This window comes from Nocardia acidivorans NBRC 108247 (assembly GCF_001625085.1).
GTDB classification, from domain to species: Bacteria; Actinomycetota; Actinomycetes; order Mycobacteriales; family Mycobacteriaceae; genus Nocardia; species Nocardia acidivorans.
Map to the genome: position 1 here is coordinate 56,442 of NZ_BDAW01000012.1, position 111,647 is coordinate 168,088.

General features: G+C 66.6%; 121 protein-coding genes and 1 pseudogene (2 of these 122 cut by a window edge). 68 read left to right on the forward strand and 54 right to left on the reverse strand.

What is annotated here, in order from left to right; all coding sequences use genetic code 11:
• Positions 1–2: a 2-nt sliver of an SDR family NAD(P)-dependent oxidoreductase gene (locus tag NA10_RS06305; RefSeq protein ID WP_067564562.1), read on the reverse strand. 847 nt of this gene lie to the left of the window's left edge; just 2 of its 849 coding nucleotides fall inside the window; only part of the start codon is in view: it crosses the left edge, with 2 bases visible at positions 1–2; its stop codon lies off the left edge, out of view.
• Between the two features lie 96 nt (positions 3–98).
• Here NA10_RS06305 and NA10_RS06310 point away from each other — a divergent pair, with 96 nt between their 5' ends.
• Together NA10_RS06310 and NA10_RS06315 are read left to right on the forward strand one after the other, a co-directional pair.
• The gene (locus tag NA10_RS06310; RefSeq protein WP_067564564.1) at positions 99–1,040 is read left to right on the forward strand and encodes an alpha/beta fold hydrolase; all 942 of its coding nucleotides are present in this window, start codon (positions 99–101) and stop codon (positions 1,038–1,040) included.
• Positions 1,041–1,196: 156 nt separating this feature from the next.
• Positions 1,197–1,745 carry a hypothetical protein gene (locus tag NA10_RS06315; RefSeq protein ID WP_067564566.1) on the forward strand — a complete coding sequence of 183 codons (549 nt, stop codon included), beginning with the start codon at positions 1,197–1,199 and terminating at the stop codon, positions 1,743–1,745.
• Positions 1,746–1,792: 47 nt separating this feature from the next.
• On the opposite strand, the gene NA10_RS06320 is transcribed toward NA10_RS06315, so the two are convergent.
• Positions 1,793–2,464, reverse strand: a complete 672-nt coding sequence (locus NA10_RS06320) for a class I SAM-dependent methyltransferase (RefSeq protein ID WP_067564886.1) — start codon at positions 2,462–2,464, stop codon at positions 1,793–1,795.
• 73 nt (positions 2,465–2,537) lie between these two features.
• Here NA10_RS06320 and NA10_RS06325 point away from each other — a divergent pair, with 73 nt between their 5' ends.
• The gene (locus NA10_RS06325; protein ID WP_067564568.1) at positions 2,538–3,419 is read left to right on the forward strand and encodes a helix-turn-helix transcriptional regulator; all 882 of its coding nucleotides are present in this window, start codon (positions 2,538–2,540) and stop codon (positions 3,417–3,419) included.
• Here NA10_RS06325 and NA10_RS06330 read toward each other — a convergent pair.
• Together NA10_RS06330 and NA10_RS06335 are read right to left on the reverse strand one after the other, a co-directional pair.
• A complete protein-coding gene (locus NA10_RS06330; protein ID WP_067564570.1) occupies positions 3,414–4,559 on the reverse strand; it encodes an FG-GAP repeat domain-containing protein in 1,146 nt (381 codons plus the stop codon). The two genes, NA10_RS06325 and NA10_RS06330, sit on opposite strands and share 6 nt — an antisense overlap.
• Positions 4,560–4,702: 143 nt before the next feature.
• Positions 4,703–5,863, reverse strand: coding sequence for a lactate 2-monooxygenase (locus tag NA10_RS06335; protein WP_067564572.1), 1,161 nt, complete (start codon positions 5,861–5,863; stop codon positions 4,703–4,705).
• Positions 5,864–5,942: 79 nt separating this feature from the next.
• Here NA10_RS06335 and NA10_RS06340 point away from each other — a divergent pair, with 79 nt between their 5' ends.
• Complete coding sequence (locus tag NA10_RS06340) at positions 5,943–7,001, forward strand: Lrp/AsnC family transcriptional regulator (protein WP_084514366.1); 1,059 nt, start codon at positions 5,943–5,945, stop codon at positions 6,999–7,001.
• Here the strand turns inward: NA10_RS06340 and NA10_RS06345 are convergent.
• Positions 6,995–7,789, reverse strand: a complete 795-nt coding sequence (locus NA10_RS06345; protein ID WP_067564889.1) for a hypothetical protein — start codon at positions 7,787–7,789, stop codon at positions 6,995–6,997. The genes NA10_RS06340 and NA10_RS06345 overlap by 7 nt on opposite strands.
• 195 nt (positions 7,790–7,984) lie before the next feature.
• On the opposite strand from NA10_RS06345, the gene NA10_RS06350 reads away from it, so the two are divergent.
• Positions 7,985–8,644 (forward strand): RraA family protein, encoded by a 660-nt coding sequence (locus tag NA10_RS06350; protein WP_067564575.1) that lies wholly within the window; start codon positions 7,985–7,987, stop codon positions 8,642–8,644.
• 100 nt (positions 8,645–8,744) lie between these two features.
• On the forward strand, positions 8,745–9,179 hold the full coding sequence (locus tag NA10_RS06355) for a hypothetical protein (protein ID WP_067564577.1): 435 nt from the start codon (positions 8,745–8,747) through the stop codon (positions 9,177–9,179).
• Between the two features lie 50 nt (positions 9,180–9,229).
• On the opposite strand, the gene NA10_RS06360 is transcribed toward NA10_RS06355, so the two are convergent.
• From NA10_RS06360 to NA10_RS06370, 3 genes are all read right to left on the reverse strand, one after another.
• Complete coding sequence (locus tag NA10_RS06360) at positions 9,230–9,778, reverse strand: L,D-transpeptidase family protein (RefSeq protein ID WP_169812536.1); 549 nt, start codon at positions 9,776–9,778, stop codon at positions 9,230–9,232.
• Between the two features lie 140 nt (positions 9,779–9,918).
• Positions 9,919–10,389, reverse strand: a complete 471-nt coding sequence (locus NA10_RS06365) for an NUDIX hydrolase (RefSeq protein WP_067564891.1) — start codon at positions 10,387–10,389, stop codon at positions 9,919–9,921.
• A 52-nt stretch (positions 10,390–10,441) separates the two neighbouring features.
• Positions 10,442–11,113 (reverse strand): glycosyltransferase, encoded by a 672-nt coding sequence (locus NA10_RS06370; protein WP_067564581.1) that lies wholly within the window; start codon positions 11,111–11,113, stop codon positions 10,442–10,444.
• Positions 11,114–12,108: 995 nt separating this feature from the next.
• Here NA10_RS06370 and NA10_RS06380 point away from each other — a divergent pair.
• The gene (locus NA10_RS06380) at positions 12,109–12,915 is read left to right on the forward strand and encodes an LLM class flavin-dependent oxidoreductase (RefSeq protein WP_067564584.1); all 807 of its coding nucleotides are present in this window, start codon (positions 12,109–12,111) and stop codon (positions 12,913–12,915) included.
• 16 nt (positions 12,916–12,931) lie between these two features.
• Here the strand turns inward: NA10_RS06380 and NA10_RS06385 are convergent, their stop codons facing one another.
• The 3 genes from NA10_RS06385 to NA10_RS06395 form a co-directional block, all read right to left on the reverse strand.
• On the reverse strand, positions 12,932–13,264 hold the full coding sequence (locus NA10_RS06385; protein WP_067564586.1) for a hypothetical protein: 333 nt from the start codon (positions 13,262–13,264) through the stop codon (positions 12,932–12,934).
• Between the two features lie 2 nt (positions 13,265–13,266).
• Positions 13,267–14,106, reverse strand: coding sequence for a MerR family transcriptional regulator (locus tag NA10_RS06390; RefSeq protein ID WP_067564588.1), 840 nt, complete (start codon positions 14,104–14,106; stop codon positions 13,267–13,269).
• 64 nt (positions 14,107–14,170) lie between these two features.
• Positions 14,171–14,794, reverse strand: coding sequence for a hypothetical protein (locus NA10_RS06395; RefSeq protein WP_067564590.1), 624 nt, complete (start codon positions 14,792–14,794; stop codon positions 14,171–14,173).
• A 287-nt stretch (positions 14,795–15,081) separates the two neighbouring features.
• Here NA10_RS06395 and NA10_RS06400 point away from each other — a divergent pair, with 287 nt between their 5' ends.
• Entirely contained in the window at positions 15,082–15,693 is a 612-nt protein-coding gene (locus tag NA10_RS06400; RefSeq protein WP_067564591.1) for a class I SAM-dependent methyltransferase, read from the forward strand.
• Between the two features lie 149 nt (positions 15,694–15,842).
• On the opposite strand, the gene NA10_RS06405 is transcribed toward NA10_RS06400, so the two are convergent.
• On the reverse strand, positions 15,843–16,730 hold the full coding sequence (locus NA10_RS06405) for an LLM class flavin-dependent oxidoreductase (protein ID WP_067564593.1): 888 nt from the start codon (positions 16,728–16,730) through the stop codon (positions 15,843–15,845).
• A gap of 217 nt (positions 16,731–16,947) precedes the next feature.
• Here NA10_RS06405 and NA10_RS06410 point away from each other — a divergent pair, with 217 nt between their 5' ends.
• The gene (locus tag NA10_RS06410; RefSeq protein WP_067564595.1) at positions 16,948–17,787 is read left to right on the forward strand and encodes an alpha/beta fold hydrolase; all 840 of its coding nucleotides are present in this window, start codon (positions 16,948–16,950) and stop codon (positions 17,785–17,787) included.
• Here NA10_RS06410 and pgl read toward each other — a convergent pair whose 3' ends face one another.
• The 5 genes from pgl to tkt are packed head-to-tail and all read right to left on the reverse strand — an operon-like array spanning position 17,788 to position 24,274.
• Positions 17,788–18,525 (reverse strand): 6-phosphogluconolactonase, encoded by a 738-nt coding sequence (gene pgl, locus NA10_RS06415; protein ID WP_067564597.1) that lies wholly within the window; start codon positions 18,523–18,525, stop codon positions 17,788–17,790.
• Positions 18,518–19,426 carry a glucose-6-phosphate dehydrogenase assembly protein OpcA gene (gene opcA, locus NA10_RS06420; protein WP_174562476.1) on the reverse strand — a complete coding sequence of 303 codons (909 nt, stop codon included), beginning with the start codon at positions 19,424–19,426 and terminating at the stop codon, positions 18,518–18,520. The genes pgl and opcA overlap by 8 nt, the downstream gene beginning before the upstream one ends.
• Complete coding sequence (gene zwf, locus NA10_RS06425; RefSeq protein WP_067564600.1) at positions 19,423–20,988, reverse strand: glucose-6-phosphate dehydrogenase; 1,566 nt, start codon at positions 20,986–20,988, stop codon at positions 19,423–19,425. Before zwf ends, opcA begins: the two co-directional genes overlap by 4 nt.
• A gap of 2 nt (positions 20,989–20,990) precedes the next feature.
• On the reverse strand, positions 20,991–22,124 hold the full coding sequence (tal, locus tag NA10_RS06430; RefSeq protein WP_067564602.1) for a transaldolase: 1,134 nt from the start codon (positions 22,122–22,124) through the stop codon (positions 20,991–20,993).
• A 5-nt stretch (positions 22,125–22,129) separates the two neighbouring features.
• Positions 22,130–24,274: a transketolase gene (tkt, locus tag NA10_RS06435; protein ID WP_067564603.1), complete on the reverse strand. Its 2,145-nt coding sequence runs from the start codon at positions 24,272–24,274 to the stop codon at positions 22,130–22,132.
• A 385-nt stretch (positions 24,275–24,659) separates the two neighbouring features.
• Between tkt and NA10_RS06440 the strand changes: the two genes are divergently transcribed.
• Positions 24,660–25,646 carry a heme o synthase gene (locus tag NA10_RS06440; protein ID WP_067564605.1) on the forward strand — a complete coding sequence of 329 codons (987 nt, stop codon included), beginning with the start codon at positions 24,660–24,662 and terminating at the stop codon, positions 25,644–25,646.
• A gap of 57 nt (positions 25,647–25,703) precedes the next feature.
• On the opposite strand, the gene NA10_RS06445 is transcribed toward NA10_RS06440, so the two are convergent.
• On the reverse strand, positions 25,704–26,435 hold the full coding sequence (locus NA10_RS06445) for a hypothetical protein (RefSeq protein ID WP_157556133.1): 732 nt from the start codon (positions 26,433–26,435) through the stop codon (positions 25,704–25,706).
• A gap of 152 nt (positions 26,436–26,587) precedes the next feature.
• A complete protein-coding gene (locus NA10_RS06450; protein WP_169812537.1) occupies positions 26,588–27,298 on the reverse strand; it encodes an LppP/LprE family lipoprotein in 711 nt (236 codons plus the stop codon).
• A 249-nt stretch (positions 27,299–27,547) separates the two neighbouring features.
• Between NA10_RS06450 and NA10_RS06455 the strand changes: the two genes are divergently transcribed.
• Entirely contained in the window at positions 27,548–27,844 is a 297-nt protein-coding gene (locus NA10_RS06455; RefSeq protein WP_067564611.1) for a hypothetical protein, read from the forward strand.
• Between the two features lie 82 nt (positions 27,845–27,926).
• Entirely contained in the window at positions 27,927–28,394 is a 468-nt protein-coding gene (locus NA10_RS06460) for a DUF6194 family protein (RefSeq protein WP_067564612.1), read from the forward strand.
• A gap of 35 nt (positions 28,395–28,429) precedes the next feature.
• Here NA10_RS06460 and NA10_RS06465 read toward each other — a convergent pair whose 3' ends face one another.
• Positions 28,430–28,888, reverse strand: coding sequence for a flavodoxin domain-containing protein (locus NA10_RS06465; protein WP_067564614.1), 459 nt, complete (start codon positions 28,886–28,888; stop codon positions 28,430–28,432).
• Positions 28,889–28,949: 61 nt separating this feature from the next.
• Complete coding sequence (locus NA10_RS06470; protein WP_067564616.1) at positions 28,950–30,485, reverse strand: hypothetical protein; 1,536 nt, start codon at positions 30,483–30,485, stop codon at positions 28,950–28,952.
• 473 nt (positions 30,486–30,958) lie between these two features.
• Here NA10_RS06470 and NA10_RS39095 point away from each other — a divergent pair, with 473 nt between their 5' ends.
• Positions 30,959–31,087 carry a hypothetical protein gene (locus tag NA10_RS39095; RefSeq protein WP_281180152.1) on the forward strand — a complete coding sequence of 43 codons (129 nt, stop codon included), beginning with the start codon at positions 30,959–30,961 and terminating at the stop codon, positions 31,085–31,087.
• Position 31,088: 1 nt separating this feature from the next.
• Here NA10_RS39095 and NA10_RS06475 read toward each other — a convergent pair whose 3' ends face one another.
• Positions 31,089–32,054, reverse strand: a complete 966-nt coding sequence (locus tag NA10_RS06475; RefSeq protein WP_067564618.1) for a quinone oxidoreductase family protein — start codon at positions 32,052–32,054, stop codon at positions 31,089–31,091.
• 81 nt (positions 32,055–32,135) lie between these two features.
• Here NA10_RS06475 and NA10_RS06480 point away from each other — a divergent pair, with 81 nt between their 5' ends.
• Positions 32,136–32,486, forward strand: coding sequence for a hypothetical protein (locus tag NA10_RS06480; RefSeq protein WP_067564620.1), 351 nt, complete (start codon positions 32,136–32,138; stop codon positions 32,484–32,486).
• Between the two features lie 61 nt (positions 32,487–32,547).
• Positions 32,548–33,243, forward strand: a complete 696-nt coding sequence (locus tag NA10_RS06485) for a GntR family transcriptional regulator (RefSeq protein ID WP_245677062.1) — start codon at positions 32,548–32,550, stop codon at positions 33,241–33,243.
• Between the two features lie 61 nt (positions 33,244–33,304).
• Here the strand turns inward: NA10_RS06485 and NA10_RS06490 are convergent, their stop codons facing one another.
• Entirely contained in the window at positions 33,305–33,754 is a 450-nt protein-coding gene (locus NA10_RS06490; protein ID WP_067564624.1) for a PTS sugar transporter subunit IIA, read from the reverse strand.
• 5 nt (positions 33,755–33,759) lie between these two features.
• Positions 33,760–33,990, reverse strand: a complete 231-nt coding sequence (locus NA10_RS06495) for a PTS sugar transporter subunit IIB (protein WP_067564625.1) — start codon at positions 33,988–33,990, stop codon at positions 33,760–33,762.
• Between the two features lie 111 nt (positions 33,991–34,101).
• Here NA10_RS06495 and NA10_RS06500 point away from each other — a divergent pair, with 111 nt between their 5' ends.
• The 7 genes from NA10_RS06500 (at position 34,102) to NA10_RS36465 (ending at position 40,330) form a co-directional block, all read left to right on the forward strand.
• Positions 34,102–35,334: a PTS transporter subunit EIIC gene (locus NA10_RS06500; RefSeq protein ID WP_067564627.1), complete on the forward strand. Its 1,233-nt coding sequence runs from the start codon at positions 34,102–34,104 to the stop codon at positions 35,332–35,334.
• A complete protein-coding gene (locus NA10_RS06505; protein ID WP_067564628.1) occupies positions 35,334–35,597 on the forward strand; it encodes an HPr family phosphocarrier protein in 264 nt (87 codons plus the stop codon). Before NA10_RS06500 ends, NA10_RS06505 begins: the two co-directional genes overlap by 1 nt.
• Positions 35,587–37,242, forward strand: a complete 1,656-nt coding sequence (ptsP, locus tag NA10_RS06510; RefSeq protein WP_245677063.1) for a phosphoenolpyruvate--protein phosphotransferase — start codon at positions 35,587–35,589, stop codon at positions 37,240–37,242. The genes NA10_RS06505 and ptsP overlap by 11 nt, the downstream gene beginning before the upstream one ends.
• A gap of 76 nt (positions 37,243–37,318) precedes the next feature.
• A complete protein-coding gene (locus tag NA10_RS06515; protein ID WP_067564893.1) occupies positions 37,319–38,485 on the forward strand; it encodes an N-acetylglucosamine-6-phosphate deacetylase in 1,167 nt (388 codons plus the stop codon).
• Positions 38,473–39,255, forward strand: coding sequence for a glucosamine-6-phosphate deaminase (gene nagB / locus NA10_RS06520; RefSeq protein WP_067564631.1), 783 nt, complete (start codon positions 38,473–38,475; stop codon positions 39,253–39,255). The genes NA10_RS06515 and nagB overlap by 13 nt, the downstream gene beginning before the upstream one ends.
• 152 nt (positions 39,256–39,407) lie before the next feature.
• A complete protein-coding gene (locus NA10_RS06525; RefSeq protein ID WP_245677064.1) occupies positions 39,408–39,857 on the forward strand; it encodes a hypothetical protein in 450 nt (149 codons plus the stop codon).
• Between the two features lie 332 nt (positions 39,858–40,189).
• Positions 40,190–40,330, forward strand: a complete 141-nt coding sequence (locus NA10_RS36465; protein ID WP_157556137.1) for a hypothetical protein — start codon at positions 40,190–40,192, stop codon at positions 40,328–40,330.
• 27 nt (positions 40,331–40,357) lie between these two features.
• Here NA10_RS36465 and NA10_RS06530 read toward each other — a convergent pair whose 3' ends face one another.
• The 4 genes from NA10_RS06530 to mptB all read right to left on the reverse strand — a co-directional run bounded on the left by NA10_RS06530 (position 40,358) and on the right by mptB (position 44,788).
• Positions 40,358–41,332: a COX15/CtaA family protein gene (locus NA10_RS06530; protein WP_067564635.1), complete on the reverse strand. Its 975-nt coding sequence runs from the start codon at positions 41,330–41,332 to the stop codon at positions 40,358–40,360.
• A 65-nt stretch (positions 41,333–41,397) separates the two neighbouring features.
• A complete protein-coding gene (locus tag NA10_RS06535; protein WP_067564637.1) occupies positions 41,398–42,180 on the reverse strand; it encodes an ABC transporter permease in 783 nt (260 codons plus the stop codon).
• Positions 42,177–43,109, reverse strand: a complete 933-nt coding sequence (locus NA10_RS06540) for an ABC transporter ATP-binding protein (protein WP_067564639.1) — start codon at positions 43,107–43,109, stop codon at positions 42,177–42,179. Before NA10_RS06540 ends, NA10_RS06535 begins: the two co-directional genes overlap by 4 nt.
• Positions 43,106–44,788: a polyprenol phosphomannose-dependent alpha 1,6 mannosyltransferase MptB gene (gene mptB, locus NA10_RS06545; protein WP_067564641.1), complete on the reverse strand. Its 1,683-nt coding sequence runs from the start codon at positions 44,786–44,788 to the stop codon at positions 43,106–43,108. The genes NA10_RS06540 and mptB overlap by 4 nt, the downstream gene beginning before the upstream one ends.
• Positions 44,789–45,183: 395 nt before the next feature.
• Between mptB and NA10_RS06550 the strand changes: the two genes are divergently transcribed.
• From NA10_RS06550 to NA10_RS06595, 9 genes are all read left to right on the forward strand, one after another.
• Positions 45,184–45,777: a TetR/AcrR family transcriptional regulator gene (locus NA10_RS06550; RefSeq protein ID WP_067564643.1), complete on the forward strand. Its 594-nt coding sequence runs from the start codon at positions 45,184–45,186 to the stop codon at positions 45,775–45,777.
• 609 nt (positions 45,778–46,386) lie between these two features.
• Positions 46,387–47,187 (forward strand): helix-turn-helix transcriptional regulator, encoded by an 801-nt coding sequence (locus NA10_RS06560; RefSeq protein WP_067564896.1) that lies wholly within the window; start codon positions 46,387–46,389, stop codon positions 47,185–47,187.
• Positions 47,184–48,644: a Fe-S cluster assembly protein SufB gene (gene sufB, locus NA10_RS06565; protein ID WP_067564647.1), complete on the forward strand. Its 1,461-nt coding sequence runs from the start codon at positions 47,184–47,186 to the stop codon at positions 48,642–48,644. Before NA10_RS06560 ends, sufB begins: the two co-directional genes overlap by 4 nt.
• Positions 48,644–49,846, forward strand: coding sequence for a Fe-S cluster assembly protein SufD (sufD, locus tag NA10_RS06570; protein WP_067564649.1), 1,203 nt, complete (start codon positions 48,644–48,646; stop codon positions 49,844–49,846). The genes sufB and sufD overlap by 1 nt, the downstream gene beginning before the upstream one ends.
• Before the next feature lie 37 nt (positions 49,847–49,883).
• Entirely contained in the window at positions 49,884–50,654 is a 771-nt protein-coding gene (gene sufC / locus NA10_RS06575) for a Fe-S cluster assembly ATPase SufC (protein ID WP_067564650.1), read from the forward strand.
• 12 nt (positions 50,655–50,666) lie between these two features.
• Complete coding sequence (locus NA10_RS06580) at positions 50,667–51,920, forward strand: cysteine desulfurase (RefSeq protein WP_067564652.1); 1,254 nt, start codon at positions 50,667–50,669, stop codon at positions 51,918–51,920.
• Between the two features lie 3 nt (positions 51,921–51,923).
• Complete coding sequence (sufU, locus tag NA10_RS06585; RefSeq protein ID WP_067564653.1) at positions 51,924–52,412, forward strand: Fe-S cluster assembly sulfur transfer protein SufU; 489 nt, start codon at positions 51,924–51,926, stop codon at positions 52,410–52,412.
• Complete coding sequence (locus NA10_RS06590) at positions 52,405–52,821, forward strand: metal-sulfur cluster assembly factor (RefSeq protein WP_067564655.1); 417 nt, start codon at positions 52,405–52,407, stop codon at positions 52,819–52,821. Before sufU ends, NA10_RS06590 begins: the two co-directional genes overlap by 8 nt.
• Before the next feature lie 97 nt (positions 52,822–52,918).
• Positions 52,919–53,770, forward strand: coding sequence for an alpha/beta fold hydrolase (locus NA10_RS06595; protein WP_067564657.1), 852 nt, complete (start codon positions 52,919–52,921; stop codon positions 53,768–53,770).
• A 4-nt stretch (positions 53,771–53,774) separates the two neighbouring features.
• On the opposite strand, the gene NA10_RS06600 is transcribed toward NA10_RS06595, so the two are convergent.
• The 3 genes from NA10_RS06600 to NA10_RS06610 all read right to left on the reverse strand — a co-directional run bounded on the left by NA10_RS06600 (position 53,775) and on the right by NA10_RS06610 (position 55,725).
• Positions 53,775–54,047 (reverse strand): YncE family protein, encoded by a 273-nt coding sequence (locus tag NA10_RS06600; protein ID WP_067564659.1) that lies wholly within the window; start codon positions 54,045–54,047, stop codon positions 53,775–53,777.
• Positions 54,048–54,213: 166 nt separating this feature from the next.
• Positions 54,214–55,281, reverse strand: a complete 1,068-nt coding sequence (locus NA10_RS06605; protein ID WP_067564661.1) for a fatty acid desaturase family protein — start codon at positions 55,279–55,281, stop codon at positions 54,214–54,216.
• A 75-nt stretch (positions 55,282–55,356) separates the two neighbouring features.
• Positions 55,357–55,725 (reverse strand): VOC family protein, encoded by a 369-nt coding sequence (locus NA10_RS06610; protein WP_067564663.1) that lies wholly within the window; start codon positions 55,723–55,725, stop codon positions 55,357–55,359.
• Between the two features lie 165 nt (positions 55,726–55,890).
• Between NA10_RS06610 and NA10_RS06615 the strand changes: the two genes are divergently transcribed.
• On the forward strand, positions 55,891–56,466 hold the full coding sequence (locus NA10_RS06615) for a DUF7691 family protein (RefSeq protein WP_067564664.1): 576 nt from the start codon (positions 55,891–55,893) through the stop codon (positions 56,464–56,466).
• Between the two features lies 1 nt (position 56,467).
• On the opposite strand, the gene NA10_RS06620 is transcribed toward NA10_RS06615, so the two are convergent.
• Positions 56,468–57,094, reverse strand: a complete 627-nt coding sequence (locus NA10_RS06620) for a hypothetical protein (RefSeq protein ID WP_067564666.1) — start codon at positions 57,092–57,094, stop codon at positions 56,468–56,470.
• 88 nt (positions 57,095–57,182) lie between these two features.
• Between NA10_RS06620 and lexA the strand changes: the two genes are divergently transcribed.
• The 3 genes from lexA to NA10_RS06635 all read left to right on the forward strand — a co-directional run bounded on the left by lexA (position 57,183) and on the right by NA10_RS06635 (position 59,144).
• On the forward strand, positions 57,183–57,848 hold the full coding sequence (gene lexA / locus NA10_RS06625; protein ID WP_067564668.1) for a transcriptional repressor LexA: 666 nt from the start codon (positions 57,183–57,185) through the stop codon (positions 57,846–57,848).
• Positions 57,849–57,935: 87 nt separating this feature from the next.
• The gene (locus NA10_RS06630) at positions 57,936–58,391 is read left to right on the forward strand and encodes a DUF4189 domain-containing protein (RefSeq protein ID WP_067564670.1); all 456 of its coding nucleotides are present in this window, start codon (positions 57,936–57,938) and stop codon (positions 58,389–58,391) included.
• Positions 58,392–58,517: 126 nt separating this feature from the next.
• Positions 58,518–59,144, forward strand: a complete 627-nt coding sequence (locus NA10_RS06635) for a hypothetical protein (protein ID WP_245677065.1) — start codon at positions 58,518–58,520, stop codon at positions 59,142–59,144.
• 52 nt (positions 59,145–59,196) lie between these two features.
• Here NA10_RS06635 and NA10_RS06640 read toward each other — a convergent pair whose 3' ends face one another.
• The 5 genes from NA10_RS06640 to NA10_RS06660 all read right to left on the reverse strand — a co-directional run bounded on the left by NA10_RS06640 (position 59,197) and on the right by NA10_RS06660 (position 63,369).
• On the reverse strand, positions 59,197–59,673 hold the full coding sequence (locus NA10_RS06640; protein ID WP_067564672.1) for a hypothetical protein: 477 nt from the start codon (positions 59,671–59,673) through the stop codon (positions 59,197–59,199).
• 58 nt (positions 59,674–59,731) lie between these two features.
• Positions 59,732–60,307 (reverse strand): GNAT family N-acetyltransferase, encoded by a 576-nt coding sequence (locus tag NA10_RS06645; protein WP_067564673.1) that lies wholly within the window; start codon positions 60,305–60,307, stop codon positions 59,732–59,734.
• Between the two features lie 69 nt (positions 60,308–60,376).
• Positions 60,377–61,303 carry a non-homologous end joining protein Ku gene (gene ku, locus NA10_RS06650; protein ID WP_067564675.1) on the reverse strand — a complete coding sequence of 309 codons (927 nt, stop codon included), beginning with the start codon at positions 61,301–61,303 and terminating at the stop codon, positions 60,377–60,379.
• Between the two features lie 60 nt (positions 61,304–61,363).
• Positions 61,364–62,635, reverse strand: coding sequence for a hypothetical protein (locus NA10_RS06655; RefSeq protein WP_067564677.1), 1,272 nt, complete (start codon positions 62,633–62,635; stop codon positions 61,364–61,366).
• 65 nt (positions 62,636–62,700) lie between these two features.
• Positions 62,701–63,369, reverse strand: coding sequence for a PAS and ANTAR domain-containing protein (locus NA10_RS06660; protein ID WP_067564678.1), 669 nt, complete (start codon positions 63,367–63,369; stop codon positions 62,701–62,703).
• A 354-nt stretch (positions 63,370–63,723) separates the two neighbouring features.
• Here NA10_RS06660 and NA10_RS06665 point away from each other — a divergent pair, with 354 nt between their 5' ends.
• Positions 63,724–64,089 (forward strand): ANTAR domain-containing protein, encoded by a 366-nt coding sequence (locus NA10_RS06665; protein WP_157556139.1) that lies wholly within the window; start codon positions 63,724–63,726, stop codon positions 64,087–64,089.
• 14 nt (positions 64,090–64,103) lie between these two features.
• On the opposite strand, the gene NA10_RS35335 is transcribed toward NA10_RS06665, so the two are convergent.
• The 6 genes from NA10_RS35335 to NA10_RS06695 form a co-directional block, all read right to left on the reverse strand.
• A complete protein-coding gene (locus NA10_RS35335) occupies positions 64,104–65,393 on the reverse strand; it encodes an MFS transporter (protein WP_245677066.1) in 1,290 nt (429 codons plus the stop codon).
• A complete protein-coding gene (locus NA10_RS06675) occupies positions 65,390–66,562 on the reverse strand; it encodes a serine hydrolase domain-containing protein (RefSeq protein ID WP_245677067.1) in 1,173 nt (390 codons plus the stop codon). Before NA10_RS06675 ends, NA10_RS35335 begins: the two co-directional genes overlap by 4 nt.
• Before the next feature lie 112 nt (positions 66,563–66,674).
• A complete protein-coding gene (locus NA10_RS06680; protein ID WP_067564683.1) occupies positions 66,675–67,016 on the reverse strand; it encodes a DUF202 domain-containing protein in 342 nt (113 codons plus the stop codon).
• The gene (locus NA10_RS06685; protein WP_067564685.1) at positions 67,013–67,366 is read right to left on the reverse strand and encodes a YidH family protein; all 354 of its coding nucleotides are present in this window, start codon (positions 67,364–67,366) and stop codon (positions 67,013–67,015) included. Before NA10_RS06685 ends, NA10_RS06680 begins: the two co-directional genes overlap by 4 nt.
• The gene (locus tag NA10_RS06690; protein WP_067564687.1) at positions 67,363–68,550 is read right to left on the reverse strand and encodes an acyl-CoA dehydrogenase family protein; all 1,188 of its coding nucleotides are present in this window, start codon (positions 68,548–68,550) and stop codon (positions 67,363–67,365) included. The genes NA10_RS06685 and NA10_RS06690 overlap by 4 nt, the downstream gene beginning before the upstream one ends.
• Before the next feature lie 15 nt (positions 68,551–68,565).
• Positions 68,566–70,116, reverse strand: a complete 1,551-nt coding sequence (locus tag NA10_RS06695) for an acyl-CoA synthetase (protein WP_067564689.1) — start codon at positions 70,114–70,116, stop codon at positions 68,566–68,568.
• 116 nt (positions 70,117–70,232) lie between these two features.
• On the opposite strand from NA10_RS06695, the gene NA10_RS06700 reads away from it, so the two are divergent.
• The 4 genes from NA10_RS06700 to NA10_RS38510 all read left to right on the forward strand — a co-directional run bounded on the left by NA10_RS06700 (position 70,233) and on the right by NA10_RS38510 (position 74,216).
• Positions 70,233–70,838 (forward strand): TetR/AcrR family transcriptional regulator, encoded by a 606-nt coding sequence (locus NA10_RS06700; RefSeq protein WP_067564690.1) that lies wholly within the window; start codon positions 70,233–70,235, stop codon positions 70,836–70,838.
• Positions 70,839–71,028: 190 nt separating this feature from the next.
• Positions 71,029–71,733, forward strand: coding sequence for a DUF8020 domain-containing protein (locus NA10_RS06705; RefSeq protein ID WP_067564906.1), 705 nt, complete (start codon positions 71,029–71,031; stop codon positions 71,731–71,733).
• Between the two features lie 66 nt (positions 71,734–71,799).
• Positions 71,800–72,597: a maleylpyruvate isomerase N-terminal domain-containing protein gene (locus NA10_RS06710; protein WP_067564692.1), complete on the forward strand. Its 798-nt coding sequence runs from the start codon at positions 71,800–71,802 to the stop codon at positions 72,595–72,597.
• Between the two features lie 191 nt (positions 72,598–72,788).
• Positions 72,789–74,216 carry an amino acid permease gene (locus tag NA10_RS38510; protein WP_067564694.1) on the forward strand — a complete coding sequence of 476 codons (1,428 nt, stop codon included), beginning with the start codon at positions 72,789–72,791 and terminating at the stop codon, positions 74,214–74,216.
• Positions 74,217–74,271: 55 nt separating this feature from the next.
• Here NA10_RS38510 and NA10_RS35340 read toward each other — a convergent pair.
• The 5 genes and pseudogenes from NA10_RS35340 to NA10_RS06745 form a co-directional block, all read right to left on the reverse strand.
• A pseudogene (locus NA10_RS35340) lies at positions 74,272–75,069 on the reverse strand (EamA family transporter); the annotation flags it as partial.
• Positions 75,070–75,227: 158 nt separating this feature from the next.
• Positions 75,228–75,899, reverse strand: coding sequence for a hypothetical protein (locus NA10_RS06725; RefSeq protein ID WP_157556143.1), 672 nt, complete (start codon positions 75,897–75,899; stop codon positions 75,228–75,230).
• A gap of 95 nt (positions 75,900–75,994) precedes the next feature.
• A complete protein-coding gene (locus NA10_RS06730) occupies positions 75,995–76,618 on the reverse strand; it encodes a Uma2 family endonuclease (RefSeq protein ID WP_067564700.1) in 624 nt (207 codons plus the stop codon).
• A gap of 606 nt (positions 76,619–77,224) precedes the next feature.
• Complete coding sequence (locus NA10_RS06740) at positions 77,225–78,901, reverse strand: bifunctional metallophosphatase/5'-nucleotidase (protein ID WP_084514372.1); 1,677 nt, start codon at positions 78,899–78,901, stop codon at positions 77,225–77,227.
• A 184-nt stretch (positions 78,902–79,085) separates the two neighbouring features.
• Complete coding sequence (locus tag NA10_RS06745) at positions 79,086–80,594, reverse strand: PucR family transcriptional regulator (RefSeq protein ID WP_067564704.1); 1,509 nt, start codon at positions 80,592–80,594, stop codon at positions 79,086–79,088.
• Positions 80,595–80,756: 162 nt separating this feature from the next.
• On the opposite strand from NA10_RS06745, the gene uraD (NA10_RS06750) reads away from it, so the two are divergent.
• The 23 genes from uraD (NA10_RS06750) (at position 80,757) to NA10_RS06855 (ending at position 101,878) form a co-directional block, all read left to right on the forward strand.
• Positions 80,757–81,293 carry a 2-oxo-4-hydroxy-4-carboxy-5-ureidoimidazoline decarboxylase gene (gene uraD / locus NA10_RS06750; protein ID WP_067564706.1) on the forward strand — a complete coding sequence of 179 codons (537 nt, stop codon included), beginning with the start codon at positions 80,757–80,759 and terminating at the stop codon, positions 81,291–81,293.
• A complete protein-coding gene (gene uraH / locus NA10_RS06755; RefSeq protein ID WP_067564708.1) occupies positions 81,290–81,589 on the forward strand; it encodes a hydroxyisourate hydrolase in 300 nt (99 codons plus the stop codon). The genes uraD (NA10_RS06750) and uraH (NA10_RS06755) overlap by 4 nt, the downstream gene beginning before the upstream one ends.
• Before the next feature lie 2 nt (positions 81,590–81,591).
• Positions 81,592–82,464, forward strand: coding sequence for a factor-independent urate hydroxylase (gene pucL, locus NA10_RS06760; RefSeq protein WP_067564710.1), 873 nt, complete (start codon positions 81,592–81,594; stop codon positions 82,462–82,464).
• A gap of 16 nt (positions 82,465–82,480) precedes the next feature.
• Positions 82,481–83,353 (forward strand): FAD binding domain-containing protein, encoded by an 873-nt coding sequence (locus NA10_RS06765; RefSeq protein WP_067564712.1) that lies wholly within the window; start codon positions 82,481–82,483, stop codon positions 83,351–83,353.
• The gene (locus NA10_RS06770; RefSeq protein WP_067564714.1) at positions 83,353–83,826 is read left to right on the forward strand and encodes a (2Fe-2S)-binding protein; all 474 of its coding nucleotides are present in this window, start codon (positions 83,353–83,355) and stop codon (positions 83,824–83,826) included. The genes NA10_RS06765 and NA10_RS06770 overlap by 1 nt, the downstream gene beginning before the upstream one ends.
• Positions 83,823–85,202, forward strand: a complete 1,380-nt coding sequence (locus NA10_RS06775; protein ID WP_245677068.1) for an 8-oxoguanine deaminase — start codon at positions 83,823–83,825, stop codon at positions 85,200–85,202. Before NA10_RS06770 ends, NA10_RS06775 begins: the two co-directional genes overlap by 4 nt.
• Positions 85,199–87,532 carry a xanthine dehydrogenase family protein molybdopterin-binding subunit gene (locus NA10_RS06780; protein WP_174562478.1) on the forward strand — a complete coding sequence of 778 codons (2,334 nt, stop codon included), beginning with the start codon at positions 85,199–85,201 and terminating at the stop codon, positions 87,530–87,532. Before NA10_RS06775 ends, NA10_RS06780 begins: the two co-directional genes overlap by 4 nt.
• Positions 87,533–87,652: 120 nt before the next feature.
• Positions 87,653–89,092 (forward strand): NCS2 family permease, encoded by a 1,440-nt coding sequence (locus NA10_RS06785; RefSeq protein WP_067564716.1) that lies wholly within the window; start codon positions 87,653–87,655, stop codon positions 89,090–89,092.
• 1 nt (position 89,093) lies between these two features.
• Complete coding sequence (locus tag NA10_RS06790; RefSeq protein WP_067564718.1) at positions 89,094–90,200, forward strand: XdhC family protein; 1,107 nt, start codon at positions 89,094–89,096, stop codon at positions 90,198–90,200.
• 23 nt (positions 90,201–90,223) lie between these two features.
• Positions 90,224–90,466 (forward strand): hypothetical protein, encoded by a 243-nt coding sequence (locus NA10_RS06795; protein ID WP_067564913.1) that lies wholly within the window; start codon positions 90,224–90,226, stop codon positions 90,464–90,466.
• Positions 90,459–90,848, forward strand: coding sequence for a helix-turn-helix domain-containing protein (locus NA10_RS06800; protein WP_067564720.1), 390 nt, complete (start codon positions 90,459–90,461; stop codon positions 90,846–90,848). The genes NA10_RS06795 and NA10_RS06800 overlap by 8 nt, the downstream gene beginning before the upstream one ends.
• A gap of 194 nt (positions 90,849–91,042) precedes the next feature.
• The gene (gene uraD / locus NA10_RS06805) at positions 91,043–91,555 is read left to right on the forward strand and encodes a 2-oxo-4-hydroxy-4-carboxy-5-ureidoimidazoline decarboxylase (RefSeq protein WP_067564914.1); all 513 of its coding nucleotides are present in this window, start codon (positions 91,043–91,045) and stop codon (positions 91,553–91,555) included.
• Complete coding sequence (uraH, locus tag NA10_RS06810) at positions 91,552–91,887, forward strand: hydroxyisourate hydrolase (protein ID WP_067564722.1); 336 nt, start codon at positions 91,552–91,554, stop codon at positions 91,885–91,887. Before uraD (NA10_RS06805) ends, uraH (NA10_RS06810) begins: the two co-directional genes overlap by 4 nt.
• A gap of 6 nt (positions 91,888–91,893) precedes the next feature.
• Positions 91,894–92,799: a factor-independent urate hydroxylase gene (gene pucL / locus NA10_RS06815; protein ID WP_067564724.1), complete on the forward strand. Its 906-nt coding sequence runs from the start codon at positions 91,894–91,896 to the stop codon at positions 92,797–92,799.
• Between the two features lie 18 nt (positions 92,800–92,817).
• A complete protein-coding gene (locus tag NA10_RS06820; RefSeq protein WP_084514373.1) occupies positions 92,818–94,215 on the forward strand; it encodes a nucleobase:cation symporter-2 family protein in 1,398 nt (465 codons plus the stop codon).
• A 128-nt stretch (positions 94,216–94,343) separates the two neighbouring features.
• Positions 94,344–94,724 (forward strand): allophanate hydrolase-related protein, encoded by a 381-nt coding sequence (locus tag NA10_RS06825; RefSeq protein ID WP_067564726.1) that lies wholly within the window; start codon positions 94,344–94,346, stop codon positions 94,722–94,724.
• Complete coding sequence (locus NA10_RS06830; RefSeq protein ID WP_067564728.1) at positions 94,721–95,518, forward strand: hydroxypyruvate isomerase family protein; 798 nt, start codon at positions 94,721–94,723, stop codon at positions 95,516–95,518. The genes NA10_RS06825 and NA10_RS06830 overlap by 4 nt, the downstream gene beginning before the upstream one ends.
• Positions 95,515–96,444 (forward strand): NAD(P)-dependent oxidoreductase, encoded by a 930-nt coding sequence (locus NA10_RS06835; RefSeq protein ID WP_084514374.1) that lies wholly within the window; start codon positions 95,515–95,517, stop codon positions 96,442–96,444. Before NA10_RS06830 ends, NA10_RS06835 begins: the two co-directional genes overlap by 4 nt.
• Positions 96,441–96,620: a hypothetical protein gene (locus NA10_RS36470; protein ID WP_157556145.1), complete on the forward strand. Its 180-nt coding sequence runs from the start codon at positions 96,441–96,443 to the stop codon at positions 96,618–96,620. Before NA10_RS06835 ends, NA10_RS36470 begins: the two co-directional genes overlap by 4 nt.
• Position 96,621: 1 nt before the next feature.
• Positions 96,622–98,424 (forward strand): glyoxylate carboligase, encoded by a 1,803-nt coding sequence (gene gcl, locus NA10_RS06840; RefSeq protein ID WP_067564730.1) that lies wholly within the window; start codon positions 96,622–96,624, stop codon positions 98,422–98,424.
• Entirely contained in the window at positions 98,421–99,596 is a 1,176-nt protein-coding gene (locus NA10_RS06845) for a glycerate kinase (protein WP_245677069.1), read from the forward strand. Before gcl ends, NA10_RS06845 begins: the two co-directional genes overlap by 4 nt.
• A 31-nt stretch (positions 99,597–99,627) precedes the next feature.
• Positions 99,628–100,650, forward strand: coding sequence for an allantoicase (gene alc, locus NA10_RS06850; protein ID WP_067564732.1), 1,023 nt, complete (start codon positions 99,628–99,630; stop codon positions 100,648–100,650).
• Between the two features lie 85 nt (positions 100,651–100,735).
• Positions 100,736–101,878 carry a N(5)-(carboxyethyl)ornithine synthase gene (locus NA10_RS06855; RefSeq protein ID WP_067564734.1) on the forward strand — a complete coding sequence of 381 codons (1,143 nt, stop codon included), beginning with the start codon at positions 100,736–100,738 and terminating at the stop codon, positions 101,876–101,878.
• Positions 101,879–101,902: 24 nt separating this feature from the next.
• Here the strand turns inward: NA10_RS06855 and NA10_RS06860 are convergent, their stop codons facing one another.
• A complete protein-coding gene (locus NA10_RS06860) occupies positions 101,903–103,000 on the reverse strand; it encodes a lycopene cyclase family protein (protein ID WP_444980057.1) in 1,098 nt (365 codons plus the stop codon).
• 90 nt (positions 103,001–103,090) lie between these two features.
• On the opposite strand from NA10_RS06860, the gene NA10_RS06865 reads away from it, so the two are divergent.
• A complete protein-coding gene (locus tag NA10_RS06865) occupies positions 103,091–104,032 on the forward strand; it encodes a hypothetical protein (protein ID WP_067564738.1) in 942 nt (313 codons plus the stop codon).
• A gap of 55 nt (positions 104,033–104,087) precedes the next feature.
• Here the strand turns inward: NA10_RS06865 and NA10_RS06870 are convergent, their stop codons facing one another.
• Positions 104,088–104,852, reverse strand: a complete 765-nt coding sequence (locus tag NA10_RS06870) for an SDR family oxidoreductase (protein ID WP_067564740.1) — start codon at positions 104,850–104,852, stop codon at positions 104,088–104,090.
• Between the two features lie 108 nt (positions 104,853–104,960).
• Entirely contained in the window at positions 104,961–105,515 is a 555-nt protein-coding gene (locus NA10_RS06875; protein WP_067564742.1) for a hypothetical protein, read from the reverse strand.
• A 707-nt stretch (positions 105,516–106,222) separates the two neighbouring features.
• Between NA10_RS06875 and NA10_RS06880 the strand changes: the two genes are divergently transcribed.
• Together NA10_RS06880 and NA10_RS06885 are read left to right on the forward strand one after the other, a co-directional pair.
• A complete protein-coding gene (locus tag NA10_RS06880) occupies positions 106,223–106,792 on the forward strand; it encodes a flavoprotein (RefSeq protein ID WP_067564743.1) in 570 nt (189 codons plus the stop codon).
• A gap of 424 nt (positions 106,793–107,216) precedes the next feature.
• Positions 107,217–107,414, forward strand: a complete 198-nt coding sequence (locus NA10_RS06885) for a hypothetical protein (protein ID WP_067564745.1) — start codon at positions 107,217–107,219, stop codon at positions 107,412–107,414.
• A gap of 28 nt (positions 107,415–107,442) precedes the next feature.
• On the opposite strand, the gene NA10_RS06890 is transcribed toward NA10_RS06885, so the two are convergent.
• A complete protein-coding gene (locus NA10_RS06890; protein ID WP_067564747.1) occupies positions 107,443–107,886 on the reverse strand; it encodes a VOC family protein in 444 nt (147 codons plus the stop codon).
• 352 nt (positions 107,887–108,238) lie between these two features.
• On the opposite strand from NA10_RS06890, the gene NA10_RS06895 reads away from it, so the two are divergent.
• On the forward strand, positions 108,239–108,742 hold the full coding sequence (locus NA10_RS06895; protein ID WP_157556147.1) for a hypothetical protein: 504 nt from the start codon (positions 108,239–108,241) through the stop codon (positions 108,740–108,742).
• On the opposite strand, the gene NA10_RS06900 is transcribed toward NA10_RS06895, so the two are convergent.
• Entirely contained in the window at positions 108,649–110,355 is a 1,707-nt protein-coding gene (locus NA10_RS06900) for an FAD-dependent oxidoreductase (RefSeq protein WP_067564751.1), read from the reverse strand. The two genes, NA10_RS06895 and NA10_RS06900, sit on opposite strands and share 94 nt — an antisense overlap.
• 304 nt (positions 110,356–110,659) lie before the next feature.
• On the opposite strand from NA10_RS06900, the gene NA10_RS06905 reads away from it, so the two are divergent.
• Positions 110,660–111,040: a hemophore-related protein gene (locus NA10_RS06905; protein WP_067564753.1), complete on the forward strand. Its 381-nt coding sequence runs from the start codon at positions 110,660–110,662 to the stop codon at positions 111,038–111,040.
• A gap of 13 nt (positions 111,041–111,053) precedes the next feature.
• Here NA10_RS06905 and NA10_RS06910 read toward each other — a convergent pair whose 3' ends face one another.
• Positions 111,054–111,647: the 3' portion of an anti-sigma factor gene (locus tag NA10_RS06910; RefSeq protein ID WP_067564755.1), read on the reverse strand. Its footprint extends 117 nt past the window's final position; only the last 594 of its 711 coding nucleotides appear in the window; its start codon lies beyond the right edge, outside the window — the gene reads right to left on this strand; the stop codon is at positions 111,054–111,056.

The window sequence follows — 111,647 nt, forward strand, 5'->3', positions numbered from 1 at the left end:
ACGACCTCTGGACACTACCTTGAAATAAGAACGTGTTCTAGAAATTGGAGGCGGTAGTGGAGCTGACGCATCGGACGATCGATACCGGAGAGATCCGAATGCACGTCGCAGAGCAGGGACAGGGGTATCCGGTCGTCTTCTGCCACGGGTTCCCGCACACCTGGTTCATGTGGCATCACCAGCTGGAAGCGGTGGCCGCCGCCGGGTACCGCGCCCTGGCACCCGACCTGCGCGGGTACGGCCGGACCGATGCCCCGGCCGGGCTGGAGTCGTACACCAACGAGGCCGTCATCGGGGATCTGCTGGCCCTGCTCGACGATATCGGCGCGGATAAGGCCGTCTTCGTGGGCCTGGACTTCGGTGCGCAACTGGTGTGGGAGCTGTCGCTGCGCGCGCCCGAACGGGTCGAGGCGGTGGCCGTCCTGAACAATCCGTTCAGCCCGCGCCCGCCGCGCGCCCCCTCGGCGTTCTGGACCAAGGCCGCCGAACGGCACTTCCTGCACCTGTCGTACTTCCAGACCCCGGGTGTCGCCGACGCCGAACTGGCGGCGGATCCGCGCGGCTTCCTGGCCCGGGTGTACTTCTCGCTCAGCGGTGAGTACCACTACCTGGACACCTGGAAGAACCCGCCCGGCCTCGGCTACCTCGAGGTACTCCCCGAGGCTCCGCCGCTGCCGTGGCCGTGGCTCTCGCAGGAGGAATTCGATACGCTCGTCGCCGATTTCGAGCGCACCGGCTTCACCGGCGGTTTGAACTGGTACCGCAATCTCGACCGCAACTGGGAGCTCACCGAGGCGTACGCCGGTGCCAAGGTGAGCGTTCCGGCCTTCTTCCTCTACGGCGAGAAGGATCCGGATATGGAGGGCTTCAGCGGTCGCGACCCCTTGGCGACCATGCGCGCGGGGGTGCCCGATCTCCGCGCGGTGGTCGAGGTTCCCAAGGCCGGGCACCTGGTTCAGCTCGAGCGCCCGGACGCGGTGAACGCCTTTCTGGTGGACACGCTCTCGTCGCTGGGCGTGCCCTCGGTCGTCAGCTCGTAGTGGTGGCAGTGGCCCGCCTGCTCGGCGGGCCACTGGTCCGACGCGGTGTCCATGGGGTGCCACCGCTATGAAAAATGCCGTGTGCCAAGAGAAATCGGCCGTGCCGGAGCGCGAATGCGGCTCCGGCGGCCGAGGGTTCTTCTATCGTCGAGGGCTATGGACAGCACTGCGCTCCGCGCGGAAGTCGGCCGCCGCCTGGCACCGTGGACGACCGAACTCGGGAGCGATCGAGTCGCCTACACCAACCATGTGCTCCGGGTGCTCAGCCTGTGCGATCTGGTCGCACCCGGGAGCGAGCCCGCACCGAGCGATCGTCCGGAGTTCCTGGCGGCGGCCGTATTTCACGATCTGGGCATCTGGACCGCGGGTACCTTCGACTATCTCGCACCCTCCGAGGAACTCGCCGATCACTGGTTGGAGGGCAACGGCCAGGGCGAGTCGAGCCCGCTGGTCGTCCGGATGATCGACCAGCATCACAAACTCAGATCCGCGGGCAGCGCGGACGATCCGGTGGAGATCTTCCGCCGGGCCGATGCGGTCGATGTCGAGATGGGCGTGCTGGGCCGCTTCGGCGTCTCCCGATCGGTCTACCGCACGCTCACCGAGGAATTCCCCGACGCCGGATTCCATCGCCGCCTACTGCATCTCGGCGCGGAACGCCTACGCACCCATCCGCTTTCACCGCTGCCCATACTCAAGTGGTGAGCGGCGAACGCGGATGAGCGCCGGGGGCCGTCCGCGCGCGGACGGACTCAGGCCGGTCGAGTGGCCCGATAGTAGGTGACCCGGCTGACGTGCCGGTAGACGCGGGAATCCACCTCTTCGCAGTCGAATCCGGCGGTGCGCAGCAAACGTGGGATCCCCTCGCCCAGATTGGCGGCCACGTGGGGGTTCTTCAGCATGCGTCGCGCACTGAATCCGTCGGCGGCGGTGAGGTTTCCGCCGATATCCACCAGATGCAACTGCCCGCCGGGGCGCAGTACCCGCAAGACCTCGGCGGCGGTGGCCTCCTTCACCGCCGGATAGAGGTGGTGCAGCATGAACGCCGACAGCACGTGGTCGAAGCTGCCGTCCGGGAAGGGCAACTCCTGACCGTAGGCGCGCTCATAGCGAAGGCCGCTGCGGCCCTTGCTCTTACGCTCAGCGCGCACGAGGGCCAGTGGATCCGGATCGGTGCCCACCACCTCCGCGCCGGGTTGATCGTCCTTGGCCGCGATGGTGAGATTGCCGGTACCGCAGCCGATCTCGAGCACCCGATCGCCCGGTGCGAGACCGGCCTGCCGAATCAGCGCGCGATGCACCCTGCCGACGCCCAGCGCCCGGGTGAACAGATCGTAGAACGGCAGCATGGCATCGCGCCCGGCTGCGGGGAGGTAGTCGTGTTCATTGCCTATGGCCTGCGTGACCGGAGTATGTTTCGTCATGTCGTCCATGGTCGTCCGCTGGCTGACAAAGTAATTGGGTGATTGTCGGCAGAATCAGGATTATCTTTGGTTCATGTCCGAGCGTACGCACCCCGTCCGATACGAGGCCGGGGTGCCGGTGTACCGCTACGCCACCGACCCGTCCGTGCCACCGCTGTCGGTCATGCGCTTCACCGGCGGCATGATGCCCGCGCACGGGGTTCCGCATATCCACGATTTCCCGGTACTGATGTACATCGCCGCGGGCTCCGAGCATCCGGAGATATCCAGGTCCGGCGATCTGTATGTCGTCGCGCCCGGTGCGGTCATCGACGCCGCGGGGATACCGATGGACAGCGCCTGCGGGGTGCTCTTCGACCCCGCCGCGCTCGGTGACGACACCCGGGCGCCGTGGCCCGCATGGCGCGCGCATCCGCTGCTGTTCCCCTTCCTGCACGGCAATGCCGATGGATTGCTGCGATTGCGTGTTCCGGTGCGGCGACAACCGATGTGGGAGAACACCATCGCCGCCATCGAGGAGGAGTTGTCCACGCGCCGCGCCGGATTCCGCCAGGCCGCCGCCGCGCATCTGACCCTGCTGCTCGTGGATGTCGCGCGCCTGGCCGACGATGTGGTGGGCGATCTGCGCCGCAGCAATGAGACCGTGCTGGCGGAGGTCTTCGATGCCATTGAAAAGGGTTTCGGCGAGCCGATCTCGCTGCGCGATATCGCCCGATCGGTCGGCATGACTCCCGCGTACCTCACCACGCTGGTCCGTCGCCGCACCGGCCGCACCGTGCAGGACTGGCTGATCGAACGCCGCATGACCGAGGCCCGACGCCTGCTCTCGGAGTCGGACCTGCCGGTCAATGCGATCGCCAGGCGCGTGGGAATGCTCGATCCCGGCTACTTCGCCCGCCGCTTCCGCGCCGAGCAGGGGATGACCCCGCGCGCCTGGCGTTTGTCGCGGCTATGAATTATTGCCCAGGAACGAAACCGCGTTGGCGGCCCCGGCGACCGCGATATCGGGCTTTCCATCGCGGTTGAAATCGGCGATCACCGGGGTCTGCGGTTGCCCGATCACCGGATAGCTGTCGGCAATGGTCAGTGTGCCGTCGCCATTTCCGTTGAATACCACCATTTTCGAACTGATGACCGCCGACATGGCCGCGTCCAGGGTGCCATTGTGATCGAAGTCGGCCACCGCGATACTGGTCGGGCCGAGGCCGGACAGATTCACCCGATTCGTCTTCTTGAATCCACCCTGACCGTCGGAGATGAGCACGGTGGTGCTGAAGGAGAACGAGTCCGCCGTCACCACATCGTCGATGCCGTCGCCATCGAAGTCACCGGCCCGCACATCCTCGGTGATGAGTCCGCCGCTGCTGGAACCCTTTCGGGTGAATCCGCCGTCGCCGTTACCGGTGAACACCTCGACCTGTTGCAGCAGATCATTGTTTATCGCGATATCAATCGTATTGTCGCTGTTGAACTTTCCGGTGGTGAACGCCGCGGCCGGACCGGCGATAATGGCCGAGGGCCCCGACTTCAACGTTCCGTCGCCCTGCCCCAGCCAGGTCTGCACACCGGTCGGAATCAGGCTCAGCACATCGGCTTTGCCGTCGCCATTGGCATCGGCGACGATGACCTCCTGCTGTGCGCCCTCCACGGTGGTGTACTTCTTGCCCACCTTGAAGGTGCCGTCGCCATTATTGAGGAATACCGCGATCTGCGTCCACGCCTGCGCGACCACATCGGGCTTGCCGTCGCCATTGAGATCACCGGCCGCGACCGCGCCGTAACCATTCCCGACCGAGCCCACCCGTTTTCCGGGCGAGAAGGTGCCATCGCCCTTGCCCGCCATAATGATCGGGCCGTCACCGCCGAAATCCGCGGCGACGATATCGGGCACGCCGTCCCCGGTGAAATCGGCTCCCACCATTCCGATCGGCGACGGTCCCGGACCCCAGGACGGAAATGATCCGCCCGAGGGTGAGTCGACCGCGGCGGCGAAGTGAATACTGGCCGCCGCCGACGCCGCTGCCGGTAATGCGAGAACGACGGCCGAGAATGCGGCGGTGAACGAGAGACCGGCGCGCAAAATGCGAAGTTGCATAGATGTTCCTGATTCGCAGTGACACCACCATGCGGTGGTGGCCACGGACTCTAGGACACCCGCCACCGGCATTCGCACGCCTTCAATGCTTTTCGGCCTATTGCCGCACTCGCATCGTTTCTCTCGTGCAATCCGCCAAGGAACTAGCGGACGCGGCGCAGCGCGTCCGGGGTGAGGTCGGCCAGGGTGGGATAGCCGTCCACCGCCATGATCAGATCCGCCTCGGCGAGCAGGGTGCGCAGCACATGGGTGATGCCGTCCGCGCCGCCCAGGGCGCACCCGTAGGCGTAGGGCCGCCCGATGCCGACGGCAGTCGCACCGAGGGCGAGCGCTTTGACGATGTCCGCACCCGAGCGGATACCGGAGTCGAACAGTACCGGCAGACCCTCGGCCGCCTCGACCACCTCGGGCAGCAGATCGATGGCCGGAATACCGCCATTGGCTTGGCGGCCACCGTGATTGGAGCAGTAGATGCCGTCCACGCCGCCGTCCCGGGCACGCCGGGCGTCCTCGGGGTGCGAGATGCCCTTCACGAGCAACGGCAGCGTGGTGAGCGACCGCAGCCACGGCAGATCGGCCCAGGTGAGCGGATTGCCGAAGACCTGGATCCAGCGCAGGATCGCCGACTGCGGATCCTCGGCGGGGGATTTGGCCAGACTCTTCAGGAACACCGGATCGCTGAAGTAGTTCGCCAGGCAGTGCCCGCGCAGCTGCGGGAAATTACCGGTGGCCAGATCGCGCGGCCGCCATCCGGTGACCCAGGTGTCCAGGGTGACCACGATGCCCTTGTAGCCCGCCCGCTCGGCGCGCTCGACCAGACTGGCCGCGAGATCGCGATCGGTGGGCGTGTACAGCTGGAAAAACCCCGGCGTATCCCCGAATTCGGCCGCCACATCCTCGAGCGGATCGACCATGAGGGTCGAGGCCACCATGGGCACACCGGTGCGGGCGGCGGCTCGCGCGGTCGCCAGATCGCCGTGACCGTCCTGCGAACACAGGCCGATCACACCGATGGGAGCCAGGAAAACCGGTGCGGGCAGGGTCATTCCGAACAGCTCCACCGACAGATCACGCTGCGCCGCGCCCACGAACATGCGGGGGATGAGCCCCCACTGATCGAAGGCCGAGACATTGGCGCGCTGGGTGCGCTCATTGCCCGCGCCGCCGGCCACATACGACCACACCGACGGCGGCATGGCGGTCTGCGCCCGCGCCTCCAGCTCGTCGAAGCTCACCGGCAGCGTCGGCACCACACCGCGCAGGCCGTTGAAGTAGATCTCGTTCTGGTAATCGCCGAATGCCATGGCGTCCGCTCCAGTCTCTCCGCGTAGAGGGTCGACTCGATTGTGCGAGACTGGACGGCGAGGCCGAAGGAATCGCAGGATGTCGCCAGAAGGACCGGTGCCGATGCAGGATGAAGCCAGACTGCTGACCGAGGAGGAGCTGGCGCTCATCCACGCCCTGCAACTGCGGCCGCGCGCCTCCTGGACCGAGCTCGGCGGCGTGCTCGGCGTCGACCCGGTCACCGTCGCCCGGCGCTGGCAGCGACTGAGCGAGCGGGGCACAGCCTGGGTGTGCATGTCACCGGGGCCCGCGCTCTACGATCACGTCTGCGCCGCGTACGTCGATATCGACTGCGCCGCAGGGGAAACCGCGACCGTGGTGGCCGAGCTGGCCCGGCATCGGCATATGCTCACCCTGGAACGCGCCGGAGGCAGCAACCGCATCTTCGCCACCGTGGCCACCCGCGATTTCGATCAGATGGCCCGGTACACCCTGGACGTGCTCCCGGCGATCGCGCATATCGCCGCCATTCGCACGCAGATCGTCACGCACTGGTTCGCCGAGGGCGGCAGCTGGCGTATCGACGCGCTGGCCCCGGAGCAGCGCAATCGCCTGCGCGCGCCCGAGGTGAGCAGCGCCGCCGAGCGCGGCCGTCGCCGCATCACCGCGGTCGATCGGGCCATGATGGGGGAGCTGTCGCGGGACGGGCGGGCCGCGCACCGGGCGGTCGCCGCGGCCCTGGGCACCAGCGGCTCCACCGTCAAGCGCCGGCTCGATGAACTTACCCGGCTCGGCATGGTGAGCTTCCGCTGCGATTTCGCGCGTTCGCTGGGCGGCTGGCCGGTGGCGGTCACCTATCGCGCCACCGCGCCCACCGCCGCACTCCCCGAGATCGGTTACGCCCTCATCCGCCTACCGCAGACCCGCAATTGCGCGGCCGTGAGCGGTACCCACAATCTCATCCTGCAGGCCGGTCTGCATTCGGTCGCAGAGGTCACCCGTTTCGAGAATCAGCTCGCCACCACGCATCCGGGCCTGATGGTCACCGAACGCACGGTGACCCTGCGGCATGAGAAGCTGCTCGGCCGAATCCTGGACTCGCACGGCCGATCCCGCGATATCGTGCCGCCGGATATCTGGGCGGACGCGGCTCAGTAGGCGGCATTCAGATACTCCGCGGCATGGGTCGTCCACAGCACATCGGTACCCGGCATAATGTGTCCGGAGTAGCGCACATGCTCGCCATCGGGCCACGGGGTCAGATAGCCGAGCAGGCCGCGCACCGCGGCGGCGTACCGGTCGATATTGGCAATCGGATGCCGCAGCAGGAAGTTCAGTAACTCGTGGAACAGCAGTGGGGTGAGGTTTCCGATGCGCGCGCCCTCCACGAGCGAGAACGGCGAGATGGCGGTGTCGATACCGCGCAGCGGTGAATCGGCGGGGGAGGCGGTGATGATGTCATCGGGATTGGCGTATTCGCGCACATCGATTCCCACCGGCCACGGTCCGTGCCGTCCGTGCAGGCCGTAAGTGTCGGAGCCGCACAGGTTTCCGACCGATTGCCCGGGCCCGCGCAGCGGATTGGCGATATTGACCACGAACGCGATCTCCAGCGGTGAACCATCGGTATTGGTGTACCGGCCCGCGCGCACACCGTCGAGAATCGTGCTCGCGACAATGCCGCCCAGCGAATAGCTCAGCAGCCCACAGATATTCGGTGAACCCTGAATGGCTTTCACACCCGCTGCCACGCCTTTGCGCACCGAGGTGTCCAGCGACGGGCCCCATACCTCCGGATCTGGTCCGATGGCGGCGGGCCAATCGGGTTCGAAGGCGGTGAACTTGGCCGGGTCCAGCAGTTTGGCCACATCGTGCAGCATGCCCGCCGGTGTGCCGTCGGTATTGCGCTGCTCCCCGGTGCCGCGCAAAGTGATGATATCGATCATGATCATTCCCCTTCGGGGCCGAGCCGTTCGGCTCCCGAGATCACGTTAGGACTGGTCAGCGCCCGAAACCTGAGTAGCGCACTACCCGAAATCGCCGTGTGCGGGCGAGCGTTTCCCGCGACTCGCCGAATCGGGCCGTGATCGGCCAGTAGGGTCGGGGGACCACCAGCATTCGAACCTCGAAAGGCGTCGCTCATGCTCGCCGACCGATTTGCCGAAGCCTTCCACACCGTCGATACCACCGCACTCTGCGATGCGGACAAATCCCTGCGGGTCATGGACAGCGCGATTCGACCGCGCTCGGCCGTCACCGGAATCCTCGGACCCGCGTTCACCGTGCGCTGTCAGGACGACTTCTTCGGCGTCCTACGGGCCATCGAGTCGGCCTCGCCCGGGGATGTCGTCGTCGTGGACGGCGGCAGCAGTGAAATCGCGCTGGGCGGAGAGCTTTTCGCACGCGGTGCGCTGGTGCGCGGCCTCGGCGGGATAATCGTGGACGCCGGATATCGCGATATCGGGTATGTGCGCGAGTGTGAGCTGCCGGTGTACAGCCGATTCGTCACCCCGATGTCCGGTTCCACCACCGAACTCGGCGAACTCCAGGTCCGCGTCACCTGCGGGGGAGTGCCGGTGAGCCCCGGCGATATCGTGCTCGCCGATGCCGAGGGCATTGTGGTGGTCGATCCGGCGGAGATCGAATCCCTTTTCGCCGCAGCGGCATCGGTCAAACAGGCCGAGGCGCGGGTCATCGCCAAACTCGATGCGGGCGCGACGCTCAGCGATTGCGTGAATATCGACGCCCATGCCGCCGCACTGCGCGACGAGGCCGACTCCGCCCTCACATTCCTGGTCTGACCGCCCCGCCTCCCGGTACACCGCTCGTACGTCCGGTACCCTGCCACCCGGTTCGATGATCTGTCCACGATTGGTCCGGAAATCCGAAAGACGGGGCACGATGAGCGGATTGGAAGTTTCACGCGGGGCCGGTACGGCGGTCGCGGCGGCGTGTATCGCGGTATCGATGGCGGCGCTCGCGCCGCAGGCGAACGCGGCGGCCACACCCAACCTGTCGGTCGCCATGACCGGCGGCGGGCCGGTGAAAATCGCCTCGGTGGGCTGCGGGCAGACCGCGGTCGCCACGGTGAAGATGCCCGATGGCACGCCGGTGACGCACGGGCGCGTCGAATTCACCAGCCACCTGGCGAATATGGGCGGCAATGTGGTCGGCACGGTGCCGGTGACCGATGGCACCGCGAGCATTTTCTGGGTTCCCGGGGTCGAGGGTCAGCACACGGTGAGCGCGTTCTATTTCGACGATTCGTCGGATACGCGACCCGCCGTCGGTCAGACCACCATCAACGCGGTGAATCTGAACGGTGTGTGCGTCTGAGTTTGCGCGCTGTCTGCTCCGGCCCGAATTCGATTGGGCCGGAGCTTTTTTCAACTCGCGTACATTCCGATGACCGGCCGCCGCGCCGGTTGCAGGGTGGCGATCAGGGTGCGCATCACATCCTCGGAGACCGCGACGCATCCGGAGGTCGGTTCGCCGATAGCGCCGTGCAGGAAGAATGCCGAACCCGCGCCGGGCAGCGCCGGGGAACGGTTGTAGTCGATGACGATCGCGTGGTTGTACTGCGGATCCACCCGGCCCAGGTTCTCCGCGCGGGTGGTGTCGAATGGGCAATCCGGCGCGGCGCACCGGTATTCGGTGTTGTACAGCGGACTCTCCACATCCGAGACCCACCACCAGGTATTGGACCGGTCGATCGCCAGATAGGGCAGTTGCGCCGCCGGATCGGGGCGGCGGCCGAATCCCTCGGTCAATGTGAAGGTGCCTTGCGGGGTGAAGGCGCGGCCCTCGGCGGCATGGGGGGAGATCCCTTCCGCACCGACCCACGCGGGTACCGCGAAAGTGCGCTTCCAATCCCGGAGTCGATTCCGCTGCCACAACTCCAGGGTCGCGCGCGCCTCGCCGCGGGGTGCGGTCACCCATACGACCTGTGTGCCGGGCACCGTATCCGGATCGAATGGCGGTTTGTCCGGATTTGCGCGGGGTAAAAGCGCAATGCCCAATCCAACGACGAATACCGCCATGATCCACCGCCCTGCTGTTCGAACGCCGGTATCGGTCAATCCCGCTCGCGTCCCCGACTGTCTCCGGCCGTCACCGTCCAGCCTGACAGGCCGAAATGCTCACCGCGCCGGAACAGATCCAATCCGATGCTCGTATAGGGAACCGTGTCCTCCGGGATGGCGTCGATCGGGAACCAGCGCAGGTCCGAACACTTGTCCGGTTCGGCATTGAACGGCTCGCCCGACCAGGTGTCGGCGTGAAAGAAGAATCCCACCCGGCTCTGCCGATCCGGGGGCTGATAGTGCACCGCATTCGCCATTCGAATGTCGCTGCGGGACAGCTCTATCCCGATCTCCTCCCGCGCCTCTCGAATCATCCCCGCCTCCAGATCCTCCTGCGCCTCGAGCTTGCCGGACGGCAGATTCCAGAGCCCGTCCGAATAGCCGGTATTCGCCCGCCGCGCGAGCAGGACCTCATCCCCGCGCGTCAGAATGAGCAGAACATCGACGAAGCTCGTATACGGCATCGGCATCTCCGTTCAAGTGCGGCTCGACCGGGCGCGAGCGCGAAGCGGCGCATCAGCACGTCGACCGCCGAGGTCGCGGACGGCATACGGGCAATCTCGGAGCGAATGCGTTCGGCCGCATCACGATACGCGCTGTCGGCGAACAGCAGGCGAAACTTCCCGCGCTATGGCGTCGGGAGTCACCTGTGCGGAGGTGAGCACCCGGGCCGCGCCCCGCTCGCCGGACGGCGTCGGCGGTCGGGAATTGGTCCGCACCGCGGGGCGAGAGCATCAGCGGGAGCCCGTGCGACAGGGCCGTGAGCGTGGTGCCCGCACCGCCGTGGCAGAGCACCGCATCGCAGCGGGGGAGGCACGCGGCCAGCGACAACCACTGTGCGATATGGATATTGGGCGGTTGCGGGCCGAGTGCCGCCGGATCGGTCTGGCGGCCGACGGTGACGATGATATCGGCGTCCAGGGTGGCGAGGCCGCTCACGAGGGGCTCGTATGCGGCGGGCTGGTTGACGATCGGGACGGTGCCCAGCGAGACGTACGCCACCGGGCGGACGCCCAGCCGCGAAACCCATTCGGGCAGTTCGTCGTCCCGGCTGCCGGAGATCGCGGGCCGGATCGGTGTCGATATCTCCGCGGCCGGGCCGCCGTCGGCGCGCAGGGTGACGCCGCAGGAGACCGAACAGTGGTGGCGGACACCCTGGTGTCCGCCCTGCCGGCCTCCGCCCGACATTCCCGGGATTGCCGTCGCGGTGACCGGGGTTTCGGGGCTACCGGTACGAATTACTTTATCTCGCAATGCCGAAGTCGAATTGCCTGCGGCGAGGTGCCGGGGACTCGCCGGAAAGGGCTGTGCAATCGCCATGATTGGTCGTACCCTGTTCGCGTAAGTACAACCCGGAGTTGTTCTCCGCTCCGGACTTCTCCGCCCTTGATCCACTCCAGACCCCGGTGGCTCTGTTTCGAATCCGACCGAGTATCACCAGGCAATGGGATTGGATATGTAATGGGCTCGCCAACCAGAACTGTCGCGTCAGCACCTGTCCGGAGCATCGAAAGTGTTGCGGTACAAGGCATTCGAATGGCTCGCAGCAGGGTGTCCGTGCTACGGCTGATGCGAGAGTTTCCCGGTGTTCCATCCGCCACGATCCGGGCTGTATTCGACGATGTGCGCGCGGGCCTACGTCCGCATCTGGCGGATTCCCTCATCGAGATGACCGAATTGGTGGCCCGTGCGCGGATTCGACAGACGGTGTCGACCGATTCGAGATCCGGTAGCCATTCGACCGAGTGTGATATTGCCCAGTAAGTCCTGTTTGTGAATGTCGAGCCGCCTGTGGGCGGCTCGACATCAGGTGCGGCGCCGCCTAGGCAATGGCGCGCGCTGATATCCCGGGGCGCGCGGATGCGGGTCTCGGAGCCCGGGGACGCGACCGCGAGCACCTGCTCCCACCCGCTGATCCCGCAGGCACTCGTTGTGCACCCCCGGCCCGATCATGCCGGTCGCGCCGAAGTGGATTACCTTCATGCGCGCATCCTGCCCCAGCGGTAAGGGGATCGAGGGGACGCGTCGGCGACGGCTACGCCGCGATGGGCCGTGTCGATGCGGCGCATTCCCCCCACCGATGAATTTCCGGTGACCGCCTCGTCTCTGGTTGTACAGAGGGAGATGATCATGGGTAGGCCATCGGCCAGTGATCTCTCCGACCGCAGAGAGGAATTCGGGGTATGACGAGACCGTTTCGATTCGGGGTGGTCGCCCCGATCTACACCGATCTGCCGACGTGGCTGGACCGTGCGCGCCGGATTGCCGACAGCGGGTATTCGACGCTGCTGATGCCCGACTTCCCACTGTTGCAGCCTGCGCCCGGCCCCGTACTGGCCACCGTCGCGGCGCTGACCGATCTGCGCGTGGGTTCTTGGGTGTACGCGTCTCCGTTGCGTCCGTCCTGGCTGACGGCGTGGGAGGCGCATTCACTGTCGCTGATGACGGGCGGCCGGTTCGAGATGGGGATCGGCACCGGCAGGCCGGGAATCGAGGACGAACTCCGCGACCGGGGCATTCCCGGCGTTCCACCACCCAGCGAGCGGCTGGCATCGATCCGCGAAACCGTGACGGCGCTCAGGGATTTCGACGGTCCCGACCGTCACACCCCCGTGGCCATGGCCGTCTCCGGCCCGAAGGCCCGCGCGCTGGCCGCGGAGTTCGCCGATACGGTCACCTTCCCGCTGGGCACCCAGCCGCGCGCCGAAATCGCCAGTCTGACCGCGAATTTCCGCGCGGCGGGCACCATCGAACTCGCTCTCGCCATCCCGATCATCGGCGACTACGTCGCACCCCACATGGCTCCCCCCGGCACCGACCCCGCCCCATTCCACGCCGCCGACGCGGTGATCGCCCTCCCCGATGATCCGGCGGCCGCCGCCGAGGAAATCCAGCGTCGCAGAGAAGAACTCGGCTTCTCCTACTTCGTCTTCGGCGCCGACTACGCCGACCGATTCGCCCCACTGGTCGCCAAACTCACCGGAACATAGGCCGTCGCAATCCCTTTCAGCCGACGGCCGGATCGCTCAGTGCGTACATGATCAGCGAGGTGATCGCCGCGATACCCGTGAGGCAGGGAATGGCTCCGAAGCCGACCAGGAATCGAATATTGCCGGAATCCCAGCCGCGAAGGTGCATGCGCACGGAGCTGACCAGCGTACTCGCCAGCCAAATCGTCAGGGCGAGAATAGGCCCCACCCAGAGGCCGAAGGTGAAGAGGGCATACAGCGAGCCCACGAGGCAGATAGCGGTCATCCCGGTGCCCGCTATCACGCCGACCATCACCTCCGCGCAGTAGTGAACCCGGGTCCATACCGTCCGGCGGGTGTTCGCGTTCATCACTACTCCGGGGCGTGATCGGCGGCCAGGAATTTGTCCACTGCCGCGAGGTCGTTCTCGGTGGATTCGAGGAGTCGTTCGTTGAGCACCGGGATCGGCCGCTCCAGCCAGGTGGGGCGTTCGCCCTCGGCGGGCAGTAGTTCGTGTCGTTCGGCGAATTCCTCGGCGAGGTGCCGCACCGATTCGCGCAGGGCGCTGACCACCACCCCCTCGGCCAATCCGGTCAGCTCCTCCAATAGTGCACGGACCCGGTCGAGTTGGTCGGTCTCGGTGCTATCGGCCTGAATGCGCGGCCAGAGTGTGCGCTCGAAGATATCCCCGAAGTCGGCCGCGATCTGATCGGTGTGCGCTCGCAACCGCACGATCTGATCGAGCACCTCACTCGGCGGTATATCCAATTCCGCGACCCGCAGTCCGCTGGTGAGCGCCCACCGCCGCGCCTGCGGCCGCCCGCGCCGCCACCGAATCAATCCGAGCTGAGTCGCCTTGCGCAGCAACGCCGGTCGCAACCCCTTGGGCTTGATCATCAACCGGATGTCCCGCAGCCCGAGCGGAACCCAATCCTCCGGACCGCCCGGCAACGCGAGCAGATCCGCCACCGTGGCCCCCTGCTCCCGGGCGGACAGCAACTCGCTGATCGAAGCCAGCGAAAATCCCCGATCCTGTAGCCGCTGAACAACTTCCAATCGCTCCAGATGCGAACTGTCATACCGCGCCACCCGCCCCACCCGCCGCGGCGCATGCAACAACCCCTTCGACTGATACATCCGCACCGTGCTGGTGGGCACCCCAACCCGCCCAGCCAACTCCTCGACGGTGAGGTCCACATCTGCCGCTCGCATGCATCGAGCATCGCCCCATGCATTCAAATAGTCAAGACTCTTCTAGTAAATGCTGGAACCATTGCTATTTATGCTGAGCACGGCATCGGGATGGCCATTCGAATGCGTCCGGGGCTCGCTCGATGCGCTGAAGAAGCGCCCAATCGAAATCTGCCCAGTAGATCCGGTCGCGCCCTGTTTCAGGGTCGATCGCTCGGCAAACGGCGAGGTCTCCGACGGCACCCCAGCCGTCGACGAAATCCGTCTGGCCCAGGGATCCGTCATGGAACTCGTCCCAGGTCCACGACCACGCGGGCAGATCGGCGGCGGATTTCACCTGCGGCCGCTGGTGACCCGGTTGGCGGAGCAGCTTCCTGAACAGGACGGAGTGCTGCTCGAGTTCCATCCATTCGATCCGCAGGCAGGGCCAGAAGGGCAGATCCCATGCTGCATAACGAATCTCGCGGTCCCCGGGGTATTCGACCCGCTCCGCAACCGGTGCCCCCCAAGCATCCGCGTACTCGGCGATCGTCCTGAAGCTATTGGTCGGATTCGCGAACCACCACCGCTTCTCCGCTATCTCGGCCTCCTCACGAGTGGCCCCCACCCGAGCAAGCAGGGCCGCAGCCTCCGCCGGGGCACTCGTGCACATCGCGTTCAACATCGACAGCTGGAAGTCGTGCAGTGTCGTCACGGGTTCGCCGGTCAAAGTCCCTCCCCGTCAGCGCAATCCAGACCGAAGGTACCAGCGCGAACGAAATGTCGGCCGGAATCAGGTTGGTGCGCTGGGCTTGGCTGGCGCGTTTCCGGGTGGAGTCGGCATTCCTCGAGAGCAATCCGGATCATCGGGCTCGGCCCGGACATCCCTGGATCTCCGGGGTCCGGAGATCGTCCGAGTTCAAAGCTTCCGTGTGGGCTTGATCGAGGTCGTGCGCAAGTTCCGGTGACGGTGGTGGCACAGTTGACCACAGGTGGGCCGAGCGAGGAGGAGTAGCGATGAGTGGACGTGTCCCCAGTCAGTGGGAGGAGCTCACCGCTGCCGATCCCGCACATTCGACCTGGTACGTGGAGCGATTCCGGAAAATGGCGGCCGACGGGCAGGACATTTTCGGTGAGGCGCGGCTGGTCGACGCGATGCTCGAGCGCGGCAGTCGGGTCCTGGACGCGGGGTGCGGTCCGGGTCGGGTCGGCGGCTACCTGCACCGCTGCGGTCACAATGTGGTGGGAGTCGACATCGACCCGGTACTGATCGCCGCGGCCGAGCAGGACTACCCCGGCCCGACCTGGCTCGTCGGCGACCTCGCCGAATTGGACCTCCCCGCCGGCGGCACCCCCGCCGACTTCGATGCCATCGTCTGCGCGGGAAACGTACTCACATTCGTCGCCCCCTCCACCCGCGACGCGGTCCTGACCCGATTCACCCACCACCTAGCCCCCACCGGCCGCCTGATCACCGGCTTCGGCGCTGACCGCGGCTACGACTTCCCAGATTTCCTCTCCGACGCCGAAACCGCCGGTCTCACACTGGATCTACGCCTCTCAACCTGGGACCTTCGCCCTTTCACCGACGATTCGGACTACATGGTGGCCGTATTCTCCCGACCGTGACGACCGGGAGAACACGGCCCCGAATGCGAATTGCGGTCAGCGGCGCCAGAAAATGCGGTGGGTGACGCCGCTTGGGCTGGGGATTTTCTCGAGGTGGAAGCGGTTGGTGAGGTCGTCGCGATGCGCCGCCATAGGCGCACGTCGGATGGTCAGGCGCACAGGGCTCGTGCCGCCGGAACGACATCGCCGATCCACCGGCGCAGCTGGGTGTCGTCGGCGGATTCGGGCCAGTACACGAAGGTGTCGAAGCCGGTCTCCAGGGCGAGATCGGCCAGAACGCGAGCCCACCCTGCGGCATCGGTCCGAATCGGCTCCTCGCCGCGCAGCGTGACCGGCCCGGGGGCCTCGGTGATCGTTCCGACGAGCTGCGCCATCCGGGTGATATCGGCCGGATCCCGCCCCGCGTCGACCGCCGACGCGGAGATGATGTCCTGTGTCGCTTGCCATTTCTCATACGGCAGGTAGTGCGGGATGGGCGCGGCCCACCCGTCGGCGATCCGTCCGGTGAGGGCATTGGCCTTGGGACCGACGCTGCCGAACCAGATTCCGACCGGATGCGCGGGCGCGGGTCCGGCCTGCACACCGTGCACCCGGTACAGCGCGCCATCGACTTTCGCCTTCGTCCCGGGCAACCACATGGCCCGAATGATCGCCGTCGCCTCCTCGAGCGCCCGCAGCGCTTCGGGATTCGATCGCACCGGTCCGCCCATCGCACCGATCGCGGGCCAGAAAGCACCCGCGCCCAGCGCGAGTTCGAATCGCCCGCCGCTGAGCAGATCCAGGGTCGCCGCCTGCTTCCCGAGCATCGCGGGCCCGCGCAACGGTAGGCTCGCCACATCCGGAAACACCCGCAGCCGTTCGGTTTCCGCGAGCACGGTGGCGATCACCGCGAACGTATCGGCCAGCCCACCCGAATACGGATGATCCTGGATTCCGAGCAGATCCAACCCTTCCCGATCCGCGACCTTGGCCATCGCACGCAACTGCGGCAGCTCGGTCACCGTCGGCGCCAACTGAATTCCGAATCGTAGGTTCACACCGCGATAATGCCAGTCGCGGCGGGATCGATCCTCAGGCGGATCCGCCCCCGCGGTGTGAGATTGGGGAGGCGGGCGCGGGGTCGCGCATAGCCGAGCCGACAGCGCGTCACACCGATCGGTCTCCATATCCGCAAGGGCGCCGACACCGGCACCGAACCCCAACGGGAATATTTCTCCAAGACTCGCAGCGGCACCGCTCATCATGCTGACAGGTATGGCAAAACGCATATCGGAGAACTCGACCGCCGGTGCACGATCGGTACGACTCGACGATGGTGAGATGTACGTCGTCGAGGATGGCATGCCGGATGCGCCCGCACTGCTGCTGATCTCGAATGCGGCGGTCCCGACAGCCATGTGGGACACAATGATTCCGCGACTGGCAGCCGAATTCCATGTCATCCGAGTGGATCTGCTGGGTCACGGCAGATCCGCGGGCCCCGCGAGCCGATACGATATCCCCACCCACGCCCGCAAGGTGGGCCAGGTACTGGACCTGCTCGGCATCACCCGGGTCACCGTGGTCGGCCACTCCTCGGGGTGCACCGTGGTCACCGCCCTGGCCGAACAACGCCCCGCCCTGGTGACGGCCATGATCCTGATCGACTTCGGCTCGACCCCGGCCGCCAAGATCCCCGAACCCCTGACCACCCGCCTGCTGGTGACCACATTCCCCGGCCGCCTGCTCTGGCGATTACGCAACGAGAACACCCTCCGCAAAGCCGCGGAGAACGGCTTCACCCGCCCCGTGGATATCCCCGAAGCCCTGGTCGAGCACCTGATGGGCATGACCCATCAATCCATGGTCGGTTCCCTGCGCGCACCCCTGGCGTACCTCGGTCAGCGCAGCCTCCCCGACCGTCTCACCGCCCTGGGCCTACCGCTCCTGGTGATCTTCGGCGAGGCCGATCAACGCTGGCGTTCGTCCTGCGCCGCCGACTACCGCGCTGTCCCCGGTGCCCGCATCGAAATGCTCCCCGGCGTGGGTCACATTCCGATGCTCGAAGATCCCGAAACAACCGCCGCGCTGCTTCGGGACTTCGCCACGATCTGATCAGCCGCGGGGGAGATCCGCCGCGGCGGCTTCGTCCAGGAGCCAGGTGGTGGATTCGGTGCCGATCGCTCCGGCAGCCGGAATATCAAGGGGGGAGGCGCCATTGAGCGCGGCGGCCACCGCGGCCGCCTTGGCCTCGCCCGCCGTGATGATCATGACGTGCCGGGACTTGCGGATGGCGGGCAGCGTCAGCGTGATGCGGACGGCCGGGGGTTTGGGCGAATGCGTCTCCGCCACAACGAGATCGTGCTGCTCGCGGGTGGCGGCGGTGTGCGGGAAGAGCGAGTTGACATGCCCTTCACCGCCCATGCCGAGCAGGTGGATATCGAACGCCCCGTGCTGCGCCAGATGGGCGTGCACGGTGGCGGCGTACTCGCCGGTGGCCTCGAGCACGTCCGGGTAGTCGCCACTGGAGGTTTCGGTCGGATGGACCCGGGCCGGATCGACCGGAACATGGTCCAGCAGCGCCTGACGCGCCTGGAGGTCATTGCGCTCGGGATCCCCGGCGGGCACGAAACGCTCATCGCCCCAGAAGATGTCGAGCTTGGACCAGTCGATGTCGCCGGGGGCCTTGCGAACCCATTCAAGCAGACCGATACCTGTGCCGCCGCCGGTCAAGACGACCGACGCCGACCCGTGCAGTCGCTGCGCCTCGACGATCCGCACCACCAGCCGCGCCGCGGCGGCCTGGACGAGTTCGTCCGGGGTGCCGAAGGTTTCGATGGTGGGCTTACTCATAGGTCACCCTTTCGATGCCGGTCAGCGCCTCGGCATAGATGTCATCGGCGTCGAGGTGCCGCAGCTCCTCGGCCAGGCAGTCGCGAGTCTCCCTGCGCGCCAAGGCGAATCGCTGATCGGGTTCACCGGTGCGGGTCAGGGTCGCGGTACGACCGTGCTGCGGGCGGGAAATGGAGATCGTCACCGTCGGGCGGCGCATCTCCACCTTCAGCTCACCGATCTGCCGCACCACCGGGCAGTCCAGCCGGGCGGCCAGCCATCCGGCCAGCATGTCCAGCGCGGGTTCCTCTCGCAGACCCGAAACCGTCACGGACTCAACGGGTTCGAACGGCGCTTCATCCAGCGCCGCCGCGAGCAGCGCCCGCCAATAGCTGATCCGGCTCCACGCCAGATCGGTATCGCCGGGCGCGTAACTGCCGCGCCGCTTCTTGATGGTGTCCTGCGGATCCTGTGCGAACGTCGCATCGGTGATGCGCCGGGTCGCCAGGCGGCCCACCGAATCCTTGGACGGGAATTCCGGTGCGCCCCTGGGCCACCACGCCACCACGGGGGTGTCGGGCAGCAGGAACGGCACCACCACACTGCTCTCGTGCGCGACCAGCTCACCCTGCAACCGCAGCACGATGACCTCGGCCGCACCGGCATCGCCGCCGACCCGGATCTGCGCGTCCAAGCGCGTGGCCGCATTGCGGTCACCGCGTGCGAGAACTATGACGCGACAGGGATGTTCCCGCGAGGCGTCATTGGCGGCGTCTATCGCCCCCTCCGCCTCGGAGCTGTCCAGTGTGCACACCACCAGGGTGAGCACCCGCCCCATGGTGACCACGCCATTGGCCTCGCGCAGCTGGATCAGCCGCTTGGATACCTCGCGGGTATCGGTATCGGGCATATCGATGATCACGGTCGCCGCCATTCCCGCCCGCTGCGCGCGAGCATCTCATCGGCGGATTCCGGACCCCACATACCGGCCTCGTACGGATCGGGTTTGCCCTGGGCCGCCCAGTGCTCGAGTACGGGATCGAGGATCTCCCAAGACAATTCGACCTCCTCGTTGACCGGGAAGAGCGACGGCACGCCCAGCAGCACATCCAGGATGAGCCGCTCGTACGCCTCGGGAGAGTCCTCGGTGAAGGCTTCGCCGTAGCTGAAGTCCATATTCACATCGCGGACCTCCATGCTGGAGCCGGGCACCTTGGACCCGAATCGCATGGTGATGCCCTCGTCCGGCTGCACCCGGACCACCAGGGCGTTCTGCCCCAGCTCCTCGGTCATGGTCTGATCGAAGGGCAGATGCGGCGCGCGCTTGAACACGACCGCGATCTCGGTGACGCGGCGGCCCAGGCGTTTTCCGGTGCGCAGGTAGAACGGCACGCCCGCCCAGCGCCGCGTCTCCACGGCCAGGGTGATGGCGGCGTAGGTCTCGGTGCGCGAATTCGGGTCGAAACCCTCCTCCTGCAACAGCCCCACAACGGGCTCGCTGCCCTGCCAGCCGGCGGTGTACTGCCCGCGCGCGGACGTCTCGTCCAGCGGCTCGACCAGTTTCACCGCCGAGAGCACCTTGATCTTCTCGGTCTGCAACTGCTTGGGCTGGAAGCTGACCGGCTCCTCCATCGCCGTCAGCGCGAGCAGCTGCAGCAGATGGTTCTGGATCACATCGCGGGCTGCGCCGATACCGTCGTAATACCCTGCGCGACCGCCCAATCCGATGTCCTCGGCCATGGTGATCTGCACGTGATCGACGTAATTGGCATTCCAGATCGGATCCCACAGCTGGTTCGCGAAGCGCAGCGCCAGAATGTTCTGCACCGTCTCCTTGCCCAGGTAGTGGTCGATGCGGAACACCGACGACTCCGGGAACACCCGATTGACCAGCGCGTTCAGCTCGCGAGCACTTTTCAGATCATGTCCGAACGGCTTCTCGATGACCACGCGCCGCCACGCCGGGTTCTGCCCGGCCTGCGCCAGATTCGGTTGTGCCAGACCGTTCTTGGAGAGCTCGTCGAGCACCACCGGGAATTCGGTGGGCGGAATCGCGAGGTAGAAGGCGTGATTGCCGCCGGTCCCGCGATCGCGGTCCAAGTCCTTGAGGGTGGTGGCCAGGCGATGGAATGCCGCGCCGTCCTCGAAAGTGCCCTGGACGAACCGCAATCCCTCGCGCAGCTGCTCCCACACCTCCTCGCGGAACGGGGTACGCGCGGAAGAGCTCACCGAATCCTTCACCAGGGTGGCGAACTCGTCCTCGCTCATATCCCGTCGGGCGAACCCGACCAGGGCGAAACCGGGTGGCAGCAACCCGCGGTTCGCCAGGTCGTAGATGGCCGGCAGCAGTTTGCGCCGCGACAGGTCACCGGTCACCCCGAAAATCACCATGCTGCACGGTCCGGCGATGCGGGGAACCCGGCTGTCCCGCCCATCGCGGAGCGGGTTCCCCTTCGTGACCGTTGTCGCCGCGCGGTCCGTCACGGTCAGTTGCCTCCGGCTACCTGGAGCTGCTCGGTGGTGGCCACCAGCAGTTCCTCCCAGGACTTCACGAATTTGTCAACGCCCTCGACCTCGAGCACCCCGAACACCTCGTCCAGATTGACCCCGACCGCGACCAGCTGATCGAAGATCTGCTGCGATGCCGGTCCGGTGCCGGACATGGTGTCGCCGGTGATCTCGGCATGATCGGCGGCGGCCTGAAGGGTCTTCTCCGGCAGCGTGTTCACCGTGTTCGGCGCCACCAGCTCGGTGACGTACATGGTGTCCGGGAACTCCGGATTCTTCACACCGGTCGAGGCCCACAGCGGACGCTGCGCGTTCGCGCCACCGGAGGCCGCCAGCCGCGCGAACACCGAAGTGTGTGCGCCACCGTCGAATACGTCCTGGTAGGCCGCATAGGCCAAGCGCGCGTTGGCGATTCCGGCCTTACCACGCAGCGCCAGGGCCTCGGGGGTGCCGATGGCCTCGAGGCGCTTGTCGATCTCGGTGTCCACGCGGGAGACGAAGAACGAAGCGACGGAATGGATCTTGGCCAGATCATGTCCGGCGGTGTGCGCGTTGGTGAGGCCGTCGAGGTACGCGCCCATGACCGCGCGGTACCGCTCGACCGAGAAGATCAGCGTCACATTCACGCTGATGCCCTCCGCGATCACCCGCGAGATGGCCGGAATACCGGCCTCGGTGGCGGGAATCTTGATGAGCAGATTCTGCCGGTCCACGATCTTCCACAGCTCGACGGCCTGGGCCACCGTGCCATCGGTGTCGAAGGCCAGTCGCGGATCGACCTCGATCGAGACGCGGCCGTCCTTACCGCCCGAGGCGGCGAACACGTCGGCGAAGATATCGCAGGCCGCGCGCACGTCATCGGTGGTGATGGTGCGAATCGCCGAGTCCACGTCCGCGCCCCGGGCGGCGAGTTCGCGCACCTGAGCGTCATAATCGTGGCCCTGCGAGAGCGCGCCCTGGAAAATGGTCGGGTTGGTGGTGACACCGACGACGCTGCGGGTATCGATCAGGTCCCGGAGGTTTCCGGACTTGATGCGATCACGCGAGAGATCGTCGAGCCACACCGAGACCCCTGCGGCCGACAGCGCCGCGAGGTTGGTGTTCTGAGTCATGATGCCTATCCCTTCACCTTGGTGAGCGAGCGGTTGGCGGCCTCGACCACGGCTTCGGTGGTGATGCCGAACTCGCGGAACAGCGTCTTGTAGTCGGCCGAGGCACCGAAATGCTCGATCGACACGATTTCACCGGCATCGCCGACGAATCGGTACCACGGCATGCCGATTCCGGCCTCCACCGTGACCCGCGCCTTCACCGAAGGCGGCAGTACCTCGTCACGGTAGGACTGATCCTGCGCGTCGAACCACTCCACACACGGCATGGACACCACGCGGGTGCCGATGCCCTGTGCCTCGAGCGTAGCGCGCGCGTCCACCGCGAGCTGCAGCTCCGAACCGGTGGCGATCAGGATCACCTGCGGTGTGGCAGTGGAGGATTCGGCCAGCACGTAACCGCCCTTGCGGACGCCCTCGTAGGAGGTGCCCTCCTGGATCGGCAGGTCCTGACGGGTCAGCGCCAGCGCCGACGGGCCGTCCTGATGCGGTGTGTCCGCGGGCACGAAATGCGAATGCCGTTCGGAGGAGTCACGTTCGAGGATGGTGCGCCAGGCGTACGCGGTCTCGTTGGCGTCACCCGGGCGGACCACATTCAGGCCCGGGATGGCGCGCAGCGCGGCCAGATGCTCGATCGGCTGATGCGTGGGACCGTCCTCGCCCAGGCCGATGGAGTCGTGCGTCCACACGTAGGTGACCGGGGTGCGCATGAGCGCGCCCAGGCGCACCGCGGGCCGCATGTAATCGGAGAACACCAGGAAGGTGCCGCCGTACGGACGCGTCGGACCGTGCAGCGCAATGCCGTTGAGGATGGAGCCCATGGCGTGCTCGCGCACACCGAAGTGCAGCGTGCGGCCGTACGGGTTGGCCTTCCACATCCCGGTGGAGATGTCCTCCGGGCCGAAGCTCGGGGTGTTCGGCATGGTGGTGTTGTTGGACTCGGCGAGGTCGGCCGAACCGCCCCACAGCTCCGGCAGCACCGGGGCCAGCGCCGCGAGCACCGCGCCGGACGCCTTACGGGTGGCCATGCCCTTGGGATCGGCCTCCCAGGACGGCAGCGAATCGGCCCAGCCCTGCGGCAGGCTGCGGGTCCGCAGGCGATCGAAGAGCGCCTTGTTCTCCGGGTTGGCCGCCGCCCACGCGTCGAACTGGTCCTGCCAAGCGGCCTTGGCGGCCTTGGCGCGATCGGCGACCTGATTGCGGGTGTGCGCGATGATCGCGTCGTCGACCTCGAAGCTCTTCTCCGGATCGAAGCCCAGCACCTTCTTGGTGGCGGCGACCTCGTCCTTGCCCAGCGCCGCGCCGTGCGCGCCACCGGTGTTCATCTTGGTGGGCGCCGGGAAGCCGATGATGGTGCGCAGCACGATGATCGACGGCTTATCGGTGACGGCCTGCGCCGCGGCGATGGCCTCCTCGATACCGGTCACATTCTCGCCGCCCTCGACGACCTGCACATGCCAGTCGTAGGCGCGGTAGCGCGCGGCCACGTCCTCGGTGAAGGCGATGCGGGTGTCATCCTCGATGGAGATCCGGTTGTCGTCGTAGAAGACGATGAGATTGCCCAGTTGCTGCGTGCCCGCCAGTGAGGACGCCTCGGAGGTGACGCCCTCTTCGAGATCGCCGTCCGAGGCGATGACGTAGATGAAGTGGTCGAACGGGCTCTGCCCCTGTGCCGCAGCCGGATCGAAGAGACCGCGCTCACGCCGCGACGCCATCGACATGCCGACCGCCGAGGCCAGACCCTGACCCAGCGGGCCGGTGGTGATCTCCACGCCGTTGGTGTGCCGGTACTCCGGGTGACCCGGGGTCAGCGAACCCCACTTGCGCAGATTGACCAGATCATTCAGTTCCAGACCGAAACCCGCCAGGTACAGCTGCACGTACTGGGTCAGACTGGAGTGGCCGCAGGACAGCACGAACCGGTCGCGCCCCACCCACTCCGGATCGCTCGGATCGATGCGCATGACCCGCTGGAACAGCGTGTATGCCAACGGTGCCAGGCTCATTGCGGTGCCCGGGTGACCGTTTCCGGCGTTCTGCACCGCGTCCGCGGCGAGGATTCGGGCCGTATCCACGGCCCTGGTATCCACTTCGGACCAGTCGGCGGGGTGGTGCGGCTGAGTGAGGGCGCGGATGTCGTCTGTGACTGACACGACCGAGGTTCTCCTGACCTTCTCGTGAACACTGAATTGTCGGCGGCTTCGCTGGCGGCGCGATGCGCCGAGTCGATCATCGGACAGCGCACCGGACTATCCACCACCCTAAAGGTGACGGATTCCGCGCCACGCGGGAACCCGCGTTCACCGGCCGACGTGTCGCTATTCGTCACCTCGCGCGGACCTGTTCGTGACCCCGAATCGATGGTGTCGCGGACATATCTCGGTGCGCCCGGGCCGGACCTGGACGAGAGCACGGTCCGCGTGGGTCTACCATGCTCTGTAGTAGTAGCCGCGCCGGCACAGTCTTGTCTCAAAGGGAACGGCAGAGCGCGCTGCTAGTTCCAGACCGGATCAAGTGCACGGCGTGCGAGGAGAAACAGTGCGGATTGGGCAACAGCCGGGTGGCGCTCACGGCTCCTCCGGGACGGTGCTGGCCGACCGCGTCACGGGCAGCGGACCGCTGTCCGCGGGCGTTCGTCGGGTACTCGCCTATATCGCGCTCACCAAGCCCCGTGTCATCGAATTGCTGCTGGTGGCAACAATTCCCACCATGCTGCTGGCCGATCGCGGGCATGCGGATCTGGGGTTGATCCTGGCGACGCTGTTCGGCGGCTGGATGGGCGCGGCCTCGGCGAACACGCTGAACTGCGTGGCCGACGCCGATATCGACAAGGTGATGAAGCGGACCTCCAAGCGTCCGCTCGCGCGCGAAGCCGTACCGACCCGGAACGCGGCCGTCTTCGGTATCGCACTCGGATTGGGATCGTTCGCGTGGCTGTGGTGGCAGGCGAATCTGCTCAGCGGTGTGCTCGTGGTGGCGACGATTCTGTTCTACGTCTTCGTCTACACCCTCGGCCTCAAGCGGCGCACCTCACAGAATGTGATCTGGGGCGGCGCGGCCGGATGCATGCCCGCGCTCGTCGGCTGGTCCGCGGTCACCGGGAATATCGGGTGGCCCGCGATCGTGCTGTTCCTGATCATCTTCTTCTGGACGCCGCCGCACACCTGGGCGCTGGCCATGCGCTACAAGGAGGATTACAAGGCGGCCGGGGTGCCGATGCTGCCGGTGGTCGCCACCGAACAGGTCGTCACCAAGCAGATCGTGATCTATACCTGGTTGACCGTGCTGGCCACGCTCGCCCTGGTGCCCGCGGCCGGTGCGATCTACGCCGCCGTGGCCATCGCCGCCGGTGCCTGGTTCCTGCTGATGGCGCATCAGCTGTACTCGGGTGTGCGTCGTGGTGAGCCGGTGAAGCCGCTGCGGCTGTTCCTCCAGTCGAACAACTACCTCGCGGTGGTCTTCTGCGGTCTGGCCGTCGACTCGGTCATGGGCTGGAACACCCTGGGCCACATCGCCTTCGGCTGACGCTCACGCGCTCGAAAGGAAACCGCCGCCGGACACGAAGTCCGGCGGCGGTTTTGGTTATTCGGCGCTCACGCCGACAGTCTCGAGGACGGGTTCCTCGGGGGCCTCGACCTCTGCGATCGGGGCGTGCTCGGCCTGGGTGGCCGCCTCGATCGGGGCGACCGGCTCGGGCACCGGCGCAGGCGCTGGTTCGGGTGTGGTGACCGGTGCGGGCTGGGGTTCGGGTGCGGGCGTCCGGTCGACGACCGCGGTGAGGTATTTCAGCTCCGCTTTGAGTTCGGCGACCTCCGCAGCCCGTTCATCGCGCATCTCCTCCTGCTCGCGCAGGCTGATTCGCAGACTCTCGATCACATCGTTCACCGTGGCGAGTTTGCGATCGGCCCCCGCCAGCAGCCATTCGACCACCGCGCGCCGATCGACCTCGCCGCTCACCTCCGACACCCACCGCACCACGTACTCCAGCCACTCCTGCGGCCGCGGCATCTTCTCCTCGTCCCACCCCTTGCGCTGCGCGGTCTTGGTGGACAGGATCTTCTCCCCGCCCTCGCCCTTGGACAGCGAATTCACATGCACCAGGCTGATCTTGCCCGCACTGGTCACCACCACGAGCAGCCGATACTTCCCGGCCAGATGCATACGCAACTCGGCCGCACCGCGCCCGTCTGCGTCCATCGCGCCGAGCCACGGCCCCTCGGCGGCCTCGATGATCGACTCCAGAATCCCCAGCTGGCCCACGCCGCGCCGCAATCGGGTCGCGCGTTTGCGCAAGTCCTCGGGCGTATCCCTCATCTGATCCCAGTGCATAGCACCCGCTCTCTCCTCACCAGCCCCAAAACCTGCACTACTGAAGATATATGCGGATCCCCTCTGAACCCGACAGCGACAGCGCATCGGACACGCGGTGATGTCGAACGGCTACCAGAGGGGACCGGGAACGGAATTCAGTTGGGCGGGAATTGGCCGTTCGCCGTGACCGTGGTGCCGCTCAGGGTGAAGGTGACGGTGCTCGGCCCGCCCTCGGGGCAGCACAGCGGTTCGTTGGACTTCAGCCAGCGGTAGTCGACCGATACGGCGGAGCGGGTTTTACCGGTGACCGTGGTGTAGCCGTACGGTTTGGAGGTCGCGGTGCCCAGGTAGGTGCCGTTGGTGAAGTACAGGATGTGCGTGTACGGGTGGATATTGCCCGAGGTGACGATCATGTACGACAGCACGCCGTCGCAGCCGTCGGCGATCGCGTCATCGCTGCCCGCGTAGACCTGCCAGGGGCCCGATGCCGTGCTGGCAAGGCCTTTGACGGCCTGATTCGCCAGGCCGGAGTTCACATCGAAGCAGAGGCCGTGGCCGCTGCCGTTCGGGGCCGCGATGGTGGTGGCGGTTTGCGGCGCGGGCTTCTCGGTGACCGTACTCTGCGGTGCGGGCTCGACGGCGGGGCCGTCCGAACTGCCGCCCGGATCGGTCCGACCGGGTTGCGTTCGCGGCTGTTCGGACTGGTCGACCGGTTGGGTCACCCTGGTGGTCTGGGTCGCCGGGGCCGAGACCGGGGCGGAGACCGAGCGGGTCGTCGACGGTGCGGCGGACTGCGTTGTGGTGGAACCGCATCCGCTCAGCGTCAGCGCGAGGCCGACGGCGAGCACAGCTGTAGTGGGTTTCATCGATTTCCCTCGAAAGTGATGGGGCAACCATCTGGATAACATGATCATCGGTCCATACCGGCCGGACCGTTATCCAACGGTTCGATTCGAGCGTGCCCGAAAATCCTGTGCCCCAAGAAATATGGTCATCAGAACCCGACTCGCCGCACTCGGAGCATACCGGTAGCAAACACCATGAGGGACAATGCGTTATCCAGTGGCATAACCGATACCGGTGACCGATGAGGGTTGGGGATCAGAACCTTGGGCGTGACGTACGAGCAGGCGCGGCAGACCATTCAGGCGTTCTTCGAGCCCGACTGGCGTTGGGGCACCTTCTGTCTCGACGACCGCACCATCACCGAGAACGACGAGATGTACGTCTTCCACGTCGGCGCTCGCGAATACCTGGTGGAGCGCGACCGCGCCTACGCCATCCTCGCCGGTATGCCCGTCGTCTACAAGGAGGACGGCCGTCTGGGCTCGCGGGCCTCCTCGGTGGTGGCGACCGACTCCACGGTCCGCTCCCGCCCGAATCCCAACCCGACCCTCACCATTCCCCATTGATGTGGCTTGAGGCTTTTGATGCCTTGAACTGGTAGTTCAAGGGAAAACTCTCACCGGGATCCTCAATGACAGTCTGGAACCCATGACCATCGAAGAAATCACCGCCTACCTCGAATCCCTCGGCGGCATCCTGAAACTGGCCCCCGCCGCCGGCGACCCCGCCTACCCGGAGATCGCCTGGGGCGACTCCTTCTTCTATTACGCCCCGGATGGCAAGGTCCCGGCCAACACCCAGCCCTTCGCCACCATCATCACCAAGGACTATCCCGCGGACACCACCTCGAATCTCAACCGCCCCAACACCTTCCGCCTGAATATTCACGCGGGTGCCGAAGCCTTCACCGCCCGTATGGGTTTCAGCCCGCGGGAAACCGCCGCCCACCGCGTCGATCCGACCGCGACGGACACCTTCTTTCCCCACCCCGTCTACGCCACCGCCGGGTGGCTGTCGGTGATCAACCCCGAATCGGCCACCGACCCCGTGGTGAAAGACCTCCTGGCGACGGCTCACGTCCGGGCTCGTTCCCGCTATGACCGCGGCGCCGACTAGGTCGATGGCCAAGCCCCGCACCGGATTCGAACCGATTACGCGGAGGCGCCGACCGGCTCGTGGAGGGGGAGGGTCGCCGCCCATTCGCGAGCCATCTCCCCGGGCTTGATATCGGTGGAGGAATCGTGGCGGGCGTGCTCGCCCACCTGAACCGCCCCGCGCGCCACGAGTTTCTCCGCGCAGATCTCACCGCCCCGGTTGAAGGTGTCGCCGTAGATGATGTCGCCCAGACCGAAGACGGCGAAGCGCAGGCCGGTGAGGTCCGGCGCGGTGGCGTCGAGGATCTTGAAGAAGGGTTCCGCACCGGTGGGGAGTTCGCCGTCGCCATAGGTGGAGCAGACGACGATGTGGAAGTCGTCGGCGTCCAGGTCTGCCGGATGGAAGTCGAACATGTCGTAGAGCGACACATCATGGGTGGCGAGCTCGTCCGCGATGGCCTCCGCGGTGAGCTCGGCGGTGCCCATCTCGGACCCGAACAGAATGACTACGCGCACGCGAAAGCTCCCTTCGATGTTTGTAAGGATAACCTAACTTACACGCATCGAAGGGGGAAGATCAGCAGCCGGGTTGGAGGGGGAAGCAGGGGGGAGCGACGGTGGTCTTGGGGATGGTGGGGTCGGTCGTCGTGGTGGCGTTCGAGGAGGTGCGGTGTACGGCGGAGGTCGGCTGGGTTGGGGTGTTCTTATCGGTATGGCGGGTGGAGCCGCCGGTGCACATGGCGGCCACGGCGAGGATGACGACGACCAGGATCAGGCCGAGGATGATCGGGAGGTCTTTGCGGCGGCGTGGGCGCGGGGCTGCCGCGGGGGCGTTCGGTTGGTTCCAGATGGGGAAGCCGGGGGCCGCGGGCTGGGAGGGGGCGGCGGAATAGCTTGCCTGCGGGCTGGATTCGACGGGGGGACCGGCCGGGACTCCCTGCTGGCGTGGCGGTTGACCGCCCTGCCAGCCGGACTGCGATGGACGGGCCTGCCCGGGACCCGGACCCTGCGGTGCGCTCTGGGCGAACCCCTGCCCGGCCGTGCCTTGCGGGAAGCCTTGTCCGGCTTGGCCTTGCGGGTAACCCTGTCCGGCGGGACCTTGCGGCGATCCCTGCCCGCCCGGACCCTGCGGGGACCCCGGTCCGGGCGGTCCCTGCGGCGATCCGCCGGAGGGTTGGTCATGGTGTTCGGAGGAGCCGGTGACGGCTCGATAGGCGGCGGCCGCCGCTGCGGCTCCGGCGATTCCGGCACCGGCCGCGGCGACACGGCCGCCGCTGCCGGACTTCCGCGAGGGTTGTTCGCCACCGGGGGAGTCGCCCGAACCGCTCGGCGCGGCAGACCCGCGAGGCTCGTCCTTCTCGCCGGAAGTGCCGGGGCCGCTGGATGATTCGGCGTCCGTGGCGCCGGGGCGATTCGATGGCGCGGCCGGCGCCTCCGATTGCACCGGCACCGACGGCACCACCACGGTCGGCGCGGCGGACATCGGCAGCGCCGAACTGCGCGCCGACTCCGGCGGGGAGAAACCCTCGGAGACGAGATCGGAGTAGGTTGCGGCGGCGGCGAATCCGAGTGCGCCCAGCGCCTGACCGACCTGCGCCGCATCCCAGGACGGCGCGGCCCCCTCGGCGAGACCGGTGAAGTAATTGCGCAGCGATGACGGCCCATCGCCGATCAGTACGTCGATACCGGGTGGGAGCGTGCCCTTTTCGAGCTTCACCCGACTGCCGAGCTGGGGTACCAGCAGCACCAGCCCGCTGACCGGAACATTCTCCCGGCCGGGCGCGGAGCGGAGCTGGTTGGCCAGCTCCATGGTCTGCCGCCGCACCCGTTCGAGCGGATCGGCGTCACCGTCGATGGGCGCGGGTTTGCCGTCCACGGTCCAGGGTTCGTCCTGGGCGCAGGAGAGCGTCCCGGTGACCCGTTCGGCGAAGGCGTGCACTCCCAGCACCACGCTGGTCTGCGGCGTCCACACCACGATATCGGCGTCCTGGCACTGCACGATGGCGATGCCGGGTACCGCGTGCGGCCCGCTCCAGGATTTGAGCCAGTTCACCACGGTGCGTTCGGTGCCCGACAGCCGTGACGGGTCATCGTTGCGGACCTTCACCAACATCCAAGACCACCTCTGACCGATGCCTCTAACTGCCGCCCGCCCGAACGGTCGCCGCGACTACCTTACGGTGTCCCGGTGTGGGGTCGCGATGAATCGTCTTGTGCGGCAGCAAGATCATTCTGCATGGTGGGCGGTATTGCCGCGCCCGGGGCGGCCTACTGGCGGGTTCCGGACCAAAAGGACCAACTGCCCGGGACATCGGCGTGCGCGATCAACGGTGCGGGAAAGCGACGTGTCCGTCGGGCCGGATGAGCACCCGCGCGCCCTCGGTGACGCCGTAGGCCCGAAACGCGTGACCGTCGAGATCGACCAGCTCAGCGCCGGCGGGGGAGTCCGGAACGGCCGTCCCGGGCCGCGATACGCGGACAACCCGAGTCTGCCCGAGCGCCCCGGTCCGATATCGCGATCACCTGGACGGCTTCGCCGCCGCCGGGCTGAAACTGCCCGGCACCGCGCAGGCCGGCCTCGCCAGGATGTTCCTGGCGACCAGCGGCCGACTGCAAGCCGTGCAAGAGGGTGCGGTCGAAGTGTCCGACGCCGAGGCCGTCGACGCGCTGACCCTCTTCATCTGGCGCGGCCTCACCGGCCGCGATATCGAATAGCTCAGGGCAGCAGGACAACCGACCCGGTCGTCTTGCGCCCCTCCAGATCCCGGTGCGCCTGCTCGGCATGGGCCAGCGGATAACTCGCACCCACCCGCACATTCAATGATCCATCAGCAATGGCGTTCATGATATCGCCTGCGCGCCACAGCAATTCGGTCCGATCGCGGACATAGTGCACGAGCGTCGGCCGCGTCACGAACAATGATCCCGCCGGATTCAAGCGCTGCAGATCGAACGGCGGCACCGGTCCGCTGGCCGCGCCGTAGAGCGCGACCATGCCGCGAATCCGCGTCGACGCCAGACTGGCCTCGAAGGTGTCCTTGCCGACCCCGTCATAGGCCGCCGCCACGCCCACCCCATCGGTGAGTTCCCTTACCCGCTCGGCGATTTCGTCGTCATAGCGCAGCACCTCGGCCGCGCCCGCCTCGCGCGAGAGCTTCTCCTTGTCATCGGTGGACACCGTGGTGATCACCCGAATCCCGCGCCCCGCCAGCAGCTGGGTCAGAATCAACCCGACCCCGCCCGCCCCCGCATGCACGAGCACCGTCTCACCCATCTCGGGCTTGTAGATCGACTCGATCAGATAGTGCGCCGTCATCCCCTGCAGCAGCGCGGAGGCGGCCACCGGCGCGGCCACCCCGGCCGGCACCGGAATCGCCGAAGCCGCGGGTACCAGCACCTTCTCGGCATAACTTCCCGGCGCGGCCGCCCACGCGACCCGATCGCCGACCGCGAAGTCGTCGACCTCGGCCCCGACCGCGATCACCACGCCGGAACCCTCCGCACCCGGGATATAAGGCAGCTGAGTCGGATAGAACCCGCTCCGGATATAGGTATCGATGAAGTTGATCCCGATGGCCTCGGTCTCCACCAGCAGCTGTCCCGGCCCGACCCGCGGGTCCGGAACCTCGGTGAGACGCAGAACCTCTGGACCGCCGTTTTCGGAAACCTGAATGGCGCGCATGAATCTGTTTCTACACCCGCGCCACTGTGAGCTGTACGGCGGCTCATCGACTCCGATCTACCGATGGGTAAACTCCAAGCCATGAGCGCTACCGCTGCCCAGGCACCCGCAAAGCTGTCGCCGTCCGTCGTCGATTCCGTCAAGGGATTCCTCGCCGAACACGGTGGTTCGGCCACCGCGGTGTTGCAGCCCATCGGTCGTATCGGCGTCCGCGTCACCCTGGTCGGCGCCGACGGTATCCTCGGTGATCGGGTCGTCGGCGACCTGGAGACCGCCAAGGCGCTCGTGGCCGCCGTCGACGGTCTCACCGAGGCCGATGAGTGGAACCGCGAGCTCGTCTCCGTCGTCACCCCGGCCAAGGGCCACTGGGCCAAGATGGCCGGCTGGGTGGCCAAGCAGAAGCGATTCCCCAAGGCGCGCAACGAGAAGTAGGTCGAATGAGCCCGCAATCCGCGGGGGGCGTACGGACCCAGAGGACAACGTGTCGGGTCGAGTGACGAAACAGGCGCAGCTGCGTTCCGCGCTGACCACCCTGTGCGCACAGCTGCGCCCCGGTGAGATGCTGCCCAGTGAACGCCAGCTCTGCGATGACTATCGCGTCAGTCGTATGACGGTGCGAGAAGTGCTGGGGCAGTTGGAAACCGAGGGCGTCATCACCCGTATCCCGGGTAAGGGCACCTTCGTCGCCGAGCGGGTGGCGCGCTCCCGCCTGCATATGGCGTCCTTCAGCGACGACATGCGCCGCCTGGGCCGCACGCCCAGCACGGTGGTGCTGCACACCGATTTCGCTGTGCCGCCGCCCGCTTCGATCAATGCCCTCGGAACCGGCGCCGGGGACAAGGCTTTTCACCTGGTGCGGCTCCGATTGGCGGACGGTCTGCCGATTTCCATCGATGACGGCTGGTATCGCGCGGATCTGCTGCCCGGCCTGCTGGATCACGATCTGACGCAATCGCTCTACTCACTGCTGGAGAAGCAGTACGACTGCCCGATCGATCGCGCCGATCAGACGGTGCGCGCGGTGGCGGCCGATGAGCGCGGGGCGGGCTGGCTCGGCACCGATGTGGGCTCCCCGCTGCTGGCCTTCGATCGCATGTCCTACTCGCGTGACCGCTGTATCGAGCACGCCCAATCCTGGTATCGCGCGGACCGATACCAGGTCTACATGACGGTCTCCGCGGCCGACTGACGCCGATACGACCGAGCCCCAGTCTGATTCAGGCCGGAGCTCGGTTCGTTTGCGGGGCCGCTCAGATGGAGAAGAGCACCGCACCGGTGGTGATCGCACCGGCGGCGGCGTGCTGTGCCGATCCCGGAGGGGTGTCCATGACGACCACCGGCACCGCGGCGCTGAGCCCGAGGCGGCGAATGGCGTTCGGGGAGAAGGTAACCAGAGGTTCGCCAACCTCGATGCGCGCGCCCTCGGCGGCTTTCACCTCGAAGAGATCGGGCTTGCCGACGGTATCGATGCCCACGTGCAGTAGCACCCCGACACCGTCCTCGGAGACGATGACCGCGGCATGCGGATGCAGCTTGACGATCGACCCGGAGATCGGCGCGACCACGGTGATCGACTCATCGGTATCGGGTGGTTCGATGGCGACGCCGGAGCCGACCATCTCGGCCGCGAAGACCGGATCGGGCACCTCGGACAGCGGGATGGCGGTGCCCGGCAGGGGCGCGAGAATCTGTGTGCTCATGGTGTTCAGAGCAGATCGTTGATGTCTTCGGCCAGGGCGTCGGCGGTGGGGCCGACCACGACCTGAACCGCGTCACCCACCTTGACCACGCCGTGAGCGCCCGCGGCCTTGAGATCCTTCTCGTTCACCAGGGCAGGGTCCTTGACTTCGACGCGCAGGCGCGTGATGCAGCCCTCGACCTCGATGATATTGCCGGTACCGCCGAGACCGGCGACGATTTGATCGACTTTCGACATCTTTCCTCCGTGCGTGTCGAGTGGACAAAGCTGGTTATAACCAGTTTACTGTGGTTATAACCAGTCACCCTATCTCCTGGTGACCCTATTCACAGACCGAGGACCACCGCTATGGCCGATACCGCCCAGGGCGCACGCAAGAAAATCGACCTGTCCGGACTGCAGAAGCTCGGCCGCAGCTTGATGCTGCCGATTGCCACGCTACCCGCTGCCGGCCTGTTGCTACGACTAGGACAGGACGACATGCTCGGCCGTTGGTCGGCCATGAAAACCGTCGCCAATGTGCTCGCCGGAGCCGGCGGTGCGCTCATCGACAACCTGCCGCTGCTGTTCGCGGTCGGTATCGCCATCGGCTGGGCCAAGAAGGCCGACGGCTCCACCGCACTCGCCGCCGTCGTCGGATATCTCGCGCTGGGCGGCGTTTTCAAGGCCATGTCCCCGGTCGTGCTCGACGGCAAGCTGGATGCCAAGGGCTCCCAGCTGATGATCAACTTCGGGGTGCTGGGCGGCATCGTCATCGGTATCACCGCCGCCATGCTGTGGACCAAATTCCATCGCACCCAACTGCCGGACTACCTCGGATTCTTCTCCGGCCGCCGACTGGTGCCCATTCTGACCGCGGTCGCGGCCGTGGTCATCGGCGTGGCCATGGCGTTCATCTACCCGGCGTTCAACTCCGGCCTCACCTGGCTCGGAAACACCGTGGCGGACAACGCCGTTGCCGGTGGCGGCGTCTTCGGCTTCGCCAACCGCATGCTGCTGCCGCTGGGCCTGCACCACATCCTGAACTCGGTGGTGTGGTTCGTCCTGGGTGACTACACCGTCGACGGTCAGACCTACCACGGCGATATCGCCATGTTCCTGCACGGCGACCCGAACGCGGGCACCTTCATGACCGGCTTCTTCCCGATCATGATGTTCGGCCTGCCCGCCGCCGCGCTGGCCATCTGGCGCAATGCCAAGCCGGAGAATCGCAAGATGATCGGCGGCATCATGCTGTCCACCGGTCTGACCGCCTTCGTCACCGGTATTACCGAGCCCCTGGAATTCGCCTTCATCTTCGTGGCGTGGCCGCTGCTGCTCATCCACGCGTTCTTCACCGGAACCTCACTGGCACTGACCAATTGGCTCGGCATCCACGACGGCTTCACCTTCTCCGCGGGCGCCATCGACTATCTGCTGAACTTCGGCAAGGCGACGCATCCGCTACTGCTGATCCCGATCGGCCTGGGCTACGCGGTGCTGTACTACGTCACCTTCAGCTTCATCATCAAGCGCTGGAATCTGCCGACCCCGGGCCGCGAGCCCGATGAAGAAGAGATCGAGAAGGAGAACGTCGCGTAATGATCAATCGCACCGCTGTAGTCGCCTCGAAGACCGGTCTGCATGCCCGTCCGGCTGCGCTCTTCGCACAGGCCGCCGCCAAATCGCCGGTGCCGGTGACCATTTCGGTCGACGGTAAGCCGCCGGTCGCCGCGGGTAGCCTGTTGCAGGTGATGACCCTGGGCGTGAAGCAGGGCGACTCGGTCATCCTCCATACCGAGGAAGGCAACGAGGACACCCTCGACCAGCTGGTCAAGCTGCTGGAGACCGATCTTGACGCATGAGGTACCCGGCGTCGCCGCCGCTCCCGGTGTAGCCGTCGGACCCGTGAAGTGGCTGGCGTCCGCGCCGGTCACCAGCGCGTCCGACGCCCCCGGCGGTGATGTCGACGCCGAAATCTCCCGCGCCGAAGCGGCTTTCGAGACGGTGGCGGCGCGGTACTCCGCGCTGGCCCTCGATGCCAAGGGCCCGGCCGCCGACATCCTGTTCATGACATCGGCGTTGGCGGCCGACCCGGCACTGTTGGATCAGGTGCGCTCGGGTATCCGTGCGGGTGGCCCGACCGCGCATTCGGTCACCGAGGCCGCCGCGCACTTCGCCGATCAGCTGACCGCCCTGGGCGGGATGATGGCCGAACGCGCCTCCGATCTGCGCGATGTGGGCCAGCGCGTGGTCGCCGAACTGCTCGGTCAGGATCCGCCCGGAATCCCGGACAGCACAGTGCCTTTCGTGCTCGCCGCACAGGATCTCTCGCCCGCCGATACCGCGACCCTGGATCCGGCGATCGTGGTCGGATTGCTCACCGTCGCGGGTGGTCCCACCTCGCACACCGCGATTCTGGCCAAGGCCCTGGGCATTCCGGCGATCGTGGCCTGTCCGGGCGCGGCCGAGATCACCGAGAACACCGTGGTCGTGGTCGACGGCACCGTCGGCGTCGTCGAGATCGAGCCCTCGGCGGAGCGTCGCGAGCAAGTGCTTGCCGTGCGCGCACGGCAAGCGGACGCCCCCACCGGTCCGGGTCGCACCGCCGATGGGCACGCGGTACCGCTGCTCGCGAATGTGGGCAGCGTCGCCGACGCAGAGCTGGCCGTCGAACTCGGCGCGGAGGGCGTGGGCTTGTTCCGCACCGAATTCCTGTTCCTCGGCAGGCAATCCGCGCCCACCGTGGCCGAACAGACCGAGCAATACGCCGAGATCTTCCGGGTCATGGGGGAGCGGCCGATCACCGTGCGCACCCTCGATGCGGGCTCGGACAAGCCGCTGCCCTTCCTCAACCTGCCGGATGAGGAGAACCCGGCCTTGGGTGTGCGCGGCTTGCGGTTGAGCAGCGTCGATGAGGGGACGCTGCTCGATCAGCTCACGGCCGTCGAGGCCGCGCGCGCGGCCACCGGAGCCACCGTGAGCGTGATGGCCCCCATGGTCGGCACCGTCGAGGAGGCGAAGTACTTCTCCACCCGCGCTCGCGCGGCCGGGGTGCGGTCACCGGGGGTGATGGTGGAGATTCCCGCCGCCGCGATTCGCTCGGAACACCTTGGCGCGGAGGTGGATTTCTTCTCCATCGGCACCAATGACCTCTCGCAGTACCTGTTCGGCGCGGACCGCATGTCCGCCACCCTGGCGGCGCTGCACAATCCGTGGCAGCCCGCGCTGGCCGCGACCATCGCCATGGTCATCGCCGGGGCGAACAAGCACGGGGTGAAGGTCGGGGTCTGCGGCGAATCCGCCTCCAATCCCGAATTCGCCTGTGTGCTGGTCGGTTTGGGTGTCGAGACGCTCTCCATGGCGCCGCGCTCGCTGGCAGGTGTGCGGGCACAGCTCGCCGAGGTCACCCTGGAGCAGTGCCGGGCGGCCGCCGCGGCGGTGCTCTCCGCACGCACCGCCGAGGATGCGGTCGACGCCGCCAGGACGGCGCTGGGGCGGAAGAGGTGAGCGGGGCAAGACAATTCGCGACGGCCCGCGGCTCGGGGCGGCGAGCGAGGACGTGGTGCACGGGGGCGACGACGCGGTGAGAACCACACTGCGCGGCCGGGTCGTCACCCTCACCGAGGCGGGCGAACTCGCCGACGGTGTGGTGTCGTTCGACGGACCGCTGCTCGATTATGTCGGCCCGGCGACCGGATTCGACGGTGAGCTCCCCGAGACGGTGGAGGAGCCGCCGGTCATCCTGCCCGGACTCATCGATGTGCACTGCCACGGCGGCGGCGGCTTCGGCTTCCCGGAAACCGATTCCGAGGGTGTGGCCGTGGCCGCGGACTTCCACCGCCGGCACGGCACCACCACGCTGGTCGCCTCACTGGTCTCGGCCACCGAGGCCGAACTGCGCGAACGAATCGACTTGCTGGGCAAGGCCATCGACGCCGGGCTGCTCGCGGGCATCCATCTCGAGGGCCCGTTCATCAGCGAGCACCGCAGGGGCGCACACAATCCCGACCGCATCATCGCGGGCGACCCGGCTATGCTGGAGCGGCTCCTCGACTACGCCGGTGGGCGGATCCTCTCGGTGACCATCGCACCCGAGACCGCGAATTTCGACGCGCTCGCCGATGTGCTCGCCGAGGCGAATGTGGTGCTCTCGCTGGGGCATACGGTCGCCGACTACCACCGCTCGGTGCACGCCATGCGTCGCGGCCGGCGGGTCTCCATCACCCACCTGTTCAATGCCATGCCCGAACTCGCGCATCGCGACGCCAACTTCCTCACCGCCGCCATGGCCGCGGCCGGACGCGGCGATGTGGTGGCCGAGGTCATCGGCGACGGTGTCCATCTGGCGGACGGCACCGTGCGCATGGTCTTCGACACCATCGGCCCGCACAATCTCGCCCTCATCACCGATGCCATGGCCGCCGCCGGGGAACCCGACGGCCGCTATCACCTGGGCAGTCTGGATGTCGTGGTGAAAGACGGCGTCTCGAGGCTCTACGACCCGAACGGCGAGGGAGCCATCGCGGGTGGCACCGCCTGCGCCGCGGATGTACTGCGCCGCACCGTCTTCCATGCGGGCGTGGACCTCACCGCCGCCGCCACCGCGGCCTGCGCCACCCCCGCGCGGCTGCTCGGCCGCGCGCACGAGATCGGCGCGTTGCGCCCCGGAATGCGCGCGGATCTGCTCGTCACCGACCATCATCTCGAGCCTACGATCGTGTACAAGGACGGAGCCCAATGGAACTCGTGATCACCGATAACGCGGCCGAAGCCGGAGTACTGGCGGGCCGCATCATGGCCGACCATGTGCGCCGCGGCGCCCGCGCCATCGGCCTGGCCACCGGTTCCTCCCCGCTCGGCGCGTACCGGGAACTCATCCGCCAGTACCAGGCCGGTGAGGTGAGTTTCGCGGGCGTGCAAGCCTTTTTGCTCGATGAGTACATCGGCCTGCCGCCCGGCCATCCGCAGTCCTACGCCCAGTTCATCCGCGACGAATTCACCTCGCACGTCGACTTCGCGGACGGCAATGTGCACAGTCCGGACGGTCAGGCCGCCGATATCCCCGCCGCCGCGGCCGACTACGAGCGCTCCATCGCCGCGACCGGCCGAATCTCGGTGCAGATCCTGGGCATTGGCGCGAACGGCCATATCGGTTTCAACGAACCCGGGTCCTCACTGCGCTCACGCACCCGCGTCAAGACCCTGACCCCGAAGACCCGCGAGGACAATGCGCGGTTCTTCGAGGACGACCTCACCCGGGTCCCGACCCACGTGCTCACCCAGGGCCTCGGAACCATCAGCGACGCGGACCATCTGCTCATGATCGCCACCGGCGCGGGTAAGGCCGATGCGGTCGCCGCCGCCGTGGAGGGTCCGGTCTCGGCGTTCTGCCCGGCTTCCATTCTGCAGATGCACCCGCACGTCACCGTGATCGTCGATCCGGCCGCCGCCGCGAATCTGAAGGCCGTCGACTACTACCGCTTCGCGGTGGAGAACAAACCCGCCTGGCAGAGCTTCTGACCTTCGCGTATGTCCCGCGGAGGGATTGCCCGTCCCGCATGTGGCCGGAAAGATCTTGCCGGTCATAGTGATTGCCGTATGGGTCTCGTACTCGCCGAGTTTATACTACGATGAGTAGTACTCAAGGCTGTACTCACCCGTAAGGGGTCGCCATGATCGGATCTCCCGCTCCGGCGCGCGTCCAGGACTCCGCTGGTCGACAACTTCGTATGGTCACCGCGATATTCGCGGTCGCATTGCTCGTCCACGGTTCGGATCATCTGCGACGCGGTATGGATACCGTCTCGTCCACCGTGATGGTGCTGGGCACCGTGCAGTTGATCCTGGCCGCGGTCACCATCGTGCTGATCTACCGCAACCACCGCTGGGCGATCCCGGCGGCGATCGGCATCGGCTTCGTCAGCGCCGCCGGATTCATTCTCGTCCACCTGTTCCCGGACTGGTTCGGCCCTTTCAGTGACAGCTTCATCAACGCTCCCGCATCGGCCAGGGTGAACGGATTCTCCTGGTTCGCCGCCATTTTCGAGATCGCCGCCGATGTGCTGCTCGGTATCGTCGCGCTGCGGGTGTTGCGACTCGCCGGGCGAGTCCAGTACGCGTAGAGGCTCGGCCGGTCGGCGGGCGATCCGGCGGATACCTGCTGATCAATGAGGCGCATGGCCGAGCGCAAGGCAAGTCGTACGGCGGTACCGGTATGTCACGGGCGAGCCGTCGCCGATGGGCGGATGGCCGTCGGGCGGTTCAGCGATTCGGTCGCGGTCGAAGTACCGAGCGATGCCGAGCGGCTGCCGGTGGAACAGGTGCGCTCCGGCGTCACCCCGCGGGACTTCGGGGATCGCATCGAATACGTTCTGCTCTCCGGGGCGGGGCGCCGGCGGGCCGGTAGAATCCGATCGCCGATGAACCGCTGCGCTCGACGTGGAGGCCCGAGCGCATGCGAGAACTCCTGGGCGCGAACGGATTCGAGGTCGCCACCGATATCGATCAGCTCACCGTCGCGCCGGAATCGGATCCGACTGTGCAGCGCGGGCCGTTCCCGCGCAGCGGGCGAATCGTGGTGGCGGAACGGATCTGACTCCGGTCCCACCGAAGTCCGCTGCCGTCAGGCGGTTTGGGTGGCGGGCGCGGCGACCTCGGCGACGACCGTCTCCCGGGTGCGCATGGCGGCCCAGAGCGCGGCGGTGGCCGCGGTGCAGGCGGCCGCGCCGCCGACGTGAATGGCGACCAGGGCGGCCGGGACATCGGTGAAGTACTGCACCAGGCCCACCAGCGCCTGACCGCACACCAGCGCCAGCAGCACGATCAGGCGGTTGCGAACGGCCCTGTTCATCCCGATCGCCGCCAGACCGCAAGCCAGGCCGATCAGCAGGGCGAGGTAGGCCACCAGCAGTTCGGCGTGAATGTGCACCAGGGTGACGATCTCGACCTGGAGACGTTCGACAGGCTTCTCGATGCTCTTGTCGCCCGCGTGCGGTCCCGCGCCGGTCACCAGGGTGCCCGCGATGAGGGTGCCGGACAGCGCGATCGCGCTCAGTGCGGTCAGCAGGCGCAGCGGTGCGGGTACTCGGACCGTCTCGATGCCGTCATCGGGTTCATTGATCTTGGCGTACAGCAGCACCGACAGCCACACCATCAGCATGGAGGCCAGCAGATGCGGGGCCACGGTCCACCACACCAGGCCGGAGCGCACGGTGATACCGCCGATAATGGCCTGTAACACGGTGCCGCCGGGCATCAGCCACGCGTAGATCCGCACATCGCGCCGCCGTCGCGCTCGCGTCACCGCGATCACCACCGCGGCCGCGCACAGCGTGACCGCGAAAGTCAGCATGCGGTTGCCGAATTCGACCGCCTGGTGGATCGCCGGGACCTCTGACACCGCGGTGGGCACGAAGCTGCCCGGGAAGCACTGCGGCCAGGTGGGGCAGCCGAGTCCGGAGGAGGTGACGCGAACAATGGCTCCGGTCACCGAGATTCCGGCCTGGGACAGGATCACCGCGAAGGCGATGATGCGCTGCGCCCGCGGGGACGGAAGCGGGAACAGATCGGCGAATCGCTGGAAGGCGCGAGATAGCACGGATCGATGGTAGCGGGAGCGTATTCGGGCCTGTCACCGGCCCTACTACGACCTGTCGTGGAGGGTCAGTCGAAGCGGAAGAAGCGGGTGGCGAGCCAGCCGCCGACCGCGCTCCAGGCGGCCAATACGGCCAGGCCGTACCAGTCGATGCTGTTGCGCAGCGCCTGTTCCAGGCACTCCGACAGCGCGCCCGAGGGAATGATCCGGGCGATCAGACCGACCGCGTTCGGCAGATCGTCGGACATGAAGACCAGGCTCGCGGTGCCGAGCATGACGAACCACAGGATATTCGCCAGCGCCAACACGATCTCGGCCTTGAGGGTGCCGCCGAGCAGCAGCCCGAGCGCTCCGAAAGTGACTGTGCCCAGCGCGATCACGATCGCACCGAGCAGCAGCCCGGTGATCGAGGGCCGCCAGCCCAGTGCGACACCGATGCCGCCCAGCAGAATCGATTGCAGCACCACCACGATCAGCACCGCCGAGCATTTGCCCGCCACAATGCCCCAGCGCGGGAGCGGCGTCGCCCCAAGGCGTTTGAGCGCCCCGTAGCGCCGGTCGAAGCCGACCGCGATGGCCTGGCCGGTGAACGCGGTGGACATGACCGCCACCATCATCACGGCCGGGACGACGCGATCCACCCGATGCTCGCCGAGCCCGCTCAGCGGCAGCAGCGTCAAACCGATCAGCAGGGTGATCGGGATGAACATGGTGAGCAGCAGCTGTTCGCCGTTGCGCAGCAGCAGGATCAGCTCCATGCGGGTCTGCGCGGCCAGCATCTTGGCCCGGGTGGTGGGCCGCGGTGCCGGCGTGAACGTTCCGGGCGCGAAGCGGTTGATGGTCTCGGTCACCCTCTGATTTCCCGTCCGGTCAGTTCCAGGAACACATCCTCCAGGCGGCGCTGGTCGATGCGAATATCGGTGGGCAGCACGTCGATTCGCGCGCACCAGGCGGTGACGGTGGCCAGCACCTGCGGGGTGATGTCGCCGTGCAGCTGATAGGAGCCGGGGCTGGCTTCCTTCGGTGTGAAGCCTTCCGGGAGCGCCGCGGCCAGCAGGGCGAGATCGAGATTCGGCGGGGCGGTGAAGGCCAGCCGGCCCTCCGCGCCGTGCGAGGTGACCTCGGTGGGCGTGCCCTGCGCGACGATCCGCCCGTGATCGATGATGACCAGCTGGTCCGCGAGCTGCTCGGCCTCGTCCATCAGATGAGTGGTGAGCAGCACGCTCACGCCGTCGCGGCGCAGCGCGTCGATCAGCTCCCACACCAAATGCCTTGCCTGCGCGTCCAATCCGGCGGTCGGCTCGTCGAGGAAGACGATCTCGGGCCGTCCCACCAGGGCGCAGGCCAGGGCCAGGCGCTGCTGCTGTCCGCCGGAGAGCCGCCGGTACGGGGTGCGCCGGGCGTCCTGCAAGCCGAGCGTGGACAGCAGCCAATTCGGATCGAGCGGATTCGCCGAATACGAGGCGACCAGATCCAGCATCTCCCCGGCCTTGGATCCCGGATACGCGCCGCCGCCCTGCAACATGACGCCGATGCGCGGTCGCAGTCGATCGGAGTCCGCGATGGGGTCCAGCCCCAGCACGCGCACCCTTCCGGCATCGGGGGAGACGAAACCCTCGCACATTTCGGTGGTGGTCGTCTTGCCCGCCCCATTGGGTCCGAGCAGCGCCAGCACCTGCGCGCGTTGCAGTTCGAAGCTGAGGCCGTCGACCGCGGTGGTATCGCCGTAGCGTTTCACGACGCCGTCGACTCTGACGGCGGGTTCGGAGGCTGCGGTCACGATGAGACACCGTAGGCCGTGGGCTGCTGTGACGGAGCCGACACCCCCGGCTGATTGCGCCACGGCAGCACATTCCGGGTGAGGAAGATCAGCAGCAGGCCCACGATCACGGTGGCGATGGCGGATTCGACGATCTGGAAGACATAGAAGTCCGCACCGCGCGGCATGACGATCATGCTGACCACCACCGAGAGCACGACGGCCGGAACCCGGAACGCGGGCCGGTTCGCCCATGCGGCAAGGGGGACGATCGCCCACAGCAGGTACCAGGGCTGCACGACCGGGAACAGCAGCACCAGCGCGCCCAGGCCGACGCCGAGCGCGCCGACCGGATTGAGGCGGCCGGTCCAGGTCGCGACGAGCATGCGAATGATGACGAACCCGGCCACGATCTCGGCCATCGGCCGGATGAGATCGAGCAGCGCGGTGGTGTGGTCGCCGAGCCCCAGCAGCACGCCGCCGAATCCGGTGATGATGCTGACCGCGGTCGGCAGGGACAGGTAACTGCGCACCGAACTGGCCTGATTCAGGGTGTAGACCCAGCCGAATCCGAGGCCGCTGAAACCGCTGACGAATGCCGTGGTGGCGACCGCGATCGCCGCCAATATCGCCCCCGCCAGCAGCACCGACCGTATTCCGTTGCCCCAGCGCCGGGCGAGCGCCATTCCGACGAAGCCGAGCGCGACAATCGAGGTGATCTTTATCGACGACGACAGGGTGATGACCACCGCGCCGAATACCATTGTGGCCCAAGAATTTCGGTCGAATTCCGGTGAATCGTCGACCGCCCGGAGGCAGAACTCCAATCCGGCGAGCATGAGCCCGAGCATGAGCGCGTCATTGTGCACGCCGCCGACCAGGTGGAACAGCACCAGCGGATTGGCCGCGCCCAACCACAGCGCGCTCACCGGCGCGACACCGCAGCGCCGCGCCAATCGGGGCAGCGCCCACACGATCAGCGCCACACCCGCGAGCGCCAGCAACCGGTGCATCCAGACCCCGGCGATGATATTGCTGCCGGTCAATTCCGCGATACCGCGACCCATCCAGAGGAACAGCGGTCCGTAGGGCGCCGGTGTTTCCCGCCAGATATTCGGCACATTGTTGGTCAGCACATTGCTCAGCCCGAGCCCGTCGACCGGCCCGACCGTATAGGGGTCGAGCCCGCGCGCCGCGATCTCACTCTGCGCCAGGTACGAATACACGTCATTGCTGAACATGGGCGGTGCGACGCTGAGCGGAATGATCCACAGCAGCAGCGTCCGATCCATCTGCGATCGCGTCAGCCGATGCCGCGGATTCCCGCCCCACCCGCCGACCGCGAACCGACCCAGCAACAGCCACGCCATCACCACCAGGGTCGCGCCGATCATGCACATGGCCAGCGTCGAGGTGTGCGCCCGCGCGAAGAACCCCAGCACCCGCAGCCCGGAGGTCGGATTCTGATGCACCGGCTGCGCCCCCACCCCCAGCGCGGAAATCGCCATGATCACCACACCGGTCGCCCCGAGCAACCGGATCCGCATCAGCTGCAGCGTTTCTCGCCGGTCGAGGCCCGGCACCTCGGTCTCAGTGGTGTGCAGCACCGCGATCGTGTGGTCCGAAGGCCGGACGTCCAGGCCCAGCACCCGCCGCCCCAGCTCGACTATCCTGCGCCCCGCGCCATCCACAACCGCCACAATCGCCCAGCCTAATGGGGAACAGCGGCCTGCCCTCCCAGCGCATGGCCGCATCCGGCACCGCGTCCGGATCACTCCCTCGAGCGATCTTTGGTGGCGAACCGTCCGCAAGGAGTGGAGTGATCGTCCGTGCCCGTTCCCGCGATGCATCCGCGCCCGGGGAACCTGCGCGTCGTGGTTGAGCAGATCGAACAGGCCACGGGTTTGCGTGGTTGCCTGCCGCTATACGGAGATCGCTGATCCGGCACAGGGACGCCGACCGTCACCGTGGTCGTCCGCGTGGACCGTTCCAGTGGCGGTGCGGCCGGTGCGAAAATGCACGCGGTGCAATCGGATTGGCTGTGAACCGGGTCGTTCATCCTGCCGGTGTCGAACCACGCTCATAGGCTTGATGCATGGTTTCCGAGTCCAAGGGGCGGATCGAGGTGGCTGCGGCGGGGCTTTTGGCACGTCACGGCTATCACGGTTTCGGTCTCAAGAAGCTGAGTGATGCGGCGGGCCTGCCGTACGGGTCGATCTACCACCACTTTCCGGGCGGCAAGGAGGAGATCGCGGTCTCCGCCATCGCAGGTACCGGAGCGCAGGTGGGGAGCATGATCCGGGACGGGTCCGCGGATGTGTTCGCCACGGCCGCAGCGTTGTTCGAGTTCATGGCCGCGAAACTCACTGCCTCTGAATGGACGGACGGGTGTCCGGTGGGGACCCCGGCGCTCGACGGGGGCAGTGACGTGGAGGCGGTGCGCACCGCGTGCGTCATCGCATTCGATGCCATGGCAGGGGGTTTCACGGAACTGCTCATGGAAATGGGTCTGTCGGAACAGGAGTCGTATGAGCTGGCGACCACGGTGATCGCCGCCTACGAGGGTGCGACCCTGCTGGCCCGAGTGCGCCGCTCCGACGAACCGCTGCACACCGTCGCCGCCGCCATGACCCGGCTCATTCGCGCGAGCCTGGCGGAACCGGCTGCCGTCGAGACGAATTCACCCTAGCGGGCGCTCCCGGCCGATTCTCCGTAATCCGCTGATCGGCGCTCACGCCGGTACGCTGATGCCATCGCCCAGTGATTCGGCGCTGAGCAGTGCGAACAGCACGGCCATGATGGCGTAGTGATGGCGGACGGTCCAGTCCTTCCACCGACCCAGGGTGACCACGCCGCGTCGCGCCGCGCCAAATGCGCACCGGCCGGAATCGGGACGCCCAGCGCGGCGATGGCCACGAAGATCAGCAGCACCGCGAAGATCCCGCCGACCGCCAGCACCCATCCCACCGCGAACACGAGCGCATGGGATCTACCTCGTGGCGCCGCGGGCAGGAGTATCACCGGCGATCAGCGCGAGCGGGCTGATCGCGACGCCGACCGCATGGCTCAGAACGGGCCGACCGCATGTCCCATGGTGATCTCCTGTCGCTCGGAATACCGGATCCGACAGTAGCTATGAGTTTGCTTATTGCGTGGAATCTGAACGCACCCACCCTTCCCGCTCCGATGCTGTGCATAGGTTCACACCTCCGCACCCCCAGAAGTCAGGTGACCCTTACTGGAACGTGGGAAGTAATTCCGTCACACTGATGTTGTGAAAACCGTGGGTTTGCGGAATATGACAGCCGAAACCGGGCGCCAGCAGGGCACCCGGGCTGCTGTTGTGTCCGCACCGGCGGGTGAGGGGCACACCCGTGAGGCCGTTATCAAGCTCTTGCTGGAGGAGGGTCCGATTACCGCGACCGCCATCGGCAAGCGGCTGGGCCTGAGCCCCGCGGGTGTGCGTCGGCATCTGGACGCACTCATCGAATCCGGTGAGGCGCGGGCGGCGCGCTCGGCGGCCTGGCAGCAGAAGGGTCGCGGGCGTCCCGCCAAGCAGTACCAGTTGACGGCCACCGGCCGCGGCCGTCTCGGCCATGCCTACGATGACCTCGCAGGTGCCGCCATGCGTCAGCTGCGCGAGATCGGCGGCGACAAGGCCATCGTCGAATTCGCGCGCAAACGGGTCGGCGCCATTGTCGCCGGGATCGGTCAGCTCGAGCGGCATACCCCGGAGTCGACCATCGACAAGGCCGATGAGATCGCGGACGCGTTCTCCGAGGCCGGGTTCGCCGCCTCCACCCGGAAAGTCGGTGCGGGCGTACAGATCTGCCAGCACCACTGCCCGGTATCGCATGTCGCCGAGGAATTCCCGGAGTTGTGCGCCGCCGAGCTGGAGGCTTTCAAGGAGATACTCGGCACGCATGTGCAGCGGTTGGCGACCATCGCCAATGGCGATTGCGCGTGCACCACGCACGTTCCGCTCACGCTCACCGTGCCGCCCAAAACGCATACCGCTGAAACGAATACCGCTGAAACAACCCACGTTGCCCAGCCCGCAACGACTTCTACACACGACTCCGGAAGGAGTGCCGAATGACGACGACAGCCGCGGCGAGCCGCGAATCTGACACCGCCCAGGTTCCGCCTCTTACTCAAGAGGAGACCATCGCCTCCATTGGGACCTACGGGTACGGCTGGGCCGACACGGATGTCGCCGGTGCCAGTGCCAAGCGCGGCCTGTCCGAGGAGGTCGTGCGCGACATCTCGGCGAAGAAGAGTGAGCCCGAATGGATGCTCGACTTCCGGCTGAAGGCGCTGCGCATCTTCGAGAAGAAGCCGATGCCCAGCTGGGGTTCGGATCTCGAGGGCATCGACTTCGACAACATCAAGTACTTCGTGCGGTCCAGCGAGAAGCAGGCCGCCACCTGGGATGACCTGCCCGAGGACATCAAGAACACCTACGACAAGCTGGGCATCCCCGAGGCGGAGAAGCAGCGCCTGGTCTCCGGTGTCGCCGCGCAGTACGAGTCCGAGGTCGTCTACCACTCGATCCGCGAGGATCTCGAGAAGCAGGGCGTCATCTTCCTGGACACCGATACCGCGCTCAAGGAGCATCCGGAGCTGTTCCGGCAGTACTTCGGTTCGGTCATCCCCTCCGGTGACAACAAGTTCTCCGCGCTGAATTCGGCGACCTGGTCCGGTGGTTCGTTCATCTACGTGCCGAAGGGCGTGCACGTCGATATCCCGCTGCAGGCGTACTTCCGCATCAATACCGAGAACATGGGTCAGTTCGAGCGCACGCTGATCATCGTCGACGAGGATGCCTACGTGCATTACGTCGAGGGTTGCACCGCGCCGATCTACTCCTCGGATTCGCTGCACTCCGCGGTCGTGGAGATCATCGTGAAGAAGGGTGGCCGCTGCCGGTACACCACCATTCAGAACTGGTCGAACAACGTCTACAACCTGGTCACCAAGCGGGCCAAGGCCGAGGCGGGCGCGACCATGGAATGGGTCGACGGCAATATCGGCTCCAAGGTCACCATGAAGTACCCGGCCGTGTGGATGACCGGTGAGCACGCCAAGGGCGAGGTGCTCTCCATCGCGTTCGCCGGTGCGGGTCAGCACCAGGACACCGGTGCCAAGATGCTGCACCTGGCGCCGCACACCTCCTCGAACATCATCTCCAAGTCGGTGGCGCGCGGCGGCGGTCGTGCCTCGTACCGCGGCCTGGTGCAGGTGAACAAGGGGGCGTACGGCTCGAAGTCGACCGTGAAGTGCGATGCGCTGCTGGTGGACAACATCTCTCGCTCGGACACCTACCCGTACGTCGATATCCGCGAGGACGACGTGACCATGGGTCATGAGGCGACCGTGTCGAAGGTGTCGGCCGATCAGCTGTTCTACCTGATGAGCCGCGGCCTCACCGAGGACGAGGCCATGGCCATGGTGGTGCGCGGCTTCGTGGAGCCGATCGCCAAGGAACTGCCGATGGAATACGCCCTCGAGCTCAACCGCCTGATCGAACTGCAAATGGAAGGAGCCGTCGGCTGATGACGGTCGAGAATGTAGCCGCCTCGGCGGTGCCGAACGTCATCGCAGCTGCCGAGGCTCGTCCTCCGGCATTGAACAAGGGCGAAGTCTTCGCCTCGTTCGACGTCAACGCGTTCGAGGTGCCCTCGGCGCACGACGAGGCGTGGCGGTTCACCCCGCTGCGCCGCCTGCGCGGACTGCACGACGGCACCGCCGTTCGTGACGGACAGGCTGTCGTGGAGGTGTCCTCCGTCGAGGGCGTCACCGTGGAGACCGTCGATCGCACCGACGCGCGCCTCGGCGACGCCGGTATCCCGACCGATCGTGTTGCCGCACAGGCGTACTCGGGCTTCGAGCAGGCGACCATCGTGTCCGTCGGCGCGGAAACCGAAGTGGCCGACGCGGTGACGATCACCGTGACCGGTCCGGGCGTGGACAAGACCGCCTACGGTCACACCCAGATTCGCCTGGGCAATTTCGCGCACGCCAATGTGGTCATCGACCAGCGTGGCAGCGGAATCTACGCGGAGAACGTGGAATTCGTGCTCGGCGACAGCGCCAAGCTCAATGTCATCGTCATCCAGGACTGGGCCGACGATGTCGTGCACGCGGTGGCCCATCACGCCAAGCTGGGTCGCGACGCGATGCTGCGGCACACCAATGTCACCCTCGGCGGCGATCTGGTGCGCCTGACCGCGACCGTGCGCTACGCCGGTCCTGGCGGCGATGCCGAAATGCTCGGCGTGTACTTCGCCGATGACGGTCAGCACTTCGAGCAGCGGTTGCTCATGGATCATTCCGAGCCGAACTGCAAGTCCAATGTGCTGTACAAGGGTGCGCTGCAGGGCGATCCGACCTCGAAGAAGCCCGATGCGCGCACGGTGTGGGTGGGCGATGTGCTCATTCGCGCGGCGGCCGAGGGCACCGAGACCTACGAGGCCAACCGCAACCTGGTGCTCACCGATGGCGCACGCGCCGATTCGGTGCCGAACCTGGAGATCGAGACCGGCGAGATCGTCGGTGCCGGACATGCCTCGGCCACCGGGCGTTTCGACGATGAGCAGCTGTTCTACCTGCGCTCGCGCGGTATCCCGGAGGAGGTGGCGCGACGACTGGTCGTGCGCGGCTTCTTCTTCGAGATCATCTCCAAGATCACGGTCCCCGAGGTTCGGGAGCGGCTCGAGGCGGCCATCGAGGCCGAACTCGCCGCTGTCGGCGCCTGACACCAACTTCCCCTCCCTGCAAAGGAATTCGAATTCGATGACCACCCTGGAAATCAAGGACCTGCACGCCGAGGTCGCGAACCCGGACGAGTCCGGCGAGCCCATCAAAATCCTCAAGGGCGTCAACCTGACCGTGCGCTCGGGTGAGACGCACGCGATCATGGGCCCCAACGGCTCGGGCAAGTCGACGCTGTCCTACGCGATCGCCGGCCACCCCAAGTACACCGTGACCTCCGGCTCGATCACCCTCGACGGTGAAGACGTGCTGGAGATGACCGTGGACGAGCGTGCCCGTGCGGGCCTGTTCCTGGCCATGCAGTACCCGGTCGAGGTTCCGGGCGTCTCGGTCTCGAACTTCCTGCGCACCGCCGCCACCGCCGTCCGCGGTGAGGCGCCCAAGCTGCGCACCTGGGTCAAGGAACTCAAGGAGTCCATGTCCGAGCTGGAGATCGAGCCCAGCTTCGTCGAGCGCTCGGTGAACGAGGGCTTCTCCGGCGGTGAGAAGAAGCGTCAGGAGATCCTGCAGCTGGGTCTGCTCAAGCCGAAGATCGCCATCCTGGACGAGACCGACTCCGGCCTGGACGTCGACGCGCTGCGCATCGTGTCCGAGGGCGTCAACAAGTACAAGGAGCGGGAGAACGGCGGCATTCTGCTGATCACCCACTACACCCGCATCCTGCGCTACATCGAGCCCGATTTCGTGCACGTGTTCGTGAACGGCCGCATTGTCGCCGAGGGCGGCAAGGAGCTGGCCGAGGAACTCGACTCGAACGGTTACGTGCGCTTCACCTCCGCTGCTGCTGTTTAGGAGCTACTGCTGATGACCACTACGGTGCCCGCTTTGGACGTCGCTCGCATTCGCGCCGACTTCCCGATCCTGAGCCGCACGGTGCGTGATGGCAAACCCCTGGTCTATTTGGACTCGGGTGCCACCTCGCAGCGGCCCACGGCGGTGCTGGACGCGGAACACACCTTCCTGACCCAGCACAATGCGGCGGTGCACCGTGGTGCTCATCAGCTGGCCGAAGAGGCAACGGACGCTTACGAAGACGCGCGTGCGGATATCGCGCGGTTCGTGGGTGTGGATGCCCGCGAGATCGTGTTCACCAAGAACGCGACCGAATCGCTGAACCTGGTGACCTACTCGTTCTCCGATTCGCGGTTCCCGTATCACGTGGGTCCGGGTGACGAGATCGTGGTGACCGAGCTCGAGCATCACGCGAATCTGGTTCCGTGGCAGGAGCTCGCGCGCCGCACGGGTGCGACGTTGAAGTGGTACGGGATCACCGATGACGGGCGCATCGATCTGGATTCGCTCGAATTGTCGCCCGCCACCAAGGTCGTCGCGTTCACGCATCAGTCGAATGTGACCGGTGCGATCGCCGATGTGCACGAAATGGTGCGCCGGGCAAAGGAAGTCGGCGCGCTGACGGTGCTCGACGCCTGCCAGTCGGTGCCGCATATGCCGGTGAACTTCCGTGAGCTGGGCGTGGATTTCGCCGCGTTCTCCGGGCACAAGATGCTCGGCCCCTCGGGTGTCGGTGTGCTGTACGGCCGGTATTCGCTGCTCGAGGAGACCCCGCCGTTCATCACCGGTGGTTCCATGATCGAGACCGTCACCATGGAGGCCACCACCTACGCGGCCCCGCCGCAGCGGTTCGAGGCCGGTGTGCCGATGACCTCGCAGGTGGTCGGACTCGGCGCCGCCGTGCGGTATCTGGAGCGGATCGGTATGGACGCCGTTGCCGCGCACGAGCATTCGCTGGTGCAGGCGACGCTGGAGGGTCTCGCGAAGATCGACGGTGTGCGCATCGTCGGCCCGACCGACACGGTGAACCGCGGTGGCGCGGTATCTTTCGTCGTGGACGGGATCCACGCGCACGATGTGGGGCAGATCCTCGATGACGAGGGCGTCGCTATCCGCGTCGGTCACCACTGCGCCTGGCCGCTCATGCGCCGCCTCGGCGTGCCGGCCACCGCACGCGCCTCCTTCGCCGTCTACAACACCCTCGACGAGGTCGACGCACTGCTGGCCGCGGTGCGGAAGGCTCAGAGCTTCTTCGGAGTTGCATAGATCATGCGCATGGAGCAGATGTACCAGGAAGTGATCCTGGACCACTACAAGCACCCGCACCACCGCGGCCTTCGCGAGCCGTTCGGTGCGCAGGTGCATCACGTCAACCCGACCTGCGGTGACGAGATCACACTGCGCGTACAGCTGGACGACAAGGGCGATGTCGCCGATGTGTCCTATGACGGCCAGGGCTGCTCGATCAGCCAGGCCTCCACCTCGGTGCTCACCGATCAGGTCATCGGCCTGCCGGTGCAGCAGGCGCTCAAGGTGGTCGACTCGTTCAACGAGATGATCTCCAGCCGCGGCACCCTCGAGGGCGATGAGGACATGATCGGCGACGGCATCGCCTTCGCCGGTGTGTCCAAGTACCCGGCGCGGGTCAAATGCGCACTGCTGGGCTGGATGGCGTTCAAGGACGCGGTCGTTCAGATAGCCTCCGCCGAGGAGACCAAGCTGCCGATGTCGAACGGGGAGAAGAACAACGATGAGTGAGACCACCGGAACTCCGGCCGACGGCTCGGTGCAGGACACCGCCGTGGCCGAGACCGCCGAAGCCGTTGCGCCGCAGGCGGAATTGAGCGAAGAGGACGCCAAGTTCCTCGAGGACCTCGAAGAGGCCATGCGCGATGTCGTGGACCCCGAACTCGGCATCAATGTCGTGGATCTGGGTCTGGTCTACGGTATGCAGGTCGAAGACGGCATCTGCAAGCTCGATATGACCCTGACCTCCCCGGCCTGCCCGCTCACCGATGTGATCGAGGACCAGTCGCGCAACGCCCTGGTCCGCAGCGGTCTGGTCGAGGATCTGCAGATCAACTGGGTCTGGATGCCGCCGTGGGGTCCGGACAAGATCACCGACGACGGCCGCGAGCAGCTGCGCGCCCTCGGCTTCACCGTCTAGCGGGCACGTCCCGTTGATCACCCCCGCCGGAAATCCGGTGGGGGTGAGTTCGTTCCGGGCCTGTCGAAGTCACCGGTGGGGATGGTAGGCATACCGTATGCGGCTTGATGAGTGGATTGCCGGTGGCGAGCACATACGGCTGGGCGGGCACGACATCTTCCATCGCCAGGACGGTCCGGTCGACGGTCGCCCCGTGACCCTGGTGCACGGCTTCCCGACCTCCTCGCACGATTGGGCTCCCATCGCGCCCGCACTGGCCGAATCCGGTTGCCGGGTAACCACTCTCGACTTGCTCGGCTTTGGCGCGAGTGCCAAGCCGGTGGGCCACGACTACCGAATCACCGAACAGGCATCGATCGTCGAGGAGCTCTGGCAACGCCTCGACATCGACGAAACCGCCCTGGTCTCCCACGACTACGGCGTCTCGGTCGCCCAGGAACTGCTGCACCGCAACGCACCCCGCATCACCTCCGCCGCATTCTTCAACGGCGGCCTCTACCCCGACCTGCACCGCCCGATCCGAATCCAGCAACTCCTACACGGCCCCGCGGGCTCCCTCCTGCAACACCTCTCCACCGAGCGCATGTACCGCCGATCCCTGAAGGAGGTCTTCGGCCGTCCCGTCAGCGACGCGGACCTCCATGACATGTGGCTCGCCACCACCATGAATCACGGCAAACGAGTCCAACACCGCCTCCTGCGCTACATAGACGAGCGCCGCGCCCACGCCGATCGCTGGCGCACCGCCGTCGAAACCTACCCCGGTCCCGTCCAATTCATCTGGGGCCCAGCCGATCCCGTCAGCGGCGCGCACGTCCTACCCCGCCTCCGCGACCGCCTCCCCAAAGCCCACTTCCTCATCCTCGACCAGGCCCCACCCACCGGCCACTACCCCCAAGTCGAGAACCCCACCCCGGTAGCCGAGGCCCTGGTCACCTTCCTGCGCTGACTATTCACCGGTGGGTGACTACGGTCAGGGTGCCGTTGCGGTTGGTGATGTAGGCGGTGTGGGTAGTGGGGTCGGCCGCTGTGGCTGTGGCCGTGCCGTCGATGGGAACTGTGCCTGTCACCATCGCTTTGGCGGTGTGGATGATGGAGACGGTCGTGTCGCCGGCGTCGATGACGTATGCCGTGTGATTGACCGAGTCGACGGCGATCCATTTCGGTTTGCTGCCGACTGGGATTGTGTTCTTCACGGTGAGTGTCGCGGGATCGACCACGAGCACGGCGGCAATGGGACCGTCGGAGCGGAAGTGTCACGTATCAGCATGGTCGAGGTGTAAATGAGATGGGTGTCGGGGTCGACGGCCAAGCTTGCCGGATCGGCGGTAACGGGAAGCCACCCACCTTTGCGCGGGCACGGGTTTTCCAGTGCAGGCCGAACCTCGAAGGCTAGTCGGGGGTCGCGGTTCGGTGTTGTTCGCGCAGGGGTGCGCCGACGCGGTGGAGGTGTTCGAGGGCTTCGCGGTAGGAGGAGATGAGGCCGGTTTCGTGGTACGGCACACCGATTTCGGCGCAGAAGTCGCGGACGATCGGGCGGGCGCGGCGCAGGTTCGGGGTGGGCATGCTCGGGAACAGGTGATGTTCGATCTGGTAGTTGAGGCCGCCGAGGGCGACGTCCGTCAGCAGGCCGCCTCGCACATTGCGTGAGGTCAGGACTTGGCGGCGAAGGTAATCGGGGCGGGCGTCGCCGGTCAGGGTCGGCATGCCCTTGTGGTTCGGGGCGAAGATGCAGCCCATGTACAGGCCGAACAAGCCCTGGTGGACGGCGATGAACGCGAAGGCTTTATCGGCGGGCAGCACCGCGAATAGGGCGGTCAGGTAGAGGGCGAAATGGCCGAACAGCAGTGCGCCCTCGACACCGCGACGCTTCACCGAACGATTCTTCAGCGCCCGCACGCCCGCCACATGGAGATTCAGCCCCTCCAACAGCAGCAGCGGGAAGAACAGGAACGCCTGCGCCCGCCCGATGAGCCGAGCCGGACCGCGACTGGACCGCGCCTGCCGCTGCGACCACACCAGAAGGTCCGGTGCGACATCGGGATCCAGCTCCTCATGATTCGGATTCGCGTGATGCCGAGTGTGTTTGTCCTGCCACCACCCGTACCCCAGCCCGATCCCGAGATTGCCGACCACCCGCCCCATCAGCTCGGTAGGCCGCCGCAACCGGAAGACCTGCCGATGCGCGACATCGTGCATGACCAGCGCGACCTGCGCGAACACCACCGCCATCGACCCGGCCACGACCAACGTCCACCACGAATCGCCGATGAGCGGAAACGCCCCCCACCCACCCGCGAACGCGGCTCCGACAAGCCCGAGCCGCACCGCGTAATAGACCGGCCGCCGCCCCATCAACCCGGCCTCGGAGACCCGCCGCAACAGCCGCGGATAATCCCCGCCCTCCCCCCGGCGCGGTGATGGTGGAGCAGACTCGGGAACCAGCGCAGGTGTCGTCATATCCCGAAGCTATCGGCGGATTTCTCGTTCGTTGTAATCCCTTGGTATGACAGGGAATAGCACCGTGGTGTGATATCAGCCGTGCGCCGTCGGATCCATGTGGGCGAGCACATTGATCACCGTGCCCCCGGGATCCTCGACGAAGAAGCGTCGCACACCCCAGGGCTCGTCGGTGAGCGGGTACACGATCTTCGCCCCGCGCCGCACGGCTTCGGCATGGGCCGCGTCGACGAGCCTCGGATCACCCACGTCGATACCGAATCGCGGTGTCGGAGTTTCGGTTCCGGGCGCGAGCACGATGACCTGCGCCGCCGGATTGCCCGGCGCGCGCAGCCCGAGCACGGGACTGCGCATGGCGACCTCGAGCCCGAAGACGCCGGAGTAGAACGCCGCGAAGGCCGCCGGATCATCACCGTCGATATAGGGGTGGATGCGTTCGATCATCCGATGATCATGACGGTGCACACCTGCGAACCGCTTGTACGAATCGGAACAACGGGGGTGGAGTGCACTCCAAGTCGACTTTCGTCATCGAGATCGCGGGATGAGAGTGCGGGCGGAATTCGGCCGGTGCTGTTAGGGTGTGCCGGTCGCGCCGGAAGGGGAGTCTTGTCGTACATCGTGAGCCCGTATGCCGTTGACCTGGACGGGATTCGGCTGGTCGGGTCCTATGGGCAGGAGTTTTCCGATGCGGTGGTGCGGTCCACGCCGCAGCATGTGCTGGATCGGCTGGACGAGGCCGAGGAACTCGGGCTCACCCCGCGCGATGTGATGCGCCAGCTCTTGGTGGGCGAGCCGATGGATCCGGATTTCGGCCCAACCTACGGCCATGCGCTCGAGGTGCTGTGCTATCACGCGGGAACCCTGCTGGACAATGCGCACTGGGCCGGGATGCGGTTCCGGTATTTCTCGATGGTGGAGCAGGCGCTCGCCGATATCGGGGTGGAATTCGATCCGGCGCAGTTGGTGCTGGGCGGTGCGCCCATCGATCTGCCGCCCATCGACGATTTCCCGAGTATCGGATTCGTGGAGAATTACCGAATCGATGCCATGGCAGACACTTTGAACGCGGTCGAGTTGGATCGCCTCACCGATGACGCCATTCGCGGTTCGGTCGCCCAGATGCGCGAATGGGCGCGCACCTGCCAGGCCGAGGGTCTCGGCCTGGTGTGCTTCTACTACTGACTCAGGGTCGTTTGGTCCAGAAGAGCTTGTCGAGGTTCTCGCGCCGCCCGTCGGCCCAATCCCACATGTAATCGGCTATGCGCGCGGGATTGTCGAGGGTGGTGCTGAACATATGCCCGCCCTCGCGATACTCCAGCAGGTAGGAGTCGGCCCCCTGGCGCAGCGTCTGGATGAAGGTGTCCTGATCGCCCGGCTCCTGGACGATCAGGAACGGCGTCCGCGCCAGCTTCGCCAATTCCGGTATCCAGGAATGCAGTTGGCGTTCGGTGAGCACATCGAAGTAGCGCTGGCCGCCGAGATTGACCCGCATCCGTCGCATCTCCGGCGTGCCCAGGCTACCGTCGCGCGAATCGTAGAGCGCGAATTCGGTTCCGGCGATGAGCTCTTCGATCCACAGCAGCGCCCGCCAGGCGGCGTGCTCGGGCACCATGACCCGCACGCACTCACCCACCGCGGCCAGCGTGATACGCCCGTTCCATACCGGGATCTCGGTATTCCAGCGCCACAACCCGGCCAGTACCGGTCCCAGACTCACCGCCGGTATGCCGTCACTGGCCGCCACATAGTCTTCGACCTCAGCGGCCGACGCGACGGAATCTGCCGGTAGCACGACGAATTCGCAACTCACCCGACCAACCTAATCCACGGCGGCGACACACGCGGACCGTTGGCCGCAGTCGGCGAGCAACCGCCGCGCCACACCGTAGGATGCCCGGGTGACCGGATACGACGACTTCGACGGGTTCGCCCACCTCGACACCTCCACCCTGCCGCCGCGCCAGCAGCAGATTCTGTGCACGATCCGCGATTGGGTGCAGCGGCACGGGTATTCGCCCAGCAGTCGCGAGATCGGCGAGGCGGTCGGACTCAAGTCCGGTTCGTCGGTATCGAAACATTTGAAGGCCCTGGAGGATCGCGGATTCCTCACTCGCGGTGAATCGGTCACCCGGCCGATGGATGTGCGGCTGTTCCTGGCCGAGTCCACGGGGTCGCGGCAGCAGTCCGGCAATTCGGTTCCGGTCCCGGTGGTCGGTGATATCGCGGCCGGTACCCCGATCCTGGCCGAACAGCACACCGACGATGTGCTCTCGCTACCGCGCGAATTGGTCGGTCGCGGCACCGTCTTCGGTCTGCGTGTACGCGGTGATTCGATGATCGACGCGGCCATCTGCGATGGCGACATCGTGGTGATCCGGCAGGAGAGCGAGGCGCACTCCGGGGAAATCGTGGCCGCGATGATCGATGGTGAAGCCACCGTCAAGGTCTATCGCCGGCGCAACGGCCATGTGTATCTGGAACCGCGCAACCCCGCCTACGACGTGATCGACGGTGACAAGGCCGTGGTGCTCGGAAAAGTTGTCTCTGTTATGCGCCGGGTGTGATTCCGTCCGAAAAGACTGGATTGGACAATGCGCAGTCGCTCGACAAGGATTCGACCCGTTCCAACAATTCATCACGGGGAGTATCGAATGTCGTTGCTGCGCAAGGCCGGAATGGGCCTCGCCATCACCTCGATGGCCGCGATGGGCGTCATGGCCGCCGGTCCCGCCAATGCGGCGGAAGACCAGCCGGGATTCACGGCCACCTCCGGTGATCTGTACGGCGCCCTGGCGCTGTCGCGGAGCACCGGAAATGTCGCATACGCGGTCAATTATGGCAGTTGGGGCGGTGCCGACGGCGCCGCCGTCAACAAGTGCGGTGGCGGCGACTGCGAGGTCGTCGTGCACTTCGCCAATGCGTGCGGCGCTGTCGCACAGGGCGCCGACACCCGCTTCGGCTGGGCGTGGGCGGCCACCAAGGTCGATGCGGAGAAGGGTGCGATCGACGTGCTGGGCAACAGCGCGCCGAAGTTCCCCGATGTCGGTTCCGCCTCGCCGCGTTCGGCGAAGGTGATCCTGTCGGCGTGCACCGATAACGCGCGCTGATTCCGCCGGGACCGCGCTGATCCAGCGCGATCAACTGTGCGTCGTGCCGGATTCCTCCGGTACGGCGCACTTTTGTTTGCCGGACCCATTTCCCAGCAACACGCCCATCGCGCCGGAGATGATTTCGTGGTGGACGACATCACCTACGAGGACACCCGGTTCGCCATGCACGCGGCGGCGGAACTGCTCATCGCGGGTCCGCAGTATCGGCGCTTCGGGAGTATTCGCATGCGCATCGTGCTGGGTGGCTTCATCGGGGTCAAATGGCCGGTTTCGGTGACCGGCGCGGATCTGGTCTGGCCGCAGGGGCGTATCCGATTGCATGGGACCTACTCGGAACTGGCCCTGGCCGCGGGTTTCGAGGCAGATGGCCCGCCGGACGGCCTGTACTCCGAGGGCACCGGTATGGATCCGAACGAGCCCTTCACCGTCGATTCCGAGGCCGCTGCCGCGGTGCACGACTGGTTCGCGGTGGGGGACACCGCATTACGGCGTTTCGCCACCGAACAGCCGGTGCTGTGGCCGGAGCGCTTCGACCTCTCGGTCTCGGTGGGCGAGGTGAATTACGGTGTCTCACCGGGAGATTGGGAGAACCCGCACCCCTACGCCTACGTCGGACCGTGGACGCGTCGCCACGGCGAATTCTGGAACGCCCCGTTCGGTGCCAAACGCGCCCGCACGGAGGTCTCGACCGTCGAGGGCCTGCTGGAATTCTTCCGCGAGGGCCAAGCGCGCGCCATCGCGGACGCATGAGGAATGCGCGCGTGGTACCCGTCGGGACCGCTCGACGGGTACCGCGGCCGATTCAATGCGTCGGTAGTCGATCCGTATTGCCTTCTGCCAGCGCGGTTTCCACATTCGTGATACCCGCCAGCACGCCCGCGCCGTAACCGTCGTCCTCGAGCGCGTCGATCCGTTCGCGCGCGGCATCGAGATGCCGCCGCGCGGTGTCGAACGCGCCGAGCCGCCGGTAATTGTCGGCGAGATTCAGGTGTAGGGACGGGTAGAACCCGCGCACGCTGAGGGCGGAATGCTCCCGCTGGGCGCGTTCATCGGTGAGCGAGTCCGCCGCGTCGAGCGCGCGCACGTCCCAGGTGAGCGCGTCGGCCGCATGATCGAACAGATCGGCCAGAAAGTGCGCGATGGTGACCCGGTGTAGCGCATCACCGGCCACGCCGACCGAATTCCACAGTGCGGCAAGGTCTTCCCGTGCCTGCACGGTCTTCCCCTGCCGCCCGAGCGTGACGGCTTCATTGATGGCGGCCATGGTGGCATCGGTCATGCCGCACACGCTAGCGAAGGGGTCCGACAGCTTTCGCCGTCGAACCCGGTGCGACAACCTATCGGCTGATGCGCGGGCGTCCGCCCTCACCGGCTATGCGCCCCTTGCGAATCAGTTCCCGCTTGGTCCCGGGGGTCAAAGTCACCTGATCGCTGTCGCCCGCCGCGGCGGTCTCCTCGCTGACCGGTGTTGGATTCGGCCGTACGAACAGCGTTACGGTGGTGCCCTCGCTGAAGCCGTTGCGCTTCATCAGCGCCGCCGAGGCGGTGTTGTGGATTTCCACATCGGTGACGATCCGGCGCGCCCCGGCCTGGAACAGGGTGTCGCAGCAGGCCGACATGAGTCGCCCGGCGATGCCGCGCCCCTGCGTATCCGGTGCGACCGCGATCCATTCCAGATACGCCCAGTCGTCGCGCAGTTCGAACTCCATCGATCCGAGGACGAATCCCACCACGCGATCCGAATCCACCGCCACCCAACAGGAGCGGCTGGGGCTGTCCATATGCTCGGCCACCGAGGTGAGCGACCACGACGTATACGGCTTGGTGGAGGTGTCGAACACCTCGTAGCCCAGATCCAGGACCTGGCGCAGGTGTCCGAGTCCCATGGGGACGATGGCTATGGCGGGTTCCATACCGGACAGTTTGCCAGGTAGATGCCATACCCACCGGCTCCGGCCCGCGATTCGAGCAACCGGCCGGTTTCAAGCTCCCTTGCGAGTTTGCTTGGCCGGAGCCTTCTTCGCCGCCTTCTTCGCCGCCTTCTTGGCGGGCTTCTTGCCCGCCGCGGTGCTCTTGGCCGCCGCTTTGGCGGGCGCCTTCTTGGCGGCCGGAGCCTTCGAGCCACCGCGCCCGGATGCCTCCAGACTGCGCTGCAGGGCCGCGACCAGGTCCACCACCTCCGCATCCATCTCCGGCGCGGCGGTCTCGGGCGCCCGGGTGACCTTGCCGCTGCCACTGGCGATGGCCTCGTCGAGCATCTTCTTCAATTCGATCTGATACTCGTCCACGTACTGGGTCGGATCGAAGTCGTCCGAGAGGGTGTCCACCAGCGTCTCGGCCATCTGCAACTCCTGCGGGCGCGGCGCGAAGACATCGTCGAGTTTGTCGAAGGCCACCGAGCGCACCTCATCGGGCCACAGCATGGTCTGCAGTACCAGCACCCCGTCCCGCACCCGCAGCGCCCCGAGCCGCGTCTTCTGCCGCAGCGTGAAGTGCACCAGCGCGATGCGCTCCGTCTGTTCCAGCGTCTTCGCCAGCAGCACATAGGCTTTGGGCGTATTGGAATCGGGTTCCAGATAGTAGCTCTTGTCGAAGAGGATCGGATCGATCTGCTCGGCGGGGACGAACTGCAGCACCGGTATCTCATGCTTCTCGGCCGCGGGCAGTTTGCTGAAGTCCTCATCGGTGAGGATGACCCGATCCCCGTCCGGTGATTCATACGCCTTGTCGATATCGGCGTACTGCACCGGCTGGCCGTCCACCGTGCAGACCCGCTCGTACCGAATGCGCCCCCCGTCGGCGGCGTGCACCTGATGGAACTTGATGTCGTGGTCCTCCGTGGCGGTATAGACCTTCACGGGAACATTGACCAACCCGAACGCGATGGAGCCCTTCCAAATGGACCGCATGATCCCGATCGTACTTCGGACAAGACTTTCCGGTCGGTAACTGGCCCGCGAGCTCGGGATTCAGGGCGCGGGACGCGGATGCGGCGGGCGCAGCGTCCAATGCCGATGGGCGCTCTTCCATTGATGCCTGGGCTCGACTTTCACGCCCGGATCATTGTCGGGTGGACCGAGAGGTTTATTGCGGGCCGACTCGTCGATGGGTTGCGGACCGGCCGCGCCATTGGGGCTGGATTGGTCGGCGGTGTGATTGTGAATGATGGTGGCGGCTTGGCCTGTGGTGCTGAGGTTTTCGGTGGGACGGTCGTTGTAGAAGTAATCATGGAAGTTGTCCGGCACGGTTTTGCCGAAGATGGCCAGGGTCCCGTCCCAGCCCTGGTCCGGACCATGCCAGAGATCGACGAGCGAAGTGGCTACGCGGCCTTCGACCGAATCCCCGATATCCCAATTCCGGGTGGCGGCGTCATTCTCCAGATTCGCGGAAAAGCCCGAGCTCCAGACGAACCGGTAATCATCGAGGGCGTACATGGCCACCGCATCGGCGAATCCCTCGGTGAACGCACAGGACGGTGAGGAGGCCAGATTGATGTAGTGCGGGTTGCAATTGCTGACGTCCGGCCATTGTTCGTGCTGCCAGAGCCATTGCAGATTGTGCCCGGCCTCGTGGAGCGTCACATGCCGGGTATTCGCATCATCCTCGGTGAGATAGATGAATCCCGCCGTGGTGAAATAGGAATTCCCGTTGCGACCGCCCGGCGACGGCCAGATCACCGAAATACCGGTGCAGCGCGTCTGCGGGGTCCAGCAGTCGCCCGCCGCGGCCGGGCGTTTCCACCACAGCAGATTCAGGGTGTCGAGCACCTTCCACGCACCGGCCATCTCGTCCGGTACCGCCACCGTGCCCAGGTCACGGGTGCCGGTGACCGTTTTCGCCGGGACCGTGAAGGCGTACGGCTGTTCGGTGTCCCCGCGCTGGGGCAGCACCTGCCACAGCGCGGAACTCTCGGCGATGAAGCTCAGATACAGATCCGATCCCGCGACCCCGTCGGCGCAGGCGGTGAATTTACCGTCGCGGTCGGTGAGGTCCGCGGCCAGCGGGCGATCGAAGAATCCGGGATGCGCGGTGCCGTACAGCGCCCAATTGGCATTGCGGGCCGGGGAAGTCACCATGGGCAGCGCGGTGCCCGCCTCGGCATCGGGCCGGGTGTAGGTGAGTGTTCCGGTGAGACAGATCGTCTCCTGTCGTGCGTATGCGCTCCCGGGCCACACCGAGACCGTGGTCAATGCCATTGCCACGACGAATGTCGCCCGCCAGATCCTGCCGATTCGCGTCATCAACCGCAATGAAATCGGACATTTCAGATATTGCTCCGCAGCGACACGCGAGCAATCCGGGACACCTACGTCGGCGGCATGTCTTGATGAACCGTGAGCAGCAGATGGTCGAACCTGCTGCGCAGAGCGGGCGCGGTGGGCGGCAGTTCGTCGAGTTTGGCGATGATTCGCTCGGCCAGCACGCGGAGCTTCATATTGGTCTCCTGTGACCGCCAGACCAGCACCCGGAACGCCTGATCGGCATTGATGCCGTAGGTCATCATGAGCAGACCCTTGGCCTGTTCGATCCGGGCGCGGTGTTCGACCATCTCCGGGAGCAGTTCGCCCAGCACCTCATTGCGCTGTTCGGCGACGACGTCGGTGAGGTCGACGTAATAGCCCGCGGTGCCGACGACGTCGTTCTTGTCATCGGTGACGGCATCGGAGACCACGATGACGTGATGGGTCTCGCCCGCGGTGTCGACGATCCGATGGCGACTGGAGAACGGCGCGTGGTCGCGGACCGAGGTGACCAGATCGGCCTCCACCCGCTCGCGGTCCTCCGGATGCTTGTGCGACAGCAACAGCTCGGTGGTCGGGGTGACCTCGTCGGGGCCGTAGCCGTGCATGCGGGCCACCTCGGGCGACCACTCCCAGCGGTTGTCGTCGAACCAGAAGCGGAACCAGCCGATGTCCTGCGGTGATCCCGCGGCGACGACCTGTTCGATGGTGCGCCGCTCCTGCTCGTCCATCATCGGCCCAGTATGGCCGACAAAGAGTGACATGACCTCTTTTCGCAGATCATTGGCACGAACCTCCGAACTCGTTCATCGAGAAGCCGAGACCGACTGGCTTGCAATGATTTTCGTATCCCGCAGCCGGATTGGCGATAAAATCCACGTGCTCGGATCATGCACTCGGCTCCCGGAGACCGTGTGACTCCGGACTCACCGCCCCAGACCCCACCGACTCCGATATCCGTGAGCTGAGCTGGACAGGAGCGATGATATACGCGGACCACACCCCTGCTCCGGTTGCGGCGCGCCGCCGGCCCCTGCGTGGACGCCTGCCGCACCGGTCGCCCCCTCGCGATCGATGACATTTCCCGAATGCGTCCGCACCCCGCCTTCGCCCTCCGCTCCGCGCGCCTGGGCCCGCGCAGCGTGCGCTCGCTTCCCCTGCTGTGGGTCGGAGAACCGCTCGGCGCGCTGAAACTATTCGGCGACAGACCCGGCAGGGTCACCGCGGGCGACGTGGGCTGCGGTGACGCCCCGGTCGGCCTCGCCGCCGGCGCGCTCTGGCACACCAGAGCCCTGACCGACGCCCGCATCCGCAACGACCGTCTGCGACAGGCCCTGGACAGCCGCGTGCTGATCGCACAGGCCAGGGGCATGCTCGCCGAACGCACCGGCCTGCCCCCGGACCCGCCTTCGGCCTGCTGCGCGGCCATGCCCGCCGCACCCGTCGCCGCCTGATCGATATCGCCCGCTCAGTGGTGGACGGTGCGGAGGACGTCGATGCTGTCCCGGGCATACGGGCGATACAGGGTGGCGCAGGCCAATCCGTTGACGGTGGTGAGCACGACGGTGACGAGCAGGAGTCCACCCTCCAGCCCGATCGCATCGCCGAGGACACCGGTCAGCAGTGAGTAGAGACCGTAGGCGAGTCCGTCCGCCGCCGAGACCGAGACCGCGAATCCCAGCGGTCGCAGCGGCGCCGGCACCACCGCCATGACCAGGGGCCGATTCACCACCGGGACCTGCCCCTGGAGGAAGCCCACCATCGCGAAGATCGCGACATAGGCCCCGATGGAGGCCCATGCGATCCCGATGGCGAGGAAAGCCGCTGCCGCGAAGGCCAATTGGCTCAGCTGCAGCATGATGATGCGACCGCTGGACGGTAGCGCCCGATGTACCCGGTCATTGACGCGGCCGCCAATCAGCGTGCCCGCGATGTAGCCGAGTGCGAAGGGCAGCGCCACCATCGACGCGGTGGCGGTGGAGAAGCCGCGATCGTGCACCAGGAAGGCGGTGCCGAAGCTCATGATCACATTCTGTCCCGAGCACAGGCGCTGGACGAGAATCAGCCGGAATGTGGGAATCCCGAACAGTTCTCGCAATCCGGCGCGCACCGTGCGGGCCTTGCCGCCGAGCGATTCGGCGGTGCCGCCCGCCGCGGCGGTGTGGCCGCCGGTGCCGGGATCCCGCAGGAACAGCAGGATCAGCACGCCGACGATGACGCAGACGCCACCGGACAGGAAGAACCCGTAGCACCAGCCGTTCTCGATTCCCGACAGTCGCCCGAACAGGGGCGCGGCGATACCGGTGGCCAATGCCGTTCCCGCATAAAACATTCCGGTCGCGCGGCCACGCCCGCTGTCGTCGTACAGATCACCGACCATGCCCAGTGCGATCGGACCCGCGCCGGCGAACCCGGCCGCGGCGAGCGTGGTCAGGATGAGCAATTGCGCGAATGTCGTCGACAGTCCGGCCGCCATGGCCCACAGTCCCCAGAAGCCCGCGCAGATCGCGAGTACGTTCTTGCGCCGGTACCGCCGGGCCAGGAATACCCACGGCAGCGCGGCCACCGTGCCGACGATCTTGCCCGCCGCGACCAGTGCGCCAAGCGCGGTCGCCGAGAGTCCGAGCGCCTCGCGAATCATCGGGAAAAGCACGCTGATCACGCTGGTTTCGGCATTGTCCATGGCGTGCGAAGCGGTCAGCAGGGCGAGATTGCGGCCCCGCCGGGGCATCGCGTCGGTCGCGATCGGGGTGGTCACCGGGCCGTCTCCGGGACCGGTCCGGCGACTGCGGCTGCGATCTGGGCGAACATCGGCACCAGTGGTGGCGGCGGCACCGCGGGGGACAGGATATGCGCGCCGAAGTGCACGATGACCAGGTCCGATCCGGGGGCGACGAACAGGCGCTGACCGTGGATGCCACTGGCCATATACGACCCGTGCGCATCATCGAGCAGCCACCAGAAATCGTGATAGCTCATGGTCGCGGGCGCATCGGCACTCGCGCGGGGTGCGGTGACGCGCCTGGTCGCGCCGTCGGGCACCCGGCCGATGGTGGCAACCACCTCGGCCGGAATGATCTGCCGATCGCCGATCGCACCACCGCGGCGCAGCATCTCGCCCAGGCGTGCGATATCCATTGCGGTGGCCGCGAATCCGCCGCAGGCCATCTCATCGCCCGCGCTGTCGAGCAGATACAGGCCGTCCTGTGCGGCACCGATCCGGGACCAGATCAGTTCGCCGAACAGCTCGGCGGTCGAGACGCCGGTGACACGCCGCAGAATCTCGGCCATGGTCTCGACATTGCCGTTCTCATAACGGAATTTGTGCCCGTAGGGTCCGGCCGCACGGGCGGTGGCGAGATGGTCGAGAATGGTGGTCGGCCCGGTGTAGCCCTGCGGGCGCAGGCTCGGCGTCACCACGGCCCAGTAGCGATGGGCCTCCAGGACGCGGTCGTAGGGCCGGTCGGCGAATCGCACATGGGTGGTCATATGCATCAGTTGCTCGACGGTGGCGTCGCCGAATCCGGTTCCCGCGAGTTCGGGAATGTAACTGCGCGTCAGGGCATCTCGGCGCAGCAGACCCTGATGTTCGATCATCGCGACCAGTAGTCCGAAGTATGATTTGGCCGCGGAGCCGTTCAGGTGCGGCTGGTGCGCCCGATAACCGTGCAAGTAGGACTCGTAGACCACCCGCCCGCGATGCAGGACCACCAGTGCGTCACTGTCGGATTCGGCGAGAGCCCGCGACAGCGGCACTTTTCGCCCGTGGGTCCACGCGATCGGCAGCTCACCCAGATCCCGCTCGTCATGGGGTAGCGGCCAGGGGTCCGTGTCACCTCGCTGGACCGCGCGGGTCGGACCGTTCTCCGAGACCGCAGTGGCGTGCTGGCGCACATGAGCCGGGTCGAGAAACCCTCGCGCCCACATTAAATCATCATTCCGCGCGATTCGCGTCATCGAGTCGCTCCTGCTCCGGCTCGACCTCGATGGCGAGCCTCCGTGAAGGGGGTGTGGGTAGAAAATGCTGTGGGCCAACTGATTACGGCGTCGGGAGCGCGCCTATGGACGCTGCGGCAATGCCCGCGCAGGCGATCGCGGCGGGCAAGGCCGGAATCGGTCGCGGATCTGCCGGTGCGCCGCGGTAACGGCGGATGCGGAGGAATGCGGTGGCGGTCAAAGTGACCGTGGTAAAGCACAGTGCGACGAAACCGATTGCGGCCCAAACGGTGTGGCTCACCAGCATATTGCGGGCGAGTACCAGCATCGTGGCGGCGCCCGTCAGCACCGTCCGTCGCCAAGCCAGAATGGTGCGCTCGGGTTGCAGCCCGGACGGTGACTCATCGGCGGTGCGCTCGGACCGCGAATCCGGTGCTGAACTCACCAGGCCACCAGCGCGATCGACAGTGCGGCGGCCAGGCACACCCCGGCCACCGTGAGGATCACCAGCGGCGGGCGGGGCAGCGGCGCGTCGGCGCGCATGGCCGCCTGCACCCGTCGCCACTGTAGGAAGGCCCCGACGGCGATCAGGCACGCCATCGCCACGCACACGGCCCCGACCGCGCGCAGCACCGGGGCATCGGTATGCGGAAAATATAACTGGCTCACCGCGACTCCGCCCGCGAGCAGTCCGAGCCCGGTGCGAATCCAGGCCAGGAAGGTGCGCTCATTGGCGAGGGTGAATCGGTAATCGGGTTCGCGGTCCACCGGCGCGGTGTCGAGTGCGCCGGTCATGTCAGCAGCAGTTGCCGGGCGATGCCATTACGCTGGATCTCCGAGGATCCGGTGAGAATGCGGAACATGCGCAATCGCTGGAACAGGGCTTCGATCTCACCGCCGCGGACGACTCCGGCCTTGCCGTGGATCTGCACCGCGTCGTCGGCGATGCCGAATGCCTTCTCGGCCACGAACAATTTGCACATGAACGCCTCGACCCGCGGTCGCTGCCCGGCATCCAGGGCCGCGAGCGCGTCATAGGTCATGGCGCGTGCCGCGTAGTAGTCGGTGGCCATATCCGCGAGCCGATGCTGAATCGATTGCAGCATGCCCAGTGGCGCGCCATTGACCATGCGGGACTTGGCATGGCCCACAGAGAGTTCCAGTGCCCTCCGGGCCCCGCCGAGCGCGGTGGGACAGTGCAGCAGCCGATTGACGGTGACCCGGCCGAGCCCGATGCGCAGGCCCTGCCCGCTCTCGCCGAGCAGCTGTTCCGGGCCGACATAGCAGTCGCTGAGGATGATGTCGGCCTCGATATGCTCGCCCGACATCGGCAGATCCCCTTCGGCCACAGTGCATCCGGGTGCATCGAGGTCGACCAGGAAGGCCGAATAGGAGTCGATCGGCGTGCCCGAGGCATCGGCCATGCGCGCGATGAGGACGGAGAAATCGGCGAACGGTCCGGCCGAGGAGAACACCTTGTGACCATTGAGCCGCCACCCGGCACCGTCGGGGGTGGCGGTGGTGAGAATGCCCCGCACATCCGAGCCCGCGTCCTGTTCGGTCAGTGAGAAGCAGCAGGCGCGTTCACCGCGCAGGACCGGCAGCAGATACTTCTCCAGCTGAAAAGGCGTGGCGTACTCGAAGATCGAGCCGACCCGCAGCGGTCCTCCCATATCGCCGAGGACCGAGGTCGCCAGTATGCGCGGCGAGGCCCCGATCTCCTCCTTGAGCGCGGCGAGTTCGGTGAAGCTCAGCCCCTGGCCGCCGTATTCGGCCGGGAGATGGATGCCGTAGAAGCCGAGTTCGCGACTGCGCTGCCAGACCGGCTCCAAATCCGCTCGGGTGTAACGGGATTCGCGGGTGAGTCCGAGCCCTGACTCGTAGTCGGCCAATTCGCCGTCGAGATAGGTACGCAGGCGTGCGACCAGATCCCGCAATCGCGGATTGTCGTCGTAACTGGGCATGAGGGTGAAAGGCATTGTGATTCTCCGTTTTCAGTTCACGCGCCGGTCGGCTGTGCCCCAGTAGCGCTCGCGGACCGCGCGGCGGTCGAGCTTGCCATTGCGATTGACCGGCAGCGCGTCGACGAAATCCACCGTCCGAGGCTTCTTCATCCGCGCCAGCCGGTTCGCGCAGTGTTCGATCAGCTCGCGCTCGTCGGTGGTCGATCCGGAACGGGTCACGACAACGGCTTTGACCGCCTCACCCCACTGCTCGTCTGGTACGCCGACCACGCAGACCTCCGCGATCGCGGGGTGCTCGTAGAGGGCGGCCTCGACCTCGCTGCAGTAGATGTTGAAACCGCCGGAGATGATCATGTCCTTCTTGCGGTCCACGATGAACAGATAGCCGTCATGCCGGAAGTAGCCGATATCGCCGGTGTGCACCCATCCGTTGCGGAAGGTCTCGGCGGACAGCTCCGGCTCATGGAAATACTCGCGCACACAATCCGGACCGCGCGCCACGATCTCGCCGATCTCCCCGGCGGGCAACGGATTTCCGGCCTCGTCCACCACCCGGACCTCGGTGTCGAAGACCGGGCGACCGCATGAGGAGAGCAGTTCGGCATCGGATTCGATGGCGTGCGCGATCTCCTCTGCCGTCAAAACAGTGATCCCACTGGTGGTTTCGCCCAGGCCGTAGCCCTGCATGACGATCGGCCCGAAGAGGTCGACCGCATCGCGCAGCCGCTGCGGCGATACCGGTGCACCGCCCACCCCGAGGGTACGCAGGCTCGACAGGTCCACCTGCTGGACCGCCGGATGCCGCATGAGCATGTTCAGCATGGTCGGCACCACGAAAGTGGCCGTGATGCGCTCGGTTTCGATGGTGCGCAGGAAGGTCTCGGGATCGAAGGTGGGCAGGACGACCACCGCTCCACCTCGGGCGAGAATCGACAGCAGCACCATGCCGGAGGCGTGCGTGATCGGCCCGGGAGCCAGGTATCGCTCATGCAGGTGGGGGGCCGAGCCCGGGCTCATCAGGCGTTTGCGCATATTGGCCAGCCGATTTCCGGTGGTCTGCACCGCGGCCTTCAGGGATCCGGTGGAGCCAGAGGTGTAGTTGAGCACCGCCGGATCGTTGAGCGCCACCTCGACCGCGATGGGTCGATCCGCCGCCTCGGCGATGAACTGCGCATAGCCCTCGGCGGCGGCACCGTCGTAATCGATCACCGTGCAAGTGATTCCGGCCTCGGCGATGGCGGTATACGCGGCGGCCGCGTGTGCGGAGTCCGCGAACAGTACCCGCACCTCGGCATCGCGCAGCACATGCGCCAGCTCCGCACCGCCGAGCCGGGCATTGACGGGTACCCGGACGAAACCGCCCTTGGACAGCGCCATCTCGGTCACCACCAGTTCACCGCGGTTCGCCGCGAAGGTGGCGACCGCTTCGCCCGGCTCGACGCCGTGCGCACTCAACGCCGCCGCGAGCCGGTTCGCCTCGGACTCCAGTTGTCGGTAGGTCCAGCGCTGTGAGCCGCAGACCAGCGCCTCCCGCTCGGGCCAGAACGTGGCACTTCGGGTCAGATAACCACCCAGATTCATCGACAAGACTCCAAACCGACACAGTGACTGATATTGGACATCGTGTGTATTTACGGCCGCTGTGTCAACAACGGCTAAGCTGACCCGGACTGCCGAACCTCTAGGAAGGGGCGCTCGTGCCTCCCGAAGACCGCCGCGTCCGCCGCAGCCGTCGCGCCCTGCGGGACGCCCTGGTGGGACTGGCGCTGGAACGCGGCTACGCCAACGTGACCGTCGAGGACATCACCGCGCGGGCCGATCTGGGCCGCGCCACGTTCTACACGCACTACACCGATAAGGACGACCTGCTCAGTCACGTCGTCACCGATCTGCTCGACGAGCTGGAGGCGCGGCTGCGCCCGCTCGCCGATGTCTCCGATGTGGGATTTACCGGCAAACCGGTGCTCGAGATGTTCCGGCACGCACTGGAGGAGCGGGATGCCTATCGGGTGATCCTGCGCGGTGAGGGCGACGGCAGGGCGCTGCGCCGTTTCGATGACGACCGCAGCGCCGCGGTCGCGGCGGCCTTCGCGGCGCGGGCCGAAAACCTCGGCGTCACACCGCGAATCGATATCGATGTGGTCGCGCGCGCCTGGGTGGGTGAGCAGACCGCGCTGCTGCGCTGGTGGCTGGAGTCCGATCCGCCGCCGGTTCCGCTGGATGAGATCGCCGATATGCTGCGCAATCTGTCGCTGCACGGGCGGTACTGGGCCATCGGCTTCGAGGGCGAACCGCCTGCCTGATCCACCCAATCTCCTGCGCCCCTGATGCTTTCGAGCATCGGGGGCATTTTTCACGCCAGAGACGTTCTTGAACAGGCTTACCAATGTTGGACATATTGTCTGGTATTGAACTCTGCGTTCATGTGTGGTGTTATTGCCGTCACATTCGCTCGCTGTTGCGAGCTGCTTCACACATCAGATGAGGAAATCCATGAGCAGAACCGTCATTGCCGCCGGAACGCTGATCGCCACCCTGACCGTCGGCGCGGGCGTCGCGAATGCGGCGCCCGCACCGGACGCGGCCGTGAACTACACGAGCGCGACCACCGAGCGCGGAGCGGTCATCACAACCGATTCCGGATCGATGGTCGTCGAGAACGGCGTCTTCAAGATCGAGTCGACCGGTGGAACCGTGCTGGCCGGAGCCGAATTGTCTTTCCGGGTAGACGATTTCGTCTTCCCCATCGCCGCCGATATCACCGGCCGCACCGCCGCGCTGACCCCGCTCTTCGATCGCGAGCACGCCGTCTATCAGCCGGTGGCGCTGCCGTTCGACGAACAGGCACCGTGGAAGACGCAGTACGAGCGGGAACAGGCGGCCTGGGCGCGGCTCTCCTCGACCATTCAGATGGGCGGCACCATCGGCACCACGGTCGGCGGCATCGGCGGTGCTGCGGTCGGCTGTGTGCTCGGCGGTATCGCCGGTGCCACCGTCGCCTCGGCCGCGCTGATCGGCCTGTTCGGCGGCTTGCTGCCCGCCGCCGCGATCGGCTGCCTGGGTGGAATCCTGGCGCTGGGCACCCTCGGGACGCTGGCGGGTGCGCTGCTGGTAACCGCGCCGGTCGCGCTGCTGGCCGCGGCGCAGTATTTCACCACCATCAATTCACCCGCACCCGCACCCGCTCCGGCGAAGTAACCCTCCGATTCGCTCGACGCCGGGGGATTCGCCCCCGTGCGCCGGTAGGTTGTCGCTGTGACGACGATGCGGGTGGGGCGTTCGGATTCCTTGGCGGCACTGCGGGACGAGCGGGCGAGTGTGCTCGACCTGTGTGGCGGGTTGAGTGCGCGGGAGTGGGCCATGCCCAGTGCCGCGGCGGGGTGGAGCGTGCGGGATGTGGTGGTGCACCTGGCGGCGGTGACCCGGGCCGCCATTACCCCGGCGGCGTTGCGGGCCATGACTTCTCGGCAGATCGAGCGGATGAATGCCGATGTGGTCGCCGAGAGTGGTTCGGGCACACCGGAAGAGGCGCTGGCGGACTTCGCGACGTGGAGTTCTCGAGGGATCGCCGGGTTGAGCGCGGCGACGCTGCCGGGGATCGGTGCGCTGCCCCTGCGGGTCGGTGAGCTCGGATGGTATCCGCTGCGAATCTTTCCGGGGCTGTACGTATTCGACTGGCATACGCACCTGCGGCATGACATCGCCCCGGCGCTGGGGTTGCCCGCACCGCACACCGATGCGCGCCGCATGACCGCGATCCTGGACTGGTTGACCGCGCTGCTCGAACAGTCGCAGCGGACGCGATTGCGGTGGTTGGAGTCGACGGTGGCGCTCACCCTGTCCGGGCCCGGCGGCGGGACCTGGCGGATCACCCCCGCGCCGCGAAATCGATTGCGGGTCACTCTTTCCGATGAGGCGGGGGCCGCGGTTCGCATCCACGGCCGGGCATTGGAGTTTCCGGCCTGGGCCACCACTCGCCGCGCGTGGCGCAGTTGTGATGTGACCCTCGACGGTGACGCCGAAGTGGGTGAGCGGTTCCTGGACTCGATCAATCTGGTGTGATCCCCGTCCGTTCACGGGTGGCGGACGGCTCCGGTGACTCGGGCCGGAGACGCACGGCCCGGCACTGGAGTTACCGGCCGATAACAGGCCGCCGATATCCGGACAAATCGCGGGGGTCCGTGATCGGATGGAGCGATCTCGGACGGGTCGAGCCGCGCCGACGAGGGCGCGGCGGGACGGAGGGACGCGGTATGTCCATGGCGGAATTGCGTAGTCAGATCGTGCGGCGCAAACCGATCGGGGAGATCGAGGACGATACGCCGGCCGATGAGCGGCTGGCCCGGCATCTGGGGTTGTGGCAGCTGACCGCCATCGGGGTCGGCGGCATCATCGGTGCGGGGATCTTCTCGCTGGCGGGATCGGTGGCCAATAAGACGGCCGGGCCCGCGGTGCTGGTGTCATTCCTCATCGCCGGTGTGGCGAGTGCGTGTGCGGCGCTGTGTTATGCCGAATTCGCGGGCATGGTGCCCAAAGCGGGTTCGGCGTACACGTACGGCTATGTGTCGCTGGGGGAGTTGGGCGGCTGGTTCATCGGATGGGATCTGCTGCTCGAGTACACGGCGGTCTCGGCGGTGGTGGCCATCGGCGTCTCCGGATACTTCAATTTTCTGCTCGATCAGATCGGTGTGACTCTGCCGGACTGGATGCTCGGCGCGTCCGGGACCGGGGACGGGCATGTGGTGGATGTATTCGCGGTGCTGTTCTGCCTGGGCACCGCCTTCGTGCTGACCCGCGGGATCAAGAGCGTCGGGCGCTTCGAAACCTTCTTCGTGGCGGTCAAGGTCGCGGTGGTGCTGTTGATCATCGGGCTGGGTGTATTCCATATCGACAGCGCCAATTACACGCCGTACTTCCCGTACGGTCATGCCGCGGTGTGGACGGGCGCGGCGACGGTGTTCTTCGCGGTCTTCGGCTATGACGCCATGAGCACCGCGGCCGAGGAGTCCACCGAGGCGAAAAGGCATCTGCCCAAGGCGATTCTGTACTCCCTGGCCATCGCCATGGTGCTGTACGTGCTGGCGACGCTGGTGCTGACCGGCATGCAGAAGTACACCGAGATCAATCCGACCAGCGGCTTCTCCAGTGCGTTCAAAGCCGTTGGGCTGCCGGGGATCGCGAATATCATCGCGGTCGGCGCGATCGTCGGCATCGCGACGGTGGTGCTGGCGTTCATGCTCGCGGTGACCCGCGTCTGGTACGCCATGAGCCGCGACGGTCTGCTGCCGGGATGGTTCGCCAAAACCCATCCCACCCGCAGGGTGCCGACCCGGGTCACCTGGATCGTCGGTGTCGGATCGGCCGTTCTGGCGGGTGTGCTGCCCATCAATACCGTTGCGGAGCTGACGAATATCGGCATTCTGATGGCCTTCATCGTGGTCAGCGTCGCGGTGATGATCCTGCGCTACAAGCGCCCCGATGAACCCCGCGAATTCCGGTTGCCGCTCATGCCGGTGGTTCCGGTCGTCGGTATCGGATTCTCGATCTACCTGATCTGGTCGCTGCCCTGGGAGACCTGGTTGCGCTTCGCGATCTGGCTGGTCGTCGGCCTGGTCGTGTACTTCCTCTACTCGCGAAAGCATTCCAAGCTCGAACAACCGGGCCCGGTGACGGCAGCGTAAGCAGTACCAAACCCAGTGCCAGCACGGCTGTTCCGCCCCAGGACAGCGGTGGTAGCCGTTCGCCGAGGATGCCGACGCCCAGTACGGCGGCGACCGCCGGTTCGGCGAGGGTGAGGGTCGTCGCGACGCCGACGCCGGTGTGCCGCAGTCCATATCCGAACAGGCGATAGGCCAGCAAGCAGGTGAACACCGCGAGGTGCAGTGCGACCAGCGCGCCTCGCGGTGTTGCCAGCCAATGGATTCCGGCGTGCAGCACCACCGGGGATACCAGGAGCCCGGCCGTGCCGAACATGATCCCCATGACCGCGCCCGAAGGATGGCCGCGCGCAATGAGTTTCGCGCCCGCGAGCGAGTAGACGGTGTAGGTCAGGCCACCGCAGGCGGCGAGGGCGATGCCGATCAGGTCCACCGGCGTTCCCGAACCGGTCAGCTGCGGTCCCAGAACCAAGACGGCACAGCCGATTACGGCCAGCACCGTCGAGACGGTCCATCGGCTGCTCGGTCTGCCCTGTCCGGTCGCCCAGAGCAGTAATCCCGCGAATACCGGTGCGCTCCCGAGCGCGGTCACGGTCGCGACCGCGACACCCGTCCGTGCCACCGCCGGATAGAAGGTCACCGGATAGACCGCGACCGCCACCGCGCCCAGAGCGAGCAGTCGTCGTTCGAATCCATTGGGCTGTAATCGATTACCTCGCGAGGTGAGGAACAGCAGCAGCCCGCCGAAGGTGAGCCCGGCCGATCCCACCGCACCGGCGGGCGTCCCGGCGGGCGCGAAGGCGGCCGCGGTCCCGGTACTGCCCCACAGCACCGCCGCGAGCAGAATGGCAGCGGTCCCGGACAATCTCTCTGACACAGTCGTGTACTCCGTAGTCGAATCGTCATGACGAAATTCGAGAACGGGCGCACGAAATTCCGGACTGCCCGTCGGGGTCAGCCGGTGCGTGCGGCGAGATTCAGCCGGTGCGCCCGCTCAGCGGAGCGGCGGCGGCGTGACGCGGTGCCGGTAGGTACTCACTCGGCGATCGTATCGCCTTCCCCGGATTCATTCGGCGCGGACCGCTGCGTTCGATACAGCTCCCATGTCGCATACCCGGCCACACCTATGCAACCGAGTGCGGCCAGAATCAGAGATTGCAGGGTACGAGGCACTTTGTAGGTGAAGCGGGTCCACGTCGTGATCTCGGCGCCGTCGCCCCGCGGCGGGTGCGCGGGGCCGTACGTGATCTGCGCGGTCGCCCGCAATTCGGCCGCGCTCACATCGGGTCCGCACCCGTGCGCCTGCCACCGTGCCCCCGCCGACACCGGCGCGGACACCAGCAGCAGGCTCGGCCGCCCGACCACGAAGGCGGTATTGCACTCGGTCCTGGTGCTCGTCCCCACCGTGGTCACGGCACCCACCTCACCGCTGAACACCTCGGTCACCTGGAACTCGTACAGATCCGAATCCCGCCCGTGCAGCACCTTCGTCGGCGTCCCGATGAAGACCGCCGCCGCCCCCGCCACCGCCTTGTCCGGATCGACCACCGCACACGAACAGGTCCCCTGCGGCACGCCCTGCAGAAAGAACCCCACCACCGCCAACAGGGCGACCACCAGTCCCCCGAACGCGATCCGGCGCACCGTCCGCCAAAGGCGCTGCGAACGAACATATTTCGGCTGTGGCGGACCCTGGCTTGTGCTCACGCCGCAGACGCTAGCAGTGCGCGCGCCCCGCGCCTACCGCGCGCGTGGGTTGTTCCGAGTCACGATGAGCGGAGGTGCTACCCGCACCGTGCCTGTCAGAGGATGAGATTGGTCAGCTGTTCCCAGTCGAGTTGAATTCGGATGGGGAGTTCGATGGCGAAGCCGGTGCCGGGCTTGAGGGTCTGAGCTGGACGGTAATGGCCGGCGCTGTGGTCGAGGCCGAAGGTCTCGATCGCGGTGACTTCGCTGTCGGAGACGCTGACCAGCCAATACCAGGGGATTCCGGCGGCGGCGTATTCACTCATCTTCTCCAGGCGATCGGTCTTGATGTGGCTCGGGGAGATGACCTCGACCACGAGCTTCAAATGCCATGCCGGTACCGGTCGGACCTCGGCGGGAACGCATTCGAACAAGGCGACGTCCGGGCGGCGAATCGTCGCGCGGGGCGCTTCCCAGAGAACGACATCGAAGTCTTGGTTCGCGTCCAGACAGACCGACGGATCCTCCACCATGTGGTCACGCGCCGCGGCCTCCAGCATCGTGAGCAAGCGGTGCACGGCCTTCTGATGCGCTCGGCTCGGGGATTCAGCGCGCACGGCATCGCCATTGACCACTTCGACCAAGCGGCAGAACTCCTCGGGGAGTTCGCGCCAGATCTCGAGGGTGATCGGCTCGGGCTGGATATTCTCCGGTCGTGCCCAGTCGAAGATGGCGGACATGAGCTGAAGTCTATGTGCGGGCGCAGCGTAGTGGGTGTATGCGGAGGTATGGCGTATCTGCCGTCAGCGCCGAAATTGATTGATCAGGCGGTCGAGGAGGCTGGGTGGGCGGTCGCGGTGGAGCCAGTCGGCGATATCGGTGACGACGGCGGGGTCGAGGTGGGCGGGGGGCTTGATAGGCGGTGGGCGTGGAGGGACCGGTGCCGGGAAAGAACATGTGGTCGTCGGAGTCGTAGAGGTGGATTCGAGCATCGGGGTGGTCGGCGAGGGCTTGTTGCCAGGCGGGGAGGTCGTCGGTGGTCGTGACCTGATAGTCGCGGACGCCCTGCCGGAGCAGGATCGGTTTGTTCAGGGCCGCAGCGGTTTCCGCCGGGGCGTAGGTGCGCAGATCCAGCCGGTAGGCGGCGGGCCGGCCGAAGAGGAGGTCCGCGGTGGAGGTGACCGGGACAGGTGGGGGTCTTCGACCCATGAGCCTGGCGGGTGAGCGAGTCGAGGTGGCGGCGGTGTGCGGGCCGGGGTCCAGGGCCGCACAGTAATTCGCGACTCGAAGGACGGCGCGGGGGAGCGGTGCGGTGTCACAACCGGCACAACCCGACCCGGAGTAGGTCAGCGGCGTTCGATTCGGGTGGGGGCGGGTGCTACCGCGCCGTGCTTACGCAGGTACGCCTCGAAGGCGTCGAGGTCTATCGGGCCGACCTGGAGGTCGGTGGCGCGGGTGAAGACGGTGAAGCCGTCGCCGCCCGAGGAGAGGAAGTTGTTGGTCGAGATGCGGTAGGAGGCAACGGGGTTCAGGGGTTGACCGGCGATGCGGACGGTGTCGGCGAGGACTTTGTGGCCTTTGGGGGCGGCATCGGAGTAGGCGTAGGTCAGGCCCGCGAGGGAGAGCACGGCCTGCTTGCTGACGTTGTCCCATTGCTGTTCGAGCAGGTCGATGATCTGCTGTCCGGTCAGGGTGACGGTGACCACTTGATTTCCGAAGGGCTGCACCGTGTATGCCCGCTCGTAGGTGATCGGCCCGGCGGGGAGACCGGCGCGCACTCCACCCGGATTCATGAGCGCGGCCACCGCTCCGGCGGCGGCGGTGCTGTCGAGCATGGCGTCGGCCAGGAGATCGCCGAGCGGTGAATCGCCGGTGGGCGCGACATCGGCGGGCAGTGCCGCGGTGGCGGTGCCGATCACCCGTTCGGCGAGCGGTTTGGACTGGTCCGCGAAGAAATTCACCAGCTGGGTTGCGGCCGGGTCGGGGGTGATATCGCGGGTCACCATGCGGTTGACGGCCTCGGCATCCACGCTGCCGTCGTGGAACCGCAGCGTGACATCGGTGATCAGTCGCCCGAAGGAGGCCGCCTGGGTGATGACCTTGCCGTTGACGGTGCAGTTGTACGCCTGATGGGTGTGCGCGGTGAACAGCACCTTGACCGCCGCATCGGTGCGGTTCGCCAAATCGGTGACCGGGGAGGTGATATCGGCGCACCCGTTGTAGTCGACCGGCGCGCCCTTGGTGCGCTGCGCTCCGCCGTCGTGCAGCACCGCGACCACGGTCTCCGCGCCCGCGGCCTTCATCTCGGGCAAGTACTTGTTGATCGCGTCGGCCTCATTGCCGAAGCTGTAGCCCCGAATACCCTCGGGCAGCACGATATTGGCGGTATCGGTGGTGACGGTGCCGACCACGCCGATCTTGTGCCCGCCGACCTCCAGCATCGTCCAGGGCCGCAAGCCATTCGGCAGCTTGCCCGTGGCGTCGGTGACATTGGCGGCCAGATACGGGAACTTCGCACCGGTGAACGGCTGGCCCGGCACACAGCCGTCCGCCGCACAACCGCCCTGCTGCAAGCGTGCCAATTCCACTACGCCGTGGTCGAATTCGTGATTTCCGACCGAGGACGCGGCCACCCCGATCGAATTCATGAAATCGATGGTCGGCTCATCGTGGAAGAGCGCCGAGATGAGCGGACTCGCCCCGACATTGTCCCCCGAGGCCACAATGGCGCTGGCCGGATAGGCGGCCTTCAACCTGGCCAGATGCGCAGCCAGATAGGCCGCTCCGCCCGCCTGCGCACCGCCGATCTGCCCATTGCTCCCGGTCGGCGGTTGCAGATTCCCGTGCAGATCGTTGATGCCGAACAGATGCACCTCACCCGGCTGCGCGGCGGGCAGGTCACCGGTCGAAATCGCCGGTGTCGCAGTGGATGTGGTGGGCGCGGGGCCGTCGGTTGTACCGCATCCGGCGAGCAGCAGCGCGCCGAACAGGACCGCGCATACGCCGCGGGTGCGTCGAGTCATATGCCGACTCTGGCAGATCCCGTTGGCACCCGCACAACAGGCAGGTGAATTCGCCGGAGCAATGCAGCGCGGTGCTGGGGCGGCGGTGCAGCGCGGTGCTGGGGGTGGCAGTGCAGCGGGGTGCCGGGGGTGGCAGTGCAGCGTGGTGCCGGGGCGGCAATGCCGCGTGTGCCGGGGCGGCGATTCAGCGCAATGCCAGCGCCAGGAAGAAGTCGACGCGATCCTCGAGCCGGGACAGATCACGCTCGGTGAGTTCCTCGATCCGCTGCACCCGATAGCGCAGCGTATTCACGTGCACGTGCAGCAGATCCGCGCACTTGGACCACGAGCCCGACACCTGTAGGAAGGTCTCCAGGGTGTGCACCAGATCGGCCCGATTGTCCCGATCGTAGGTGGCGAGGGGATCCAGCAGCCGCACCCGGAACATCCGCCGCACCTCATCGGGCACGCTGGCCAGCAGCAACATATGCGTGGCCAGCTCGTCATGGCGCACCACACTGGTGGGCTGATCGCGTTCGGCCGCCATCCGCCGGGCATAGCGCGCCTCTTCGACAGCGCCACGCAGACTTTCACCGTCCACGCCGCCGCTGATGCCCACCGCGAGCCGACTGCCCTGCAAACCGGGTTCGAGCGCCTCGACCGCGCGATGAATGCGATCCTCGAGATTGCCGTCGTCATCGATGGGAACCAGTGCGATGGCCTCGCCGTCCACCACACCGGCGGCCGGGCTTCTGCCGTAAAGGATTTCGCGCAACAGTGATCGTAATTCCCTGGGCCGCACCGCACCCGAGTCGGCGGTGGCCGCGACCGCGAGATACCGCTCGGACAGCGCGAGTCCGGTGAGCTCCAGCCGGGAGACGATCTCGGCCGGTTTGGCATCGGAGACGACCAGTTCGATGAGCTCCTGGGCCAGGCGTCCCTCGGCGTTCTGCCGGTCGTCCTGGCGGACACGCTCGAGCGCCACGACTGCCGCGAGTTCGCCGATAATCGCGCGATGTTCCTCGGGCCAGTCCTTGTAATCGCTCTCGAACACCATGAACCAGTCCGCGACCCGCGAGGTTCCGTCCGCGTCGACGGCGAACAGTGAGAACAGGCTACCGTCCAGCGAACACGTGTCGGGCAATCGCTGCGCCGATAGGCAGGCGGCCTGCACCTGTGCCGAGAGCGGCTGCTGGGGTCCGGCCACCACCCGTCCGGTGGAGGAGACCACCCAGCACGGCGTGCCCAGATTCCGGTGGATCAGCTCGAGCACCGAATTCAATCCGCCACCGGAGACGAGCTGGCGATGCCGGTCCAGAATCGCGGCCAGATCCGCCGCCCGCCCGGTCGAGAGATTCCGATTGACCTGCTCGGTGACGGTGGCGAAGGCGATATCCTCGGGCACCCGGAACAGCGGGATGCGATACCGCTCGCAGGCCGCCACCAGATCCGGCGGCGGCGCGCCGTACTTGGCATCGCCCGCGGCCACCGCGGCGACCTTGGCGCGCGCGAGCGCGGAGATGAACACCTCGCTGTCCTGCGGCCCGCTCCGCCATTGCAATCCGGTCAGCACCAGTTCCCCGCCGGAGAGATATCTGGCAGGGTCGAGCATGTCTGTAGTAACCACCCAGCGAACGAACCTTTCGAGTTCGTCCTCCCCGGAGACCAGTTCCAGACCGGCTTCGGTCAGGGCGAGCAGAGAACGCAACCGCATGATTGCCCACGCTAACAGCCAATGACCTCCGGGTTACCGGCTTGGATGTATCTACAAAACGGGTGTTGTGAACTGGACCACAGGTTCGGAGGTCTCGTCCCTGCCGCCGACGGTCCCCGGCGGATGTACTTATCGGGCAAGTCGCCAATGGATGGAGGTCGGATGTCGGGTCGCCTGGAATGGCTCGGGTCGCTGCCCCTGGAAGAGGCCGAGCCCCAGCTGCTCACCTGCTGCGCCTCGCGGGAATGGGCCCGCAAGATGGTGGCCGGTCGGCCGTACATCGACGAGTCCAGCCTCATGCAGGCCGCGCTCTGGGGCCTGGACGCCCTCGACTGGACGGATATAGAGGAGGCCCTCGCGGCTCATCCGCGCATCGGCGAGCGCGCGGAAACCCCGCGCGCCGAAGGTGTTTCGGGAGAATTCGCGCAGCGGGAGGCGCAGTGGTCGAGGGACGAACAGTCCGGTGCGGACCTCGCCTCCGATCAGGTCAAGATCAGGCTCGCGGATTTGAACGTGGCCTATGAGAACCAGTTCGGTCACATCTTCCTGATCCGCGCCACCGGCCGCACCGCCGCGGAGATGCTCGCCGAACTCGAGCGCCGCCTGGGCAATTCGGTCGAGGCCGAACGCGCCGTGGTTCGCGCCGAACTGGCCGCCATCACCCGGCTGCGTATCCGCAAATTGCTGGGGTTGATATGAGCCTGTCCACCCATGTGCTGAATGCGGCCACCGGTCGCCCCGCGGACGGCGTGTCGGTGCGGTTGGAAGCCGCCGACGGCACCCTGCTCGCCCGCGGCAGGACCGATGCGGACGGTCGCATCAAGGATCTGCCCGCCCCCGAACCGGGTGTGCACCGGCTGATCTTCGACACCGGCGACCTGAGCCCGTTCTACCCCGAGGTGAGCATCGCCTTCACCGTCATCGATCCGGCGCAGCACTATCACGTGCCGCTGCTGCTGAGCCCCTACTCCTTCTCCACATATCGAGGTAGCTGACAATGTCGATCAAGCTCGGTCCCAACCGCTATGGCAAGGCGGAGACCCGCGTGGTGCGGGTGAACAAGAACGGGACCAAACACCAGATTCGCGATCTCAATGTCAGCGTCGCGCTCTCCGGTGATATGGAGGAAGTGCACCTGACCGGCGACAATGCCGCGGTGCTGCCCACCGATACGCAGAAGAACACCGTCTTCGCCTTCGCCAAGCAGCACGGTATCGCCTCCCCGGAGGATTTCGGCCTGAAGCTGGCCCGCCACTTCGTGGACTCCCAGCCCACCATCGATCACGCCCGCGTCGAACTCGAGGAGTACGAGTGGGAGCGAAATGTGGTGGGGCTCAACGCCCATCCGCACTCGTTCGTACGCTCGGGCCGCGAAACCCGCACCGCTCTGGTGCATTACGACGGCGACCGTGCCTGGGTGGTGTCGGGTCTGAAGGATCTGACCGTCCTGAACACCACCAAATCCGAATTCCACGGCTTCATCAAGGACAAATACACCACGCTGCGCGAGACCCGCGACCGTGTGCTGGCCACCGAGGTGAACGCGCAGTGGCGGCACTCGACCGAGAATGTCGAGTGGGACAAGAACTACGAGGTGGTCAAGCGCTGCCTGCTGCAGGCGTTCGCCGATACCCACAGCCTCTCGTTGCAGCAGACCCTGTACGAGATGGGCGAGCGCGTTCTTGAGACCTGCTCCGATATCGCCGAGGTCAAGCTGACCCTGCCCAATAAGCATCACTTCGAGGTCGACCTGTCGCCGTTCGGCATGGTCAATGACAACGAGGTGTTCTGGGCCGCCGACCGCCCCTACGGACTCATCGAGGGCACGGTGGTGCGCGAAGTACCCGCCGCCGGCCCCGCGTGGTCCTGAAATCAGAGGTGACGCAATGGATTTCCTACGACCTACCAGCTGGGCCGACGCACTCGCCTTGAAGGCGCAGCGCCCCGAAGCCAAACCCATCCAGGGTGGCACCGATGTGATGGTCGAGCTGAACTTCGACCGGCATCGCCCGGAGGCGCTGCTCGATCTGAACCCCTGCCGCGAACTCTTCGAGTACGAGGAGACCGCCGACGCGCGCCTGCGCATCGGCTCGGGTGTGCCGTATGAGCGGATCATCCGCCGTCTCGGCGACCAATTGCCCGGTCTGGCACAGGCTTCGCGCACCGTCGGCTCCCCGCAGATTCGCAATCGCGGCACCGTGGGCGGCAACCTCGGCGGCTGCTCACCGGCCGGTGACGCGCATCCCGCGCTACTGGCCGCCAATGCCACCATCGAGGTGGAGTCCGCCGAGCGCGGCACCCGAATGATCCCGATCGACGATTTCTACGTCTGGGTGAAGAAGAGCTCCATGGAGCCGGATGAGCTGATTCGGGCCATCTGGCTCGCGCCCGCCACCGGTCCGCAATACTTCGCCAAGGTCGGCACCCGCAATGCCATGGTCATCGCGGTGTGCTCGTTCGGCATCGCCCTGCACCCGGACACCCGCACCGTGGGCACCGGTATCGGCTCCGCCGGTCCGACCCCGCTGCGCGCACACGAGGCCCAGGATTTCCTTGCGGCACAACTGCCCTGGGAGAACCCGGGCCCACTGAGCGATGCCCTGCTGCGCGAATTCGGCACGCTCGTCGCCGCCGCCGCCAAACCCATCGACGATGTGCGCGGCACCGCCGACTACCGCAAGCACGCGCTGTCGGTGATGGCACGCCGCAGCCTCGGCTGGGCCTGGAACGACTACACAGCTGAGAGGAGGGCCGCCTGATGCGAGTGAACTTCACCGTCAATGGCACCCCGGAGACCGTGGACGATGTGTGGGAGGGCGAGAGCCTGCTCTACCTGCTGCGTGAGCGCGCCGGGCTGCCGGGTTCCAAGAATGCCTGCGAGCAGGGCGAATGCGGTTCCTGCACAGTCTATTTGGATGGCACGCCGGTCTGTTCGTGTCTGGTGGCCGCCGGTCAGGTGCACGAGCGCTCGGTGCGCACCGTGGAGGGCCTGGCCACCGGCGACAAACTCGATCCCATGCAGCAGGCGTTCGTCGAGGCCGGTGCGGTGCAGTGCGGGTTCTGCACCCCGGGTCTCATCGTGCAGGCGCACGATCTGATCGAGCGCAATCCGGACCCCTCCGATGTGGAGATCCGTGAGGCGCTCGCCGGAAACCTGTGCCGCTGCACCGGTTACGAGAAGATTCTGGACGCGGTGCGCCTCGCGGCTCAGCGGAAGGCGGACGCGCGGTGAGCACCGTGAACTTCTCCCTGCCCAATACCGGCAAGATCGTCATCGAGAATGCCTATATCGCACCGGTCGTCGGCGATGAGATCCCCTCGGGCTACCTCGTCATCGACAACGGTCGTATCGAAGCCCTCGGAGCCGGACCGGCTCCGACGGTGGTGGGAGCCGAACGCGTCTCCGGCGCCGGATGCCTGGTGACCCCGGGCCTGGTCAACACCCACCACCACCTCTACCAGTGGGCCACCCAGGGCATGTTCCAGGATTCGACGCTGTTCGAATGGCTGACCGGCCTGTACCGCACCTGGGCGGGAATGGACGCCGATGTCGTATACGGCGCTGCCACAGCGGGTCTGGGCTGGCTGGCGCTGACCGGCTGCACCACCTCGAGTGATCACCACTACGTGTTCCCCAAGGGCCGCGGTGATCTGTTCGAAGCCGAGGTGATGGCCGCACGCGAGATCGGCCTGCGGTTCCACCCGTGCCGGGGCTCCATGGATCGCGGCCGGTCCCAGGGCGGGCTGCCGCCGGACGAGGTCGTCGAGAATCGCGATGAGATCCTGATCAACACCCAGGAGATCATCGACCGGTACCACGACGCCTCGTTCGACTCCATGCTGCGCGTGGCCGTCGCGCCCTGCTCGCCGTTCTCGGTGAGCGAGGGCCTGATGCTCGACGCCGCCGAGCTCGCCCGCGCCAAAGGTGTTCGCCTGCATACCCATCTGGCCGAAACCCTGGACGAGGAGCAGCATTGCATCGAGCAGGTCGGCTGCACCCCGGTGGAGTACATGGAGAAGCTCGGGTGGCTCGGTGACGATGTGTGGTTCGCGCACGCCGTGCACCTGCACGATGCCGATATCCGCCGCTTCGCCGAGACCGGCACCGGTTCGGCGCACTGCCCGAGCTCCAATGCCCGCCTCGGCGCGGGTATCGCCCGCGTCTCGGAACTGCTCGCCGCCGGTGCGCCGGTCGGCCTGGGCGTCGACGGTGCCGCATCGAGCGAATTGACCTCCATGGCGGGTGAAATGCGCCAGGCGATGCTGTTCCAGCGCGCCGTGCACGGCCCGACCGCCCTCACCGCCCGCCAGGCCCTGGAAATGGGCACCCTCGGTGGCGCTCGAAACCTGGGCCGCCAGAACGAGATCGGCAGTCTCGAACCAGGCAAGCTCGCCGATATCGCCATGTGGCGCGTCGACGGCTTCCGCGCCGCGGTCGAGGATCCGGTGTGCGCCCTGGTCTTCGGCCCCACCCCGCCGCTGTCCCGACTGCTCGTCGGCGGCCGCACCGTGGTCCAGAACGACGAACTGCGCACCCTCCCACACGATCAGGTCGGCCGCGCGGGTGTGCTCGCCCGTAAGCGCCTGCTGCGTCAGGAGATTCGATGACGACATCACGCACCACCCGATTCCCGAGCGAGGTGGCCGCGCCCGGTCGCGGCGGCGTCGGCGAGAGCCCCTTGCGCCCGGACGGCACCCTGAAGGTCAAGGGCGAGTTCGCCTATGCCTCGGATCTGTGGATGGACGGCATGCTGTGGGGCGCGACCCTGCGCAGCCCGCATCCGCGCGCGATCATCCGGAGCATCGATATCGCTCCGGCACTGGCCATGACCGGTGTGCACGCCGTGCTCACCCACGAGGATGTGCCCGGCCGCAAGGTGTACGGCCTCGATCACACCTGGGATCAGCCGGTGCTGGCCATCGGCGAGGTGCGCCATCACGGCGAGCCCATCGCGCTGGTCGCCGCCGACCATCCCGAGATCGCCCGGCGCGCCGTCGCGGCCATCGAGATCGATTGGGAGGTCCTCGAACCCATCACGGACCCGATGGCGGTGCTGTCGGCTCCCAAGAAGCTCGCGGTGCAGGAACGCGGCGGTATCGCCCGGCACCAGCCCGTGCGCGTGGGCGATATCTCGGTGGGCCGCGAGATGGCCGCCGTGGTGGTCACCGAGGAGTTCGAGGTCGGCATCCAGGACCAGGCGTTCCTGGGCCCGGAGTCCGGCATGGTGATTCCGGCCGAGGACGGCGGACTCGACTTCTACGTCGCGACCCAGTGGATGCACAACGATCTCTCGCAGATCGGTCCGTGCCTGGGCCTGGCGGACGACCAGATTCGCATGACCATGGCCGGTGTCGGCGGCGCGTTCGGCGGCCGCGAGGACCTGTCCATGCAGATCCACGCCGGCATGCTCGCCATGCACACCGGTAAGCCGATCAAGATGGTGTACAACCGCGAGGAATCCTTCTTCGGTCACGTGCACCGGCATCCGGCCAAGATGCTCTACGAGTACGGCGCGACCGCCACCGGAAAGCTCACCTACGCAAAGGTTCTCATTGTCCTGGACGGTGGTGCCTACACCTCGGCGACGCTGAACGTCACCGGTAACGCCTCCTCACTGGCTGTAGGTCCCTACGAAATCCCGCACATCGAGATCGACGCGTACGGGGTGTACACCAACAACCCGCCGTGCGGCGCGATGCGCGGATTCGGTGCGGTGCAGGCGTGTTTCGCGCACGAGTCGATGATGGACAAGCTCGCCGAGGCCCTGGATATGGATCCGGTGCGGGTGCGCCAGCTCAATGTGGTCTCCCAGGGCTCCAAGCTCGCCACCGGTCAGGTGGTGCACGCGCCGACCCCGCTGGCCGAGATGCTCGGTACGCTGAGCGCGATGCCGCTCCCGGATGTCATGGACGCCAGCGATATTCGCAATCTCCCCGGCGGTGCGTCGCAGACCACCCACGGTGAGGGCGTGGTGCGCGGCGTCGGCTACGGCGTCGGCATCAAGAACATCTGCTTCTCCGAGGGCTTCGACGATCTGTCCACCGCCCGGGTGCGTCTGGAGGTCATCGGCGGCGAGCCGGTGGCGCTGGTGCACACCGCCGCCGCGGAGGTCGGCCAGGGTCTGGTCACCGTCGAGGCGCAGATCGCCCGCACCGAACTCGGTATCGAACGGGTGGTGATCCACCCGGCGGACAACGGGGTCGGCGACTCCGGCTCCTCGTCGGCCTCGCGCCAGACGTATATGACCGGCGGTGCGGTGAAGACCGCATGTGAGGCGGTGCGCGAACGCGTACTCGCCCTGGCGCGGGCCAAGCACGGCGCGCACAGCGCTCTGCAACTCATCGGCGGCAAGATCGTCTCCGGAACCGGCGAGGTGCTCTCGGCCATCGCCGACGTCCTCGGTGACGAGGTCGTCGAGGAGACCCGCGAATACCACCACAGGCCCACCACGGGTATGGATCCGGTGACCGGTCAGGGCAACAGCCACACCCAGCTCGCGGTGTGCGTGCACCGGGCCGTGGTCGATGTCGACACCGACCTCGGATTGGTGAAAGTCGTTGCCCTGGACGCGGTCCAGGACGTAGGCAAGATCATGAACCGCCTGTCCCTCGAGGGCCAGATCCACGGCGGATCGATTCAAGGGCTGGGTCTGGCAGTGATGGAGGAAATCCAGGTAAGCAATGGCAAGGTGCGGAACCCGTCCTTCACGGACTACCTGATTCCCACCATTCTCGACACACCCCCGCAGCGGCTGGAGATCCTGGAGAATCCGGACCCGCACGCACCGTACGGGCTCCGCGGGGCGGGCGAACCGCCCACCCTCTCCTCGACACCGGCGATTGCCGCAGCCATTCGCGACGCCTGCCGCAAGCAGGGCGGCACCGGGAACCTGACCCGTGTGCCGGTGCGACCGGAAGACATAATCCGGAGCAGTTGATCAACAGGGGCAGACCGGCGCACGCCGGTAGGGACTCCACAACAGCAGCAACCGAATCCGCGGTCCGGGAGCGCATGAATCCCGGACCGTAGGTCGGCTACGCCCTTAGGAGGGCATGCCATGACCCAAATCCAAGACCCGACCCCCACCACCACACTCGCCGGGGGTTCGGCACTCGACCGGTTCTTCAAGTTGAGTGAACGCCGCACGACCATCTCGCGCGAAATCCGTGGCGGAATCACCACATTCGTCGCCATGGCCTACGTTATCCTGCTTGTCCCGCTCATCCTCGGCGGGGTCACCGATATCGACGGCAACCATCTCAGCATCGCTCAGCTCACCACGGCCACCGCGTTCTCGGCCGGACTCTCCACAGTCCTCATGGGCCTGGTCGGCAACGTACCACTCGCTCTCGCAGCGGGCCTCGGGGTGGTCCCGGTGGTCGCCTTCCAGGCGGCCCCGCATATGACCTGGCCCCAGACCATGGGCCTGGTCGTCCTGATGGGCGTGATCATTGTGATCATGGCCGCCACCGGCCTGCGCACCATGATCATCAATGCCATTCCGGTGGCGCTCAAGAACGCCATCGGCGTCGGCATCGGCATGTTCATCGCCATGATCGGCCTGGTCTCCTCCGGGGTCGTCGGGCACGGTTCGGCCGGTGGGCCGCCGGTCACGCTCGGCGTGGACGGACACCTACAGGGTTGGCCCGTGGTCGTTTTCGCCTTCGGCCTACTGCTCATGCTCGCGCTGTACATCCGCAAGGTGCCCGGTGCGATCCTGATCAGCATCGCCCTGTCGACGCTGCTCGCGATTGTGATCAACGCCATCGCGGATATCGATCCCAAGGCGTGGGGGACCGTCGTTCCCCAGCGGCCCGACTCCCTGTTCGCCACACCGGATTTCGGCCTCATGTTCAATATCGATCTGGTCGGCGGCTTCGCCCGCGCCGGTGGCCTGGTGGCGAGCGTGGTGCTGTTCACGCTGGTGCTGACCGGCTTCTTCGATGCCATGGGAACGGTTTTCGGCGTCTGTGACGAAGCCGAGCTGCTGGATGAGAAGGGCACCGTGCCCGGTATCGGCAAGATCCTCACCGTCGACGGTGTCGCCCAGATCATCGGCGGCGTCAGCGGTGGGGCGGGCAGTACGGTCTATGTGGAATCCGCGACGGGCGTCGGTGAGGGCGCACGTACCGGACTCACCAGCGTGGTCACCGGCGGATTGTTCTGTGCGGCGGTCTTCTTCACCCCGCTGGCCGCGGTGGTGCCGATCCAGGCCGCGGCGCCGGCCCTGGTGCTGGTCGGCGCGCTCATGATGACCCAGGCCCGCAAGATCGACTGGAACGATCTGGAGATCGCGGTCCCGGCCTTCGTGACCATCGCGCTCATGCCCTTCACCTACTCCATCACCAATGGCGTCGGCGCGGGCCTGATCTGCTACGCGGTGATCAAGCTCGCCCGCGGCAAATTCCGTGAGATCCATTGGCTGGTAGGCGTGGTCAGCGTGGTGTTCGCCGCCTACTTCGGAATCAACGCCCTCGAATCGGTCCTGGGAGGCTGATATGCGCGACATCGCGGCACAACTCTTGGAATGGCATGCGGCGCAACAGGATTACGCCGTAGCCTCGATCATCGGAATCGGCGGCAGTGCGCCCCGGCCGGTGGGCGCGGCGCTGGCGGTGAACTCCGGCGGCGTGGTCGTCGGCAGCATCTCCGGCGGTTGCGTGGAGGGCGCGGTCTACGAGCTGTGCCGCGAGTCGTTGCGCACCGGGGAAATTCAGCGGGAAACCTTCGGCTACAGCGATTCTGACGCCTTCGCGGTCGGATTGACCTGCGGCGGCACGATCGAAGTCTTCGTACAACCGGTCACCGCGGCCAATCGCGCTGCCTTCCAAGCGTTTCTGAGCTCCGAAGAGCCGGTCGCACTGGTCCGTGACCTGAATTCCGGGGCCGCCATGGCTCTGGGCTCGTGGTGGACCGTCGGCGCGGGTTTCGACGAGACCGTGCTCGCCGAGGGGCGCGCCATGATCGACACCGGCGCGACCGGTGTCCGCACCCTGGGGTGCGATGACGCCGAAACCACCGTCTTCGTGGAGTCCGAGGTACCGGCCCCGCGCATGATCATCTTCGGCGCAATCGATTTCGCCGCCGCGGTCGCGCGCATCGGCAAATTCCTCGGCTATCACGTCACCGTCTGCGATGCCCGGCCCATTTTCGCCACCCCCGCGCGCTTTCCCGAAGCCGATGAGGTGGTGGTGGATTGGCCGGACCGCTACCTGGCCGGTACCCACGTCGATGCCCGCACCGTGCTGTGCGTGCTCACCCACGACGCCAAATTCGATGTGCCACTGCTGGAAGTGGCCCTACGCCTGCCGGTGGCCTTCGTGGGCGCGATGGGATCGCGGCGCACCCACGACGACCGGCTCGAGCGCCTGCGGGCCATCGGCATGCCCGAGACCGAACTGGCCCGGCTGCGTTCGCCGATCGGACTGGATCTGGGCGGCCGCACGCCGGAGGAGACCGCCGTCTCCATCGCCGCCGAGATCGTGGCCGTGCGCCGCGGCGGCTCCGGCGTCCCGCTCGGGGCCAGCGGTGCGCCCATCCACCGTGACACCGTGCCGGTGCCCGAGGTCGAGGTGCCGAACGCACTGCAATTCACCGCCGGGTGAGGTTCGTCAGTAGCCTGTTCGCCATGCGGCTGCGCGCGGAATTCACCACCGAACCCTTCGACGGCGAGGGCGATCCCCCGCCGCATGCCACCGAAACCTTCGCCGCCCTCGAAAAGCTCGGGTTGACATGCGAATTCGGTCCGCTGGGCAGTTCGGTGGCGGGACCCGGCGCGGTACTGCTGCCCGCGCTCCAGGAGATGCTCGGGGTGGCTTTCGCCAATGGCGCGTCCCGGGTGACATTGCAGGTGGAGCGGGACGATGAGTGAGCGCGCCGCACCGGATGTCACGCACCCGGTGCTGGTGACGCTGGCCCCGCTGCTGGAGCGGGTGGGCGGCAGGCTGATTCCGGCCGCGGCGGGTTTGCCCGATGATGTCCCGCTGGTCTGGGAGGGCGAAACGCTGGCCTGTGTGCGCCTCACGCCCGCCGATGCCGAACCGGCGGACGGGATTCGGGGACTGCTGAGCGAGGTGGCGGCGGAGTTCGGTGCGCCGCTGACGGAGCTGCCGCGCGCCGAGAAACAGCGCGCGGTGCGCCTGCTCGAGGAGCGCGGGGCGTTCAGCTACCGCAAATCCGCCGAGACGGTCGCCGAGGCGCTGGGCGTCACCCGTTTCACGGTCTACAACTACCTCAACCGAACCCGCTCCTGACCGGCCGGAGTCACGGTAGGAACCTTTGAAACCCGCTGCAATGCAGCGGGTTTCGTCGTTTCCGCGCAGGTCGCGGATGACGGGTGTGTACTACGTTTCAACCAATTTCAACAATCTGTTGACGACATGGCGTGACCCGTGCCACTATTTCGTAGGACGGAATATGACTTCCGTAATGCGAGAAAGTGCTGTTTATGGTCACGGTCGAAGAGTTCAACGAGTGGGAGCGCGAACGGCTGCGGCCCGCCCTGCTCGAATGCTGCGATGTACCCGCCTGGGCCGACGCGTTGCTGCGGGCCCGGCCCTATCCGGATCTGGCCGCCCTGCTCGATGCCGCCGATCGCCTGGCCGCCGCCCTCGGACCCGAGGATGTCGAGCGCGCCCTGGCGGCGCACCCGCGCATCGGCGAGCGTCCCGAGGGCGCGGATCGCACGGCCGCCTGGTCCCGTCAGGAGCAGTCCGGGGTGGCCGCCGACGCGGAGACCGCCGCGGCGCTGCATTCGGCGAATCGCCTGTACGAGAAGCGATTCGGCCGTGTCTTCCTGATCTGCGCCACCGGGCTGTCCACCTCGGACATTCTGACCGCGGTCATGCTGCGCCTGGGCAATGACCCGGCCACCGAGGCGACGGTGGTCGCCACCGAACTGCGTAAGATCGCCCGCCTGCGCCTGCAACGCGTGATCGTGGAATCGGGCCGGGCCGCATGAGCGCCGTCACCACGCACGTGCTCGACACCGCCCTGGGTCGTCCCGCCGCCGGAGTTCGCGTCCGGCTCGAACGACTCGACGCCGCCTCCCCGGCACTGCTCGCCACCGGGGTCACCGACACCGACGGCCGCATTACCGAGCTCGGCCCGGATCATCTCGAATCCGCGTGCCACCGACTCGTTTTCGATGTCGCCGCCTACGCCTCGGCCACCGGGCAGGACTACTTCCTGACCGCCGTCGACATCAGCTTCAGCCCCACCGGCGGCCGCGCGCACTATCACGTGCCGCTGCTGCTGAGCCCCTTCGCGTGTACCGCCTATCGAGGAAGTTGAGTACCTATGGCCATCCAGCTGGGACAGAATCAGTACGGCAAGGCCGAGAGTCGCGTGGTGCGCGTCTACCGCGACAGCGCCCGGCACACCATCCGGGACCTCAACGTCTCCTCGGCGTTGCGCGGGCGCTTCGAGGATGCGCACATCACCGGCGATCAGGGTGACGTCCTGCCCACCGATACGCAGAAGAACACCGCCTTCTCCTTCGCCAAGGAGAAGGGCATCGACGCCATCGAGGATTTCGGGCTCATCCTCGCCGATCACTTCATCTCCCGCTGCCCGGGCGCGGACGGTGCGCGCATCGAGATCGAGGAGTACGCCTGGGACCGGATTCCGGTCGACGGTGCGGGACATGACTTCTCGTTCGTGCAGGCGGGCGGGGGAGTGCGCACCGTCGTGATCAATATGGACGGCCACGGCGAAGACCGCCGCACCCATGTGGTGACCGGTATCCGGGATCTGGTGCTGCTCAAATCCACCGGCTCGGAGTTCCACGGCTTCTTCGAGGACAAGTACACGACGCTGCAACCCACCAAGGATCGCGTCATGGCGACCTCGCTGGTGGCGCGCTGGCGGTATGACCGCACCGATGTGGACTGGGACAGGTCGTTCGCCTCCATCCGCGCGACCCTGCTGCGGCAGTTCGCGGTGGTGCATTCGATGGCCCTGCAGCAGACCCTCTACAGCATGGGACGCGCTGTGCTGGAACAGCATCGGGAAGTCGCCGAGATCAAATTCTCCGCGCCCAACAAGCATCACTTCCTGGTCGACCTGAGCCCGTTCCACGTGGAGAACAACGGTGAGGTGTTCATCGCCGCCGATCGGCCCTACGGCCTGATCGAGGCGAGCCTGCATCGCGATGACGCCGTTCCCGCGGGCAATGCCTGGCTCGGCGTACCGGGATTCTGTTGAGGAGAGGCGGGCGAGTCCATGAAACTGCAAGGACGACAACGACATCCGGGGCCCGAGGATGAGCGGTATCCGCTGCCCAAGCTGGTGGCGTACGGGACCCAGCACATTCTCACCATGTACGGCGGGGTCATCGCGCCACCGCTCATCGTGGGCGGCGCGGCCGGACTCTCGGGCGGTGACATCGCGCTACTGGTGACCGCGGGACTGTTCGTCTCCGGTGCGGCGACCCTGCTCCAGACGCTCGGCCTGGGCCGGGTGGGCAGCAGATTGCCCATCGTGCAAGGCATTTCGTTCGCCAGCGTCTCGACCATGGTGACCATCGCCAATGCCGACGGCCTGCGGGCGGTGTACGGCGCGATCATTGTCGCCGGGCTCATCGGGCTGGTGCTCTCCAGCTTCTTCGCCAAGCTGGTGCGATTGTTCCCCGCCGTGGTCACCGGCACCATCATCACGGTCATCGGGCTCTCGCTCATGCCCGTCGCGCTCAAGTGGGCGATGGGCAATGACGCGCACAAATCGGATTACGGGTCGATGGGCAATATCGGATTCGCGGGTCTGACCCTGCTGATCATCCTGGTGATCAGCAGGGTGTTCCAGGGCGCGATATCGCGATTGTCGATTCTGATCGGCCTGGTGGCCGGCACCGTGATCGCCGCCATTGCGGGCCGGACCGATTTCTCCGAGGTCGGGCGGGCCGAGCTGATCGCCCTGCCCGAGTTCTTTCCCTCGGGCGCACCCACTTTCGAGGTCGGGGCCATCATCTCGATGACCATCGTGATCCTGGTGATCATGACCGAGACCACCGCCGATATTCTCGCCATCGGTGAGATCGTCGGCACCGAAGTGGATTCGGGTCGGGTGGCGGACGGTCTGCGCGCCGATATGGCGTCCACCGCGATAGCGCCCGTATTCGGGGCCTTCCCGTGCAGCGCCTTCGCGCAGAATGTCGGGCTGGTCGCGCTGACCGGGATCAAGAGTCGATTCGTCGTGGCCACGGGTGGACTGGTCCTACTGGTACTGGGCCTGGTTCCGGTGATCGGCGCGGTCGTGGCCGGGATACCGTCACCGGTACTCGGCGGCGCGGCCGTCGTACTGTTCGGATCCGTTGCGGCAAGCGGGATTCGGACCCTCGCCAGGGTGCAATTCCATGACAACCTGAATATGCTCATTGTGGCCGTGGCGATTGCCGCCGGACTCATTCCCATTGCGGCGCCGACATTCTGGGACGCGTTCCCGGAATCGTTCGCGGTGATCATGCATTCGGGTATCAGCGCGACCGCCATCGTGGCGATCCTGCTCAATCTGCTCTTCAACGAATTGACCATCGGCAATCGCTCCGGCGCCTCGGTCTTCACCGCCGCGCAGGACGAACGCGACGGTTTCGGCGAGCGCATCGACGACGACATCCGCGACTGATCGACACGGGCTGGATGAACCTACGAAATCCCGCCCCGAACGATTCCGACCATTGTGCTCATCACGGCTTACGAATCCGCTGTGACGGCCGACATAATTTCGACCAACGGGGGAGGAAGGACCATATTATGCCCCTCATTTTCCTGAACGGCGGCGCCATGCGCGGCGGTCCGCTGAATCACCTGCTCGCGGGCGCACCGTTCGCCGGCGAGGTGACCACCGCACCGCAGTACCGGTTCTATTCGGTCGGCGATCGCTTCCCGGGACTGCATCCGGTCTCCGACGGCGGTGCGCATGTCAGCGGTGAATTATTTGATGTGTCTATGGATGTGCTGCGCACCAGCCTGCTGCCGGCCGAACCGCCGGAGCTCGAACTCGGCGTGATCGAACTCGATGACAAGCGTTCGGTGCTCTCCATGGTGCTGCGCCGCCCACCCGTCTCCTATCCGCAGCTGATCGACATCACCGAATTCGGCAGCTGGACGACCTATCGCGAAGGAATTCGATGAAATACACCTCCGGGGGCGCGCTCCGGAAATTCGACGTCAATTGCTCGATTCTCTTCACCGACCTTCCGCTGCTGGAACGGCCCGCCGCCGCCAAGGCCGCCGGATTCGACGCGGTGGAATTCTGGTGGCCGTTCGGCGAGGATCCGACACCCGCCGACGCGGATATCGATGCCTTCGTCTCCTCGATCGAGGACGCGGGCGTGCAACTGGTCGGGCTGAACTTCATCGACCTGATTCCCGCCGGGCGTGGCCTGGTGTCGATTCCGGGACAGGAGACCCGATTCCGGGACAATATCGAGGTCGCGGTCGGGATTGCCGAGCGCACCGGATGCCGGGCGCTGAACGCGCTGTACGGCAACCGGATTGCCGCGGAGGACGCGGAGAAGCAGGACGAACTCGCCCTGGAGAACCTGCGACTGGCCGCCACCGCGGCGCGGCGCATCGGTGCGACCGTACTGCTCGAAGCGCTCAATGCCTATGAGTCGCAGGACTATCCGATCGTCTCCGCCGCCCATGCCGTCCGCATTATCGAGCAGGTCGGGGAGCCGAATCTGCGGTTCCTCTGCGACCTCTACCACCTGGCCCGCATGGGCGAGAACCTCGCCGGGGTGATCGACGGCTACGGCGGCTACTTCGGCCACGTGCAGATTGCCGACACACCCGGCCGCGGCCGTCCCGGCACCGGTGCGCTGGACTTCGAGGAGCTCTTCGGGAAGCTCGACGCCGCCGGATACGACGGCTGGATCGGCCTGGAATACAAAGACCCCGAACTGGATTGGGAGTGGATCAAATGAGTGAAGCATCGCGCAGCGATTCCGTGACGGGCGGCGGTCGGGCGACGGGCGGGCGCACCATCGGATTCGTTGGACTCGGCATCATGGGCGGCCCGATGGCCGCACACCTGGTCGCGGCCGGGCACGAGGTCACCGGGTACGACCACAGCTCCGCGGCGGTCGACCGCTTCACCGCGGCCGGTGGCAGGGCGGGCGCGAATGCCGCGGAGACGGTGCGCGACAAGGACATTGTCATCACCATGCTGCCGCAGGACGAGCATGTGGAGTCGGTCTTCGCCGAGGTGCTCGAGCACGCCGCCACCGGCACGCTCTACATCGACTTCTCCACCATCACCCCGCGCACCGCCGAGTGGACCGCCACCGAGGGCGCGAAGAAGGGGCTGCGCGTCCTGGACGCCCCCGTCAGCGGCGGCGAGCCCGGCGCGAAGAACGCCGCGCTGTCCATCATGGTCGGCGGCTCGCGCGATGACTTCGAGTCCGCCCGAGCGGTTTTCGAGGCCGTCGGCAAGACCATCGCCCTGGTGGGGCCGAACGGCGCCGGTCAGGTCGTCAAGGCCGCCAACCAGCTCGTGGTCGGCGGCACCTACGCTCTGATCGCCGAGGCCATCCTGCTCATGGAGAACCTGGGCGCGAACGCCGAGGCGGGACTGGATGTGCTCGCCGGCGGTCTCGCGGGCAGCAAGATCCTGGAGCTGAAGCGAAAGACCATGCTGGAGCGCAGTTTCCAGCCCGGCTTCCGCATCGACCTGCATCACAAGGATATGGGCATCATTCTGGCCGCCGCGCGCCAAGCCGAGGTCGCCATTCCCATGGGCGCGCTCACCGCGCAACTCATCGCCGCCGCCCGCGCCATGGGCCACGGTTCCCTGGACCACTCCGCGCTGCTGCTGGTCGCCGAGGCGCTCTCGGGCAAGGGCCAGGCGTGACGGCGCGAACCCTGCGCACCGGGCACGGACCACGTATGGCGGGTGGACACGGCATCTGCGCCATCGGCGTACCCGCGGGCTGGGTGGTGCACGAGTGCACCGTGCAGCCGCGCAATGCGCCGATGTCCGTCGTATCGACCGGTCGGCCACTGACCCTGATCCGAAAGGGGATCTGATATGACTCGTATGCGGGCCGTGGACGCCGCGGTACTCATTCTCGAAAAAGAAGGCGCGACACAGGCTTTCGGCCTGCCCGGCGCGGCCATCAATCCGTTCTACAGTGCCATGCGGGCGCACGGCGGGATCAAGCATATTCTCGCCCGGCACGTGGAGGCAGCCTCGCATATGGCCGAGGGCTTCACTCGCGCCGCACCCGGCAATATCGGCATCTGCATCGGCACCTCCGGCCCCGCCGGGACCGATATGATCACCGGGTTGTATTCGGCGAGTGCGGATTCCATTCCGATTCTGTGCATTACCGGGCAGGCCCCGGTGTCCAAGCTGCACAAGGAGGATTTCCAGGCGGTCGATATCGCCTCGATCGCCGCACCGGTGAGCAAGTGGGCCGTGACCGTGCTGGAGCCCGCGCAGGTGCCCGGTTCGTTCCAGAAGGCGTTCCAGCTCATGCGTTCCGGGCGTCCGGGGCCGGTGCTGATCGATCTGCCGATCGACGTGCAGCTGGCCGAGATCGAATTCGATATCGAGACCTATACGCCCCTGGAAGTGCAGCGGCCCGCCGCCACCCGCGCGCAGGCCGAGAAGGCCATCGCCATGCTCAATGCCGCCGAACGGCCGTTGATCGTGGCGGGCGGTGGCATCGTGAATGCCGACGCCGCGGATCTGCTGGTCGAATTCGCCGAGCTGACCGGCATTCCCGTGGTGCCGACCCTGATGGGCTGGGGCACCATTGCCGATGATCATCCGCTGCACGCGGGCATGGTCGGCTTGCAGACCTCGCACCGGTACGGCAATGCCACCATGCTGGAGGCGGATTTCGTTCTCGGTATCGGTAACCGGTGGGCCAATCGGCATACCGGTGGGATCGAAACCTATACGCGGGACCGTACTTTCGTGCACGTCGATATCGAGCCCACCCAGATCGGCCGCGTGTTCGCACCCGACTACGGCATCGTCTCCGATGCGGGCGCGGCGCTGGCCGAGTTCCTGGATGTGGCTCATGAGCTGAAGCTCACCGGTCAGCTGCGCGAGCGCGGCGACTGGGCCGCGACCTGCCGGGAGCGCAAGCGAACCCTGCTGCGCAAGACGCATTTCGACACCGTGCCGATCAAACCGCAGCGGGTGTACGAGGAGATGAACGCGGCATTCGGACCCGACGTCCGCTATGTCACCACCATCGGACTGTCGCAGATCCAGGCGGCGCAAATGCTGCACGTGTACAAGCCGCGGCACTGGATCAACGCGGGCCAGGCCGGGCCGCTCGGGTGGACCCTGCCCGCCGCCATCGGCGTGGCCACCGCCCTGCCGGACGAGACCGTCGTGGCGCTCTCGGGTGATTACGACTTCCAGTTCCTGATCGAGGAATTGGCCGTCGGCGCACAGTTCAACATCCCGTATGTGCATGTGGTGGTGAACAATTCGTACCTGGGGCTGATCCGCCAGGCCCAGCGCGCCTTCGATATGGACTACTACGTCCAGCTGTCGTTCGAGAACATCAACAGCCCGGAGGTCAACGGCTACGGCGTCGACCACCTCAAGGTCGCGGAAGGACTGGGCTGCAAGGCGATTCGCGTCACCGAACCCGACCGGATCGGCTCCGCCATGGCCGAGGCCAAACGCTTGATGGCCGAACACCGGGTGCCGGTGCTGGTCGAGGTCATTCTCGAACGCGTCACCAATGTGTCGATGGGTCTCGAAATCGACAGTATCAACGAGTTCGAGGAGCTCGCGGATTCGTTCGAGGACGCGCCGACCGCCATCGCGGCACAGCCCGAGTACGAAGCGGCCGGGAGCCCTTCGTGATTCACGCGCGCGGTGGTTCGGGGCGGGGCTGGCGGGACGGGCAGGTGATCGTCGCCCCGGACAAGTTCAAGGGCTCGCTGACCGCCGCGGAGGTGGCCGCGCACATTACGGCCGGACTGCGGCGCATTCGCCCGGAACTGCCCGTGGTCGCGGTCCCCGTTGCCGACGGCGGGGACGGAACCGTGGACGCGATGGTGGCCTCGGGCTTCGCGGGCCTGCAGACCGCCGTCACCGGGCCGGTCGGGAATCGAGTGGCCGCCTCGTTCGCCATGAGGGGCGAGACGGCCGTCATCGAACTCGCCGAAGCCTCCGGGCTGCGGCGACTGCCCGACCGGCCCACCCCGGCCACCGCGCGCACCGCCACCAGTGCGGGAACCGGAGAACTGATACGCACCGCGGTCACCCGCGGCGCACGGCGAATCGTCCTGGGGCTGGGCGGAAGTGCCTGCACCGACGGCGGTTCGGGCATGCTGAGCGCGCTCGGCGCGCGCTTGCTGGACGCCGACGGGGTCGAGCTGCCGCCGGGCGGCGCGGCGCTGGCGCACCTGGAACGCATCGATATCGGCGATATGCTGCGCGTCCCGGTGACGGTCGCCTCCGACGTGGACAACCCACTGTTGGGCGAGCGCGGTGCGGCCCATGTGTACGGGCCCCAAAAGGGCGCCGGCGCAGCGGATGTCGCGGCGCTCGAACGAGGACTGGCTCGGTTCGCCGAGATCGCGCGGCGCGATCTCGGCGTCGACCTGGCCGATCGGCCGGGCGCGGGTGCGGCGGGCGGCGTCGGATTCGCCGCCATCGCCTTCCTGGGCGCGCGCAGTGAGCCCGGCATCGAATTGATCCTGCGGCACCTGGATTTCGCGGAACGGGTGCAGGGGGCGCGACTGGTGATCACCGGTGAGGGCTGCCTGGATGAGCAGACCCTGCACGGTAAGGCCCCGATCGGCGTGGCCCGGGCCGCCGCCGCGGCCGGGGTTCCGGTGCTGGCCGTCGCGGGTCAGCGGTTGTTGACCCGGGATATGCTGCGCCGCTTCGGATTCGAGGACGCCTACGCACTCACCGATATCGAGCCCGATCCGCAGCGGTGCATCAGCCATGCCGGGCCGCTGCTGGAACAGCTCGCGGTGCGGATAGCCGAAACCCGCCTGGGCGATCTGCTGTCCCGAAACGCGTAGCGCCCGAATACATCTACTGAAAGAGGAAGCGATGTCGGACTTCACCAGCCTGCCGGACCTGGCGCTGCGCACCTACCGCGCGAGCGTGATCGCCGCCAGCGACGAATCCTTCGAAGAGCGCGAAAACCTCATCCAGCCCTGGGAACCGCGCTTCTCCGCCGAGACCTTCGGCACCAAGGGCCAGGAATACGACGGCTGGGAGACCCGCCGTCGCCGCAACGCACCCGGAAACGACTGGGCGATCGTACGACTGGGCATGCCCGGCGTCGTGCGCGGCGTGGTCATCGACACCGCCTGGTTCAAGGGCAACTACCCGCCGTTCGCCTCCGTCGACGCCTGCCGGGTATCGGGTTACCCCGGTGTGGCGGAACTGGATTCGGCCGACTGGGTCGAGATCGTGCCCAAGACCCCGCTCCAGGGCGACGCCAAACATGAGCTGCCCGTCGACAGCGAGCAGATCTTCACCCATGTGCGCCTGCATATGCATCCGGACGGCGGTATCGCCCGCTTCCGCGTGCACGGTGACGTGGTGCCGGATCCGGTCCTGCTGACCGGGCTCACCGTGGACCTGGCCGCGCTCGAGCATGGCGGTCGCGCCGTCGACTGCTCGAATCTGTTCTACTCGGGTGCGGACAATATGCTCGCGCCCGGGCTCGCGCGGAATCAGGCCGAGGGCTGGGAGACCGCCCGCCGCCGCGACGACGGCAATGATTGGGCTGTGATTCGCCTTGCCGCCCAAGGTGTTCCGGAGCTGATCGAGATCGACACCACCAACCTGGTGTTCAACTCGCCCGCCGAGGTGCGCCTGCTCGGCGTCGATCTGCCCACCGGCACACCGGTTCCCGCCGCCGACTCCCCGGCCTGGTTCGAACTGCTGCCCACGGTGGCGATCCAGCCCGACACCCCGCACCGCTTCCGCGTGCAGGGCGCGCGGCCGGCCACTCACGTGCGTCTCGATATCTACCCGGACGGCGGCATTGCCCGTCTCCGGCTGCTGGGCGCTCTCACCCCGGCGGGACTCGAGGCGCTCGTCACCCGCTGGGGTGCGGCCTGATCCGTACACCCACGCGCTCCGGCGGGTGAACGCGTCCGTGGCCGACCGCCTGATCAGCGGTCGGCCACACGTGTAGGCTCATTAGGTGAAGCAACTAACCATCGGTGTAGTTGCGACCTCCCGCAAAGAGGACGAGCACCGACTGGCGATCCACCCCGCACACCTCGACCGGATCGACCCGCCGCTTCGCGACCGCGTCTTTCTCGAACGCGGTTATGGGCAACGATTCGGCTATACCGACGAACAACTCGCGCCCTTGGTCGGCGGTCTGCGCTCGCGCGCGGAACTCCTCGCCGAATGCGATGTGCTGCTGCTGCCCAAACCACTGCCCGAAGACCTGGAGAATCTGCGCCCCGGACAGGTGGTGTGGGGGTGGCCGCACTGCGTGCAGGACGAGCGGATGACCCAGCTGGCCATCGATCGCGGGCTGACGCTGATCGCCTGGGAGGCAATGAATCACTGGACGAAGGAAGGCAACTTCAGCGTCCACGTCTTCCATAAGAACAATGAATTGGCCGGGTACTGCTCGGTTTTGCACGCTTTGCAGTTGCGCGGCTCCAGTGGGGACTACGGGCGGCGCATGCGGGCGGCCGTGATCAGCTTCGGGGCCACCGCGCGCGGGGCCGTGCGGGCGCTGTCGGCGCTCGGCGTCAGCGATGTCACGGTATTGACCCAGCGCAGTGTCTCCGCGGTGGCCGCGCCGTTCGCGTCGGTGCGCATGCAGCATTTCGCGCGGGATCCGGCGAATCCCGGTCGGACCCTGGCCTTGAAAGCGCCCGAGCCCGGGCCGCTGGCGGAGATGCTGGCCCAGTACGACATCGTGGTGAACTGCATTCTGCAGGACACCGAAGAGCCGCTCATGTTCGTGACGAACGACGATCTGAGCCTGTTCGCGCGCGGCACGCTGTTCATCGACGTCTCATGCGATGCCGGAATGGGATTCGAATGGGCGCGTCCGACATCGTTCGCGGATCCGATGTTCACCGTGGGCGAGGATCTGCACTATTACGGGGTCGACCACAGCCCGTCGTATCTGTGGAACTCCGCCACCTGGGAGAACTCCGAGGCGCTGCTGGAGTATCTGCCGATCGTCATGGCCGGATCCGATTCCTGGGACGGTTGTGAAACCATCAGGCGCGCAATCGAAATCCGTGAGGGGCGGGTGCAGAATCTGCGGATTCTCTCGTTCCAAGGGCGCGCGGCCGCCTATCCGTACGCCGTCGCGTGACGGATGAATCGGTGCGCCAACGGATTACCTGACGATTGCCGCCGCCAGCTTTCGGCGCAACCGCCACGGTAGCGCGGCGAAGAGCGCCGACATGGCGGCGGCGGTGCCGGGCAGATCATCGCGGCCGGACAGATAGGCGCGCTGCCGGGCGACCGGGAGGGCGAAGAAGGCGTCGAAGAAGAGCGGCAGGTCCTGCGGGGGGAGGGTCAGCAGGGCGCGTAATCCGGTCTGGCGCAGCCGGTTCACGGTGCGGGCCGCGGGCGTCCAGATCGAGTCGCCCAGGGCGACGCCGTCGGCTGTGCGCAGGGCCGCGGCGACGCTGTAGCCGGTGGCCGGATGGGTCAGCGCGCCCGCGGCTCCGAAGAATCCGGCGCGCGGCCGACCGCCCTCGACGGGGAAGCGGACGCGTTCGACTCGCTCCGTACCCGTGAGAGTGATTCCGCGAGAACGTAATCGGTGCATCAGACGGTCCTCGAGGGTGTGGGATTCCAGGGCCGGGCGACCGGCCAGGCAGGTCTCCTCGAGCAGAATCGTGTTGGCGCTCAACGGGATCGCGTAGAAAAAGGATCGCGGTTCGCCGGGGTCCGCGCCGTTGTCCGCTCGCCAGTCCATGAAGAGCGTATCGGGTTCGGCCCACTGCTCGCTGTCGATCACCACGCCGTACGCGGTCTGTTCGGCGAGCGCGGGGGAGCGGGGGATACCCCGGGCATCGACGACGCGCCCGCCGGGCAGCACTGCTCCCGAAGGCAGGCGCACCGAAGGCATATCGAGCGCGTGCGGGCCGGACCGCGACGGTGGGACGATCTCCGCGACCCGGTCGGTGATAATCGTGGCACCGGTCAGATCCAGCGAATCCTGGAGTGCGGCGGTATCGAAGACCACGTATTCGCGTTCCACTTCGATACGCCGTGTGGTCCACACCGCCGGACGCTCGACCACCGCCGCGAAGGTCCGCGACGGCACCCATTCGGGCAGCTCATCCGCCCAGGCCGCGTAGGTCGCGGTCCACCGATGCCCCGGTCGCGGGTCGATGACCGTCACCGACTGTCCCTGGGCCAGCGCGCGATGCGCCAGCGCCCGCCCGGCCGGACCCGCGCCGCAGACAATGAGATCGGAAGTCACACCTGATTGGATCATGATCGAGGACCGTCATACGCTTTCGTGACTGTCGCCGGGTCGGGAGGTTCCGGCGCACCGTGAAAGGTTGACTACATGACTTATCCACCCGGACCGCCGTCCGGACCCGGATTCGGTGGCGATCCGCAGGGGCAGGGCGGGCAAGAGCCCGAAAACCCCGCCTGGTGGGATCAGCCGTCGCAACCCGCGCAACCGCCGCAGCCCACCTGGGGGCAGCAGGACGATCCGAATTGGCAACAGCCCGCCGCGCATCCGGGCTGGCCCGGGCAGCAAGACCTGATCTGGCAACAGCCCGCCGCCCAGCCCGGATGGCCTGGGCAACAAGGCTATTCGCAGCCGCCGGGGTACGGGGCACCGCCGCCGCAGCGCTCCGATACCGGTCTGATCGTCGGCATCGCGCTCGCGGTGATCGCCATGCTCGCCGTCGGGGTCGGCGCGATCGTCGTCCTCACCGGTAAGGACAGCTCCGATCAGGCCGCGACAGTCACCACGACCACGGAGGCGCCGACCCTCACCGGCGCGACCACCACCCGCCCCACGACCACCACCAAGGCCGCTCCGGCCGGTGGGCGCTTCACCTACACCGAATACGGCCACGCATGGAACTTCCGGCTCGGCGATGTCGCGCTGCAGGCGGACTGGGTGGAGGGGCACGACTACGGCTCCTGCGCACCCATCGAAGAGGCGGCCAAATTCACCGGCCTCGGCTGCCGGTACGCGTCCGAATTGGTCTGGAAATCCGAGAACGGCGGTCTCATGCTGACCCAGTTCATCCTCACCATGAGCGATGCCGCCAAAGCCTCGGCCGCCGAAGGCCAATTCGACGACAACGACATCAAGCTCCCCGCGGGCAGCACCATCTCGCATTTCGAAACCGGTAAATGGCGGGACGGCAGCCAGTCGGAGTTCCTGGTGATCACCCTGGCGACGGCCGACACCACCGTCGATGAGCCCACCGTCGAGAAGTATCTGCGCTACCGGCACAGCGACACCCTCGGCGCGCTGATCTTCCGCTAGGCGCGGGCGTCCGCCCCGCATCGAATCACGATGCGGGGCGGACGTTTTCGTCTCCCTAGATGCCGCCCGTGGCGAGCAGGCCGCCGTCGACGCGAATCGTGGTCCCGGTGATCCATCCCGACTCGTCCGAGGCCAGAAAGCCGATCAACCCCGCCACATCCTCGGGCGAGCCCAGTCGCTTCATCGGATACACGGCCGCTGCCGCTTCCTCATCGGCCGAGTACAGCGCGTCCGCGAACTTGGTCTTGATAACCCCCGGAGCGACCGCATTGACCCTGATCTTCGGCCCCAGCTGCCAAGCCAACTCCTCGGTCAGCCGAATGAGCGCGGCCTTGGAAGCCCCGTAGGCGGCGATCACCCCGGTGGACCGCAACCCCGCGACACTGGCCACATTCACCACGGCCCCACCGTGCTCACCCATCCAAGCCCGGTACGCCTCCTGCACATACCCCAGCGCCGCAACGACATTCACATCGAAGATCTTGCGCACCGCATCCAGATCCGCCTCCATGAGCGACCCGTATACCGGATTGATCCCGGTATTGTTGATCAGCACATCCAACGACCCGAACTGCGCCACCGCAGCCGCAACCTGCTCCGCCCGAGCCCCGGCCTCCCCCGAATTCCCCGCTACCGCAAGAACTTTCCCGGCATACCCGAGTCCCCGCAACTGCTCCGCCGCCTCTTCGAGTGGCCCCTGCTTGCGCGCCGTCACCGCCACATTGGCACCCCGCCGCAAAAGCTCCGAAGCCACCGCGAACCCGATCCCCCGGCTCGCCCCGGTAACCAGCGCACTCTTCCCAACCAGTTCATCGCTCATGTGATGGCAGAGTACTTCAGTCCCGTCACGCGGCTGGATCCGCTCCTCGTCGGAGTTCGTTCCCGCCTTCGGTGGCGAATACGAGGTGAAGGACCGGCACCGGTGATCTCACGCCGCCGTCGCACTCGAGGGAGCGCTTGTCGGTCTGCGTTGCCAGCGGTTCACGACTCGGCCGATCGTTCTGACCAAGCGCGAGCGATGCCGGGCAAAGAGTTCATGATTACGGGTGGCCGGTTCGATTCTGCGGTTCGCGAGCATCTGGGAGACCGACTCACCCCGGTCGGTCAAGCGAAGCGCCCGGCAGTCGGAACGGCCTCCATGAATATCGTCCGTCAGGAGTCCGTGTGCGGCGATAAGGCCGAGCGTCGAGTGTAAATCTGCACGCTGCCCCGGAAAGAACCTCGTCAGCATTGCCATAGTGCAACCGGATTCGGATAGCAGGTCCAATATCTCGGTCACGTGCGGATGCCCTGCCAACTCCTGAAGCAACATCGTGTCGCCATCATTGCCGACCATTCCAACCATCTCCTCACGGCCCGCGCCCAACTCGGACTGGAAACCGAACTTAGCGCGTTCGAACGGTGAAATCCGCGGCGTTGATACTTCCTTGGCGTGGTCGGTGCCGTTTTTTGACGAGATCAGAACGGTCCGGTAGCGCCGCACCGCGCCTCATTAGCCGTGGGAGTAGCGGAGGCCGGCGCTGCCCCGCGAGAGACTCCCGGACCGGCAATATGCCGCCATGCTCAGAAGCTGTGCTTCGACTGCGACCCACACGGCCAACAGGCGGTCGTTCCCGCATGCGCGAAATGCGGAATAGGACAACTGAACTCGCGGACACCAAATCCCTCGGAGTTACCGTCCGGTCTGGGGTTGGATCAGACGGCAGTTCGGAAGAATGGGTTTTGTGCGCCGGCTCCTAGGACGAAGTTGAGAATCGCAAATATGCTGCCCTCGATCACAGACTCACCTGGCGCTGTCACCTTCTCGGCGGAAGCGTCTCCCGCCGTACCATCCCATATGGGGACGGTAGCGTCTGCCCCGACATCCATCGGGTCGCGATTCCGGTTGAGCTGCAGGATGGTACGACCGCGGTCACTCGGGCCGCGGCGATCCAATTGCCGCGCGGTGCGGCACCGAGTCGTACCGGGCACTACTTCATCGACCTGTCCCGGGCTTGGCTCCTGCATGGTGACCGTGCGAAGGCGTTCGGTTCGCTACAGCAGGCCCGCACGATCGCACCGCAGTTGACGCGCTATCACCCCCAGGTGCAGGAGACATTGCGAGCGCTGGCGGTCACCGATGCCCGATCCACGAAAACCCTTGCGGGCTTTGCCGCGTGGTGCGGGGTTCGAAGCTGACACGATGGACCCATGAACGAGCAAGGGACCCCTGTCCTCTACGCCATCGTCACCGGGTCACCGGCAGCGCGCGATGTCGGCAAGCTGGTCGACCTCGCCCAAACCGACGGCTGCGACGTGTGCGTCATCGCCTCGCCCGATGGCAAGCGTTTCATCAACGTTGATGCACTCGAGGCCAAAACCGGTCACCCGGTGCGGAGCCAGTACAAGGAGCCCGACGCGCCGGATGTCCTGCCGCCGGCGGACGCGATGATCGTCGCCCCGCTCACCTGTAACTCGCTGGCCAAGTGGGCAGTTGGGATCTCCGACACCCTTCCGCTCGGGTTATTGGTGGAAGCCGTCGGCAAGAAACTGCCCGTCGTGGCGATGCCGTTCTCGAACTACGCCCAAATCAGCTTCCCGGCACTGCAGCAGGCGATCCGCGGCCTGTCTGACTGGGGCGTCACCATGCTCGTGGGGGACGAGGTCTACAAGCAGCACGACCCCGGCACTGGAGAGAACTTCATTCACCTGTTCCCATGGGCTCTTGCCTGGCAGGCCGTGGCTGAACACCCTTGGCTGTCAATTGAATCCGGAGATTAAAGGCCGCTCGTGCCCCGATCAAGGACCATCCTCACGACCGTCCTGAATCCGGCGCACTCGGCGGTGCGGGCGAGTCGGACGTTGTACCGCGGGTGGCAGGGTGACCGACGGTAGCTCAGCGGCGTCGGGGCGCAGCGAAGTCCTCCGGGCCGCTGGGACTGCGGCCCGGAGGCGCTTGGAGGCGGCTGCGGGGCAATAGCTCATTCGCGCTTATCGACCGGCAGCTTGCGGTCGCAACTCCGAACCTATGATCTCGAAAACCATAGAATACGGCGCGAATACCGAGATTGGTGGCGCAGATCGACTGCGGGTCGGCACGGGAGGTCACAGATATCTTGAAAATAGCTGCGTAGCTTGGTCGGTCATGCAGAATGCGAGGCGAAACCGTTGGGCCGCGGCAGCGGCGACCTCGAGGGGGTATTCGGTGGACGACGATATTCTCGGATCGACCGTGCGCCAGTTGATCGGCGAGATCTTCACACGGTACGGATCGATCGACGCCTTCTGTGACTATCTGCGGGGCCTACTGGACGCGCCGACGTTGCCCTTGCCGATCGTGTCGGTACCCGCAGGCCGCGGCGGTCGGCACCGCCTCGAGGAACGGGTCGCGTGGCACCGGTAGCGCCAGGGTTCAAGCCGGGAGGGATTCCTCAGTCCTGAATGCGTTCGGCCAGTGAGACGATGATGCCCTCCGGGCCGCGAATATAGGCCATGCGCCATATGCCTTCGTATTCGCCGATGCCACCGACCATGCCGTAGCCCGCGGCGGCGGCATGGTCGACCGCGGCGCGCAGGTCATCGACCTGGAAGGCGACATTGCGCAGGCCGAGTTCGTTGGCGGGGGCGGTGGGGGAGCCGGGGAGATGGTCGGGGCGGGTGAAGCTGGAGAGTTCGAGGGTGGTTCCGCCGCCGGGAACCCGCAGCATGACGATTTCGGTGGCGGCGCCTTTCATTCCGACGACCGTGTCGAGGAATTCGCCCTCCACAGCCATCTTCTGATCGGCTTCCAGGCCGAGGCCGACGAAGAACGCTGTCACGGTGTCGAGGTCGGCGACGGTGATGCCGACATGGTCGAAGCGCTGTGCGAAGCCCATCTCCGGACCGTAACACCAACCGGTTCAAATGGTTTCGGACTTCGCTTGCACTCGCTTAGGTTGAGTGCTAAAAAATATCTCTGTCGGCGAACAGAGATTATCTGATCACCACCCTCGGGAACGGAGTGCTAAGGGAGCCCGCGATGACCACGATGACTACTACTGCCTCACCTACCGGCGTCCGGTCGTGGTGGGATGTCAGTCGGCCGGCCATGCCCGCCGACCCGGCCGTGCCCAAATCGCCCGACCCGCGCCATCCCGGCGCTCGATCGCCGTTTCTGCACCGATCCGGCCCGGTCAGGAGTGCGGTTCATCGCTGAGTATCGTCTTCGCGCTGACCGAGGCGGCGTGGGTGCTGAGCCGCCGGGGCGACGGAGACCTCAGCACCGGCCTGTTCGATGCGGCCCTGTCCGCCGCCCGCCGCGCGGGCAATACCCGCTACGAATCCATGGTGCACGCGCGAGCCGCCATTGCCCACCTCATCGCGGGTCGGCTCGCCTCGGCCGCCGACGCGGCCGAACGTGCCGAGACCACCCGCGACTCCGCCCGCACCGGCGCGGTGGCGCACACCTACAACATGCTGATCCGCTATACGGCTCTGAAAGGGCTGGGCCGCAATGATGATGCCGCCGAATGCCATCGGATCGCCCGCAGTCGAATCGCCGATTTCGATGCCGCGCTGATCAGATTCGACCTTCGCGTGGACGCCCTGCGGAACCCCCGCCCCGGCAAACCGGCCGATCCCGCGTCGCCGATCACCGCTCAGTCGGCGAGGTACAGCGGCAGGCGCAGCGCGCCGGTGGCGGTGGCCGGTACCGCCGGGGCGGTGGGGGCGACCGGGGTCACGCGCCGGTAGGGCGTCCCGAGCGCGGGTCGCGGGTCGGCCTCACCTTTGTTGGGCCACAGGGCGATTGCGCGCTCGGACATGGCGGTGATGGTGAGCGACGGGTTCACGCCCAGGTTCGCCGAGACGGCCGAGCCGTCGACGACGTGCAATCCTGGATGGCCGTGCACGCGGTGATAGGGATCGATCACGCCCTCGGCGGCGGAGTCGCCCATCGGGCAGCCGCCGATGTAGTGGGCGGTGGAGGGAATATTGAACACATCCATGTACATGCCGAGCGGATCACCGTCGATCTTCTCGGCGAAGAGCCGATTCGCCTCGTGGCCCAAGGGAATCCAGCTGGGATTCGGATCGCCCTGGCCCTGCCGGGTGGAGAGCCGGTATCCGAAGATCGACTTCTTGCCGAACGAGGTGAGCGAATTGTCCAGCGATTGCATCACCAGCAGAATCGTCGATTTCTCCGAGGCGCGATAGTTGCTCTGCGAGCGCGCGAATACCAGCGGATGCCGCAGCATCAGCAGCAGGAAACGCGGGAAACGCCAAGGGCCGCCGTCGATCATGGGCGCTGTCATGGGGAACAGCACATTCTGGCCCTTGCCGTAGCGGCACACCTCGATATGGGTATTGGGCTCGGGATGGATCGAGGAGGTGATGGCCACGCCGTCGGACAGGTCGTGCCGGGTGCGGCTGGTGGAGGTGAGCACGGCCTCGGAGTTGGTGCGGGTGAGTTCGCCGAGCCGGGGCGAGATATTCGGCAGCCGCCCGGTGTCCCTGAGCTGATGCAACAGCTGCTGGGTGCCGCGAGCCGCCGCGGAGAACACGACCTGTGCTGCGGTGAATGTGCGAGTTCGCTTGCGCAGCAACCGTCCCGAGCGTTGGGTCGTGACGCGGTACCCGTCGTCGGGCAGGGCGTGCAGATCGGTGACCGTCGTCATCGGAAAGACCTGTGCCCCAGCCTGTTCGGCGAGATACAGGTAGTTGGTCGTGGTGGTGTTCTTCGCGCCGTGCGGACACCCGGTCATACACCGCGCGCAGTGCACGCAGCCGGTCCGATCGGGCCCCGCGCCGCCGAAATACGGGTCGGGGACGGTCTTTCCGGGTTCGCCGAAGAAGACGCCGACCTCGGTCGGATGGTGCGTATCGGCCACCCCGAGGTCCTCGGCGACCGCGCGCAGGGCCTCGTCGGCGGCGGTGACGCGCGGGTTCGTCGCGACGCCGAGCATGCGCTGGGCCTGGTTGTAGTAGGGCGCCAATTCCTCGCGCCAATCGGTGATATGCGACCACGACGGATCCCGGTAGAAGCCGGGCAGCGGTTCGTAGAGCGTATTGCCGTAGATGATCGAACCACCCCCCACCCCCGCACCGCTGAACAGAGTCACCTTGCCCAGCAAGCTGATTCGCTGCGTACCGGTGAGGCCGAGCCGCGGCGCCCAGATCGATTTGCGCAGATTCCAGTTGGAGGCGGGCAGATCCGCCGCCTCCCAGCGCCTGCCCGATTCGAGCACCGCGACGCGGTACCCCTTCTCGGTCAACCGCAGCGCCGAAACGCTGCCGCCGAATCCGGAACCGATAATGATGACGTCGTAGTCATCGGCGGTGTGCTGTGCACGTGCGCGGAGGGTCACGAGGTGACTGTAGGGCGGCGAACCGTGGCCTCAGGAGAGATCATCGGACACCCGATCGATATTTTCGGCCACTCGGCCACTCGGCCACTCGGCCACTCGGCCACTCGGCCACTCGGCCACTCGGCCACTCGGCCACTCGGCCACTCGGCCACTCGGCCACTCGGCGACTCTGCCCCGGCAACCCTCGCGCGCCGCACCGGATCGCCGGGCACCAATCCGGTCGCGGGTTCGCTCCGATACCCTCCTCGGCCGTTCCCGCTCCGGGGCGGTCATCGGCTGATCCACCATTCGAGAGGGCTTGTTCATGACATCGATCAGTACCCTGTACGGAATCGGCGCTGCCGTGGCCATCGGCGGCTTGGCCGCGGGGGCGGCATTGTTCGGCGCGGGTGCGGCCTCGGCCGACCCGATGGGTGATATCGAACCGCTGTTGCGTTCGAGTTGTTCGTTCGCGCAGGTGGACGCCGCTTTGCATCGGGTGGCGCCCGAGACCGCCGCGCAACTGGATGCGGTTCCAGCGCAGAAGGCGGCATTGCGGAACGCCTACGACCAGCCGGTGGAGCAGCGGCGGGCCGCGTTCGAGCAGTTGATCGCCGAGCAGCAGCGCATGGGCATGACGGCCCAGGCCGATCAGGAGTTCGGCGGCAAGTTGAGCCAGGTGGTCGACACCTGCCATCAGTATTGAGCCGATCGGCCTCTCAGGTGACGGGCACCGCGCCGACCGGATCGGTGGGTTGCGGTGAACCGCCCGCGGGTTCGACCGACAGGGCGATCTGCGCGGCCTGGTCGAGACGGATCAACAGGGGAGCGCTGTCGGTGGGCAGCGTGCTGAAGACCGTGACCGAGTGTGGTTGCCCCGCACGGGGTATCGACCACAGCTGATAGGACCTACCATCCGGCGGATTCGGGACCTGCGCGAAAGACACCGTGGCGGTGTTCAAATCGCGTGAGGCGTTGACGGTGATGGTGCCACCCACGGCGAGTTGTGCGGTTTCGCCGTGGGTGTCGGCGTGCGTGCGGACCTGTTCGGCGGTGACGCTCGCCGATTCGCCGGAGCGATTGACGGTCACCGCGATCACCGCGCCGAGCGCGATCACCGCGATCAGTGCCGCCGCGGCGAGCAGCCGGCGGCGACCACGCCGCGCGTTCAATGACGTGGTGCCCAACTGTTCGTCCAGGGCGCGCTGCAGGGCCTCCTCCACACTCGGCGGGGCCGGATGCGCGTCCGTGGTCGTCATGGCCGCCAGCGTCTCGCGGATTTCGCGGACCGTACGGCGAAAGTCGGTCGCGGT

Bases quoted from the DNA above. Each gene is read 5' to 3' on its own strand.
- NA10_RS06310 (WP_067564564.1), top strand. From the start codon at position 99: ATGCACGTCGCAGAGCAGGGACAGGGGTATCCGGTCGTCTTCTGCCAC.
- NA10_RS06315 (WP_067564566.1), top strand. From the start codon at position 1,197: ATGGACAGCACTGCGCTCCGCGCGGAAGTCGGCCGCCGCCTGGCACCG.
- NA10_RS06320 (WP_067564886.1), bottom strand. From the start codon at position 2,464: ATGACGAAACATACTCCGGTCACGCAGGCCATAGGCAATGAACACGAC.
- NA10_RS06325 (WP_067564568.1), top strand. From the start codon at position 2,538: ATGTCCGAGCGTACGCACCCCGTCCGATACGAGGCCGGGGTGCCGGTG.
- NA10_RS06330 (WP_067564570.1), bottom strand. From the start codon at position 4,559: ATGCAACTTCGCATTTTGCGCGCCGGTCTCTCGTTCACCGCCGCATTC.
- NA10_RS06335 (WP_067564572.1), bottom strand. From the start codon at position 5,863: ATGGCATTCGGCGATTACCAGAACGAGATCTACTTCAACGGCCTGCGC.
- NA10_RS06340 (WP_084514366.1), top strand. From the start codon at position 5,943: ATGTCGCCAGAAGGACCGGTGCCGATGCAGGATGAAGCCAGACTGCTG.
- NA10_RS06345 (WP_067564889.1), bottom strand. From the start codon at position 7,789: ATGATCGATATCATCACTTTGCGCGGCACCGGGGAGCAGCGCAATACC.
- NA10_RS06350 (WP_067564575.1), top strand. From the start codon at position 7,985: ATGCTCGCCGACCGATTTGCCGAAGCCTTCCACACCGTCGATACCACC.
- NA10_RS06355 (WP_067564577.1), top strand. From the start codon at position 8,745: ATGAGCGGATTGGAAGTTTCACGCGGGGCCGGTACGGCGGTCGCGGCG.
- NA10_RS06365 (WP_067564891.1), bottom strand. From the start codon at position 10,389: ATGCCGTATACGAGCTTCGTCGATGTTCTGCTCATTCTGACGCGCGGG.
- NA10_RS06370 (WP_067564581.1), bottom strand. From the start codon at position 11,113: ATGTCGGGCGGAGGCCGGCAGGGCGGACACCAGGGTGTCCGCCACCAC.
- NA10_RS06380 (WP_067564584.1), top strand. From the start codon at position 12,109: ATGACGAGACCGTTTCGATTCGGGGTGGTCGCCCCGATCTACACCGAT.
- NA10_RS06385 (WP_067564586.1), bottom strand. From the start codon at position 13,264: ATGAACGCGAACACCCGCCGGACGGTATGGACCCGGGTTCACTACTGC.
- NA10_RS06390 (WP_067564588.1), bottom strand. From the start codon at position 14,106: ATGCGAGCGGCAGATGTGGACCTCACCGTCGAGGAGTTGGCTGGGCGG.
- NA10_RS06400 (WP_067564591.1), top strand. From the start codon at position 15,082: ATGAGTGGACGTGTCCCCAGTCAGTGGGAGGAGCTCACCGCTGCCGAT.
- NA10_RS06410 (WP_067564595.1), top strand. From the start codon at position 16,948: ATGGCAAAACGCATATCGGAGAACTCGACCGCCGGTGCACGATCGGTA.
- pgl (WP_067564597.1), bottom strand. From the start codon at position 18,525: ATGAGTAAGCCCACCATCGAAACCTTCGGCACCCCGGACGAACTCGTC.
- tal (WP_067564602.1), bottom strand. From the start codon at position 22,124: ATGACTCAGAACACCAACCTCGCGGCGCTGTCGGCCGCAGGGGTCTCG.
- NA10_RS06445 (WP_157556133.1), bottom strand. From the start codon at position 26,435: ATGAGGGATACGCCCGAGGACTTGCGCAAACGCGCGACCCGATTGCGG.
- NA10_RS06450 (WP_169812537.1), bottom strand. From the start codon at position 27,298: ATGAAACCCACTACAGCTGTGCTCGCCGTCGGCCTCGCGCTGACGCTG.
- NA10_RS06460 (WP_067564612.1), top strand. From the start codon at position 27,927: ATGACCATCGAAGAAATCACCGCCTACCTCGAATCCCTCGGCGGCATC.
- NA10_RS06470 (WP_067564616.1), bottom strand. From the start codon at position 30,485: ATGTTGGTGAAGGTCCGCAACGATGACCCGTCACGGCTGTCGGGCACC.
- NA10_RS39095 (WP_281180152.1), top strand. From the start codon at position 30,959: ATGTTCCTGGCGACCAGCGGCCGACTGCAAGCCGTGCAAGAGGGTGCG.
- NA10_RS06475 (WP_067564618.1), bottom strand. From the start codon at position 32,054: ATGCGCGCCATTCAGGTTTCCGAAAACGGCGGTCCAGAGGTTCTGCGT.
- NA10_RS06480 (WP_067564620.1), top strand. From the start codon at position 32,136: ATGAGCGCTACCGCTGCCCAGGCACCCGCAAAGCTGTCGCCGTCCGTC.
- NA10_RS06490 (WP_067564624.1), bottom strand. From the start codon at position 33,754: ATGAGCACACAGATTCTCGCGCCCCTGCCGGGCACCGCCATCCCGCTG.
- NA10_RS06495 (WP_067564625.1), bottom strand. From the start codon at position 33,990: ATGTCGAAAGTCGATCAAATCGTCGCCGGTCTCGGCGGTACCGGCAAT.
- NA10_RS06500 (WP_067564627.1), top strand. From the start codon at position 34,102: ATGGCCGATACCGCCCAGGGCGCACGCAAGAAAATCGACCTGTCCGGA.
- NA10_RS06505 (WP_067564628.1), top strand. From the start codon at position 35,334: ATGATCAATCGCACCGCTGTAGTCGCCTCGAAGACCGGTCTGCATGCC.
- nagB (WP_067564631.1), top strand. From the start codon at position 38,473: ATGGAACTCGTGATCACCGATAACGCGGCCGAAGCCGGAGTACTGGCG.
- NA10_RS06525 (WP_245677064.1), top strand. From the start codon at position 39,408: ATGATCGGATCTCCCGCTCCGGCGCGCGTCCAGGACTCCGCTGGTCGA.
- NA10_RS36465 (WP_157556137.1), top strand. From the start codon at position 40,190: ATGCGAGAACTCCTGGGCGCGAACGGATTCGAGGTCGCCACCGATATC.
- NA10_RS06550 (WP_067564643.1), top strand. From the start codon at position 45,184: ATGGTTTCCGAGTCCAAGGGGCGGATCGAGGTGGCTGCGGCGGGGCTT.
- NA10_RS06560 (WP_067564896.1), top strand. From the start codon at position 46,387: ATGACAGCCGAAACCGGGCGCCAGCAGGGCACCCGGGCTGCTGTTGTG.
- sufB (WP_067564647.1), top strand. From the start codon at position 47,184: ATGACGACGACAGCCGCGGCGAGCCGCGAATCTGACACCGCCCAGGTT.
- sufD (WP_067564649.1), top strand. From the start codon at position 48,644: ATGACGGTCGAGAATGTAGCCGCCTCGGCGGTGCCGAACGTCATCGCA.
- sufC (WP_067564650.1), top strand. From the start codon at position 49,884: ATGACCACCCTGGAAATCAAGGACCTGCACGCCGAGGTCGCGAACCCG.
- NA10_RS06580 (WP_067564652.1), top strand. From the start codon at position 50,667: ATGACCACTACGGTGCCCGCTTTGGACGTCGCTCGCATTCGCGCCGAC.
- sufU (WP_067564653.1), top strand. From the start codon at position 51,924: ATGCGCATGGAGCAGATGTACCAGGAAGTGATCCTGGACCACTACAAG.
- NA10_RS06590 (WP_067564655.1), top strand. From the start codon at position 52,405: ATGAGTGAGACCACCGGAACTCCGGCCGACGGCTCGGTGCAGGACACC.
- NA10_RS06595 (WP_067564657.1), top strand. From the start codon at position 52,919: ATGCGGCTTGATGAGTGGATTGCCGGTGGCGAGCACATACGGCTGGGC.
- NA10_RS06605 (WP_067564661.1), bottom strand. From the start codon at position 55,281: ATGACGACACCTGCGCTGGTTCCCGAGTCTGCTCCACCATCACCGCGC.
- NA10_RS06610 (WP_067564663.1), bottom strand. From the start codon at position 55,725: ATGATCGAACGCATCCACCCCTATATCGACGGTGATGATCCGGCGGCC.
- NA10_RS06630 (WP_067564670.1), top strand. From the start codon at position 57,936: ATGTCGTTGCTGCGCAAGGCCGGAATGGGCCTCGCCATCACCTCGATG.
- NA10_RS06640 (WP_067564672.1), bottom strand. From the start codon at position 59,673: ATGACCGATGCCACCATGGCCGCCATCAATGAAGCCGTCACGCTCGGG.
- NA10_RS06645 (WP_067564673.1), bottom strand. From the start codon at position 60,307: ATGGAACCCGCCATAGCCATCGTCCCCATGGGACTCGGACACCTGCGC.
- ku (WP_067564675.1), bottom strand. From the start codon at position 61,303: ATGCGGTCCATTTGGAAGGGCTCCATCGCGTTCGGGTTGGTCAATGTT.
- NA10_RS06655 (WP_067564677.1), bottom strand. From the start codon at position 62,635: ATGACGCGAATCGGCAGGATCTGGCGGGCGACATTCGTCGTGGCAATG.
- NA10_RS06660 (WP_067564678.1), bottom strand. From the start codon at position 63,369: ATGATGGACGAGCAGGAGCGGCGCACCATCGAACAGGTCGTCGCCGCG.
- NA10_RS06665 (WP_157556139.1), top strand. From the start codon at position 63,724: ATGCGTCCGCACCCCGCCTTCGCCCTCCGCTCCGCGCGCCTGGGCCCG.
- NA10_RS06675 (WP_245677067.1), bottom strand. From the start codon at position 66,562: ATGTGGGCGCGAGGGTTTCTCGACCCGGCTCATGTGCGCCAGCACGCC.
- NA10_RS06685 (WP_067564685.1), bottom strand. From the start codon at position 67,366: ATGACCGGCGCACTCGACACCGCGCCGGTGGACCGCGAACCCGATTAC.
- NA10_RS06690 (WP_067564687.1), bottom strand. From the start codon at position 68,550: ATGCCTTTCACCCTCATGCCCAGTTACGACGACAATCCGCGATTGCGG.
- NA10_RS06695 (WP_067564689.1), bottom strand. From the start codon at position 70,116: ATGAATCTGGGTGGTTATCTGACCCGAAGTGCCACGTTCTGGCCCGAG.
- NA10_RS06705 (WP_067564906.1), top strand. From the start codon at position 71,029: ATGAGCAGAACCGTCATTGCCGCCGGAACGCTGATCGCCACCCTGACC.
- NA10_RS06710 (WP_067564692.1), top strand. From the start codon at position 71,800: ATGCGGGTGGGGCGTTCGGATTCCTTGGCGGCACTGCGGGACGAGCGG.
- NA10_RS38510 (WP_067564694.1), top strand. From the start codon at position 72,789: ATGTCCATGGCGGAATTGCGTAGTCAGATCGTGCGGCGCAAACCGATC.
- NA10_RS06730 (WP_067564700.1), bottom strand. From the start codon at position 76,618: ATGTCCGCCATCTTCGACTGGGCACGACCGGAGAATATCCAGCCCGAG.
- NA10_RS06740 (WP_084514372.1), bottom strand. From the start codon at position 78,901: ATGACTCGACGCACCCGCGGCGTATGCGCGGTCCTGTTCGGCGCGCTG.
- NA10_RS06745 (WP_067564704.1), bottom strand. From the start codon at position 80,594: ATGCGGTTGCGTTCTCTGCTCGCCCTGACCGAAGCCGGTCTGGAACTG.
- uraD (WP_067564706.1), top strand. From the start codon at position 80,757: ATGTCGGGTCGCCTGGAATGGCTCGGGTCGCTGCCCCTGGAAGAGGCC.
- uraH (WP_067564708.1), top strand. From the start codon at position 81,290: ATGAGCCTGTCCACCCATGTGCTGAATGCGGCCACCGGTCGCCCCGCG.
- pucL (WP_067564710.1), top strand. From the start codon at position 81,592: ATGTCGATCAAGCTCGGTCCCAACCGCTATGGCAAGGCGGAGACCCGC.
- NA10_RS06765 (WP_067564712.1), top strand. From the start codon at position 82,481: ATGGATTTCCTACGACCTACCAGCTGGGCCGACGCACTCGCCTTGAAG.
- NA10_RS06770 (WP_067564714.1), top strand. From the start codon at position 83,353: ATGCGAGTGAACTTCACCGTCAATGGCACCCCGGAGACCGTGGACGAT.
- NA10_RS06780 (WP_174562478.1), top strand. From the start codon at position 85,199: ATGACGACATCACGCACCACCCGATTCCCGAGCGAGGTGGCCGCGCCC.
- NA10_RS06785 (WP_067564716.1), top strand. From the start codon at position 87,653: ATGACCCAAATCCAAGACCCGACCCCCACCACCACACTCGCCGGGGGT.
- NA10_RS06790 (WP_067564718.1), top strand. From the start codon at position 89,094: ATGCGCGACATCGCGGCACAACTCTTGGAATGGCATGCGGCGCAACAG.
- NA10_RS06795 (WP_067564913.1), top strand. From the start codon at position 90,224: ATGCGGCTGCGCGCGGAATTCACCACCGAACCCTTCGACGGCGAGGGC.
- NA10_RS06800 (WP_067564720.1), top strand. From the start codon at position 90,459: ATGAGTGAGCGCGCCGCACCGGATGTCACGCACCCGGTGCTGGTGACG.
- uraD (WP_067564914.1), top strand. From the start codon at position 91,043: ATGGTCACGGTCGAAGAGTTCAACGAGTGGGAGCGCGAACGGCTGCGG.
- uraH (WP_067564722.1), top strand. From the start codon at position 91,552: ATGAGCGCCGTCACCACGCACGTGCTCGACACCGCCCTGGGTCGTCCC.
- pucL (WP_067564724.1), top strand. From the start codon at position 91,894: ATGGCCATCCAGCTGGGACAGAATCAGTACGGCAAGGCCGAGAGTCGC.
- NA10_RS06820 (WP_084514373.1), top strand. From the start codon at position 92,818: ATGAAACTGCAAGGACGACAACGACATCCGGGGCCCGAGGATGAGCGG.
- NA10_RS06825 (WP_067564726.1), top strand. From the start codon at position 94,344: ATGCCCCTCATTTTCCTGAACGGCGGCGCCATGCGCGGCGGTCCGCTG.
- NA10_RS06830 (WP_067564728.1), top strand. From the start codon at position 94,721: ATGAAATACACCTCCGGGGGCGCGCTCCGGAAATTCGACGTCAATTGC.
- NA10_RS06835 (WP_084514374.1), top strand. From the start codon at position 95,515: ATGAGTGAAGCATCGCGCAGCGATTCCGTGACGGGCGGCGGTCGGGCG.
- gcl (WP_067564730.1), top strand. From the start codon at position 96,622: ATGACTCGTATGCGGGCCGTGGACGCCGCGGTACTCATTCTCGAAAAA.
- alc (WP_067564732.1), top strand. From the start codon at position 99,628: ATGTCGGACTTCACCAGCCTGCCGGACCTGGCGCTGCGCACCTACCGC.
- NA10_RS06865 (WP_067564738.1), top strand. From the start codon at position 103,091: ATGACTTATCCACCCGGACCGCCGTCCGGACCCGGATTCGGTGGCGAT.
- NA10_RS06870 (WP_067564740.1), bottom strand. From the start codon at position 104,852: ATGAGCGATGAACTGGTTGGGAAGAGTGCGCTGGTTACCGGGGCGAGC.
- NA10_RS06880 (WP_067564743.1), top strand. From the start codon at position 106,223: ATGAACGAGCAAGGGACCCCTGTCCTCTACGCCATCGTCACCGGGTCA.
- NA10_RS06890 (WP_067564747.1), bottom strand. From the start codon at position 107,886: ATGGGCTTCGCACAGCGCTTCGACCATGTCGGCATCACCGTCGCCGAC.
- NA10_RS06905 (WP_067564753.1), top strand. From the start codon at position 110,660: ATGACATCGATCAGTACCCTGTACGGAATCGGCGCTGCCGTGGCCATC.